The following is a 115,343-nucleotide window of genomic DNA, read 5'->3' as shown; positions in this document are numbered from 1 at the left end:
GATAACAAAACCCACTAAATAGTAGGCAAAACGCTGATAAAACTTCATCTGTTGAGTAATTTTTTTGCAAAAATAATCAATGTTTGAGTTTCAAAAAGAGAAAAGAGATTTTATTTTAAAAAACAATCAAATTGATATCATTATCAGGTAAATTAAACCAATCGCCAATGGCTTTGTTGGTTAATATTCCGTGGTATAAATAGACACCATTTTTTAATCCTTTACTACAACGGATAGCACTTTCTAAACCGCCATCTTCGGCAATTTGCAGTAGGTAAGGCGTAATAATATTGCTGATAGAAAGTGAAGCAGTTTTAGAGTACCGCGAAGGAATATTGGGAACACAGTAATGAATAACGTTACTTTTAATAAACGTTGGATGCTCGTGAGTAGTAATTTCGGAAGTTTCAAAACATCCGCCGGTATCTATACTAACATCTACAATAACGGCACCTTTTTTCATATGCTCTACCATAGTTTCGGTTACTACCACAGGACAACGGTCTTTGCCACGCATAGCACCAATGGCAACATCGGTTCTGCGGAGTGCTTTCAATAAAGCTTTAGGTTGAATGGTAGAAGTAAAGATGCGTTGGTTTAAATTATTTTGCAAACGACGTAATTTTGTGATTGAATTATCAAATACTTTTACGTTAGCTCCTAATCCTAATGCGGTTTTAGCAGCAAACTCGCCCACAGTTCCAGCACCAAGAATCACAACATCCGTTGGTGGAACGCCAGTAATGTTTCCAAGCAGTAAACCATTTCCAAACTGATTGTTAATCATCAATTCTGCAGCTATAAGTATGGATGCAGTTCCTGCAATTTCGCTTAATGATTTAACTGCAGGATAAGAACCATCTTCATCTTTGATATATTCAAAAGCTAATGCAGTTATTTTCTTTTTGGATAATTCTTCGAAATAAGCCTTCTTTCGGGTTTTTAATTGAATGGCTGAAATTACTATAGCGCTTGTGTTAAGCATCTTTATTTCTTCCATTGTCAATGGTTCTACTTTTAGAATAATTGGGCAATGGAATACTTTTTTAGTGTCATTGGTAATGATTGCACCAGCATCACTATATTCTTTGTCGGTATAACTTGAACTTAAACCTGCACCAGCTTCAATCATAATTTTATGTCCATGAGAACACAAGGAATGTACGGCATCAGGCGTTAAACAAATTCTTCTTTCTTGATAAGAGGTTTCTTTTGGGATGCCTATAAACAATTCGCTTTTATGACGAATTACTTCTAACATTTCTTCTTGAGGAAGAAGTTGCTGCTTAGTGAATGGTGTAGTTGCCATTGTGGTTAAGTAAATTTAGCCGAAGTTACAAAAAAAATAAATTACTTATTGCAATACTACTTTTCTTTTTCCGTCAGGTAAAATAGAAATAAAAACTTCTGAATATTCATCAGGTAAAAGGTTAGGGATTTTATCGGGCCATTCAATAAAGCACCAATTTCCTGAGTATAAATAATCATCAATTCCAAAATCTAATGCTTCGGTTTCATCTTTTAATCGATAGACGTCAAAGTGATACAAATATCCAGAAACACCAGTTTTATATTCGTTTACTAGAGAAAAAGTTGGGCTACTTGTGGCGTCGGTTACGCCAAGTTCTTTAGCTAATGCTTTGATTAAAGTGGTTTTTCCAGCACCCATTTGTCCATGAAAAAGAATCACTTTTTTTGGGTTTTCAGAAATAATTTTATGCGCAACTTCTTGAATTTCTTCAATTGAAAAAATAATTTCCATTCGAATTATTTTGGATTAAAAACTAAAAACGGCACTATCATTTCTTCCAAAGAAATACCACCATGCTGATACGTATTTCGATAATAACTCACATAATGATTATAATTGTTCACGTAAGCCAAGAAATAATCATTTTTTGCAAAAATATAAGAACTACTCATATTTATAGAAGGTAAACCAATCTTTTTTGGGTCTTTTACAGCATAAACATCTTTGTCTTCATACGTCAAACTTCTACCAGTTTTGTATCGAAGATTCAAGCTTGTGTTCTTGTCTCCAATAACTTTGCTTGGATTTTTTACATTGATTGTTCCGTGATCAGTAGTGATGATTAATTTGAAACCCAATTTCTGTGCTTGTTGAATAATTTCTAACAATGGCGAATTTTTAAACCAACTTAAAGTCAATGAACGATACGCTTTATCGTCTGAAGCTAATTCTTTTACCACATCCATTTCAGTTTTGGCATGCGATAGCATATCAACAAAATTATAAACTATGGTAACAAGGTTATTGTCTTTTAAAGCTCTGAAACTTTCGGCTAATTTTTTCCCGCTTTGAAGATTTGTGATTTTAAAATAATCTTCTTTGATGTTTAATCCCAAACGTTTTAAATGTGCTGATAAAAATTCGGCTTCGTATAGATTTTTTCCGCCATCTTCCACATCATTTTTCCAATATTGAGGAAATTGTTTTTCCATTTCCGTTGGTAATAATCCTGAAAAAATTGCGTTTCTGGCGTATTGTGTAGCTGTTGGTAAAATGGCATAATATGGAACTTCTTTTTCTAGTTTATAGAAATTGCTCACCACATTTTCCATCACTTTCCATTGGTCGTAACGCAAATTATCAATCACCACAAAAAGCACAGGTTTGTCTTTTTTTACCAATTCAGGAACAACTAATTCTCTGAATAAATTATGCGATTGAATAGGTTTATCAGCTTTTGGTTCAAACCAATCTTCATAGTTGCGTTCAATGAATTTTCCAAACTGCATGTTGGCTTCTACTTTTTGGCTTTCAAGTATTTCAATCATTGCTTGGTCGTTGATGTTTTCAAGCTCCAATTCCCAAAACAAAAGTTTTTTATACAACTCAACCCAATCTTCATAAGAGTTAACCATAGCCATATCCATAGCAATTTTTCGAAACTCTTTTTGATAATCAAGCGTTGTTTTTTCAGAAACCAATCTTGAATGGTCTAAATTCTTCTTCAAACTCAACAAAATTTGATTAGGATTGACTGGTTTTATTAAATAATCAGCAATTTTAGAACCAATGGCTTCCTCCATGATGTATTCTTCTTCACTTTTGGTAATCATGATTATTGGAGTAGAAGATTTTTTCTCTTTCATTTCAGATAATGTTTCTAATCCGCTCATTCCAGGCATGTTTTCATCTAAAAAAACAATGTCAAAATTTCCTTCTTCAAAAACATCAATAGCATCACGACCATTATTACAGGTTACAACATTGTAATTTTTCTTTTCTAAAAAAAGGATATGTGGTTTGAGTAAATCAATTTCATCATCAACCCAAAGTATTTTTATTTGTTCCATAATCATTTTATTTAACGTGCAATTTACTACTATAATAACGTTTGAATTGCCAAAATTAGTATAAAAGATTAGAATTATTTTTTAACATTTAACGATATATTAACGACTTTAGATTTTTATAAATAAATTTATTGGTAAACTTTTCTAAATACATGTTTTTTCAATCAATTTTATCGAAATTTACATTTCATAAGTTTTTATTTTAAATGAAAGAATTACTACAACAAACCTATGGTGCCTTTTTTGAATCAAATCTAATTGATGAAATTTCAAAGGTTGCCACATTAAGAGAGTTTAATGAAAATGATGTTTTAATTGATTTTGGAGATTACATCAAGAAGATGCCTCTTTTAATTTCGGGTGCTATAAAAATTTTAAGAGAAGACTTTGATGAAGGCGAATTACTTCTTTACTTCATTGAAAAAGGCGACACTTGTGCAATGACGATGGCGTGTTGTATTGGTGATACTAAAAGTGAAATTCGTGCAGTAGCAGAAACAAAAGGACAAGTTGTTATGATACCCGTAAATTATATGGAAGATTGGCTAGGAAAATACAAATCATGGCGCAATTTTGTTTTTAACAGTTATAACAATCGTTTGAAAGAAATGCTGTCGGCAATTGACAACTTAGCATTCATGAATATGGAAGAACGATTAATGAAGTATTTAATTGATAAAACAAAAATAAATTCTTCATCAGATATTAAAAATACACATCAGGAAATAGCCTATGATTTACATACATCAAGAGTTGTTGTTTCAAGATTGTTGAAGGCTTTAGAAAACAAAGGCAAAATAAAGTTGCATCGTGCTTCAATTGAAATGCTTTCTCGTTAGTAACAAATGTTGCAAACCAACTGATGTATTTTAATAATCTTTGCACAAGAAAAATTAAATAAATGGAAAGTTCTCAAATTGTTGGTTATGTTTTGGCTGTTTTTGTTGGAATTGTAATGGGGTTAATTGGTAGCGGTGGTTCTATTTTATCCGTACCTATTTTAGCATACGTTATGGGAATTGAACCTGTTCTTGCAACGGCTTATTCACTTTTTGCAGTTGGTTCTACAGCTTTATTTGGAGGTGTTCAAAAAGCCAATCAAAAATTAGTTGACTTTAAAAAAGTATTCCTTTTTGGAATACCAACGGTTATTTCGGTTTTTATCACTCGTAAATACATTGTTCCATCTTTGCCGGAAGTGATTTTTGATACAGAATTATTTACGTTGCATAAATCGGTTTTAATCATGTTGGTTTTTGCAGTTGTCATGATTTTAGCAGCTATACGAATGATTAAACCCATAGATGAAAATACTATAAAGCAAGATGGAAAATTAAATTATGGAAGTATTTTTCTTCAAGGCTTAACAATCGGACTTGTTGCTGGTTTTGTTGGTGCTGGCGGTGGATTTTTAATTATTCCAGCCTTACTTTTTTTAGTAAAAACACCAATGAAAACTGCAGTTGGAACTTCTTTATTCATTGTAGCAATTCAGTCCTTAATAGGTTTTTTGGGCGATTTAAGTACTAATCAAGTTATCGATTGGAAGCTTTTACTAATTTTTACTTTTTGCTCAATAATTGGAGTAATAATTGGAAATATTTTTTCTAAAAAAGTTACCGCAACGAAGCTAAAAACAGGTTTTGGCTATTTTGTTTTAGCTATGGGAATCTATATTATTATAAAAGAAGTATTTCTGAAATAAATCTTAAAAGTAACAAAGGTTACTGAACAGCATTAATATATACTTTAAATTTGTATTAAAATTAAAAACAACTAATTATGAAAATAGAACAAATATATACTGGATGTTTAGCACAAGGTGCTTATTATATCGAAAGTAATGGCGAAGTTGCTATTATTGATCCTTTGCGTGAAGTGCAACCTTATTTAGACAAAGCAAATGCTGATAACGCAAAAATAAAATACATTTTTGAAACTCATTTCCATGCAGATTTTGTTTCTGGACATGTTACTCTTGCTGAAAAAACAGGTGCGCCAATTGTTTTTGGACCTAATGCGAATCCTTCTTTTAAGGCACATATTGCTAAAGATGGTGAAGTATTTCAGTTGGGTGATATAACAATCACTTTGCTTCATACACCTGGACATACAATGGAAAGTTCATGTTATTTATTGAAAGATAAAAACGGCAAAGATTATGCTCTTTTTAGTGGTGATACTTTATTCCTTGGTGATGTTGGTCGTCCAGATTTAGCCCAAAAAGCTGCGCATATGACACAAGAACAATTAGCAGGATTATTATTTGATAGTTTGCGAAACAAAGTAATGACACTTGCCGATGATGTGATAGTATATCCTGCACATGGAGCAGGAAGTGCTTGTGGAAAAAATTTAAGCAAAGAAACTGTTGGAAGTATTGGTGAACAAAAAGCAACTAATTATGCTCTAAGAGAAAATATGACTAAAGAAGAATTTGTAAAAGAAGTTACGGATGGTTTATTACCTCCGCCAGCTTATTTTCCAATGAATGTTAAATTGAATAAAGAAGGCTATCAAAACGTTGAAAACATAATAAATGAAGCTAAACCATTTGACGCTAAGACATTCGAAGTAGTTGCCAATGAAACCGATGCTTTAATTCTTGATGTTCGTCATCAAAATGATTTTGAAAAAGGACACATTCCAAAATCAATTTTTATTGGAATTGATGGTGGTTTTGCTCCATGGGTTGGTGCTTTAATTTTGGATTATAAGCAACCTATTTTATTGGTAACTCCAATTGGAAGAGAAGAAGAAACCATCACTCGATTAGCGAGAGTTGGTTATGATAATACCATTGGTTATTTAGATGGTGGTTTTGAAACTTGGAAAAAAGCAGGTCTTGAATATGATACACTTGAGTCGGTTTCAGCTGAAACATTGGAAGAAAAAATAAACGAAAATGCTAAAGTTTTCGATGTTAGAAAACCAGGTGAATACCTTTCAGAGCATATAGTTGATGTTCCATCTACGCCTTTAGATTTTATAAACGACCATATTGCTGAGTTTCCAAAAGAAGAAGAATTTTATCTACATTGTGCTGGTGGTTATCGTTCAGTTATTGCAGCTTCAATTTTAAAAGCTCGTGGATATCATAATGTTATAAATGTTCTTGGAGGATTTTCGGCTATTAAAAATACTGGAATTAAAACAACAAATTACGTTTGCCCATCTACACTAAAATAATGAAAAATATTCTGTTCAATAATTGGCATTTTATGCGATTTTTTAGAATTGCGTTGGCATTGTTTCTTTTTTACAATGCTTACATAACTCATGAATGGTTTTTTATTGTATTTGGAATATTCTTTATGATTCAAGCTGTTTTTAATTTGGGTTGTAGTCCAAACGGATGTAATGTTTCATATAAATCAACTAAAAATGAATAGTAGTTTTCAAAATATTATTAATTCTGAAAAACCAGTTTTGATTGATTTTTTTGCTACTTGGTGCGGACCATGTAAAATGCTTGCACCAATTTTAAAAGAAGTAAAAGATAGTTTAGGTGAAAAGGTTTCAATCATAAAAATAGACGTAGATAAAAACCAAGAGTTAGCATCAATGCAACAAGTTCGTGGTGTTCCAACGATGATGTTGTATCAAAATGGTAAACAATTATGGCGACAATCAGGAGTGTTATCTAAAGATGAGATTATTAAAATAATTACAGACAGAAGTAATTAGTAATACTGAATCTATGTTCAATGAATGTTGAATTATGCAGGTAAATTGAATTTTATGAAGTGAAAAAAAATGTTAATTAATTTTGATGTTTTAAAATAAAACATACTTTTGATTAACAATAATGTTTCTAAAAACTCTAAAATTATATAAAAATGAAAAAATTAGTTTCTACTTTGGCTGTTGTAGCTTTGATGTTTACAATGTCAGCAAATGCTTCAACTGGAGAACCAAAACAAAAAAAGAAAAAAGCTAAAACAGAACAAACTACTACATCTACTGAGAAAAAAGAATGTTCTAGCGAGAAAAAAGCTGGATGTTGTGCTGCAAAGAAAGCAGCAGAAAGCAAATCATAAATTATTTATTAAATATCTAAAAAAGCGCTTCAATATTTTGAAGCGTTTTTTTTGAAATAAAAGTAATTGCATTTAATTTTATAATTTGCAACTATATATTAAAAACAAACCTTAAGAATTATGAAATATTTTAAAATGAGTATCTTTTTATTGCTAACAACTTTTTCAATTATTAGTTGTTCAAAAAAAGAAACTTCTCAAGAAGATCCAATCATTACGCATCGTGACACAACTGTTAATCCAAATGACGACTTTTTTATGTATGCAAATGGTAATTGGTTTAAACAAAACCCAATTCCTGCAAGCGAAAGAAGTAATGGTATTTTCAGAACTATTGGCGATACTATCAATGCTCAAATAAAACAGATTTGTGAAAAATCGGCAAAAATGACTGATGCCAAAAAAGGAAGTAATGAACAAAAAATAGGTGATTTTTACGCTGCTGGAATGGATACCGTTACAATTGATAAATTAGGATTATCTCCTTTAAAAGAGGAAATAAATAAAATAAAAGCAATTAATGATATTCCTTCAGTAATTGCATCAATTTCTCATCTGCATACCATTGGTGCCAATCCTGCTTTTTCTTTATATGTTGGACAAGATGATAAAATAAGTGATAAATATGCAGTGTTTTTAGGTCAAGGAGGATTGACTTTAGGTAATCGAGATTATTACTTTAATACAGATAATGAAACCGTAAACATCAGAAATGAATATGTGAAACATTTACAAGCAATGGCAGAACTTTCAGGTTATTCAAAAAATGAAGCCGAACAAAAAGCATCGGTTATTATGAAAATGGAAACCGAAATGGCCAAAAATTCTAGAAAACTTGAAGCACTGCGTGATCCGATAGCGAATTATAATAAAATGAGTCTTGAAACATTTTCTGCTTCAACTCCAAATATTGATTGGAAATCAGTAACATCTTCAATGGGTTTAAAAAATGTAGATACTTTAATTATTGGTCAACCTGAGTTTTATAAAGCATTAAATCAAATGATTAAAAGTTATTCTATTTCGGATTGGAAAACGTATTTAGAATGGCAATTACTTGATACTTATGCTGGATATTTAAGTTCTGATTTTGAAAAACAAAACTTCTATTTCTTTTCAACAGTTATGAGTGGTGTTAAAGAACAAAAACCACGTTGGAAAAGAATTGTTGAACAAACGGATGGTGCTTTAGGAGAATTGATAGGACAAATTTATGTTAAAGAATACCTGCCAAAAGGATCTAAAGAAAAACTTCTTGAAATTGGAAATAATGTTCGTGATGTATATGCTGAACGAATCAAAAAGTTAGATTGGATGAGTGAAGAAACTAAGAAAAAAGCACTTTTCAAGCTAAGTAAAATTGTTATGAAAGTTGGTTATCCTGATAAATGGAAGGATTTGAGTAGTATAAATATTAATAGAAAAACGTATTTGGAAAATGTAAAAGCTGTTAATGTATGGACAATTAATGATATGATTTCTAAATTCGGAAAACCAGTTGACAGAACAGAATGGGGAATGTATCCTCAAACTTATAATGCTTACTATAATCCAAGTAATAACGAAATTTGTGTTCCAGGTTGTAATATTTTAGTTCCAGGTTTTGAAGGAAGAATGCCAGATGATGCAATTTTATATAGTATTATTGGTGGTTCAACTTTTGGTCATGAATTAACGCATGGTTTTGACGATCAAGGAAGTCAATACGACGAAAAAGGAAATTTAAACAATTGGTGGACAGAAGAAGATTTGAAAAAATTTAAAGAGAAAACCAAGTTAATTGTCGAACAATTTAACGAATATGAAGCCTTGCCTGGGAAATTTGTAAATGGCGATGCAACTCAAGGAGAAAATATTGCTGACTTAGGAGGAATTGTTATGGGATTTGAAGCGTTTAAGAAAACAGTACAATATAAAAATAAAGAAGTTATCAGTGGATTATCACCTGAGAAACGTTTCTTTTTAGGATATGCTTACGCTTGGATGGTTAATATCAAAACAGAATCGTTAGCACAACAACTGTTGACAGATGTGCATTCACCAGCAAAATATAGAATAAATGGTCCGTTGCAAAATATGCCTGAGTTTTATGAAGCTTTTGGTATAAAACCTGGAAGTAAAATGCGAAGACCGGACGATAAGCGAGTTGTTATTTGGTAAAAAAAACAAACCCTAACTTTATGTTAGGGTTTTGTATTTTTTAGAGCTTCTTCAAATCGTTCATTAACTTTTTTCCAATCAATGACTTTATAAAAACTATCAATATATCTTCTACGTTTGTATTGATAATCTAAATAATAAGCATGTTCCCAAACATCAATGTTTAAAATAGGTGCTCCTGTGATAAGTTGTTTTGGCATTAATGGATTGTCTTGATTTGGTGTGCTTGTAATTTGTAATTTACCTGTTTTATCTACAATTAACCAAGCCCAACCTGAACCAAATTGACTTTCTGCAGCTTCAGTAAACTGTGCTTTAAAAAGGTCAAAACTTCCAAAATCTCTGTTTATTGCTGAAGCTAAAGTATCTTTTGGTTGTCCGCTTGATTTTGCAGCAAGATTTTCGAAAAACAAACTATGATTATAATAACCACCAGCGTTATTTCTCAAATCTTCATTATTTAAATCAAGTTTTTTTAAAATATCTTCAATACTCAAATCAACTAATGTTTGGTCTGCAGAAATCAGTTTATTAAGATTGTTTGTATAAGTTAAATAATGTTTTGAATAGTGGTTTTCCATAGTTAAAACCCCAATACTAGGCGCAAAGGCTTCGTAATTGTCAGGAAGTTTTTTTAATGAAAATTGACCTTCAGCTGCACTAACATCTTCCGGTAATCCTATAGTAATTTTTTCTTCAGCAGCAGGTAAAGGTACTTCAACTACTTCGGTAAGTTTTTTTTTGTTGCAACTCACAACAAGTAGTCCACCAAGAAATATAATGGTAAGGAGTTGTTTTTTTTTCATTAGTTTAGAATGATTTTTTTAGATTTATTTCTTCAGAGAATGTATCATTTCAATATACAATTCTTTAGCTTCATCAATAGAAATATGACTAATCTGCATCCATGCATTTGTTTTGAATGCATTTCTTAAATCTAGACTGGAATTTGAATTATAACTTAATGTACCAATAGTGGCTTGCTTGTAATAAGCATAAAGTCTTAACTGAACATCTTGTGGTAAAGATGCTTGCGACATTTTAGAAGCAATTTCAACAGCTTCGTTAAATCTAGTATCTAAATCTTTTTCAGACATAGAAGTCTAATTGTTTTATTTTACAGCAATAATTGTTTTTCCACCAATTGCTTTTTGATTAAGTTTTACATTAATTTGAGTTCCAAGCGGTAGATATAAATCAACTCTAGAACCGAATTTTATAAATCCAGCATCTTCACCTTGAATCACTTGCATTCCTTCTTCTGCGTAATTTACAATTCTTTTTGCTAACGCACCAGCAATTTGTCTATAAAGTATTTCACCAAAAACATTGTTTTCAATAACAACTGTTGTTCTCTCGTTTTCAGTACTAGCTTTTGGATGCCAAGCTACTAAGTATTTTCCTGGATGGTATTTACTGAAGTTTATTTTTCCACTCATTGCATAACGTGTAACATGTACATTGATAGGCGACATGAAGATAGAAACTTGAAGTCTTTTGTCTTTAAAATATTCAGCTTCATAAACTTCTTCAATTACAACTACTTTTCCATCAACAGGAGCAATTATATTGTTTTCTACTATATCTACAACTCTTTTTGGATTTCTGAAAAATTGTAAAATCATTACCAGTAAAAACAAAAACACTAGTTGTAAAGCCATTTTTAGCCATGAAATTTCAATAAACTTATCTACTAGAACAATCCCAGCGATAAAACTAACTAAAGCAATAAAAATGATTTTGTAACCTTCTTTATGAAACATAATATAAAATTTGATAAAACAAAAATACAAATGGTGCAACAAATATAATACTATCTAGTCTATCTAAAATACCTCCATGACCAGGCATTATATTTCCACTGTCTTTAACACCAGCAATTCTTTTAAATTTTGACTCTATTAAGTCGCCAATGGTTCCAAAGATACTCACTATTGCGGCTATAATAATCCAAATGTATATATTTTTAGGATTGGCTTCAATATAATATTTTGCTACTAAAAAGCTTCCAATAATACAGAAAACCAAACCTCCAACAAAGCCTTCAATTGTTTTTTTAGGAGATACTTTTTCAAATAATTTGTGTTTTCCAATTGATTTCCCAACAAGAAAGGCAAAAGTATCATTTATCCAAATCAATATAAATATACTAATTAAAATCTTAGGATTGTAACCTCTAATTCCAAAAGGGATTTTTGTAATAATAACAAAAGGTAAAGCAATATAACCTATTACATAAATGTATTTTGAAAGTTTATCAAGAGGTTTGTTTTTATTATCAAATAGAAATAAAATAGCTTTTATAGAAACAAATAATGTTGCCGACAACATCAGTATATCGTTTGTTTTATTTGTTTGGTTAAGATTAAAAAGAGTATAACAAGTAAGGGTTATGATGACAGGAAAAACATAATCGAAATGAATGAGTTTACAAAACTCAATAGTTCCTAAAAGTAAAAAAATACCAAAAAGTATAATTAAACTATTAGAAGAATAGGATGTAGCTATCAATAATAAAGCGACATAAACACTTCCGGACAGCGCTCTAATTAAAGTATTATTCATTTTATAAATCTTCTAAAAGCAGAAGATATAAGTTTTTGGCAGCACTACCATATTGAAGAAAATCTTCTTCTTTGGCTTTTTCAAAATATTTTATGGTTGTGATATTGGTTGGATAATCTTTATCGTATTTTTTCTTAATACCTCTAAGACCATCACTTTTTGATTCTATGATTTGGCTAGTTGTGGCAAGAATAATTATGTTGGATGGTAAATCGTTAGGTTTATTTTGTTTAATTTGATTTGATGAAAATAAAACTGAGCCTTCATCGGCAATCAAATTTTCACAGCTTGCAAATAAAAATTTAGGATTAGTTACGTTTTTGTATTCAAGCTTATTTTCATCTAACATTGAAAACAATTTATTTTCAAAACACATTGCTTCACATTCAAACCAATCATTTTCTTCCAATATATTTAAAAATTGTTCTTTAACTTCATTTAAATCTTCACAATAAATGAATTTACCGCCATTTTTCTTGAAACTATAGGTGAATTTTTCATCTACTGGGAGTAATGAAAAACTGGAAGGTGTATTGTTAAATTCACTTTCATTTTCATTCTCTGAGGCATCATTGCTGCTGCCAAATATTTTTCTGAAAAGACTCATGTGCAATATATAAACTTAAGCTTTGTATTTGGAATCGTTCAAAGATAAAAAAATCTTAATTCAAAAACAGATTTTGAATTAAGATTTTAAAAAATTGTTAACTTTTGTAATTAAGCTTCTGCTACAAGCTCATCTTCTGATTTGTCAAAAGGACGTTTTCCAAAAATTGTTTCTAAGTCATCTTTGAAAATTACTTCTTTTTCAATCAGTATATCAGCTAGTTTCAGTAATTTATCTTTGTTTTCTTGAAGTAGTTTTATTGCTCTTTGATATTCATTCTCAATCAAGGCATTAATTTCTTTATCAATAACTAAAGCGGTTTCTTCAGAATAAGGTTTTGAGAAATTATATTCACTTTGACCTGATGAATCATAGTAGGTTATATTTCCAAGTTTTTCATTCAAACCATAAATGGTTACCATAGCTCGAGCTTGTTTGGTTACTTTTTCCAAATCACTCAAAGCACCTGTTGATATTTTGTCAAATACTACTTTTTCAGCAGCACGTCCACCCATAGTAGCACACATTTCATCAAGCATTTGATCTGTTCTAACGATTAATCTTTCTTCAGGTAAATACCAAGCTGCACCTAAACTTTGACCACGCGGAACAATAGTTACTTTTACCAAAGGAGCAGCATGTTCTAACATCCAACTTACAGTTGCATGCCCAGCTTCGTGAACAGCAATTGCACGTTTTTCTTCTTTAGTAACAATTTTATTTTTCTTTTCTAAACCACCAACAATTCTATCAACTGCATCTAAAAAGTCTTGTTTGTCAACAGCTTCTTTATTGTTTCGGGCAGCAATCAAAGCTGCTTCATTACATACATTTGCAATATCTGCTCCTGAGAAACCGGGAGTTTGCTTTGCTAAGAAGTCTAAATCAAGATTTTCAACTTTTGTTAATGGAGCTAAATGAACTTCAAATATTTCTTTTCGCTCTCTAACGTCTGGTAAATCAACATAGATTTGTCTGTCAAAACGACCTGCACGCATCAATGCTTTGTCTAAAACATCAGCTCTGTTAGTAGCAGCAAGAACAATAACGTGTGTGTTTGTTCCAAAACCATCCATTTCAGTTAACAACTGATTTAGAGTGTTTTCACGTTCGTCATTGGAACCTGAGAAATTATTTTTTCCTCTTGCTCTACCAACAGCATCTATTTCATCAATAAAAATAATGGCTGGTGATTTTTCTTTTGCTTGTTTGAATAAATCTCTAACACGTGATGCTCCAACACCAACAAACATTTCTACAAAATCAGAACCTGATAGTGAAAAGAAAGGTACTTTGGCTTCTCCTGCAACAGCTTTTGCTAGTAAAGTTTTACCCGTTCCTGGAGGTCCAACTAATAAAGCGCCTTTAGGTATTTTGCCACCAAGTTTAGTATATTTTTCAGGGTTTTTTAAGAATTCAACAATCTCTTGTACTTCTTCTTTTGCACCTTCTAAACCAGCAACGTCTTTGAATGTAATTTTTACATCTGTTTTTTCGTCAAAAAGTTTTGCTTTTGATTTTCCGATGTTGAATAATTGTCCTCCGCCTCCGCCAGAACCACCAGACATTCTTCTCATGATAAAGAACCAAAGCCCGATAATGAAAACAAATGGAAGTATAGAAACTAAAATACTAGTCCATTCTCCTTTTTGTTTAAAATCAAAGGTTTTGATTTTATTTTGACTTCTAGCTTCTTCAAGTTTTTTTTGGAATAATTCATCATTTCCAATTTCAAAACTATAATGCGGACCTTTATTTACTCTGCCAAGTACGTCAGTGGCAATTTTTTTATTTTCTTTTTCTTTCATGGCAGCTTCAGTCAAATAGACTTCAGCCTCAGTTTTGTTATAAACAATAACTTTTTCTACTTTTCCTTTATCCAACATATCGTTGAATTTAGAAGAGGTAATTTTGCCTACTTCTTGAAAACTAGAACCACTGAAAACATTCAGTAATAAAAACACCACGATTAATAGTCCATAAATCCACCATGGATTGAACTTAAAATTATTAGATTTCTTTTCCTCTGCCATTTTTTTGTGTAGGTATTAGTAATTGGATGGAATGGTTGTAATTTTGGCATCTCCCCAAAGACCTTCAATATTATAAAATTCACGAATTTGTTTTTGAAATACATGAACAACTACGTTCACATAATCCATCAAAACCCATTCACCATTGTCCGTACCTTCTACGTGCCAAGGCTTGTCTTTTAATTCTTTTGAAACTAGTTTTTGGATTGAGTTAACTATAGCGTTAACTTGGGTATTTGAATTTCCGTTGCAGATGATAAAATAATCACAAACTGCGGTGTCAATCTCTCTTAAATCTAAGATGTCAATGTCATTTCCTTTTACTTCTTCTATTCCCTTTATTATGTTTGCTAATAAAATATCAGATTGAACTTCTCTTTTCGCCATGTATTAATTTTCTATGATTTGCAAAGGTATTACTTTTTGTGTTTATTTTTGCTTAATAAAAGTTTAAAATTCTTAACAAAACACAACCTTCTTCATGCTAGTAATCAAACTCAATGCCATAGATTCTACTAATGATTATTTAAAGCAGTTGAATAAAGAAAAAACGCTTAGTGATTATACCGTTGTTACAACATTTTCACAAACAAAAGGTAAAGGTCAAATGGGTTCAAATTGGATTTCTGAACCAGGTAAAAATCTAACTTTTAGTGTTTTAGTTAAAGATAGTGTTACTCTACAAAGTTCAATTTTTGATTGTAATGTAGCAGTTGCAGTTTCTGTTCTTGAAGTTCTTCAATCTTTAAAAATTCCAAATTTAAATATTAAATGGCCTAACGACATTTTGGCAGAAAGCAAAAAAATCGGTGGCATATTGATTGAGAATAGTATTAAGGCAGATGGTATGATAGATACGGTTATTGGTATTGGGCTTAATATTAATCAGGAAGATTTTTCAGGTTTACCTTCAGCTTCATCGCTAAAGAATATTGTAGAAAAAGATTTTGATTTAGAATTCTTGTTGGAGAAAATTGTAAATCAGCTAAAAAGTAATCTCAATAAATTACCATTGCGAAAGGAGTTTTTTTGGGAGAAATATAAATCTCATTTATTTAAGATAAACCAACCTATGGCTTTTGAAGACTTAAATCAAAACCGCTTTATGGGAATTATTACAGGAGTCAGTTCTGATGGTAAGTTAGAGTTAGTGTTAGAAGATGATTCCTGTCAAACCTTTGGTTTAAAAGAGATTAGGATGTTGTATTGAATTTTTAAGAATTAAATATTCCAACTTCTGTATTTCATCAACAAATTTAATTGTATTTAAAGTTTGAATAAATGATACTTTGCTCAATAAAAGTCTTTTTTTTAAGGTAATAAAACTTTGAATGCAATCGATTAATATTTAATCCTAATTACCTAAATTTGGAAAAATAATTTAGTAAGCACCATATAAATTTTAATAGGATGAGTTATTACAAAATACACGATCTAGAGAATTATTTTAAAATGTATAAAAAATCGGTTCGTGAGCCGAGAAAGTTTTGGGACAAAATAGCCGATGATAACTTTTCATGGTATCAAAAATGGGAAAAAGTATTTGATTTCGATTTTCAGGAAGCAAAATTCCGTTGGTTTATTGATGCCAAACTAAACATTACTAAAAACTGTATCGACAGGCATTTAGCACGTCGTGGAGATAAAACCGCTATTCTATTCGAACCAAATAATCCCGATGAAGAAGCCCAACATATAACCTATAATGAGTTGTATGCCAGAGTGGCCAAGATGGCAAATGTATTACGCGAGCAAGGTGTACAAAAAGGAGATAGAGTTTGTATTTACCTCCCAATGATTCCTGAATTGGCTGTTGCTGTTTTAGCATGTGCAAGAATAGGAGCGGTTCATTCGGTTGTTTTTGCAGGATTTTCGGCGTCAGCAGTAGCTGCTCGAATCAACGATTGCGATTCTAAACTGGTTATAACTTCTGATGGAAGCTATCGTGGTGATAAAACCATCGATTTAAAAAGTATTGTTGACGAAGCTTTAGAGAAAGCACCTGGTGTCGAAAAAGTTTTGGTTGTTAAAAGAACCAATACAAATGTAAACATGAAAGAAGGTCGTGATATTTGGTTACAACCTTTATTAGACGAAGCCATTCCAAACAATGTTGCCGAAGTAATGGATGCAGAAGATCCGTTGTTTATTCTATATACTTCAGGTTCAACAGGAAAACCTAAAGGCATGGTGCATACCACCGCAGGCTATATGGTTTATACCGCTTATACCTTTAAAAATATATTCAATTACGAAGAGAACGATGTCTATTGGTGTACTGCCGATATAGGTTGGATTACCGGTCATTCCTATATACTTTACGGACCATTATTAAATGGTGCTACCACAGTAATGTTCGAAGGAGTTCCTTCTTATCCTAATTTCAGTCGTTTCTGGGATATCATTGAAAAACATCAGGTAAACCAATTTTATACCGCACCAACTGCCATTAGATCATTGGCAAAAGAAAGTATAGACTTCGTTCAAAAATATCCTTTAAAATCATTAAAAGTTATTGGATCAGTAGGCGAACCTATCAACGAAGAAGCTTGGCATTGGTATAACGACCATGTTGGCGGAAAACGTTGCCCATTGGTAGATACTTGGTGGCAAACCGAAACTGGTGGAATCATGATTTCTCCTATTCCGTTTATCACGCCTACAAAACCTACTTATGCAACTTTGCCTTTACCTGGAGTGCAACCCGTGTTAATGGATGAATTGCGCAATGAAATTGAAGGTAATCAAGTAACGGGTAGTTTATGCATTAAGTTCCCATGGCCATCTATGGCGCGAACCATTTGGGGCGACCACCAGCGTTTTAAAGAAACTTATTTTACTGCTTTCCCTGGTAAATATTTCACAGGTGATGGTGCTTTGCGCGATGAAGTGGGATATTACAGAATTACAGGTAGAGTAGATGATGTCATTATCGTTTCAGGACATAATTTAGGAACCGCACCAATAGAAGATGCTATCAATGAGCATCCAGCGGTAGCCGAAAGTGCTATTGTTGGTTTCCCACACGATATTAAAGGAAATGCTTTGTATGGATTTGTAATTTTAAAAGAAACAGGTGAAGGTAGAAAACAAGAAAATCTTGCCATTGAAATTAATCAATTGATTTCTGACCAAGTCGGACCAATTGCAAAGCTTGATAAAATTCAGTTTGTATCGGGATTACCAAAAACACGTTCAGGAAAAATCATGCGTAGAATTCTAAGAAAAATAGCCGAAGGCGACTTTAGTAACTTTGGCGATACATCAACCCTGCTCAATCCTGAGTGTGTAGAAGAAATTAAAAACGGGAAGCTTTAAGCTTCCTTTTTTTTTGGACAAATCATAAATTAAACTTAATAGTTAGGTCATTTTAACATCGATTATTATTTTTGAAAGTTACCTTTATATATGTTTATGAAAAAAATTACTCTTCTATTGGTTGTGGCACTAGTTATTAGTTCGTGTTCGTCCTTAGGACAATCTAAAAAGAAAAAGAAAGAACAAGAAGCCGCCGCCAAAGCAATGGCTCAAAAAAATGCCGAAGCTCAAAAAGCAAAAGATAAAAAAATCAAAGACTACAATCAGGTTATTACTAAAGAGGCTAAAACCGATGATGGTCTTTTTAAAACGCATAGAGTTGCCGATAAACACTTTTTCGAAATCCCTACTAAGTTGTTAGGCAAAGAAATGTTGTTGGTGAGTCGTATTGCCAAACTACCTTCTGGACTTGGTGGTGGATATGTGAATGCTGGTTCTGAAGCAAATGAACAACTCATTACTTGGGAGCGTTTTCAGGATAAAGTTTTAATTAAAGTAAAGTCGTATGCGGCGGTTGCTAATGATAGTTTGCCGATAAACATTTCAGTGAAAGCTAATAATTATGAGCCAACTTTGTATGCGTTTGACATTGCTGCTTTTACCAAAGATTCGAGTGCTGTGGTGATTGATGTTACTAAGTTTTATAGTAGTGATGTGAGAGCATTAAGCGGTTTATCATCGCAGATGCGTGAGGCTTATAAAGTAAAAAACCTGGATGATTCGCGTAGTTTTATTACTTCCGTAAAATCATTTCCGATGAATATTGAAGTAGTTCAGGATTTTACCTATAACGCTTCAAAACCGCCTGTGCTGGAAGATACGGAGTCGATTAGTCTTCAAATGAATCAATCGATGATTTTATTGCCCGAAGTACCAATGAAGCCAAGACTTTTTGACGAAAGAGTAGGCTGGTTTACTACGAGTCATTATGATTATTCCAGTGAAGCATTGAAATCAGATGAGAAGCGTTTTATTAGAAAATGGCGATTGGAACCTAAAGATGAAGCGGCATATAATCGTGGGGAATTAGTAGAACCTATTAAACCTATCGTATATTATTTAGACCCGGCAACACCTGAGAAATTGCGCAAATACATTAAAGCTGGAGTAGAAGAGTGGCAAAAAGTTTTTGAAGTAGCTGGTTTTAAAAACGCTATTCAATGTAAATACCCGCCAACGAAAGAAGAAGACCCAGACTTTAGTCCGGAGGATATTCGTTATTCGGTGATTCGCTATGTGGCGAGTACTACGCGTAATGCGGTTGGCCCGAGTGTTTCTGACCCAAGAACGGGTGAAATTATTGAGAGTGATATTATTTGGTATCACAATCATTTGCGTTCGTATAGAAACCGATATTTATTGGAAACCGGTGCTGCTAATCCAAAAGCAAGAACTTTGGATACAAGCGATGAAGACATGGGCGAAATGATGCAAATGGTTATTGCCCACGAAGTAGGTCATGCTTTGGGATTCCCACATAATATGGGTGCTAGCTGTGCTTATGATGTTGAGGATTTGCGTAAACCTGCGTTTACTAAAGAGTTTGGAATAGCGGCTACCATTATGGATTATGCCCGTTTTAATTATGTGGCACAACCGGGTGATGGCGATGTTCGTTTCATTCGTCAAATGGGACCTTATGATTATTATGCTACTAACTGGGGTTATCGATACTTGTCGCAATTTAAAACACCTGAAGAAGAAGTGGCAACGCTGGATAAATGGATTTTAGAAAAAGCAAACAATCCTATTTATCGTTTTGGGAGTCAAGGAAGTTCATTTGACCCAAGGTCACAAACAGAAGATATTGGGAATGATGCTGTGAAATCGAGTACGTATGCGTTGAAAAATTTAAAGTTTGTTGCTGAAAATTTACCTGCATGGACGAGTAAAAAGACCAATGATTATGAAGATTTAAAAGAGCTTTATGATGAGTTGTTAGGATGCTGGAGCCGTTATGTTGGACATGTGGCTACGAATATTGGTGGTGTGTATGAAAATTATAAAAAGCCTAATCAAGCGGGTGATGTTTATAATGTAGTGCCAAAAGCCAAGCAGGAAGCAGCGTTGCAATGGTTGTTAAACAATGCATTCAACTCGCCAACGTGGTTGGTAAACAATACGGTTTTGGAAAACACGGCCTATGCGGGTTATACCGAAACCTTCAGAAGTGTACAAGCTCGTTTTTTAAACCGACTGTTGAGTTTTGAAACTTTGGGTAGATTGACGGACGGAACTACGCTCAGTGATGCGAATTATAAACCGTTAACCTTCATGACACAACTACGCAAAGGACTATGGAAAGAAGCCAGCAGCGGACAAAATGTTTCGGTGTATCGTCGAAATTTGCAACGAGCTTACCTTGAGCGCATGGAGTATTTAATGACAGGAAAGATGACGAATACTCGTGGTGATGATTTTTATGTAACCTCACAATCGGATGTGCCGGCGCTGGTTAGAGGTGAGTTGAAAGCCTTATTGGCGCAATTGAAAGTGGCAAAAAACGGTGGTGTTAACTTGGAAACGAAGTATCATTATGACGATTGCATCAGTAGGATTGATAAAATACTAAATCCTAAGAAATAGAATGAGTGAACCGCCTTTTCGGCGGTTTTTCTTTTAATATCACTTTCTCTTAAAAAATCATTGATTTCATTAAAACAATTGTTAATCTCACACAAGCAAATTAAAAAGGCATCTAGTAAATGCAAATCTTCTTCAAATCATTCTCAATTGTTTGCCTTTCAAAGCCAATTGTCATCAAAACAAATCCAAATTCCACAAAAACAAATCCAAATTCCACAAAAACAAATCCAAATTCCATAAAAACATACACAATTGTCAAGCAAACATATTCAATTGACACCCGTGTTTTTAAAAAAGGAACCCCTTACATTGATAAAAGGAAGGCGTGTTTTTAAAAAAGGAAGGCGTTACATTGATAATAGGAAGGCGTGTTTTCAAAAAAGGAAGGCGTTACATTGATAAAAGGAAGCCGTGTTTTAATAATCGTCACCCGTTACATTGATGAAAGTAACAAAAAATTATTTCTTTTTTCTTATAAAATACTGTTTTTAAGACAAAAATGATGAAAATCTCAAAAAAATACCTTTCCAACTCATAATAGCAGCCCATAATTACAAATTCACAATTAACAATTAAAATTAGGGGGATTTCCCCCTTTTTTATAATAATGGGATTGACTACATTTGATAAAATAAAAGTTACTAAAAGGTACGCATATACATCCAAAATTGTGTAGACATGTATACTTTTGGTGAACATATATACAAGTTAGGTGCAACTTTTAAGAACATCCGCTTTGAAATTAACAGACTTTCTCACTCACAAAAAATTTGGACAATGTAAAAACATTGACATTGAAAGCAATAAGATAGTTTTTAATGATATAAAAACCATTCTTCCTTTGAATAATTGGCAGTATGCTGATTTGTCCGAATTCGATAACTTTATTTCTAAATACAGTTTTCCACAGAAAGAAGAATTTAAAAAGAAAGATAGAAACGCTGTGCGAGATTGTTTTCCAAAACCACAAATTCTTTTAAAAAAGAATGGGCAAAATGACATTCGCATCGCCTTAGCATTGTATCCTAAAAAGACTCTGACTGGAAATACGTTATTGCATTTGAGAAGTATTAATAAGTATGAACAAATGGAAATAAGATACTTTTTAAAATTTACTAGTGCGCCGATTAATGAACCTAAAATTCAGAAAAGAGGTTTTTATGAATTTTGCCAATCTAGCGATATACTTTTTGATTATGATTTTATTGAAGATTCAAAAGTAAATTCTGCAAGGTTGAGAATTATAACATTTGGATTTAATGATTATGTTTTGCTATTGTTTGCATTTGACAGAAATGAAACTCTTGACCAAAGTGAGCTTGAAAGTTTAGCCGAATCATTCAAAAGCTGCGCCTAACAGCCGTTTGGCGTAATTACTGTACTTTTTATCAAAGTTATGCGATGCTTCCTTTGTAAGTATCACAACTAAGGAGCAAGTTGTTTTTTTAATGCAGGCTTACTACTTTATTGATTTTCCATTGGTTGTTGGTGTAGTGCCACATGATGATGAACTTGCTGGGATGTGAAACGGCGTTTGGTTCCTGTTTGTTGTGGAATTTGTGGTAGCCAATTTCTACGGCGCCATAGTTTTTAATGGGATAGACTTCTATGGTTCCTGCTACGAGTTCGCGGGTTACTTTTCCGCAGATGTTATTTTTGGTACCTTCAAGGATGTCTTGTTTTGAGGTTGAGAGACCGCCGAGGTCGTGGTAAAACTCAATATCGTCGGCATAGATGGTGGCTTGTTTGTCTAAATCGCAAGTGTTGTAGGCATCAAAAAAGGTTTTGTCCATCGCTACAATCTGGTTGTAGAGTTCCTGGTCTTTTATTTCGTATTTGGGCTGTGTATCGGCTGCTGCTTTCTTTGCAGAATTACAAGAGGCGAGGCAGAGGCATAGGGTTAGCGCAAAGAGTAGTGGTTTATTCATAGTAACAAATGTAGTAATTTTAAGGTGATGGGATTGTTTTGTGTTGAAGGAATTGGAATACCTGCCTACCAATATTAGAACTTTGGGGTTGGTGTTTTTTTGACTGATATATAGTTTTTTTAAATATTTTGACACTTAATTCGTTCGTTTACAAATTGATACTTTAAAAAAATAGAATTATCTTTGAGAAGAAAGAAATAAATTAATTTTTTGAGTATGAAAAAGGAAACATTATTACTCGTTTTTTATTTAATTTCTCAATCATTGTATTCGCAAGTAGGTATTAACACTACAACCCCAAATGCGCAACTAGAAATTAAATCTACTAATCAAGCCACCCCAACAAATACTGACGGAATTCTTATTCCTAAGGTAGATGCCTTTCCCGCAACTTTACCCACAGCGGCACAACAAGGAATGTTGGTTTATTTAACTACTACCGTGGGTGCTAACCCTCCAGGTTTTTATTATTGGAATAACCCCACGACCACGTGGATTGGTATAGGCGGAGGAGCAACTGGGAGTACTTTAGACCAAGCTTATGACTTTGGTGGCGCAGGACTTGGTAAAACCATAACGGCAGATGCAGGAGCTTTAACCATAGCAGGAACAGATGGTTTGGCAAGTACCGGAACTTTGGGTAGTGGCGCTGTAGCTCTAGCGGGTGATGGCGTAAAAATGTTTTGGAATCCCAGAAAAGCTGCATTTAGAGCAGGAGAATCAATAGCCGGTTTTTGGGACGATGCCAATGTAGGTCAACATTCTGTAGCCTTTGGAATTTATTCTCTAGCCAGTGGAAATTTTTCAAGTGCTTTTGGGAATGCAAATGCTACGGGTGCTGGCTCATTTGCAGCAGGGTATCAAGCTACCGCAAGTGGAATCAGTTCTCTAGCTTTTGGTCGTTTTACGACAGCCAGTGGGTCTTATTCTAGCGCTTTCGGACTTACAAATACTAGTTATAGTATAGGGGAAACTGTTTTGGGAATTGGAGCAACACCTTATACCATCAGTACAAATGGAAATACTCAGTTTAGAGCAGCCAATGCCGCAGACCGTTTATTTGTGGTGGGAAATGCTGTTGATTTAAACAATAACAATTCAGTAGACGACGGGACATTTGCCACAGACGAAAGAAGAAACGCTTTTACCATTCTAAAAAGTGGTAGAGTTTCTATAGGAAACATTACACCAGGTGGACAATTTGAATTATCGTTAAATGAAGGAAGAAAACCAGGTACTACTACATGGACAGTAACTTCAGACGAAAGACTAAAAACAGTGAATAGTTTATATAATAAAGGATTAAATGAAATTATGCAATTAAGACCTGTACTGTATAATTACAAAAATGTAGGTTCAAAAACATTTGAAAAAGAAGTCCTTGAAACGGAGTTTTCGGGTTTTTTAGCACAAGAAGTGCAACCTCTTTTCCCAGAAGCGGTTGGTGCAGATGACGATGGGTATTTAAACTTTAATATGCATCCTATTCTAGTTGCTTCTATCAACGCAATAAAAGAGCTAAAAGCAGAAAATGACAGTCTAAAAGCTGAATTAATAAATCAAAATGAATTACTTGATGAACTATTAGAACGTGTACAAAATTTAGAGAATAAAAACTAAAAAAAACCGCCCAGTTTAATGAGCGGTTTCGTATTTTAACTAAAAGAAATTAGATTTTCTCTTCGCTGTTGTCATCGGTTTTGGTTTCGGTTTGAACGCTGCTTTCTTCTGTTGGGTTTTCCCCTTTTAAGTAAGTAGGCAAATTCAATCCTGCCATGTTAAACAAATCGTTCAACGGTGGCACGGTTTTCATCATACCCGAAACGAAATTGGCGGTAGAACCATTACCATCGGTATTGTTACCTGAATCCCAAACAGTGATTTTATCAATCTTGATGTTTTTCACAGCTTCAACTTGTGTTTTCACCAATTCTGGTAATTTTTCAATTAACAATAATTGGAACGCTTTGGTTGGGTCACCACCAGCAGCACCAACAACTTCGCGATACCCTTCGGCTTGCTTGGTTAGTATTTCATACAAACCTTTTGCTTCGGCTTCCATCTTAGCAAAGATAGCATCAGCTTCCCCTTTTGCCTGAACACGGATGCGTTCTGCTTCTGCTTGAGCATCGATGATGGCTTTTTGTTTGGCAATTTCCGCAGGAATAACCACGTTGGCATTTTGCGTAGAGCGTTCTCTTTCGGCACGTGCTTGCTCTGCTTTTTGCTCTGCAACGTATGATTCTTCTAATGCTTTTGCACTTTGTACTTTTTCAGACGCTAAGGCAATACGCAACGCTTCGGCTTCTTTTTCTCTACGGGTAGCTTCCGATTGTGCAATGGCAATCTTGGCTTCGTTTTCCCCTTGGATAGCAATAGCATTGGCTTCTGAGGTTTTTACACGGGTATCTCTTTGCGCTTCAGCTTTACCAATACTTTCATCTTTAAAAGCTTCGGCTATGCTAACTTCTTTGTCTTTGTTGGTAATAGCAATTTTCACATCACGGTCACGGTGTGTTTCGGCAATTTGAACGTCTTTTTCACGGTCGGCCATTGCTTTACCAGTTTCCCCGATTTTTTCTTGCTCGGCTACCGAAATTTTAGCTTCGTTAATAGCTTTCGCCGCTGCTTCTTTACCCAAAGCTTCAATATAACCTGATTCGTCTTTGATATCGGTAACGTTTACGTTTATCAGTTTCAAACCAATTTTCTTTAACTCAGAATCTACGTTTTTAGAGATGTTGTCTAAGAACTTATCTCTATCAGAGTTGATTTCTTCAATAGTCATGGTAGCGATAACTAAACGCAACTGACCAAAAAGAATGTCTTTTGCCAACTCCTGAATCTGGTCGGGACTTAATCCTAAAAGACGCTCAGCAGCCGTATTCATACTATCGGCTTCGGTAGAAATAGCGATAGTAAAACGACATGGAACATCCACACGAATATTTTGTCTTGAAAGTGCATTGGTTAGATTGGCTTCAATGGAAATGGGTTTTAAATCAAGATAAGCATAGTCTTGAATTACAGGCCAAATGAAAGCTCCACCACCATGAACACACTTTGCAGACGTGCCACCTGTTTTTCCATAGATAACTAAAATTTTATCTGATGGACAACGTTTGTAACGAGAAATCAACGCGGTTATAGTAACAAACAACACTACAACAGCAACCACGATAATAATAATTTGTGACATATATATAAAGGATTAAATTTTTTCTACTAATACTAATGCGTTTTGGTCTACACCAATAACTCTTACGATGCTTCCAGTTTCTAGCTTTTCATTTTCAGTAACAGCATCCAATTCGTGATAGGAACCATTAATGCTGATTTGAATTTTACCTCTTCCTGATTTCTTTTCGGGAATGGTAAGATAAACTGTTCCGGTTTGGTTTAGGGTTTTATCGATAGTAAACGAGTTGTTTTCTCCCAAACGCATAATCTGCTTGATGATGAAGAAGAACAAGCCTACAAAGATAATACCTACCACAACGGCAACGATAATCAAAACGCTTTTGTTTTCTATGACATCGTAGAACGAAATACCTGTCCAGCTGAAACCCAGCAAAAAGTTGATGAGGTTACGTAAACTGAATAATTCAAACGGTGCATCACTAACGTCATGGCTTTCTACTTCTACTTCCACGTCGGCATCGGCACCGCCAAAACCAGTGAAGGTGAGGATGGTTTGTAAAATAAAAAACAAACTTACAGGCAAAGCGATATACCAAAACGCTTTAAGTAAAGGTTCCAAGTTTTCGAGAAAGTTCATAGGGATATTTTTCAAATGTTATGATTATACGCACACTTTATTTGAAAGTTACAAATTGTAGGATAAATATTTTTTTGAGATTATTAACGGTATCTTTAATTTAAGAATTGTAGAATAGTAAAAATCAATTCTTTTCAATAGCTTTGAACTTTCTTTAAAATTGTATATGAAAACAAAACTACTTTTAGCATTATTCTTAACGAGTTCATTATCTTTTAGTCAAACGGTTTGTACGGCTGGTTTTGCAGGAACGTTTCCTTGTAATATGGTTGATTTGATGGCTAATTTAACACCTGCTCAAATTGGCGGCACATCCAATACGCAAGGTAACGATTGTTGGGGTTGGACTGACCCGTTGACTAATAAAGAATATGCTTTGATGGGTTGCACCAGTCATACCGCTTTTGTAGATATTACTAATCCGGCTGCTCCAATTTATCTTGGAAAAGTGGTTTCAACCAATGGGGTAAACAGTCTTTGGCGTGATATTAAAGTGTATAATAATTATGCTTTTATCGTTTCAGAAGCTACAGGACATGGAATGCAAGTGTTTGATTTGACGAGATTGCGCAATCAAACGGCACCACAAACTTTTACTCCCGATGCACATTATACTGGTTTTGGAAGATGTCATAATATTGCAATCAATGAGGCAACGGGTTTTGCTTATTGTATAGGTTCCAATACTTTTTCAGGTGGTGCACATGTGGTAAATATTCAAAATCCTTTAAATCCAGTTTTGGCATTGGGTTACAGTGCACAAGGTTATACACACGATGCACAAATTGTAACCTATAACGGTCCTGATACTGCTCATGTAGGTAAGGAATTGTTTTTTGGATGTAATGAAGATAAAGTAGTGATTGTTGACATGACCAATAAAGCCAACCCGGTTTTGTTGTCAACGTTTACTTATTCTAATACGGCTTATACGCATCAAGGTTGGTTAACGCCTGACCATAAATATTTTATCATTGGTGATGAATTGGATGAGAGTAACTTTGGATTCAATACACGTTCAATAGTAATCAATGTATCAGATATTGATAATCCGGTGCTAAACTTTAACTACACTGGAACTTCGCCAGCTATTGACCACAATGGTTATACAAAAGGCAGTCAGTTTCATTTGGCAAGTTACCGCGCAGGCTACCGAATTATGGACATGACTAACATCGAAACAGGTTCGATGAACGAAGTTGGTTTTTTTGATACGTATCCGGCTAGTAACAGCGCACAGTTTAATGGTGCGTGGAGTGTGTATCCTTATTTTCCAAGCGGTAACATTATTGTTAGTGATATTGAGCGTGGTTTGTTTGTTTTACGTTTGCAAAGTCCGCTGTTAAACAATCAGCAAATTGCTAAAAACAAAGTAGCGCTTGCGCCAAATCCTGCAAATGACCTACTTACTATTACCAGTGAAGTAGAAATGAATACCATTCAGGTATTTGACACGCTGGGGAAAACAATTTATACTACGAATTTAAATAATACATTGACAGCAACTTTAGATGTGAGTCAATTTCAAAAAGGATTGTATTTTGTAAAAGTCAATGATTTGCAAGTACAAAAACTGATGGTAAATTAAAATGAAAAATCTTGTTTGCTTATTTCTGGTTGCGGTAATGTTGTTTTCTTGTGAAAGCGAGGAACGTGCTACTACTTCATTTCAAGGAAAAGTAGCATGGGCAAAAACCATTGGTGGAAGCCAAGAAGACAATACCAGTAGCGCTGTAGCAACACCAGATGGTGGTTTGATGGTCGTTGGTTCTACGCGTAGTAATGATGGCGATGTAGTTAAAACTCATGATTTATATGATGTTTGGGTAACCCGATTTGATGCCTCAGGAAATGTTCTTTGGAATAAAACCTATGGCGGTTCAGGAGATGATTATGGCTATAGTATCATTCATACGAATGATGATAATTATGTAATTGCTGGTTATTCGGGTAGTGCAGATTATGATGTGCCTTCTAATCAAGGATTTCACGATTTTTATATTATCAAAATTGATGAAGATGGCGAAATCATTTGGAGCAAGTCTTATGGTTTTATGAGTCACGACCATGCGCATAAAATTATTCAAATGAGTGATGGTGGTTACTTTGTGGCTGGTTTTGCAGATTATGCTGGACTAATAGGTCAATCAGGAAATGGTGAAGGACATCAAATGGGTAGAGGTGTGCAACATGGAGTAGGTGAGTTTTTCGGAATCCGATTGGATGCAAACGGCGATTTCATGTGGTATCGTTATTATGGCGGAACTATGAACGACCGCGTGAATGATATTGTTGAAGACAATGAAGGCGGAATCGTTATGGTGGGTTATTCGGAAAGCCCTGATTTTGATGTGGAGAATCCTAAAGGAAGCTATGATTACTGGGTAATTAATATTGATGCCGAAGGCCATTTGCATTGGAAAAAGAACTTTGGCGGACCTGATATTGACCAGGCCTATGGCATCGTGAAGACTGATTTTAATTCCTATTTAATAGTAGGTCAATCCAATAGTGTAGAAGGCGATATAAAACATCCAAAAGGCAACAGCGATGTTTGGGTGATTCACCTTAACGAGCATGGCGAATTGATTTGGGAGAAATCATTTGGTGGTAGTGAGTTTGAAACGGCTACTTCCATCAAGAAAACGAGTTATAATACCTTTGTAGTGATTGGGCATACCCGCAGTACCACGGCACAGTTTACCAATAAAGGTCAAAACGATATTTATTTATTCGAAATTGATGCCTATGCAAACTCTACCATCCATTGGGAAAAAACCTTTGGCGGAACTGATTTTGACCTAGCTTATGATGTAGCACAAACCAAAGACGGCAAACTCTACCTAGTTGGCGATACACAAAGCAGCGACGGTAATTTTAACCTAAACAAAGGAATGAACGACCGCTTTGTAATTAAGTTAGAGTAAACCATTAATGAGATGCAAAAAAAGCACTTCAATTGAAGTGCTTTTTAGTTTTATTCATCTGTCAAAGTCTTAAGAAAGGCAATAAGTGCTTTTTCTTCTGCTTTAGTAAGATTTAAATTATCTGGAGGTAAGGTTTGATTTTCTATATGTAACCCCATTCCAACGCCACCACCTTTGTTATAAAAATCAACCACTTGTTCTAGTGAATCATAAACACCATTATGCATGTAAGGTGCAGTCAATGCTACGTTTCTAAGTGTAGGTGTTTTGAATGCATTTTTCAATTGAGGCATTTTGTATTGATAATATCTACCCAAATCTTCACTAATAGCCAAGCCTTTATTTGTTTGAGGAGTTCCAATAACTTCCTGTTCTGTTTTTCGATAAACTGGCGGTACCGTTCCGTTGAATAATGGAATAAAATGACAAGTGGCACATTTTGCTTTTCCTGCAAACAAATTGAAACCTAATTTTTCTTCTTCAGTAAAAGAACCTTTAGATTGGAAATATAAGTCGAATTTTGAATTGAATTTGTTCAGCGAGCGAATATAAGAAGCAATAGCATTTTGAACCTGCCATTCTTCAATGTTTGAAGTTGTGTTAAATGCTTTTTGAAAAAGCGATTGGTATTTTGGTTCTTTTTCAAGAAGAGGAATGCTGTTTTTTAAATCGCCATGCATTTCATCTCTATTTTGAATAACAGCCAAACTTTGCTTTTCTAAATCAGCTTGACGCATATCCCAGAATTGAGCATTCTGAAGTGAAGCATAGGTAAGTGTAGGAGTGTTTCTTGGAAGTTTTAATCCAAGTAGTGATGAGTTTGTTTTCAAGCCATCAGTAAAAGCTTTATCAGGATGATGACAGGAAGCACAACTTCGGTCGTTTGATTTTGACAATTTAGTTTCATAAAAAAGTTCTTTTCCCAAAGCAGCTTTTGCATCGCTATAAAGATATTCTTTAGAAGGAATAAAAGCATCTACATTAAAGCTTTCAGCAGAGAATAACGTTCCTGAATTTTGATTCACAACACTGTTTCGGTTTACCATTGTAATGTTGTTGTCTTTTTGAAAAGCTACTAATCTTCCACTTATCGGGTTAAGATACAACTTGATAAAATTAGCTCTGTCAAATTGATTGAAGTAGGTATTCTTTTCACAAAAACGAACCGCTTCGCTTATTAGTTTTTTTAATTCCTTTTCTTCTTTAGAGTTGTTTACGTTCAGTTTTTCTATTATTGGTAATAAACCATTCAAGCTATAAGGTGTTTCTTTTATCGATTGTAATGCTACTGGCGAATCAAACCCAGTAATACCAAGTGTCAGTATTCTGTAGACTTCTAATTTTGTGGCATCTAAAACTAAATCAGGTGAAAGAGTTATAGCATTTAAATGATTGGTAACTTGAGCAATGTTGCCTTTTAATACAGCAATCTCTCTAATCAAAGTAGATTTGTTTTGCGGGTCGTATTCTGGGAAAATGAATTCCTCAATAACCTGAAAACCATTTGGAGGTAAAAATTTGTTTTCTTCTACTTCTAGTTCATCTAAAGCAGGTCCGTTTATAAATCGTGCTGGATCGGGAGTGAAATATTCAACTGCCCATTCTACCTTTTTATAAGCAGCACGGGTTTTATTAAAAGCGGTTTGTATTTTTTCTAAAGGTTGGTCTTGTTCAACTACAACTTTAAATTGTTCAATTTCAATTTTCAAATCATCAAGTTGCTTAACAAGTTCTTCTTTAATCGTTGTTTTTTTATATTCAGTTTGGCAACTAATAAAGAATAAGGAGGTAAAGAATAGCGTGTAAATTTTGGTAATAGTACTGATTTTCATGAGATATAATAGGATAAAAGCAGAAAGAGCAACCCAATTAAAGGTTGCTCTTTAGTATTAGATAAAACAATTAGCGTTGAACGTTTCTGATTAACAACGTTTGTCCTCCTTCTTTGTTAGTATTCAAACCACTACCATCAGCATTTAAGAAAGCATCTTTTTGCCATGTATGAGGATGAATGTTTAGGATAAATGTTCCAGGAACTCCAATAACATTTGAAATGTCTTCCATAGCACCATATTCCCAGCTACCATATCTCATTTCGTTTACTGTGTTGAATTCAGCATTCCAGCTTGGGTTAGTTCTTTGATGATTCATAGTCATCCAAGGTCTTAATTCTCTTGTTGCAATGTTATATTGCCAAATGTATGAATCGTGTTGAGCTGCTGCATAGTATGAATCTCCGTCTTCTTGAATGTAAACATAGTTTTCAGTCACACAAACGTTATCTGGATTGATAATTCCAGTCCCAGGAGTAGAATCACCTTCAACAACTACCTCAAGTGTTCCTGCAAGTGGGTTGTGGTCGTCCATTTTTAAACGGTAAACTCTTCCCCACATAGTGTAACCTGCTACTGGCATGTTTGCACTCGCTTGTCCTGTTGCAGTGAAATAGATTTCTCTGTTGTCTTTTTTGTTTCCTTTTTTATAGTCAACATCTTCAACTCTTGAAAAACGAATTGCACCTAAGTTGTTTACAGTAGTGTTGATAGCTGCACCAGTTAAGTTTTTAGCATTTGGAATCTCAACAAAGCTTACACCATAAGTAGAACCAACAGTCATTGACATTTCAACTTGGTTTCCGTCGTTTCTTTTTAAAGCATATAATTTACCATTTGATAAATCACCAACATTTTCAGACATATACATTAATAATTGTCCTGCACTTGCGTGTGATGTGCTGTATGATTGGTCTTCACCAATAATGATAACAGTTTTGTTTGGGAATGTGTTTTTTGGAAGAGGAACAGCATTTTCCATACTTGCTTTACCTAAAGCAGGCAATACTCTGTCTGTTCTGCTTTTATCAGATATCAATCCGAATGGATCAATACCGTGAACCATACTTTCTTCACCACTTTCACCAGCTGTTAAAAATACTGGACCAAAACCATGAATTTGTGGAGTTGCTAATGTAGCAGAACACAATCTTGTTTGACCACCAACAGCGTCAACAATATATTCTCCTTTCTTAGGTGTTAAATTAGCATCAAAGAATACTCTTGAAACTGATTTTAAAATCTCGTGATTTGTAATCATTACAAAACCGTTAGAGTTTGGGTCTTTCATAAAACCAGCACCATCAGGTTGAGCGCCATAAACAAATCCTGTAGATAATGGTAAAATGTCTTCACTACTGATTAATGAGTTAATAGTCAAATTCTCAAATCCTGGTTGAGCAACTGCTAAAGGCGGAGTAGTAGAAGTTAATTGAAAATCAACTTTTCTAGCAGCAACGTTTGCTTCACCACTTGTAGCGTCTTCGTTTTGACAGCTAAAAGACAATAATCCAGCTACTGCCAACAGCACCGAATTTCTTAAATAATTTTGATACATAACTTTAATTTTTTAATTGTTGTTTGTTTTTTACAAATTTATTTCAACCATTCTCAGAAGGTCTTAAGCTAAGTTTTTCAATCCATAAACAAATAGTAAATCAAATGCTAACACAATGTAAAATTGTAAATTTTTTGTAAAGTAGAATCTAATAATGTCAGACTAACTGGGGAGTTATCTCTTTTTACTCGATTTAGCCAAAGGATTGAATTTTAGGCATAGGTCTAACCAATAAACGAGTTCTTTTGTTGTTTTATGACCATCTTCGGTTACAAAGATGTAACCTTTCATGGGTTTACCAGTAAAATCCATTGGGATTACGTTTTCTTGTTCCAAAGCATTTACATAGTCTTCAGGAGCAATTCGGCAAAGAAGAAAATCTTGATTGGTTTTTTTATCAATATGGCTACCACAACACATTTTATCATCTACCATAAAACAAACGCCAGCAAACATTTTCTTTTCATAGAAGTCAACTTTTTTCTTTTGAAAATATTCACGGATGCGTTGTACAGTATCTTCGTTATAGGCCATAGGTTGCTATTTTCAATTACGAAAATATGAATTTGTAGAAAATAATACCAATTTCAGTTCCCATTAAATTAGATTTTATATTGCTTCAACTTTAAACATAATAAGTGTTATCTGTCTGTAACTAATATATAATCAGTATCTTTAAAGAAATTCAAAGCTCAACTATTTCAATCTACTCAATTTGATATCTATATCTAAAACAATAAAAAGTAAATAATTATGAAAATTTCAAAAGAAAGTATTGAAGTAAAAATGCAAATTCCGGGAGCAATCGTTAGACAAAGAACTGATTTTGGTGATGCCAGTGGATTAGGAAAAATTAGTGGAGAATATTTCAGTCTTTCAGCTGGAGTAGATACTACACCTTTGTTCATCGGATTAGAAGGCAACTTATGCCAATGTCCTCATTGGGGTTTTCTTTTGAGTGGTCAAGTTACCACTACTGATGTTAATGGCGAAAAAGAAACGGTCAATGCAAACGATTTGTTTTATTGGCCACCAGGACACAATGTTTCCGTTAATCAAGATGCCGAAATCATTATGTTTAGTCCACAAAAAGTGCATACACATGTTATCAATCATATGATTGAAATGGTCAAATAAAAATTTTAGAGTATTTATTTTTTAACAAACTCCGAAGAAAAATCATTTCCCCATTGCATACTTGTTAGGATAATTATTTCCTTATGTTTTACAATGCCTAGTAATAAATCTACCTTTCTTTTTTCTTTGAAATCTAAAATCAATAAAGGGGTTTCAATTTGTTTTATTTTCCAGGTTCCTTCTCCACTGCCGTTAAATTGCTCCGATTTATTTAAAACAAATGTTCCGTTATCATAAATGGTTAAAATTTTTTGTTCATTTCCCAAGTTATAATCCCCAGCAATTTTATGGGACAGATTAAGTTGAAATAACGATACAAAAGCAATGTGAATAACTGGAAGTGATAATAACCCTAATCCAGTAAAAAGTAATTTGTTTGATTTACCTTTTCTAATATTTAGAAAACCCCAAAGAGCGAGTATAAACCCAATTAATGGACAGATAATGTAGAGTGGAAAGAACCAAATTGCTTCCATGAGTTTATTTTTTAATCAAAATATGATTTATAGAATTTAATTTAACTAATTATTAGTTCTTCAAATACTGAATAAAGATATTCTTTTTATTAATGTTTATTAATGGCTGATATAGATGTTATATAGATTAAACCTTTAAACCGACGCCAATACTAAGATGTTTATTTTCAGTCAATACTAATTGTTTAGTAGCAATTTCTAAAACTAAGGATAAGACTATAATTAGTTTTTAAATTATACAGTTGACAAAATGATTTTTTAATTATTTTTCTATTCAAATCAGAATCTTCTTTTACTTTATTGACCAAAAAAATACCCACTTGAAAGAGTGGGTATTTTTTTAATAGGTTTATTAATTATCTTGTCAATAAAGCATTAGTGATTTCTATTTTGTTTAAACCTTCTTTGGTTTTGATGGCACAATCTTTAAATTTAATGTTTTTTGCAAAAAAGACTCCAAATGGTCTTTGTGCATCGATAACAACATTGTCAAATGTAACATCCTCAATTAGTGATTCAGGTAAACCCCAAACTAAACCTGCACGGCCACCTTCTTTTGTAGTGGCTTTTATGTTTTGAAACACAAAGTTTTTATAAGCAGGAGTTAGTTCTGCTACTGAAGCTGCAGGATATCTTTCGGCAATTTCAGGAGTTATTTTTTTCAAATCTCTAAATTCTTTTTCTTCTGCATTATAAGCTTGGTACATAAGGATAGGCATACCTACATTCTCCATAGTAAGGTTACGGTAAACCATGTTTTCAACAGTTCCACCACGGTCGCGGTCGGTTTTGATTCTGATTCCGTAATCAGTATCTGTGAACGTACAATTTTCAACTACAAAGTTTTTAACTCCTCCTTTGGTATAACTACCAATAGAAACCCCATGGCCTGTTCCATACGTGCAACCCGTAATTCTAACATTTGATGTTCCACCACCACAAGTGTAGTTATCATCTCCCGTGCTAATGTCACAGTTCTTAATTAAAATGTTGTTTCCAGTAACATTACAAGCATCAGTATTGTGACTTGGATTTACTGGGTCTTTTGAAGAAGGAGCTCTTACGGTAATACCGCTAACAGTTACATTAGTTGTTTTACCGCCAATGGCAATATGGAATTTAGGCGAGTTCATCAATTTAACGCCTTCAATCAAAATTTTATCACAGTCTTTTAAAACAATCATTCTAGGACGATTGAAACCTTCAGTTTTGTATTGTGGCCACCATGGACTTCCTTGCCCATCAATGGTTCCTTTTCCGGTTATTGAAATATCGTGAAGTTTTGTTCCGCTAATGAAACTGGTTCCTTCCACTGATCCACCAGGATAACGGTCTATTGGAAGAAAACGAAGGATTGCACCTTTGTCTAAATGTAAATCAAGATTGCTGTAAAACGTTAATGGTCCCGAGAGATAAGTTCCTTTAGGTAGAACTACATGTCCGCCACCAGCTGCAACAGCAGCATCTATGGCTTTCTGAATGGCAGCAGTATTATCGGTAGTATCATCGCTAACCGCGCCAAAATCATTAATGTTAAACGTTTTCTCAGGAATTATAGGCAATGGTGGTGGTGTGTATTTTTCTTGAGCTTTAATAATGTTGCATCCAGTTAATACAAGTCCTAGAACAAGGGTTACTATTTTTTTCATTTATAAAAGGTTACTAGTTAATATGGTTTATACTTTTGCAATCGATTACATCAAAAGTTATTCCAAAGATAAAAGTTGTTTTTGAATTTTACTATTAATTTTTAATTAGTATTTACAAATCATTGTATTTCACTGGGCTGCACTGTGCAAAAGGAGTTTCTGTTGGTAAACTGAACTTAGCATTCTTTACAAACTTTTTTAGAAGTTTATCAAACTGTTTGGCTTGCGTTTCGGTTAGTTCGCCTTCTTTGAAGTTGTATAAAAAATAATCGACGGTTCCTTTTTTAGAAAAATATATTTTGTTGAAACAACTTACTTGCTTTCCCCATTTGAAATTGTTTTTCTTCAAAAAATCAGATAGTTCATAGATAAACTGCTGATACGATTTAATGTAAGCATCCTGATTTTTAAAAAGAGACTTTTCAGGATTGCCATCAATACCTCCAGGATAAATGCTGTCAAGTTTTTTATAAATGCCTTTTTTGACTGCTTGGTCAAACGTCATGCTTTGCTGAGCAAAAGTACTAACGCTAAAAGTGAGTAACAATAGAAGTATATTTAGGTCTCTTTTTTTCATAAAACAGGTGTTAGTTGTTGATTTGTTTCAAGCGAAACTTTGCACAGAAGTAAAAATAATAAATTATAGTGAGTGCAAATAATTAATTTTTGACCACCTTTTTTAGATTATTATAATAAAATCAAGGGCTTTGTTAAATTGTTATTATTTTATTGAGTAAAGTGAAACTATTGTGAATTTTTTAGTTGAGAAATTGTAAATTAGATGCCAAATTAATCTAACTACTTTTTATTTATGAAAAAAACACTACTATTTATTTCTGCTATTGCATCATTTTCACTAGCTACACAAAAAACAACCGCACAGAATCTACAAACCATTTCCATTCAAAGTGGTTTTAATGCCGATGTTGTTGCCAATGGAGTTGGTACATCTGCTTCATCAACTAATAACGATGTTGACGGAGTAAACTTTGCTTTTGTGGCAAGAGATTTTCAGTTAACTTCAGGAAGTACGGCTTTAACTTATGGATTGCCAAACAACGGACTTATTAACAGTGCTGTTCCTTCACCAGCCGGACTTAGCTATCAATTAGCTTCTTACAGCGGTAATAACGCACTTAGACTTCAAAACGCAAATGACGCAGGGACTTTAGTATTTACCACACCTATTGCGGCAGTCAACTTATACATGTTGGCTACTGGTGGAAGTGGTTCTTGTATTATAAACGCAACAGTAAATTTCTCTGATGCGACAACACAAACCTTCACGGGTATTTCTATTTCTGACTGGTATGGTGGTACTAACTTTGCCATTCAAGGCATTGGAAGGATAAATCGAACGAATGATGTTTTAGAAAATGGAGGAGGAACAAATCCTAGATTGTATCAAATTCCGTTAGCTATAAGTTCGGGTAATCAGCCTAAGCTTATTGAAAGCGTTACTGTTACTAAAGTAAGTGGAGGAGTTCCTAACGTGTTTGCTTTTTCGGCTGATGCTTACACCAGTTGTCCTGGACCAACAAATATTACCTATACTTCAACTACTGATGGAGGAGTATTCAACTGGACAGCACCTGCAAGTGCACCTTCAATGGGTTATGATTACTATTACAGCGATACAGCTACACCTCCAACGGCTTCTACTACGCCTTCAGGAAGTGTTGGAGCAGGAGTAACTACAGTAACCCTAACAGGTTTAAATTTAGGAGTACCTTATTATTTCTGGGTACGTTCTAACTGCGATACCGTTCAAGGTTTCTGGCAAATGAAAACATTCACTACTGGTCAAATGGTGTTTACTTATACTGCTGGTGATATTAATACCGAATACACTCTTAATGAGCCTACAATTACCAGTACAACAGCTTGTACGGGAACTTTAAACGTAACCGTACCATCGGGCTTTCAAATTGGTTCAACAGATGTTGCCTACACCATGACTACTGCCAGCAATGGTTGGATGAGTGAGCAAAGAACACTGTTAGTATGTACTACTAACAATACTACTGAAGCTGCAATTACTTCGGGAGTTGGAGGAACTACAGGAACTTATGCTTACAACAGAACAGGACTTAGTCTTGCTAATGGTCTTTCGGGAGCTGTTAGTTTTGACCTTAGAGCATGGAGAACTTATGGTGGTTCAGGTTGTAATGCAGACTATAACAGAGTAAATAACAACTCTTGGAAAATAACTATTACTTTAACAGACCAGTTGTCTACCGCTGAGGTAACACAATCAAAAATCAAAGTATATCCGGTTCCGTTTACGGATGTGATTTATCTTGATAATGCTCAGGAAGTAAAAACCATTCTTGTTACAGAAACTACAGGAAAATTGGTTAGAACTATCGAAAACCCACAACCAGAAATCAACCTTTCTGATTTAAATTCGGGACTTTACATTCTTAGCATGATGATGCAAGATGGTAGCACACAGCACACCAAAACGATAAAGAAATAAGATAAATAAAAAATGGGTCAGCAATGACCCATTTTTTATTATAAAATCTTACTGAAAATCTTAGTTCTTTAAAGTATTTGATTTTGCCAACCAGTCTAGGTATCGTTGTTTCAGAAAATCATCTCCATCCTTTCTATATTCAGGAGAAAAAACTGTAAAGTGATCTCCAGTGTAATAAGCAACTTGGAAAGAAGAATGTAATTGTTTCATTTGTTCGTCGAGTAAGCGAACAGCATAATTGAGCAGAAAATTATCCTGATTTCCAACAGATATACGAACCTTACCATCTAAATCAGATTTAACAGATTCCCAGTTTTCTTTAAGATTTAAAGCAATATCATATTTTTTCCAATTGGAAAACACAGTTTTGTTTATGTCTCCTGTTTCGCTATCACAAATACTTTCTGGCAATCCGTTAGTGCCTTTTTTGCTGAACACGGCATCAAAAGAATGCATTTGTTCACCGCGATATATGACATTTTCCATTTGATAAATAGTTTTCATAGTAGCCCAAGGGAAAAAACCAGCTACAGTAGCTACCAGACAAGGTGTTCCGTTTTTGTCATAAAACATGTTCTTATCTTCATATAGATTTATTTTTTGAAAATTTCTGAAGTCAACTGGATCAGGTGAGCTAGACCAACATCCATCAAATATTTTTGGATACTGAGTTTGAAGCCAAAGTACAGACCAACCACCGCTGCTGTGACCCGTTAATAATTTTGCGCCATTGCATCTGAAATCTTTTTCAAGCTGTGGAATAAACTCTTTGACTAAGGCATCACCCCATGGACCATTATTATCGCTATTGGCATAAACCGAATGGCCTAATGCACATTTACCATCAAGAAAGACTCTGATAACAGCAATATCATTTATGGGTTTGCTGGCTAAGGTGTCACCTGAGTAGCGATAATAATCACCTCCATATCCGGAGATGTTAAATAATACAGGGAATTTTCTTTTAGGTTCGCTATAGTATTCTTTTGGTAGAATTACAGCCGCGTTAACAGTCATGTTTTTTGCATGAAAATTGCTTAGTAATGCAGATGAAGCTTTAAATTCTTTAACATATTTAGTCTCCTTAAATGCAGGAAGCTCTGGAATTACCATTGATGCAGTAATATCAAAAACTTTTTCGGTGTCTTTGGTAATATTTATTTTTTGGGAGGCATTGTATAAATTGCCAGGACTTTTAGCAATAGAACTCCCGCCAAGATTTCTGTCCCAAACAATTTGAACATAATATTCTCCGCGTTCAATATTTGAAAGTGTAACAGGATAAGAAACAGCATTATCATCAATAGTAACAGCTTGTCCTGGTTGAATATTTTTTACAGAAACCATAAAGCACGGAAAACGCTCTAAACCTACAGCACCTTCTTTAGGTTCTTTGTTTTCTTTTGACATGTATACTAATACATTCCCTGTAAAAGGTTGATTAAATACAGCAGCGGTATATTTTGCTCTTATTTGTTGGGAAAATCCATTAACTATAAATAATAATGCTAGTAAAATACTAAAATGTAGTTTCTTCATTTTTTAAAAGTTATTATAAATAAATTGTTGTGTAGATTCATCAATGTTCTTGTTACAACCTTTTGGAAAGATACAACTTTTACTCAAAACTTACACGCAAACAAAAGACGGCTTAATCTTAAGAATCTTAAATCTTTATTTTTCACCATAGATTACAGTAGCACTAGAGTCTATCATAATGTTTCCATCAGGATATTTTTCATTTAATGCTTGATAAACTTCTTCTTTTATTTTTCTTTTCATGGCATCATCAGCTTTACTGAGCGCACCAACAACAGGAGCTGCTATTTCGTTCATCATATTCCAGTAAACATCACTCGTTTTGCTATTAAGTTTACTCGTCACTTCTTTTTCCGAAATATTTTTTAATCCAGCTTCTGAAAATAGTTCATGCATTAAGCCATCCTTAGCACATCGAAATATTCCTGGAGAACCCGGTGGAGGAGGCGATAGGTTGAGGTTTCTATTGATGGTACCCATAGTAGCAGTTACCCAGAAATTTTTTTCGGGAATACCCCAAACTGATGTGGCAATTCTACCGCCGGGTTTTAAAACTCTAACCATTTCTTTGGCTGCTAAAAGCATGTCAGGAAAAAACATAAAACCAAATCTACAGCTTATTGCATCAAAGGTGTTATCTTCAAAAGGAAGTTCACAAACATCGCACACTATGGTTTCTGTATTCCTAATACCTCTGTTTAATGCGTTCTCACTTGCAATGGTGAGCATGTCTTCGGAAAGGTCAGTTAAATATAATTTTCCATCACCAATCATAGAGGCAATGGTTAATCCAGGTTCGCCAGTACCTGATGCAACATCCAAAATAATATCACCATTTTTGGGACGAATATAACTGATGATTTCATCACCCATGGGTTTTAACCATTCCATAGTAAGGTCATCCCATTTTTTCCAGCCAGAAGAAAAAGTATTCCATGCCTCTTTCTGCTGTTCGCGAATTTTGTTTAGTTCATTTTCCATCATTTAGTTGTTTAATGTAATAAAAACACACCTCGCATCGTTCTGCAAGAAACTGATGCTTAGTTATTTATTATAAAGGTAATGATTTTTAATGAAGAAAAACGCAGAGTTTAATCAGTATAGAATAATGGGGAATGAAGGTTAAAAAACTAATTAATTTTAATTCTATTATTTTTCAAGTTCAACAGTTATCCCTTGTCGCAAGGTGTTATGAATTTCTGCTATATTGTCTACAAATGTTATTAAATCATTGATTTGAACATCTGAATGCTCTTTAGCTTCTATTTTTACTTTGTAACTTATATTTTTTGCGGGTTCACCTTCGCCGCCAAATTCGCCAGAGACTTTAACTTCAACCGAATCTATTTTCATATTTCTTTTAATAGCTTCTCTATACAAATCATTGCAAAAACAAGTAGCTAGAGCTAAAAAAAGGAATTCCCCGCCATTAACAGAAGAACCATAACCTTCAGCTTTATGAGCAATCAAAATATTTTTATTGTTACTCTCAGTTTCAACATTCACTTCGTGTGATTGAAAACTACTTTTTATTGATGCAGAGATTTTCATAAAAGATTTTTTAATGGAATTTAATAGAATCTAAAATGCTCTTTCTAAGATTTTTCAAATTTTCAAATTCACTTTCATTATTCATGAACTGAAAAGTATAGATAATGTTTTTATATGCAAACACATAAGTTTCAAATACTTTCTTTTGACCTTCTAAAAGGAGTGAAATTTTAAATTTTGAAACTTTGATGTTATTAAAAGTGATTATTTCTTCATTAAGAAGTGTTCCTTTAGTAGATTTTAAATTTCCATCTTTAACACCTTGAAAAAGTTTTAATAAACTGGTTTCATTCATTGTTGGTAATATATCTTTAGCTTTATTTGAATTTGATAAAGTAATAACTTCATTTTCAAAAGTGCTTCTGATGAATTTTCCGTTTGCCATTTGGCCTTCTTCGGTTTCTTCAAGAACATTTAAAGTTATATTATCGTCAAAATTATATTCAAACAGTTCCTGACTATAACCACTAAAGCTTAAAAAGAATACGATAACATAAAATAATTTACTCATTTTGTTTCAAATTTTAAAGTTCATTTTTTTGAATTATGTTGCTAAGTTTCGCTTAATTCCACAAGGTGATGTGAAGATACAAATTTTAGGGAAACCAGCTATTGAGCCTAATCTACCCATACGTCTTTTTATTCCTCTTTTGTTACTTCAACGTTTTTGGCAAGTGTTTTAAATCTAACTTCGTTTTTCTGTAAAACAGTAATAGTGATATGCCCTGTTTTACTTGTTTTTATATCTTTAATAAACCCCGATTTTCCTTTGTGTGTTCCTGCAATTACAATACAAAAATCACCATCTTTTATAGTTGTTGTTGGCATGTTTTTAAGTTTTTATTGGTGTGTAAGCATTTTTAGCTACTCTCGATTGTATAGTTTATCAAGGAATTGCTTCCTCATAAAAACCACCAATTCCAATATAAGTTACTCTTTTATTATCACCACTTAGTGTTGCTTCATAAAAGCGAACTCCTGCTGCTGCTATTTCGTTCATAAAATCAGGATAATCAGATTTGCCTTGTTGATTGTTTCTGATGGCATCAATGGTTTTTTGACTATCAAAATTTTCTGCAATTGTTCTGGCATTGTGATTGCCTTCATGCAGAATGTTTTCTCCATTTTTAAACCTATAAAGTATAGTGCCGCTTGCAGTGTCAACAGTGTATGATTCTACACCAATTTGGCTAAGCTTTTTGGCAAGATCAGGATAACTTGTTGCGGTTTTATAGCTTTCTTTTATTTTATCGTTGTTATTCATAGTTGTTTGTTTTTAAGGTTGCAGTTGATTTTCTAATGTTCATGTAGTAATGCCAAGTTAAATAAAAATCAAATACTAAATCATAAACTCCAGCCTATTTTCTAAGAACGATAAACCAGTTGTAGCGCGAAACGCTGTTATAGCCAGTACTTTTGCTTTTCCACTTCCATTCTCCACTTCCATTTTCAGTTTCTACTTTCTGTTACTTTTGGTTTTAATTTCTATTTACACTTGAAATAAATATTACAACACCAAAAATGAATAAAGCTAATCCGAGCAACAATCCCGAAGTACTAAATGTTGGTCCAGGCAAAATTGTCCATGCTAAACCATTTAATACGAAACCCAATATTATTGAGGAAATTGATAAAATTATTCCTTTCTGTTTTGTCATAATTCTTTCTGTTTTACGTGCGCGAGCTGGTATTGGCTATAACGTTCTGCGGCTTGCTCTCAGTGGCGTTGCGCCAGCACCAAGCCATCACAAATATAACAAAACATTCCATTCAGCAGCGGATTTTCCGTAGTAAAATCCGGAAGCAGCCATTGAAGCAAACCGCTGTTAGCGGTAGTTTTTCTTTTCGGCAATTTCATCTTTAATTCTTTGTCTAATGTCAATTTTTGCACCTGTGAAAAGAAATATTCCTGTCCCAAACTCTCTTGCATATTGATTAGTTATTGAGTCTGCAAGGGTTGAATTTTGAAAAAAAGGCGATGTTTCTTGCAATTCTACATTTATTTCTTCTGCTTCCTTCACTCTAATTAAGTTTTCATATTTTTTATTTAAGTCAAACCAATCTATGTAGTCAGCATTGAAAGAAACTGCTTGTATTTTTTGACTTGTATAATAATTTATTGCCCCTGCCTGTCCATAATTATCGCAAAGAATAAGCGTATTATTTTTGTTTGGTAATCTTAAATAAATGCTATCAACTTTCTGTGCTAATTCTTTCCAACCAAGCATATCTGCAAAATCTTGTGGCAATAAATGGTCTTTGCCATCTTCCCAACGCAGTAAACCTAATTTTTTGTATTTTTCTGAATGTTGAACAATGTATTCAGGGCTTTTATTTGGAAACGCAACATTAAAAATTGGAATAAATAATAGTAAGGGAATAGCAATTGCAACTGGTTGTAAATATTTTCTCCAACCGTCTTTTAAAATGTCTGCGATATAAACAGAGCCAAAAGAAATATAAATTGGGTAAATACCAATAGCATAATAGTCTTTTGCCTTAAAATAAATAAAAGCTATTAAAGTAAAGAGGATAGAGGAAAAGAATAGTCTATACTTGTAGAAAGGCTTGAAAAAAAGCAACGCATAAAATGATGCAAAGATTACTATTAGTGACCCTATAAAAAAGAGCAACTGATTTTTCAAAAAATCAAATTTATTTACATTTACTAATTGCGTTTCTGCCAATTCTTTTAAATGGTGTAAGACTGGGAAATTATTGTCGTATTGCCAAATAAGATTAGGCAAGATTAAAACTAAACCTAATGAAATGGCAAAATACAAAGTAGGTTTAAAAAATACTTTCCTATGTTCTGTTATCAGCAATGAAGGTACAAGTCCGATTAATAGAAAAATAATGTTGTACTTGTTTAAAAAGCCTATTGCAAATACTGTTGCTCCTATATACAGCCATTTTGAATCATCAGATTTGATATATTTTAGCAATATAAAGTATAAAACTGTCCAACTTAGTACGTCAAAAGAATTGGGTTGATACAAAGTATTTAGTCGCATAAGTGCAGAAAATAAAACACAAGTTGCACCCAAAATCAACGCAAACAGATTTCCATTTAATTCTTCAATGGCTTTCCAAACGATATAAATTGTCAATGCCCCATACAAGGCTGGGAAGAACTTAATCCAAAAAATTGAATTACCAAGCAGTTGAATAATATAAGATGTCCAAGAAGTAAAGGGTGGAACCGAAAGATAGCCCCAAGCCAAATGATTTGCTTGGTCAAGATGCAAATATTCGTCTCTTTGCAAGTCGTACTCACTACTTAATAGTAAAAATTGCAGTAAGAATTTAAGTCCAATGAAACTTATTAAAATTGTTGTCTTTTTTGTCATTGAGAAGTGTCTGTTAAAATTACCACTAACTTGTATATATGTCTGACAAAATCAGACATATATACCCATATTTGGGTGTCTAAGGCTGACAAACGTCATACTTTATTTGTTTATCAAATCTAAACAAACCCTTCCAATAAAAAAGGGGGAAATCACCCTAATTTAATCGAAGTATGAAAATAATTTTTAATCTGTTTATTGATTTTTGACATTTGGGAGGTTTTTTTAGGTTCCTAATATCGCAGGAATTGGTGTAGTTCGTCGAGGAAGTGCCTGTTTTAGACTATTCTGCTGATGGGCAGCGTTTGCTTTGCGCAGGTCCGGAGATGCCATTGTGAAGCCCGGAGATTGCTTTGCGCAGGTCCGGAGATGCCATTGTGAAGCCCGGAGATTGCTTTGCGCAGGTCCGGAGTTGCCATTGTGAAGCTCTGAGATGCCATTGTGATGCTCGGAGATGCCATTGTGATGCTCGGAGATTGCTTTGCGCAGGTCCGGAGTTGCCATTGTGAAGCTCTGAGATGCCATTGTGATGCTCGGACTTTGGATTGTGATGCTCGGAGATTGGATTGTGACGACCGGAGTTTGGATTGTGATGCTCGGACTTTGGATTGTGATGCTCGGACTTTGGATTGTGATGCTCGGACTTTGGATTGTGATGTCCGGAGATTGGATTGTGATGCTCGGAGTTTGCTTCGCGATCTCAAGAGTTTGGTTTGCACAGTCGTAATCACTAATTACTAATCACTAATTATTTAAAAATCTTCAACCTACTCACCAACACCGAAATAAAAACCCCAAAAACCCCAATAATAGCAAACGAATATTTCAAACTCGTCAATTCAGCAATAAAACCAATCAACGGCGGACCAATCAAAAACCCAAGAAAACTAATACTCGAAACAATAGTAAGCGCTATACCCGTAGGCACATTGGCATTATTCCCAGCAATACTAATCACCGTAGGGATAACATTCGAAACCCCAAACCCAACCAACATAAAAGCCACAGTACAAGGAACAATATAAGGAAACAACACCGCCATATACAATCCCGTAGAAATAACGATGCCACTAGTAATAAGCACACGCTTTACGCCATACTTGCGCACCAAAATATCGCTCAAAAAACGACCACTCGCCATGCTAATCATAAACGAAGTATACCCCAAAACCACCAGCGCACCAGGAACCTTAACAATCTCTCTAAAATAAACACCACTCCAGTCAAACATGATGCCTTCGCTAGCCATACAACAAAAAGCAATAGCACCAAGCCAAATCAAAGTCGTATCAGGATTCTTCCGAAACGAGTAACTTTCTTTATTTTCTTGTTTTTTAACCTTAGTTGCTACAATAAATTTATAATTCGTAAGCACAATAAGAGCCACAATACCAAAAGCAACTAAAAAATGTTGATAAGGCGTCAAGCCAAAACTCATTACAATCAAACTAACCAGCGCACCACAAAAACCCGCCAAACTCCACGAACCATGAAACGAACCCATAATAGGTTTATCAAACAATTGTTGCGTATGAACGCCTTGCGTATTAACAGCAATGTTGCAAAAGTTTCCACAAACCCCAAAGATGTATAACCCTATCGCCAATTGCCATTGAGCACCAGCCAACCCAAGTAACGTTAAACAAAAAGAGTAGAGTAGGATAGCGATAAGCAACACCTTTCGGCTGCCATATTTAGTAACCGTTCTCCCCGAAAAAGGCATCGCCGAAAGCTGACCAGCCGGCAATGCAAAAAGCAACGTTCCCAGTCCTGCTTCACTAAGCAGCAACATCGATTTAATATCCGGAATACGGCTAGCCCAGGTAGCAAAACAAAACCCCATCCCAAAAAAGAACAACGCAGTAGCCAGCCGAACTCTATTAAGGTAAGAGCGCTTTTTGCTACGATACCCTTTTTTAATCTTGGCTTTCGGTAGTACTTTCGACAGAAAACTATAATCTATTAAAGGCATAGCAGAGAAGTTAGTGTTGTGCCTGCAAAAATAAAGAAAATATAGCCAGCACTATCCCATTTGTGAATAACCCACCGCGCTATATCGTTTTCAGTTGATAAGTTTTGTTGAAGTTGATTTACTTGTAACAAATGCATTGATAATCATCCATAGAAAAATACCAAAACCAAGCCTATCATATCCATATTTTAATTGAAATGGAATAAAAACTATTAAACTAAATGTAGAAACAATTAATATAGTTTTCCATGAAGTTTGAGTAGCAAACAGATATTTTGTTAAGATTTGAAAAAATAAAGAACAAAAGAAAGCACCTAGAAAAATAGAATGATAAGTTCTGTCATTAAGCAAATAACTCGAAAGCAGTAAAAAAAGTATAAAAATAGAAATGATATAATGAACAATTATTATTGTCCACTTTTTGTTTTTTAAACTAATGCTAGCTAAAGGATACAGAAAAAAAGAAATAAAAGTAATTGTTAAACCAATGTCATAAGCGTTATCTTTTGCAATGGCAATTCCAGTCAGTAAAAAAACAACCGCAACAACAATCGAAAAGAAGAAACTTTTATTCATTAAATATCTTAATTTATCTCAAAGATATAAAAATACCTAATCACAAACCATGCGTCACTTCGAGTGATTTTACGTAGTAAAATAGTATCGAGAAGCTTTATTAAAAAACTTCTAAACATTTAAACTCCTAAACTTCTAAACTAAGAAATCAATTAAATCGAAACGGCTGCCTGTAGGCAACATCAACAGCTTCGCCATTAACAGCACCCGGAATCCAGCGTTCCATTTTCATTAAAACCGCAATAGCTTCATCGTCAAAAAGTTTACCAGCACTTTCAAGTACAGTAACATTCTCAATGTTCCCTTCTCTGTTAACGATATACGATAAAAGAACTCTTCCGTTATTCAAAGGTTTTTCAAGCGTGTTAGGGTGTTTGATATTCATTTGTATCAAAGTATTAATACCTTTCTTCCCGTGAGGATATTGCGCAAAAGTAATGCGTTTTAGTTTGTTATTCGTGCCAAGCGTATCGCCAATAACTTCAAGATAATTATGCTTCTTAGCATAGTCTTCCGTTGGCCATTCCTGACTCCAGCTAACAGAACAAAATAAAAGTAAGAACAAGTAATGTAGTTTCATAGATTTGGGTTTTTTCAATAAATAGGTTAAATAGAGATATTTCAAATATAAATTAAAAATTTTTAAAAGCAAATAATTGACTTATAGACAGATTGTCTTATTGACAAATAATCCCATTTACTAATTCAAATCTAAACCGTCATCGAAAACAGTTGTGTCTGCGGAGTATGCTGTTGCAAGTGCAAATCAAACGCCATGCAAACATTGCGAACAAAAGGTTTACCAGCATCCGTTATTTGCAAACCATCAGTAAGAATAACAACTAAACCATCATGATCCATTTCTTCAAGTCTTGCCAATACCTCAGGCAAAGCATCAAAAGTAGTAGCAGCATTCCATGAAGTTTCAAATTGACACATCAGGTTCAATATATGCTTTCTAACAATCAAATCTTCAGCACTCAGCACATGACCTTTCACCACAGGAATTTTATTTTCATCTAACAACGCATAGTAATCCTCTAAGTTTTTCTCATTCTGAGCAAACACATACCAGCTGTCACTAATAGAAGAAACCCCAAGCCCAATCATCAATTGCGTTTTAGACGAAGTATACCCCATAAAGTTACGGTGCAGCTTTTTATCTTCAAAAGCTTCATACATACTATCGGTTTTCAACGCAAAATGGTCCATCCCAATTTCGTGATAACCATTTTTCTCTAGCAGTTGTTTGCCAATTTCATAAAGTTTGCGTTTGGTTTCATCCTTCGGTAAATCGTCATCATTAAAACCACGTTGTCCATTGCCTTTTATCCACGGTACATGCGCATAACTATAAAAAGCCAATCGGTCTGGCGACAACGATTTGGTTTTTTCAATAGTATCAATAACATCTTCCAAAGTTTGAAACGGCAACCCATACACCAAATCATGCGAAATGGAAGTATATCCAATTTCTTTTGCCCAAAAAGTAACCTTAGCCACATTGTGAAATGATTGCTCTCTATGAATTGCCTTTTGAACCTTCTCACTATAATCCTGCACTCCAAAACTCACCCGACGAAAGCCCAAGTCAAACAAGGTTTGTAAATGCGCACGCGAAGTATTATTTGGGTGACCTTCAAAACTAAACTCGTAGCCATCAGCCAAAGTAGCTTTGCTAAGAATATCATCAATTAAAAGCTTTAAATGCTCCGGAGAAAAGAAAGTAGGTGTGCCACCACCAAGGTGTAATTCTTTAATATTCGGTTTCCCTGAGAACGATTGGCAATACAAATCCCATTCTTTCAAAACCGCCATGATATAAGGATGTTCCACCTCATGACGTTTGGTAATACGCTTGTGGCAACCACAAAAAGTGCACAAACTTTCACAAAAAGGCAAATGAATATACAAGCTGATGCCTTCGGTAGCATTGCTCTCATCAAAAGAACGCAAGTAGCTTTCTTTCCATCCATCAATGCTGAAACTAGCAGCATCCCAAAAAGGAACCGTTGGGTAACTGGTATACCTCGGACCAGGAACATTATACTTTTGAATCAATGAAACCGACATAACTATCCATTTTATAACTCCAAAAGTAGAAAGAGTAGTAGAAGCATAAAATGATAAATGTCATGTATAAAAAAAGTCCCGAAACTTCGGGACTTTTATATTATTTGTTAATCTTTAAAAGCTCAACTTCAAAAATCAGATCAGCATTTGGCGGAATAACACCACCAGCACCACGAGCACCATAAGCTAAATTTGAAGGGATATAAAATTTATATTTTGCACCTTCTTTCATCAATTGAACACCTTCTGTCCAACCTGGAATAACTTGGTTCAATGGGAAATCAATTGGTTCACCTCTTTGCACACTGCTATCAAATATTTTACCATCCAATAACATACCTGTGTAATGTACTTTTACATTGCTGGTAGCTTGAGGCATTTCGCCGTTTCCTTCTTTAATAACAACATATTTTAAACCGCTTGCAGTTGTAGAAGCATTAGCAAATTCTTTTAACGCTTGTTCTTTCATTGCAGCTTGTTTAGCAAGTTCTCCTTTTTGTTCTTCTGCTTTTCCAGCTATATAAGTAGAGAAAGTTTTAACAGCATCAAACTTTTTTGCAGCACTACCAACTCTGATAATCTTAACAGTATTGATAACGTCATCTTGTTTAATTGCATTAACTACGTCCTGACCAGTAACTACATGACCAAAAACAGTATGTTTTCCGTCCAACCATGGAGTATCTTTATGAGTAATGAAAAACTGTGAACCATTAGTTTGAGGTCCAGAGTTAGCCATTGATAAAATTCCAGGTTTATCATGTTTTAATTCAGGAACAAACTCATCTTTAAAAGCATAACCTGGTCCACCAGAACCATTCCCGTTTGGATCACCACCTTGAATCATAAAGTTTTCAATAACTCTGTGAAATTTTAAACCATTATAAAAAGGTTTTCCTCTTAGCTTTTCCTCTTTCACTTCAGGATTGTTTCCTTCTACTAGAGAAATAAAATTAGCCACAGTAACAGGCGTTTTAACATACTCTAGCTGAACTTTTATTTTACCTTTTGTTGTTTCAAATTCTGCAAAAATTCCTTCACCAGATGTTTTAGCAAATGGCAAAGCTTTAGTAGCAGTTGGTTTTGCTGCTGTAGGTTTTTTAGTTGTTTGTGCAAAAAGTGAAGAAACACTTAATGCTAGAACGAATAATAAATTAACTTTTAATTTCATTTTTAAATATTATTTACAATTTTCAATTAACTGAACTACAAAAATTAAATCGGCATTTGGCGGAATTACATTTCCAGCACCTTGCTCACCATAAGCCATTTTTGCAGGAATAAATATAATGCCTTTATCGCCAATATTCAATTTTTTAATTCCTTCGGCAAACCCCGGAATCATTTGACTGGTTCCAACAGTGTATGGCAAAGGTCTGTAACCAATTTGATGTGCTTTTCGGGCATCATACTTTCCAAATTTTTTAGCAACGTCTTCTTCGCTGGTATCAAAAAGCGTTCCATCAGCAAGAAACCCAGAATACTTCATGCATATTTCTGCACCATCTTTAGGTTTTGGACCATGTGCATCATAAATGATTTTACATTGAACTCCAGTAGGAGATTTAGGTGCTGTTTCTTTAACTTCATTGAAGTAAACTAAATTTTGAGCAATTACGGCCGCAAACTTTTCTTCATATATTTTCTTGTTTGCTTCTTCTAATGCTTTTTCTCTGGCTTTGTTTTGCGTTTCTATTTTAAAATAATCGCCAAATATTTTAACCGCATTAAACTTTTTAGCCGCTTCACCTTTTCTGATGATGGTTACTTTATTTAACATGTCGCCTTGCATTATTGCATTAACCACACTAATGTTAGAAGGATCAACAATATGACCAAAAACAGTATGCTTTCCATCAAGCCATTCCGTTGGCACATGCGTTATAAAGAATTGACTACTATTAGTATTTGGACCTGAGTTAGCCATAGATAAAATTCCAGGTTTATCGTGTTTTAAATCGGTAATTTCATCTTTAAAAGCATAACCTGCATCACCAGCACCATTCCCAAATGGATCGCCAGTTTGAATCATGAATTTTTGGATAACTCTATGAAATGAAATACCATCATAAAACGGTTTTCCTTTAAGTTCTTCTCTAACAAACGGATTAGTACCTTCAGCTAAAGTTATAAAGTTAGCTACCGTAATTGGAGCTTTTTGATAATCTAATTGAAGCAAAATATCACCTTTAGAGGTTTGTAATTCTGCATAAATTCCGTCTTTTAAATCATTGTGTTCATCTTTGCAAGAAAGCATGCTAAAAGCAAAAATCACAAATAACAAAAGCGTTTTCAATCTATTCATTTTTAATAATGGTTTGAGGAGTTGTTTTAGATTCAGGTTTAAAATCGTTTAAAGTAACCGTGCAAATTAAAGGTTCATTGGTGCCAATGTGTTTTTCATCGCCATGATATCCATAAGCCATATGTGATGGAAAAAGGAACACTACTTTTTCGTTTTTACGCATCAATTTAATTCCATCGCGCAAACCCATCATAATGTTTTGCTTATCGACTTTATAAACTTGAGGACGAGTTTGAATTTCAGAGTAAATTATGTTTCCTTTAAAATCTTGAACGTTATAATCAAAGTAGGCTATATCACCTTTTTTAGGTCTAAGTGTGTCATTTTCATTTCTGATTTCATAGTAGAACCAATAACCTTTTTTTGAAGCATAATATTTTACACTTGGATTGCTTTTTATGATAGAATCAATTTGAGCTTCTTCGCCTGCAATTAATTTTTTATTTCGAACAATAGATTCTTTCATAAAAGTTCCAGAAGAACGCGAAACGGGCATTCGAGCTTGTTGTTGTTTGCAACTCACAAACGTGATGCAAATCAACAATACTAGAGCGATGATTTTATTTATTTTCATTTTATTCAATTTCAATAGTTGCAATTATTTTTTCGAATTTTTTTATAGTATAATTCAAACTGTCGTATGATTTTCCTCCTGCAGCATTAATATGTCCACCGCCTTGAAAATGTTCTCTGGCAAACTGATTAACATCAAAACTTCCTTGTGAACGGAACGATATTTTAATGATGTTTTCATCTTTATGTTCTATAAAAATTGCTGCCAAATGAATTCCTTTTATGGTTAAACCATAGTTTACAACGCCTTCGGTATCGCCTTTTTCATAATGAAATTCATCCAAATCTTTTTGAGATAACGATATATAAGCAGTTTTATATTCTGGAAAAACTCTCATGTTTTGCAAAGCTCTGCCTAACAACTGCAAACGATTATACGAGTTAGAATCAAAAACTTGGTTGTGAATTTCACTATTATCAATTCCTAAATCTATCAAATCGGCTACAACTCTATGGGTTTTGCTTGTTGTTGAAGGAAAACGAAACGAACCCGAATCGGTCATGATTCCAGTATAGATGCAAGTTGCAATTGTTTTATCTAACAGTTCAGTTTTTTCTAAATAAGCTATAAAGTTATAAATCATTTCGCATGTTGAACCAAATGAAGTATCTGAATAGGTAACTGCTGCAAAATCATCAGGTTTTTGATGATGGTCAATCATTACCATTGGAACCGTTAGCTTACTTAAAACTTGTTCCATTTCTCCAGTTCGGTGTAATGCATTAAAATCTAAAGTAAAAACTAATTCAGCTTCATTTAAATTTTTTGTGCAATTAGTTCTATCGTTTTCATATATCAAAACATCATTAGAACCTGGAAGCCATGCCAAAAAGTTCGGAAAATCATTTGGTGAAATTACAACTGGTTGATGGTTCAATTTTTTTAAAAAATGATATAAAGCTAAAGTTGAACCCATTGCATCACCATCTGGACTTCGATGCGGAATAATTGCAATTTTTTTCGGGTTTGCCAGTAAATTTTTTACAGTCGTAATTTCGGTTTCATTCATAGCCTGCGAAAATACTAAAATTTGAAATAATCAGCATAGTGATTAACAGAGAATTTAGTTTTTATTTAGCAATACTTAAGCCAAACCAAACTGCCAAAATTCCAAGAAAAACACTCAATCCGATATAGGCAAAGGCCAAAAGTGTGTTGTTGTTTTGAAATAAAAATTGATTTTCGATACTAAACGCTGAAAAAGTTGTAAAACCACCGCAAAAACCTGTGATAAGAAACCATTTTAGACTGTCGTTAGTGAATTGATTTTTTTCTAAATAACCCACAAAAAGTCCAATCAGAAAACAGCCAATAATATTAACGATAAAAGTTGCTAAAGGAAAAGCATTCATCCAAAATTTAGAAACCAAAACATTTGTCAAGTAACGAAGAACACTTCCAATAGCGCCGCCAATTGCTATATATAAAATGGTTTTTAGCATAAATGATTATTTTCTATTTGTATTTTTCTTTGGGATGATTTTTGATTTTGGGATTGGTTTTCTACTAGTTTGAACTTTTGATTTAGGCAAACTTGCTTCTTCTGTTTTGCTCGAAGGTTCTATTAATTTATTTAACTGTTTGATTTCGTCATCTGTTAAATCACGATAACGACCAACAGGAATATCAAGAGAAATATTGATGATACGTGTTCTTTTTAGCGCTGTAACTTCATAATCTAGAAACTCACACATTCTACGAATTTGTCTATTTAAGCCTTGGGTTAAAATAATTCTAAATATATTTTTACTGATTTGTTCTACTTTACATTTTCGGGTAACGGTATCTAAAATAGGAATTCCGTTGCTCATTCTTTCAATAAATCTATCAGTAATAGGACGATTTACAGTAACAATATATTCTTTCTCGTGATTATTTCTGGCTCTGAGAATTTTGTTTACAATATTGCCGTCATTTGTCATGAAAATTAATCCTTCTGAAGCTTTATCTAAACGACCAATCGGGAAAATTCGTTTCGGATAATTGATGTAATCTACAATGTTATCGCGAACTTTTTGATTGGTTGTACATTCAATACCTACAGGTTTGTGAAATGCAAGGTAAACAGGTTTTTCATGATTTTCACGAATCAATTTTCCATCCACTCTGATTTCATCTTCAGAGGAAACTTTTGTGCCTAATTCTGGAATTTTTCCATTGATGGTAATTCTTCCTTGCTCTAATAATTTATCGGCTTCACGTCGTGAACAAAATCCTGATTCTGATAGAAATTTATTAATTCGTGTTTGATTAGATTCCATGCAACAAATATAAAACAATTTGGCAACAATATATTTGAACTAATTTTATAGAAAACCTCTTGATAAATAAGTTAATAATTTACTACTTAAATAGTAAAATGAAATGCATACATATTAAGTTTTTGTTATTTTTGCAGCCATGAAAATACACGGAAAACTTATTATAATTGGTGGTGCTGTTGATAAAGGCAGTTTTACTGAAAAAGATTTGGACAAAAGTGCTCCAAAAAACTTGAATTTCTTCGAGGAAGGAATATTGAAAAGAATCATAAAAGAATCAAAACATAAAGAATTATCTAGAATAGAAGTAATTACTACTGCTTCAAGCATACCAAGAGAAATTGGTCCTGAATATGTAAAAGCTTTCAACTATCTTGGTGCTACGAATATTGATGTTCTATACATTGAAAAAAGAGAACAAGCAAATGAAACTGAAGTTTTAGAAAGAATTAAAAATGCAGATGTAGTAATGTTTACTGGTGGCGATCAATTAAGATTATCATCAATTTTAGGTGGAACACAAATGCATCAAATCATTTTAGATAAATATAAAAATGAAGATTTTATCTATGCTGGAACTTCTGCTGGTGCAGCTGCTGCTTCAACAAACATGATTTATCAAGGAAGTAGTTCGGAAGCTTTATTGAAAGGTGAAGTGAAAATTACTTCTGGTTTAGCCTTAATAGATGATGTAATTATTGATACACATTTTGTAAAACGCGGTCGAATTGGACGTTTATTTCAAGCTGTAGTTGGAAATCCAAAAGTTTTAGGAATAGGATTGGGTGAAGATACAGGTTTGTTGATACTAAATGGACGTCAAATGGAAGCTATTGGTTCAGGACTTGTGATTTTGGTTGATGGTAGAGAAATAAAAGACACTAATTTAACCCAAGTAGAATTAGGGCAACCAATTTCAATTAATCATTTGGTCACACACGTTATGAGTAATCGAGATACATTTGATTTAGATACTTTTAAAATGACGATTCATTCTTCACAATACGTATGAAAATAATTATTCACGGCGGATTTTTCTCTGAATCGTCAACCAATAATGAAACAAAAATTGCCAAGCAACAAGCTTTATTGCGAATTGTAAAAGATTCTTATGAATTTTTAAAAACACATTCTGCTTTAGAAACGGTAGTTTATGCTACTTCATTATTAGAAGACGATGCTTTATTCAATGCAGGAATTGGTTCTCAAATTCAAAGTGATGGGAAGATTAGAATGAGTGCTTCACTAATGGATGGAACAACTCAAAAATTCAGCGGTGTTATTAATATTGAAGAAGTAAAAAATCCAATTCAAGTAGCTCAGGTTTTAATGAAAGTAGATGACCGAGTTTTGAGTGGAGAAGGAGCAACCCAATTTGCAAGACAACATGGTTTTGAAAAATTTTCTACCGAAATTCCACAACGTAGAGCAGAATATGAAGCAAAATTAGCTGGAACTGGTGTTGGTACTGTTGGTTGCGTAGCTTTGGATAACGATGGAAAACTAGCAGTAGCAACTTCAACCGGCGGAAAAGGTTTTGAAATCGTTGGTCGTGTTTCAGATTCGGCTACAGTAGCTGGAAATTATTGTAATGAAATCTGTGGTGTAAGTCTAACTGGAGTTGGTGAAGACATTGTTAGCAATGCAACTGCTACAAAAATTGTAACTCGTGTTACCGATGGATTTACACTAGAAAAAGCTTTTGCAAAAACATTTGAAGAATTAAAACCATATGATGGTTTTGCTGGTGCAATAGCTATTGATAATAAAGGAAACATCTATCATCAAGATTCACATCCAACGATGGTTTTTGCCAGTTTTGATGGTGAAAATGAAGAAGTTTTTCAATAAAAAAATCCCAATCGAACGATTGGGATTTTTTATTATTAATTATCTGAGTCTGTATAACTTCTGGCATCACTATAAGTAGTTCCGTCTGTAGATTGTTTTATACTAAAACTATGATCTTGAATATTTGAAAATTTAAACCAAACTTCTGTTACAGCATTAGTGCCAGTTTGATAAGATACTTTCATTATTTTTTGACTTTGATTAACCCAAACCCAAGTTCCTGTATTAGAAAAACTTGATCCACCAAAAACTAGATTTTGTAGATATTCACCATTTGAATTAAAAAATACATCTGCAGTGAAATTTTCAGAATCATACCACCATTTATTCATTAATGTTGATTCATCTCCACTTGAAGAACTGCTGTCACTTGAACAACTTGATAATAATGTTAGACTTGTAAATAATACAAAGAATACTTTTGATAATTGTTTTTTCATTTTTTTATAGTTATAAAATCAAATATATAAAAATTTTATAATGAAAATTTATTTAAGAAAATATTTGATAATATTTTTATAAAAGACATTTTTCGATAGGAATAACATTTTTATCAGGATTTGTATTGAACTCAATTTCTCCTTTACGAATTAAATATTTATTACCATATCTTTTGTTTATTTATTATAATGATTCTTCTGCAGCAATAGAAAAACTGGATATGAAAATAGCATTATAATTCCGATAATCACTAGACTATTTCTATCGCTGTAAGCAAATCCTATAAACACTGCAATTGTACTTAATATTAATATAATAGTTGTTAACGGATGTCCCCAAGATTTGTGTGGTCTTGGTAAATCGGGTTTAGATATTCGTAATTTTATTAAAGTAATGTATGTTAATAACCAAACTGTTACAGACATGAAAGTTGCCAAAGAAAATAATATTTCAAAGGTTCCGATGCAAATTAATATAAAACCAAAAATGGATGAAAATAAAAGAGCAACGATAGGAGTACCACCTTTGTTTACAATAGTTCCTTTATGAACAAAATAACCATCTCGACTCATGCCATATAAAACTCGACTTGGAAGCATCATGTAGGCATTCAGTATACTGATAATAGAAAAAAGTGCAATAATAGTAACAACTATCGAACCTTTTTTTCCAAAGATTAATTTTGCAACATCTGCAGCAGCTAAAGGCGAATTTGCAATATTTTCTACTGGCAACACATAAAAGAAGGCCAAATTAATAATTACATAAATAATAATAACAACTAGTACTCCTAAATACATTGATTTTGGAATATTTTTTGATGGATTTTCATCTTCTTCTGCAAAAAAGCTAACGCCATGCCAACCATCATAAGTGCCTAAAACCATTTGTAATGATTTAAAAAAAGATACTATAATACTACTTTCTAAAAGGCCAGAACTTTTTTTGATTGGTGCAATTTCTACTCCTGAATAACTAAAACAAGCCATAATTAAAATAACGAATAGTAGAATTTTAATGACACTAGTAATTTTTTGGACCAAACTTCCGTTTTTAGTTCCACTAGCATGAAGCAGTGTAAAACCAAGTAGAAAGGCAATTGCAATTATGGTTGTGTGATTTTCCCATTGCGGGACTAATAAAACCAAATATTCACTAATAACAATACAAAAAAATGCTGGTGCAATGGCGCAGGTTAGATAATCAAACCAACCTGTTATGAATCCAAAATAATTTCCAAAAGCATGTTTCACATAATTATAGGAACCACCTGCTTTTGGAAACATGGTTGCAAGTTCGGAATATGCACCACAACCAAGTAAAACATATATACCGCCTAAAATCCAGCAAGAAATAATTAGCCAATGATTATCAAGCAATCCAGCAATTGCTCCTGGCGTTCTCAAGATTCCTACTCCAATAGTTCCTCCAATTAAAATTGCTATACCAAAGCTAACTCCAAGGATTTTTTTTAAGTGATTGGGCGAGTTGTTTTCCATGAAGATTATGGTTTTTTAATTATAAAATGAAATACACTTTTTTAATCTTACCATTTTCAACATGATAGATAGCTGTTCCTTCTATTGATTTTTTTCCAAATTGAACGTGTTCTTTGTCAATAACAATATTTCCTTGAGTAATTCTACCAACTAATTCACAATGAAGATTTGGCGTGTTATCAAACATAGTTGCATATATTTTTCGCATTTCTTCTTTGCCTTTAAATTGCAACGTATTTGGATAATCATATACTTCTACATCATCAGCATAAGTATCTAAAAAAGCATCAATATTTCTATAGTTATAGGCGTTTAATTGACGTTGTACTAACTCAGTTGGTGTTTCTTCAACTATTTTTTCAGGAGAAAAAACAACACCTTTATTGATGACTTTGTCTATTTTAGTAATGTTATCTAAATTATCTATTGGATTAGCATTCAATAAAATCAAGTTTGCTTTTTTACCAGCTGAAATAGTTCCAAATTCTTTTTCTTTATTTAAAATTTTTGCACCATTTATTGTGGAAGCTTGAATGATTTGCCATGTATTCATACCAGATTTTTGCATCGCTTGTAATTCGGTCAGATATGATGAGGCATGCATTGTTCCTATATTTCCTGCATCGGTTCCTGTTGTAATTAAAACGCCTGCATCCGACAATCTTTTTAAGTTTTGCATGCAGGTAGAAACCGATTTTTTTGTGCTTTCAATACTTGAAGCGGAATTTGCTCGATTCTTATACTTGTTGATTAATAAAGTGTCTGATAAATGTTTTAAATCCAATAAACTTCCCAATTGAAATGGATTGGCTTTGCTTATTTCAAATGTACTTGGGTTTACTTTTTGACCAAAAGTGTTCATGTATCCTTCTTCAACTATTAAAGTAGGACAAAGAATAACTTTGTTCTTTTTTAATAATTGGATAAAATCATCTTTTAAAATTTCATCATCCACACTATGAACTAAAAAATCAGCGCCATTTTCTACCGCCAATTGTGCTGTTATTCTTTCGGTAGCATGAACAGCAACTTTTAAGTTATTTTTGTGCGCTTCATCAATAATTGCTTTAATGATGGGCAAATTTTTTCGAGCACTTGCTTCAATGCCTAATCCATCGGCTGCTGCTATGTACCAAATTTTTATAAAATCAGGTTTGAAAGGCAGTTGCGCTTGAACTCCTTTTATGCCGTCTTCAATTGTCTTTGTCAAAATAAAAGGTTCATCTCCGTTTAAATTTTCATAGACTTTTGGCTCATAGGTTGTCAATAATGGACCAGTCATATAAATAGACGGAGCATAATCTGCATCTTTAAAAGTATTTCTTTGTTTTAACAAGTTTGTGTTTGCGCCAACATCAATTACATTCGTAATACCATTTTGCAAATAGCGACGCAATTTGTCTTCCATGGTTTGTTTTAATAATTCTATTTCTTTATCGTATGGCATATACTTTCTTAAATCAATTGCATCTGGTCGTGCATATAAGCCACCGTTTTGAAAGAAATGTATATGAGCATCGGTTAAACCCGGAAAAAGAAATTTTCCAGTTCCATCAATTATTGTTGCATTTGCTGGAATTTTAACTTTGCTAGACTGAATTTTAGAAATCAAATCTTTGTCAATAACAACCGTTTGATTTGGAATTATTTTTTTGTTTTCTACGTCAGCAATAGAAACATTGGTAATATAGGTTTGTGCTGAAACTGAAATCGAGAATAGTAAAACTTTAATCGATAGAATGATTTTAACTTTCATAAGAATTATTTTTTTAGTTTTAATTTTGTTCCATAGGTTAATTGTCTCCAAATCCATTCTATAGGTCCAAAACGGAAATGTTGTAACCACAGTTTGCTCAATAGAATTTGGAAAATAAAGAGAGTAATTACAATTCCAATAATTATTGTGAAACCAAATTTTCCTGCCAATCCAAAACCAACATTGTAAAAAAGTGTAATTGAAATTAAGGTTTGGAATAGATAGTTGGACAACGCCATTTTACCAACAGGTGCAAAATTGTTTAAAAAACCTTTTCTTTTTTGATAGAGCAAAGCTAATCCAGCAAAATATCCTAACGCTAAAGGAACTGTTCCCAGTGCATACGAGATACTTACTGATAATTGAGATGCAAAACTATCATCTCCGGTAAAAGTAAAAAAGGTTCTAGATATGGAAATAGGTAGTCCAATTAAAAATCCATAAAGCGCTATTTTTTTTAGTAAATTATTATTGGTTAATAAATTATGATGCAAAATTTGTCTTCCAAACCAAATGCCAATTAAGAAAATACCAAAAACTTTAAATAATCTACCTTCCATAAATAAATAATATATTCTAACAAAGACATTAGAAAAATTAGTTTGAAAAAAGGTTATTAAACTTTCATTTTTAAGCATAGCTCCAAAATTAGTTGCCATTACACCATTTCGTTCAGCAACTACTAAATGAAAGTAATTGGCAATTTTTGCATTGGTTTCAAGAAATATTTTGGGATAATCTAAATGAAAATAGTGTATTATAATGGTGTTAAGAATTGGAAGTAAAAGTAAAATGATTGACAAACGAATGAGTTTCTTGTTATCAGTTTTAATGAAAATAAGTAACCCAGAACCCAAAAAAGCATATAAAGTTAAAATATCTCCAACCCAGAAAAGAGAAATATGAATAGCTCCAATCACCAATAACCAAAACATTCTTTTCTTAAAAAATGAACCAAAAGATTGATTTCTTGCTATCAGATTTTCATATTGAATGGTAATTCCAATTCCGAAAAGCAAGGAAAAGATGGTGTAGAATTTTCCATCAACTATAGTATATAAAATAATATCGACCCAATCGTCAGTTGGTAAAGTAATGCCATTCTTTATAATCTCATCTGAAAGGAAAAAAAGTCCTGAGAAAACTGGAATATTTGCTGTGAAAATGAAAAATATAGCAATGCCTCGCATTATGTCTAAAAAATCAATTCGGTCTTCTTTTTGAATGGGTAAAACTTGGTTTTGGTTAGGTTCCATATAGGTTACTATTGATATTTATTAAAACTGGAAGTAAATAAATTGTTCACCACTTCCTTGAGAAATAACAATTAAGAAAAACATTGCTGCCCAAACTACACCTAAAACCCAAGGTTTTACTTTTGTTGATACTTCTTTCATGGATGTATTTCGCATAATCCAATGACATAAGAATAAAATACTAATCAGCGTTAATACTTTAATGACATCAAAGTTTTGTAGAATTTTTTCTCCATCTGAATTCATAAATAACATAGACGTTATCATATTTTTAGCAGTTGAAAATTCTCTTGCTCTAAAAAACACCCAAGTAAAATTCACTAAAGTATAGGTCATTAAAGCTAGAATTATACCGTTGAATGCATTGATTTTTATTTTAATAAAGTTTTTGAGTAATCTTTCTACAACCAAATATATTCCGTGAAGCGCACCCCAAATAACGAAAGTCCATGCAGCACCATGCCATAAACCTCCAAGAAGCATGGTCAACATTAAAGCGACATACATACGTGTTATACCATGTTTATTTCCACCTAATGGGATGTACAAATAATCGCGAAGCCAACTTGATAATGATATGTGCCAACGTTTCCATAAATCAGAAAAACCTATTGCTGCATAGGGATATTTAAAGTTGTCCATTAATGTAATTCCTAACATTAATGATATCCCAATGGCACAAGTTGAATAACCAGCAAAATCAAAAAATATTTGTCCAGAGAAAGCTAATGTTCCTGTCCATGCGTCTAAAGAATTTAATACTTTTCCTGAACCATAAATTGTGTCTGCTGTATTTGAAAGTAATGTATCTGCCAACACTATTTTTTGAAATAAACCAATAGTTAAAAGAAACATTCCCCAAATAAACTGATTTATAGTTGCTTTTTTTTCTTCATAAAATTGAGTTACTAAATCTTGTGCTCTAACAATTGGACCAGCTACTAATTGTGGAAAAAATGTAACATATAAAGCAAAGTCTAGAAATGTTTTTGCTCTTTCACAACTTCTATTATACATATCAATGGTATAAGACATCGTTTGGAATGTATAAAAAGAAATACCCATTGGCAGAATAATATCCATAGGTCGTGGATGATAGTCAACACCTATTTGGTTCATTAATAGAGTAAAATTTTCCAATAGAAAATTACCGTATTTAAAGAAAAATAAGAAACCTAAATTGACAGCCATACTTAATAATAGCCATAATTTACGTTGGGTTTGATTTTCAACAATAGATAGTTTTTTTCCAGTAATCCAATCGACAACAGTAGAAATCCAAAGTAAAATAACCAAAGGTGGATTCCATAATCCATAAAAAACATAACTAGCAAAAAGCAACATTTTTTTTTTGAATGTCCAATTGAATAGTTTTGAATAATAAAGTGCTAAAACTATAATTAAAAACACTACGAAACTTAACGAATTGAATAGCATAATTAGTTAGTTTTAGAGTTAGTTAATAGATTGTCAGATTTCATTAGCTTCACTAATTCTCTAGTAAAATATATTGCATCTTTTTCTGAAAGATGAGATTCTTCAGGACAAGTAAGATGTTTGAATTGTTCATAATCTTCAAAATGATAGCTTTTTACTTGAGCTTGTTTAACAAGTTCATCCCAAAAATCTTTTCTTGGTAGTTTCATGTTTTCACCCATTCTAACTCCGCCACTTGAAGGACATCTGATTAACAACACAGTTCCATTTCTTGCTTTAAACTTTTTTAAATCCTCAAGAAAATAAGCTGTAGTTGATTTTTTATCTGGTGGTGGCGCACCTTTTCCGAAATAATGCCAAACTTTTATGATTGAGTTTGCAAAAGCAGTATCAACTGCCGTTTTATTGGTCATTTTCATATTTCGGTCTAAATTGGTATCACCGAAATAATAAAAAGGCGGTGCATAAGGATTTTTTGTTCTGTTTTCGCCAACTCTAACTTGTCTTAATAATGATTTTAAATCAATATCATCATCCCATTCTTCTTCTTCCGCCGACATTAAAACCAAATTTTGTTGTAATGGTATAGATAATTCAAAATTTAAACGTTGTGCATAAGTTCTGTTCTTAAAATAATCAGTTCTGGATTGAGATCTTTTCCATGGAAAAGCTTCTGGAAATGTTGTAGAAAAGAACAAACCTGGCGTTACACCAATAATAATGGTTCCATTAAAGTTGGTGTTGTTTACAATGTCATGAAATGTTGGTAATGGTGAAGCTCCAGGACAAGCTAATTGAATAGGTTTTTTTCCGCTGGCTTCTTCAAATGTCTTGATTTGAATATCAAAAAATGCTCTAGATGAACCCAGAATAATTACATCTTCCTTGGTTGCTGTTTCAGCATCTGCACGATGCATAGCCCAAAGAGATTTGTCTTCATTTAGCGTTGGATATTTTCCGTTGGAACGCCAGTAGAATTCCCAAGCTGCAATACTAATTGCACTTAGTATAAATGCAATTATTAGTGATTGTTTTAAATTCATATTGGTTGGTTTTTGGTTGGTGTTTGATTATTGTTTGTTTACTTTCATGTTAATTTTATTATATGAGTATATCTATATATTTTTTTACTTAGAACGTATATTGAAATAACTACAAGTTCCTATTAGTGAAACTATTTCAGAAGACATTACTTTTTTATTTGCTTATTGACAACAAGATACTGAAAATAAATTTACAATAATTCTTAATAATAAAATTGTTATTGTATTCTTTCGCTTGGTTTTTATTTTATTGAATACATTTCCAAATCTTATATTGTTTAATTCAAAATTTTTATACTTGTGTTAATGTTACTAGCATTCCCTGACTTTCAATGTCCTTTTTTTCAAGATGTTCAATGCTTTTCACTTGATGATTAATATTTAAAAATTGCAATAAAACCCAACTGATAAATATGAATATAGAAAAGCTAATAATACTAATTTCCCAACTAAAGTTAGTTCGAATTGGACTAATTAATGCCGCAAAAGCAATCCGACCAATGTTGCTAATTGTCATGTATAAAGTAAATTGACTTGCAGATATTTTTTTCCAACAACATTCCATGCAAATTGCGAAAAAGCCAATATTGCAAAATACCATAAGTAGAGAATAGATAAACATGTAGCTATTAATTAAAAGTGTATTTACCCAGAAATTTTTAAGAAAAGCTATCAGCAATGTGGAAGTTATTAATACTAAAAGGTATGTATTAAGCATGCGTTTTTTTCCAAATTTATCTATTAAAATTCCACCAATCAACATTCCACTTATTCCACCTATTAAAGATGAAGTGGCAAATACTTGTGAATAGGCTAAGTCTGTCCAACCTAGATTTTTAACAGTAAATAAAGGTAATAGAATGTCCATATAATTTTGGCAACCACAAACTATAAATCCTATAATTGCAATTAGTAATGAGTTTTTTAAGCTAAAAACACTGAATAAGGATTTGAAAATTGTTTTCCAATTAGTTACTTGTAATTTTTTGTTTTCAGGTGAAGCTTGACCTTTTGTCCAAGGCAAGGTTTTTTCTCCTGGACGTTCTTTTAAAAAAATAGGAACTAGCATAATGAAACCAACTAAAATTGAAAGCATTGCGATAGAAATTGCAAAACTATAGGTGTTTAAGAGCCAACTTCCAAGAGCTAAAGATGATGACGTTCCAACTATTTTTGAACCCCACATAAATCCATTTGCTCTAGCCTGTTCTTCAATTGGTATTATGTCTACAGCCATTCCATCGGTAGCAACATCCTGAAAAGCACCAAAAAAAGAAACTATGAATCCAAAAAGCATCAATAAATTTAAATTGTTCAAAGGATCAGGAATAAATGACATCAAAATAAAACTGGTCATTAAACCCAATTGACCAAAAATAACCCATGGTCTTTTACGTCCCATTGATAAAATGGTGTAACGGTCCATCATTGGTGCAACGATGAATTTAAAACTCCATGGCAATCCGCAAGCAATGGCAAAACTGGCAATTTCTCCAGCTGATTTTCCATTCATTGCCATCCATGCAGGAATACCAAATAATAACATTCCTTCCGGAACACCTTGTGCAAAATAGAGTGCGATAAAATTAAAATAGCGTAAAAATGTGTTTTCAGAAAGTGATGGTAGGTTAGTAGTACTCATATTTGCTTCATTTCATTAAATTACTAGTATGAATGTTATTAATTAAATGCGTCATTTAGTTTTTTGGTATCAACATATTGCTGAAAAGCCACTACTTTGCCATCTTTTAATGTCCAAAGATGTGCAACTTGTGCATCATATTCTGCACCATTTTTTTTGACTTTCCCTTTGTAACGTAGTGTTGCTAAAACCTGATTGTTCTCCATTTTATGAAGTTTAATATAAGATAATTTAAAGTAGTCATGTTCAGCTCCAACTCTGGCAAAAACACCATTCAATACAGCTTCAGGTCCAATATATGGATTGCCATCAGCATAAGGGTTTCCTTCGGCTTCATACCAAACAATTTTTGAATCCATGCTTGCTAAAACAGCTGGAATATCACCAACCGAGAAAGCTTTATATAAATTATCTACTATCGTTGCGTTATCAGTAGTAGAATTATTTTTTTGAGCTTCTTTTTTCATTTGAGAAAATGAAACTGAAACACAAAAACAAGTCACGAATAATAGAATTGTATTTTTCATTTTTATATTTTTTTAGTAATTAAATAATGTTTCTTTTATAGGTCTAAATTGCATTCCTAACTCTTTTTTTGCCAAATCATTTTTATAAATAATTTGACCAATTTCTTTTGGTTCTTGTTGGTTTAACATCAGGTTCATATCTGATATTTTATAAGTTTCGGTTGCCAATAAATAATCCTTTCCATGCAAACCTTTGGTAGTGGCAGCTTTATAAATAGCTTTGGCTACATCTTCTACATCTACTAGAGAAAAAGAAATATTATCGTCAAAAAGCATTTGAATAAATGCATCAGGAGCAATTTTGTTTTTAATTAAAAATTGCAAACCGTTAGATGTTGAATCTTCTCTGTTAGAAAGCGATTTTCCCATTACACCAACAGGTGAAACGGTTGTAATTTCAAACGAAAGGTTTGTATTTTCTTTAATGAATTTCTCCACAACTTGATTGGCAATAAATTTTGCTTGAGCATACGGATGACTATTTGTAGAACTAAATCTTGAGTCATTTTCATCAAAGGAATCTGTGAAACTTTTTCCATCAGCCGGAAAAGGAAAATTAGTATTCCATCCAGCAACTGAGGCTATAAAAACAACTTTTTCTATTTCTGGAGTTAAACTAATTATTTCTAAAAAATTCTCAGTACCATTTATAGTTGGGTTAAATAATTCTGTTTCAGCATCTTGAAAATCTAAAATAAAAGGCGTTCCACCATGAATAATTATATCACAACTAGAAACAAAATCGAGTAGTGAAGCTTTGTCTTCTACATTCATTTCAGATATCTGAAGATTATCACTATGCTTTAGCAACATCAAATGTTGGTATTTGTCTTCTCGCGTAATATCAGTTGTAGATACTTTTACTTCAAATCCATTCTCTAAAAACGTTTTGGTGATATAGCTTCCAATGAAGCCTGAACCTCCAATGATACCTACTTTTTTCATTTTTAGATTTTTTAAAAAAACCTACAAGGGTTTTAAAGTCTTGTAGGTTTTCGAATTAATAATTATTAGTTTGTTACTGTTTCCTCGGTTGGAGTAGGAGTTTCAGGTTTGCTAAGCATATCAGTTACAATTTCTGAGTTATCCCAATAACCATATTCTCTAACTATTTTGCCATCTATAAATCGTGCTGTATTATGAAACGGAATTTGATATACTTTTCCTGTAGATTTCATGGTTCCTTTCCATAAACCCCAATAGTTTACCCAAGTTTCACCTTTATCAGTTACTACCATTTCATATTCATCATCTTCAACAACCCAAGTAAATAATTCAGCATCTTTTTGGCTTTGTTCAATAGCTTGTGCTACTGTTTTTGCTTTATCCTTGGTTACATTATTTAATACTTTTGCAGTATCAGCATAATGTTTCGGATAATCTTCCCAATTCATGGTTTTATAATCCTCCATTACTTTTTTATAAGTATCAATTTCAGGCGAATTTTGTGTATATCGAACTTCTTGTTTGCAGGCAATAAAGAATACAGCTGCAAGTCCTAATAGAATTATTTTTTTCATTTTTATTTTGCTTTATAATTAATATTATTTTTTTTCAGGATAACTTAAATCAGCTTTATAATAAGATGATTCACTTTTATAATGTGATAATAACGGATATAATTCATCCCATTTCTTTCCCCATTCATCACCAAGTAGTTTATTGTTCTCTGCACTTGCAGTTGCTTGGCTTTGCGCATCTTTTGCTCTGATTACAGCCAAATAAAATTCTTCTTCAGCTCCAAAACCACTGTGCATTATAAAGTATGGAAGTTTTGAACCTTTTTTTGCCCACAATTCCTTTATCTCTTTTAATTTATTAGCTACAGCTTCTGAATTTCCTGGCGATACATACATATAATAATATTTATTATAATCTCCTTCTGCTGATTTTCCTTCTGGCATATAAGACAAATCACTTACATAAGTTGCCATAAAATTTTGATGCGAATCATAACATTTATCAAAACGATCAAACATTGCTTTAAATTTTTCAGCACCCATTTTATCTCGCATTGATTTCAAAATATCTTTGTCCATATCAGCAAAACTTTTCAACGGACTAGAATAATAATAGGAACCATTATCATGTCTCCAAACATTAAAATTAAAATCAGGAACATTATACGTTTTGCAAGCATCTGCAAATTCCTTTGCAACTTTTTCATAGGTTGCTTCCATAGATGGTTTTACATGATCAACATGTATCCAAAACATCTGATTTTGTGCTTTTACTGTGTTTGAAAAAAACAACAGAAAGGCAACAACTGCATAAATTGTAATTTTTAAATTTTTCATTGTATTGTTGATTTAATTGGTTATTAATATTTATCTAAGTAACATTAAATCAGTAACTAAACGAAGTCATCTAGGACGAAACAACTCTTTTTCTGTCCCAAGAGGTATTATTATTTATCAAAGCAAACCTTAAACAAGTAATTAAAAACCTTGAATAGGCAATTGTAATCCTTGAATAGGCAATTGTAATCCTTGAACAGGTGATTGTAACGCTTGAATAGGCAATTGTAATCCTTGAACAGGCGATTGTAACGCTTGAATAGGCAATTGTAAAGCTTGTTATGGCTATTGCATTGCTTGTTGAAGTAGTTTTAATCTTTAAACTAAGAGATAAAATCTATTTTAAAAAGATTATTAAGCAGATTTTTTTAATTTGAAGTCAAAAATAACCGAAGTACCATTATTATTTTCCTCTTTCATAGTGCCGTTCAATTGATTGGTAAGCAAAGAAATCAATTGTCCTCCAAAACCAGTTCCTTTAATCACACCAGATTTCCCAACACCATCATCAGAAACCACTAGGTGCAATATATTTTCAGGTTGTCTTTCAAGTTTTATAGTCAAAGTACCTTTTTGATTTTCAGGAAAAGCATATTTCACCGTGTTAGTAATTAGCTCATTAATAATTAACCCCAAAGGAACAGCAGTATCAATATCCAAATCTAATTTTTCCATTGCAAGTTCGAGATGTATCTTTCCTTCAGCTCCAAAACTATCCAGTATACTTTCACTCAAATTCAAAACATACTCTTTCATTTCAATAGCTCCAAGATTTTTCCCTTGATATAATTTTTGATGAACAATACCAATCGAGTTTACCCTGTTTTGGCTTTCTTGCATAGCATCTTTGGTTTTTTTATCATCAATTTGTGCCGATTGTAGTGCCAATAATCCCGATACAACCTCCAAATTATTCTTTACACGATGATGAATTTCCTTTAACAACAATTCATTTTCGGCATTTCGTTTGTCTAAGAGCAGGTTTTTCTCTTCAAGTTCATTATTAATGGCAGCTAATTTCAAATTACTTTTTTGTTTCAATCGAACGTTTCTATAAATTAATACCAGCAATATAATACACAACCCAAGCGCAATCAAATAAAACAATTGCTGATTTTTCTTTTGCGATAACTCTTTCTCTTTATTGCTAACATCAACTTTCAGTTCGCTTTCGCGCAAACTTCTTTCATTTCGTTGTTTTTCTATTGCCAATGACGCTTCGTAAAGTTCCTTTCTATATTTTAAAGCATTTTTAAAATCACCTTTTTCTTCATAAAGAGAACCAATATTATCCAAAACAGTGATTTTTTGTTCTGTATTATCATTGAGCTCAATCAAAAGAGAATTGGCTTTTAGATAATACTCCAATGCTTCATCATATTTTTTTTCTTCCATTGCAATATAACCTAAGCCACTCAAAATATTAGAATGAATACTATGATCATTAAAACTATAATTTTCAACAACCACCAATGCTTTTAAATAATTTGCCCTTGCTTCGTCAAATTTTCTTTCTATAGTCAAATAATTAGCCAGCATACTATAATACCAAAAATGTACAGCTGGTTTTTTATAAATAGGAAGCAGCTTTTTAACTTCATTAAAATAGTAGTGCAACGAATCCTTCTTGGGTGAACTATAAAAATAATACACCAACTCCGCATTAATCATATAAAACTCCCCAGGATATTCAGAATAATGATTCTTATAAAACTTTAAACTCTGTTGCAAATACTTATGCGATAATTTTTTTTCCGATTCCAAACCATACAAACCATAATACAAACCTTTATCTAAAAGTGCTCTAGCTTGAACATTTGGAACATCCTTTTTAGTAATCAATCGAAGCGCTTTTTCAAACAAATCCAACGATTCTTCCGAATCACCTTTGTACAATTTTATGTTTGCCCAATTAACAAGATAGCCATATTTCAATAGTCTGTTCTCAGTAATTTTATTATCTAACTTATCATAATTGTTCCATTCAATTTTATAAATAGAATCCTGAGCATTCAAAGAAAATTTTGAATACTTGTTCTTATTTTTATTAAATTTTAGTTCAAGTAATTTATATTGATGCAAGGGTTCATTAGCATCAAGAACCGCAATAGCTTTAGAGGAATAATATTGAGTACTATCAGTGTTATATTGTGGCATATTGGTAAACCAATTTGCTCTCTCTTTATATTTATTGCTCAATTCCAATGCTTCTTTAGCCGAAACACCTTTATTTCCGCTTTTTTGCGAAAACATATTGAAGGTAAAAAAAAGTAAAAAACAAAGTAGTTTATAATGCATTGCTCTTTAAACTTTTTGAATATGTTGTAGTAATTCTTTTTTTAGCTCATTAGTAATAGGAAGCGCTTTTTTGGAAATTACAACATGACTTGTTGCAATTTCATCAATATGCGAAATGTTTACAATAAACGAACGATGTATTCTCAAGAAGTTTTTTGAAGGTAGTTTTCCATCCAAATCCTTTAAGGTCGAAACCACCAAATGCTCTTTTTCTTTACAATGAATTTTACAATAGTTGCGTTCAGCTTCAATATACAATACATCATCAATATACACCTTAACCATTTTATCATTATTCCTAATAAAAATGCTATCAATCAAAACAAAAGGTATATCAGAACTGGATACATCATCATCAAACTGTTTTTCTTCCTCAACTCTTTTAATCGTTAGCTCAATCGCGTGTTGTAAATCTACCTTTTTAAAAGGTTTAGAAATAAACGCAAAAGGATTAGTTTCTTTAGCTCTGTTAAAAGTATAATCGTCTGCATTAGCAGTAAGATATATAATAGGTATTTTATACTTTGGTTGTAATGAGTTTACAATATCAATTCCATCCAGTTCACCATTAAGGTTAATATCCATTAAAATAATATCAGGAAGATTTTGTTCAACATGAGCCAATACTTCTTCACCTCTCGGAATTATACCGCTAACTTCATAACCCAAATTTTTAAGTTGAAGCGAAAGATTGGCAGCAATTATCATTTCATCTTCAACAATTAAAATCTTGTATACTTTTCCCATTTAGAATAATATTATAGTTATTGGCTCTTAAAGAATTAACGCTTCGATTTAGGGAGAACAAAATATAATTTTATATACAAGAAACGCTTTGTAGGTAAAGCAAAAAGATTCAATTTTTTATCAGGAACATGAATCTAATTAACCAAAAATAAGAAATATCAATTGAATTTCAATCTATTATTCATTGAAATGTTAAAATTTGTTTAAAAAAGGATAAAAAAAATCCCAATCAAATGATTGGGATTTTGATATATAAGTAAGTTAAATCGAGGTTGTACAAACGTTTTTATTTCACTTTATTCACAACAGCTTTAAAAGCTTCTGGGTGATTCATCGCTAAATCAGCTAATACTTTACGGTTCAATTCGATACCGTTTTTCTTAACTAATCCCATGAATTGAGAATATGACATTCCGTGTAATCTAGCACCAGCGTTAATACGCACAATCCATAAAGCACGGAAGTTTCTTTTATTCTGTTTTCTATCGCGATAAGCATAAACCATCGCTTTTTCAACTGCGTTTTTCGCAACTGTCCAAACGTTTTTACGACGACCAAAGAAACCTTTGGCTTGCTTCATTATCTTTTTTCTTCTTGCTCTTTTAGCAACTGAATTTACTGATCTTGGCATAATTTTTCTGTTTTTTTGTAGCAGGCGTCCTGAATTTAATCAAAGGAACTTAAAGCCATACTCCAAGGTTATTAAATGTTTTTGTAACCTAAAGAATTATTCTTTTAATAATAAACAATAATTAATTGTTGATTAGATAATTCTTAATTGTTGTTTAATGCTTTTTTCATCTGTTGGGTGAACCAATGCAGAGTGAGTTAAAGCTAATTTACGCTTCTTAGACTTTTTAGTCAAGATGTGGCTTTTGAAAGCGTGTTTTCTTTTAATTTTTCCAGAGCCAGTAACTTTAAAACGTTTCTTAGCACTAGATTTTGTTTTCATTTTAGGCATAATTTCCCTAATTTATTTAATTTAACTTACTTACTATTTTATAAGAATTTGCACTTTGCAAATAATTTATTTTTTCTTTTTTGGAGCAATGAACATAATCATTCTTTTTCCTTCCAATACTGGCATTGCTTCAACTTTTCCAAATTCTTCTAAATCTTGAGCCAAACGTAACAATAAAATTTGTCCTTGCTCTTTATAGATTATCGAACGACCTTTAAAAAATACAAAAGCTTTTAATTTTGAACCTTCTTTTAAAAACTTCTCAGCATTTTTTCTTTTAAATTCATAATCATGCTCATCTGTTTGAGGACCAAAACGGATTTCTTTTACCGTAATTTGAGTAGACTTAGCTTTTAATTCTTTTTCACGCTTTTTTTGTTGGTAAAGAAACTTACCATAATCCATCATTTTACAAACTGGTGGTTCAGCATTTGGTGAAATCTCAACCAAATCTACTTCAAGCTCTTCGGCCATTCGTAATGCATCAGCTAATTTGTAAATTCCTGGTTCTACGTTTTCACCAACTAAACGAACTTCTGTTGCACGAATCAATTTATTAATATTGTGTGCTGCAGTTTTTTCTACTCTAGGTTTATAACCTTTATTACTTCTTATTGCTATGGCTTAAAAATTTTAATTAAACTTCAAATGTTTTTAATGTTTTACTTATTTCTTCGTTAACAATTGATACAAATTCTTCAATTGAAACTGTAGAATTTCCTTTTCCTTCTTGACCATGACGACGAACAGAAATCGTTCCATTTTTCTCTTCTTCCTCGCCAACTATCAGCATGAATGGCATTTTTTGCATTTCTGCATCTCTGATTTTCTTACCAATTGTTTCGTTGCGATTGTCAATTAGGGCGCGAATTTCGTGATTTTCTAGCAATTCTAAAACTTTTTTCGCATAATTTTCATATTTCTCACTCAAAGACAATATAATAGCTTGCTCAGGCATTAACCATAATGGGAAATTTCCTGCTGTATGTTCTAATAAAATTGCTATAAAGCGTTCCATCGAACCAAAAGGAGCACGATGAATCATAACCGGACGATGTAATTTATCATCAGCACCTTTATATGTTAGGTCAAAACGCTCAGGTAAATTGTAGTCAACTTGTATTGTTCCAAGTTGCCAACTTCTACCTAATGCATCTTTTACCATAAAGTCTAATTTAGGTCCATAAAAAGCAGCTTCACCATATTCAACAACAGTGTTTAGACCTTTGTCTTTCGCTGCGCTGATGATAGCATTTTCTGCTTTTTCCCAATTTTCATCACTACCTATATATTTATCTCTGTTTTCTTGGTCACGAAGAGAAATTTGAGCGGTGAAGTTCTCAAATCCAAGTGAACCAAAAACATAAAGAACTAAATCAATTACTTTTTTGAACTCTGAATCTAATTGATCAGGAGTACAGAATATGTGTGCATCATCTTGAGTAAATCCTCTAACACGTGTTAAACCATGTAATTCACCACTTTGTTCATATCTATATACTGTTCCAAATTCCGCATATCGTTTAGGTAAATCTTTATACGACCATGGTTTTGTATTGTAAATTTCACAGTGATGTGGACAATTCATAGGTTTCAATAAAAACTCTTCACCTTCGGCTGGTGTGTGTATTGGTTGAAAACTATCTGCACCATATTTTGCATAATGACCAGAAGTAACGTAAAGTTCTTTTTGTCCAATGTGAGGTGTAACTACTTGTTCATATCCAGCTTTTTTCTGAGCTTTCTTCAAAAATTGTTCTAATCTGTCGCGTAAAGCAGCACCTTTTGGTAACCATAATGGTAAACCTTGCCCAACTTTTTGTGAAAAAGCAAATAAATCTAATTCTTTACCAAGTTTTCTGTGGTCACGTCTTTTAGCTTCTTCTAACAATTCTAGATAATCTGTCAAATCTTTTTGTTTAGGAAAAGAAATTCCATAAACTCTTGTTAACTGCTTGTTTTTTTCATCACCTCGCCAATATGCTCCAGCAACACTCATGATTTTCATTGCTTTTATAATTCCTGTATTAGGAATATGACCGCCTCGACACAAATCAAAAAAGTTTGAATGGTCACAAAATGTAATTGTACCATCTTCCAAGTTGGAGATCAATTCAGTTTTGTATTCATTGTCTTTATAAATTTCTAAAGCTTCTGCTTTTGAAACTGAACGCATTTTAAATTCATGCTTTTCTCTGGAAATTTCTAAAACTCTTTCCTCAATTTTCTTAAAGTCTGCATCTGTTATTTTGTGTTCGCCAAAGTCTACGTCATAATAGAAGCCATTATCAATTGCTGGTCCAAGAGTTAATTTAATTCCAGGATATATTTCACCTAAAGCTTGCGCCATGACGTGTGAGGTAGAGTGCCAAAATGCTTTCTTTCCATCTTTGTCATTCCATGTATATAATATAAGTGAACCGTCGGTAGTTAATTCTGTAGATGTTTCAATAGTGACACCGTTATAAGAAGCAGAAATAACATTTCTAGCCAATCCCTCACTAATGCTTTTTGCAACATCCATTGGAGTGCTGCTATTTTCAAAATCTTTAATTGAACCGTCGGGTAATGTAATCTTTATCATTCCGTTTATTTTATGGAATGCAAATATAGTTGTTTAACAAAACACAAACAATATATATGTATACATAATTTTCTTAGTTGAATTTAAACTTTGATATCTAGAGATGGGATTTCATTGTTAAAGTATATCGAATTATTCTATATTTCAAATCCCCTTTCATTAAATTTTGTAAAAAGATAGAATTTCAAAAAGCGTATAATCAGAGATTTAAAAAATAGTTTTAAAAAAGGTTTGATAGAAGTTTGGTAGAGTGGAAAAGATGATTACTTTTGCACCCGCAATACGGCAAACGTTCTATAATTAATACTGAGAAAAAATATTCAAAAAAACTTAAAAAAAGTTTTGTTTAGGATTTTAAAAGATTATATCTTTGCCCTCCGCAAAAAGCACAAGTTTTATTTGAAAATTCATCAAAGAGAAAAAAGAAAAAAATATTTTAATTTTTTCTTGCAGGTTAAAAAAAGAGTTGTACTTTTGCACCCGCTAACCGAAAGAATAGCGAAAAAATAAAAGAATACGTTCATAGACATATTGAATTGACAGCCGTTTTAATGGAGACATTAAAACAAAATAAGAGAGTAAGTAAGTCGCAAGAAATTAAGACTAGCCTTTGTCTAAAAATACAAAAAATATACGATGAAGAGTTTGATCCTGGCTCAGGATGAACGCTAGCGGCAGGCCTAACACATGCAAGTCGAGGGGTAGAGGAAGCTTGCTTCCTTGAGACCGGCGCACGGGTGCGTAACGCGTATGCAATCTACCTTGTACAGGGGAATAGCCCAGAGAAATTTGGATTAATGCCCCATGGTATTATTGAATGGCATCATTTAATAATTAAAGTTCCAACGGTACAAGATGAGCATGCGTCCTATTAGTTAGTTGGTGTGGTAACGGCACACCAAGACGATGATAGGTAGGGGTCCTGAGAGGGAGATCCCCCACACTGGTACTGAGACACGGACCAGACTCCTACGGGAGGCAGCAGTGAGGAATATTGGACAATGGGCGCAAGCCTGATCCAGCCATGCCGCGTGCAGGAAGACGGTCCTATGGATTGTAAACTGCTTTTATACAGGAAGAAACACTGGTTCGTGAACCAGCTTGACGGTACTGTAAGAATAAGGATCGGCTAACTCCGTGCCAGCAGCCGCGGTAATACGGAGGATCCAAGCGTTATCCGGAATCATTGGGTTTAAAGGGTCCGTAGGCGGCCTTATAAGTCAGTGGTGAAATCTTCTAGCTCAACTAGAAAATGGCCATTGATACTGTAGGGCTTGAATTATTGTGAAGTAACTAGAATATGTAGTGTAGCGGTGAAATGCTTAGATATTACATGGAATACCAATTGCGAAGGCAGGTTACTAACAATACATTGACGCTGATGGACGAAAGCGTGGGGAGCGAACAGGATTAGATACCCTGGTAGTCCACGCCGTAAACGATGGATACTAGCTGTTTGGAGTAATCTGAGTGGCTAAGCGAAAGTGATAAGTATCCCACCTGGGGAGTACGAACGCAAGTTTGAAACTCAAAGGAATTGACGGGGGCCCGCACAAGCGGTGGAGCATGTGGTTTAATTCGATGATACGCGAGGAACCTTACCAAGGCTTAAATGTAGATTGATAGGTTTGGAAACAGACTTTTCTTCGGACAATTTACAAGGTGCTGCATGGTTGTCGTCAGCTCGTGCCGTGAGGTGTCAGGTTAAGTCCTATAACGAGCGCAACCCCTGTTGTTAGTTGCCAGCGAGTCAAGTCGGGAACTCTAACAAGACTGCCAGTGTAAACTGTGAGGAAGGTGGGGATGACGTCAAATCATCACGGCCCTTACGCCTTGGGCTACACACGTGCTACAATGGACGGTACAGAGAGCAGCCACTGCGCAAGCAGGAGCGAATCTATAAAACCGTTCTCAGTTCGGATCGGAGTCTGCAACTCGACTCCGTGAAGCTGGAATCGCTAGTAATCGGATATCAGCCATGATCCGGTGAATACGTTCCCGGGCCTTGTACACACCGCCCGTCAAGCCATGGAAGCTGGGGGTACCTGAAGTCGGTGACCGTAAGGAGCTGCCTAGGGTAAAACTAGTAACTGGGGCTAAGTCGTAACAAGGTAGCCGTACCGGAAGGTGCGGCTGGAACACCTCCTTTCTAGAGACAAAAAAAGGAAAGAATTACTTATTGAGATTAATTTACTCTCGCTGTTAGTTCAAAATAAAACAAAGCAAAATAATACAGAGTCTCGTAGCTCAGCTGGTTAGAGTACTACACTGATAATGTAGGGGTCGGCAGTTCGAGTCTGCCCGGGACTACTTATTTTAGCTTTAAAAGGAAATTCTAGAAGTTGGAATTCACCAAAAGAAATTAGAGACACAATTCATATATCTAAAATCTGAATTCAAAAATCTAAAATTGAAATGGGGGATTAGCTCAGCTGGCTAGAGCGCCTGCCTTGCACGCAGGAGGTCATCGGTTCGACTCCGATATTCTCCACATTCGCAAAAGCGAAAAAGTTCATTGACATATTGAGATAAAAACATTTAAAAAGTAGAAAGTACATTAAATATGTGATTTATCATGTATTTATAATAAAGTCCTAAGTATTTTTATAATATTTAGGCGGCACATAAGCAAAATAAGGGCGTATGGGGAATGCCTAGGCTCTCAGAGGCGAAGAAGGACGTGATAAGCTGCGAAAAGCTACGGGGATTGGCACACACGAATTGATCCGTAGATATCCGAATGGGGCAACCCGGCATGTTGAAGACATGTCATCCTGATAAGGAAGCAAACCCGCTGAACTGAAACATCTAAGTAGGCGGAGGAGAAGAAAACAAAAGTGATTCCGTAAGTAGTGGCGAGCGAACGCGGATTAGCCCAAACCAATGTTGTTACGGCAAGATTGGGGTTGTAGGACCACGACATTTGATGCGGATTGAATTAGAATAACTTGGAAAGGTTAACCATAGAGGGTGATAGTCCCGTATAAGTAAGAAAAGATATCAATAGTGGTATCCTGAGTAGGGCGGGGCACGTGAAACCCTGTCTGAATTTGGCGGGACCATCCGCTAAGGCTAAATACTCCTGAGAGACCGATAGTGAACCAGTACCGTGAGGGAAAGGTGAAAAGAACCGTGAATAACGGAGTGAAATAGATCCTGAAACCATACGCTTACAAGCGGTCGGAGCCCTTTAGTGGGGTGACGGCGTGCCTTTTGCATAATGAGCCTACGAGTTAACGTTGCTGGCAAGGATAAGCAATTAAGTTGTGGATCCGTAGCGAAAGCGAGTCTGAATAGGGCGCTTTAGTCAGTAGTGTTAGACGCGAAACCGTGTGATCTACCCATGGGCAGGATGAAGCTGTGGTAACACATAGTGGAGGTCCGAACCGGTTGACGTTGAAAAGTCTTCGGATGACCTGTGGGTAGGGGTGAAAGGCCAATCAAACTCGGAAATAGCTCGTACTCCCCGAAATGCATTTAGGTGCAGCGCTGGAGATAAGTTATATAGAGGTAGAGCTACTGATTGGATGCGGGGGCTTCACCGCCTACCAATTCCTGACAAACTCCGAATGCTATATAATGTTTACCAGCAGTGAGGGCATGGGTGCTAAGGTCCATGTCCGAGAGGGAAAGAACCCAGACCATCAGCTAAGGTCCCCAAATGTATGCTAAGTTGAAAAAACGAGGTTTGTCTGCCCAGACAGCTAGGATGTTGGCTTGGAAGCAGCCATTCATTTAAAGAGTGCGTAACAGCTCACTAGTCGAGCGGACGAGCATGGATAATAATCGGGCATAAGCATACTACCGAAGCTATGGATTTGTAGTAATACAAGTGGTAGGGGAGCATTCTAACAGGGTTGAAGGTATTTCGTAAGGGGTGCTGGACTGGTTAGAAAAGAAAATGTAGGCATAAGTAACGATAATGCGGGCGAGAAACCCGCACACCGAAAGACTAAGGTTTCCTCAGCTATGCTAATCAGCTGAGGGTTAGTCGGGTCCTAAGGCGAACCCGAAAGGGACAGTCGATGGCCAACGGGTTAATATTCCCGTACTACTGTTAATTGTGATGGGGTGACGGAGTGATGAAAGTACCGCGAACTGACGGAAGTGTTCGTTGAAGGTTGTAGCTATATTCTTGGTAGGCAAATCCGCCGAGAATGGTAAAGACTGATAGTACTCGGAGTCTTCGGACAAAGAGATAGTGTACCTAAGGGCTTCCAAGAAAAACCTCTAAACTTAGATTAACAGTACCCGTACCGTAAACCGACACAGGTAGTCGAGGAGAGAATCCTAAGGTGCTCGAGAGATTCATGGCTAAGGAATTAGGCAAAATAGACCTGTAACTTCGGGAGAAAGGTCGCCAGCAGCAATGCTGGCCGCAGTGAAAAGGTCCAGGCGACTGTTTATCAAAAACACAGGGCTCTGCAAAATCGTAAGATGAAGTATAGGGCCTGACACCTGCCCGGTGCTGGAAGGTTAAGAGGAGATGTTATCTTCGGAGAAGCATTGAATTGAAGCCCCAGTAAACGGCGGCCGTAACTATAACGGTCCTAAGGTAGCGAAATTCCTTGTCGGGTAAGTTCCGACCTGCACGAATGGTGTAACGATCTGGACACTGTCTCAGCCATGAGCTCGGTGAAATTGTAGTATCGGTGAAGATGCCGATTACCCGCAGTGGGACGAAAAGACCCTGTGCACCTTTACTATAGCTTAGTATTGGTCTTGGATAAGTGATGTGTAGGATAGGTGGGAGACTTTGAAGTGGCGTCGCTAGGCGTTGTGGAGTCATTGTTGAAATACCACCCTTTGCTTATCTGAGATCTAACCCCGTAATGCGGGGGACATTGCTTGGTGGGTAGTTTGACTGGGGTGGTCGCCTCCAAAAGAGTAACGGAGGCTTCTAAAGGTTCCCTCAGCACGCTTGGTAACCGTGCGTAGAGTGCAATGGCATAAGGGAGCTTGACTGAGAGACATACAGGTCGATCAGGTACGAAAGTAGAGCATAGTGATCCGGTGGTTCCGCATGGAAGGGCCATCGCTCAAAGGATAAAAGGTACGCCGGGGATAACAGGCTGATCTCCCCCAAGAGCTCATATCGACGGGGGGGTTTGGCACCTCGATGTCGGCTCGTCACATCCTGGGGCTGGAGAAGGTCCCAAGGGTTGGGCTGTTCGCCCATTAAAGTGGCACGCGAGCTGGGTTCAGAACGTCGTGAGACAGTTCGGTCTCTATCTACTGCGGGCGTTAGAAATTTGAGTGGATCTGATTCTAGTACGAGAGGACCGAATTGGACAAACCTCTGGTGTATCTGTTGTTCCGCCAGGAGCACTGCAGAGTAGCTACGTTTGGAAGGGATAAGCGCTGAAAGCATATAAGCGCGAAACCCACCACAAGATGAGATTTCTTTTAAGGGTCGTGGAAGATGACCACGTTGATAGGCTATAGATGTAAAGGCAGTAATGTCATAGTCGAGTAGTACTAATAACCCGTTAGCTTATGTATAAGTCCCGAGCCTTTCGGCTCGGGCGAAACTTTCTTTAAATTATTTATCTCAGTATGTTAAGATATTGTGTAATGTTGTCCGCCACGGCGGATACCCTTGCAAACCAGTTTAAGGTGGTTATTGCGTCGGGGCTCACCTCTTCCCATTCCGAACAGAGAAGTTAAGCCCGACTGCGCAGATGGTACTGCAGTTATGTGGGAGAGTATGTCGCCGCCTTTTTTTTGAAAACCCTTACTATTTTTAGTAAGGGTTTTTTATTTTTAATAAGTTTAAGTCTAGTGGTTTATAAAATTATTTTTTTTATAAATTATTTGATTTGTAATAATTACAACAATTATTTAATGGGCAGATATCACATTTTGGATTGGTTGGTCTGCAAATCTCTCTGCCAAGGAATGAAATTGACATTCCAATTTCTCCCCAGATTTCTTTTGGTAGTTTTTCCATTAATTGTTTTTCAACTTTATTACCATCTTTAGATTCATTAATAATTCCAATTCTTGGAGCAACTCTGATTACATGTAAATCAGCGATTATACCTTCAGCAGGTTGATTTGTTTCTCGAAGTATAACATTTGCTGATTTTCTTCCTATACCTTTAAGAGCGATAAGATCTGATAGGTTTGTTGAAATATTTTTATCTTCTTTTAGTTCTTGGGCAATTTGTATTAACCAACTTGCTTTGGTTCCAAAATTTCTAACTTTAGAAATATATGGAATTAGAGCTTCAGTATTTGAAACTGACATACTTTCTAAATTTGGATAAACTTCAAATAGTGATGGAGCTATTTTATTAATATTAGCATCTGAATCTTGAGCAGAAAGAATTACCATTATCATTAATTGATATGGGTTTTGATAATTCAATGGATGCTTTTTGTCTTTGTACAACTCTAGAATTGGTCTAAGTTTTTCTGCCCATTTTTGTTTGTCATTATTTAAATCCATCTTATAATTGTTTTAAATATTCTTAATTATTCTATATTGTTAAATTCATATTTGAAGTTTTAATGAATATATTGTTAAAATCAATCAAATTGAATTACTGTTATTGATGAAATTGCTTCAAGAAAAACTAACTGTAAAGAGAATTGTTTTAGGAATTTTCAAAGAATCTTTCAGTTTTTCGATTTTTTTTGATATTTCAATAAATTTTGGCGTAGTTTTTAACTTGTATTAATTTTTTCTAACTTACAACTTCTTAAAATTACATAAATAAATGCAAAATCAAACGCGTATTGTCATAGAAAATGTAAAACCACAACTAGATAGTGGTGTTTTTTTTATCAAAAGAATTATAGGTCAAAAAGTAGTAGTTACAGCAAATGTTTTTTCTGACGGTCATGATGTTGTGGCTTGTTCGGTTAAATTTAAACATGAAAAGGAGAAAAAATGGCAAGAAGTTAGAATGACTGAAACTGGAAATGACGAATGGATAGCAGAATTTAAAGTTGAAAAACAAGGCTTTTACACCTATTTTGTGGAAGGTTGGGTAGATTATGCTCTAAATTGGCAACATGGCACAGAGAGAAAAATTAATGATAATCAGCATGTGAAATCTGAGTTACTTGAAGGCGCAGAATATTGTCAAGCTATTTTGAAAGAAGTTTCTAAAGATGAAAAAGCTTTTTTGAATAATGCAATAAAAGCTTTTCAAGATGAAAAAAGATATAATGAAGCCATTGCTATTGCTTTATCAAAAGAGTTGCATGATATTTTTTATGCACACCCAACGAGAACTTTAGCAAATAATTCTATTGAATTGAAAGTATATGTTGATAGAAAGAAAGCATTATTCAGTACATGGTATGAGTTTTTTCCACGTTCTGCATCAGAAGTAAAAGGAAAGCATGGAACTTTTAAAGATTGTGAAAAATTATTACCTCGTGTGGCTTCTATGGGTTTTGATACCTTATATTTTCCGCCAATTCATCCTATTGGAGAAGTAAACAGAAAAGGAAAAAACAATGCTACGAATGCACAACCTGGCGATGTTGGTTCGCCTTGGGGAATTGGTTCAAAACACGGTGGACACAAATTTACTCATCCTGAATTGGGAACTATTGATGATTTCAAATCATTAGTAAAAGCAGCAAAGAAGTTAGGAATTGAGGTTGCAATGGATTATGCTTTGCAAGCAGCACCAGATCATCCTTATGTGAAGGATTTTCCTCAGTGGTTCAAATGGCGACCAGATGGAACAGTTCAATATGCCGAAAATCCCCCCAAAAAATACCAAGATATTCAACCAATATATTTTGAAAGTGGTGATTGGAAAAATCTTTGGAAAGAGTTGTTGGATGTTGCTTTGTTTTGGGTTGAAGAATGTGATATCAGAGTTTTTAGAGTTGATAATCCGCATACAAAACCGTTTTATTTTTGGGGTTGGCTGATTGCTGAAGTAAAGAAAAAGCATCCTGATGTGTTGTTTTTAGCAGAAGCATTTACTCGACCTAAGATTATGAATGAATTGGCAAAGCAAGGTTTTACTCAGTCATACACTTATTATACATGGCGAAATTCAAAAGCGGAATTGATTGAATATTTAGAAGAGTTAACCAAATCGGAACAGAAAGAATATTTCCGACCAAATTTTTGGCCAAATACACCAGACATTTTACCTTATGCATTACAAAGTGGTATGGAAAGCGTTTATCTGCACAAATACTTTTTGGCAGCAACGTTGAGTTCTAGTATTGGTTTGTATGGACCGGTTTATGAATACATGATTTCAGATGCGATGCCAGGTAAAGAAGAATATTTGAACTCTGAAAAATACGAAGTGTATCATTGGGATTGGACTATTCAAAACAAATTGGTCACTGTAATTTCTCGTTTGAATAGAATTAGACATGAGCAACCATCTTTGCAACAAACTAATAATATTGAGTTTTGCGCTACGGATAACGACCAAGTTATTGCTTATTATAAATATGATGATGATAAACTTGATGAAACTTTAATGATTTGTAATATTGATCCCTATTATCCAAAACAAGCTTGGGTTCAATTGCCATTAAAGTCTTTAAAAGTGCAACCAGGTCAACCGATTAAAGTGGTTGATTTGATAACTGGAAACAGTTATATATGGGATAAAGAATGGAATTTTGTAGAGTTACATCCATCATTACCATTCCACTTATTTAAGATTATTAAATAGTTTAACTAAAACATAAACTATCATGGAAACCACTAGCCAAGAAACTTTTACCACACCTTTTATTTTTAAAACTGATTGGAAAACTGCATTTGAAGATGATGAATTCAGTAAGATTTTTTCATCTGATATACTTGAAAATTATATTATCAATAAGCGTTGGTATGGTGGAAAAGCGAGTACGCTAAAGTATATTGAGATAGTTGACCATTTTAAAATTACTTCGGGGAAAAACAATTATTATGGTGTTTTGATTGAAGTGAATTTCAAAGAAGCTTTTTATCAGCATTATTTTATGCCATTGGCTTTTATGGCAGAAGAAGAATTGGATACTAATACGATAATTGCACCGGTTCAGTTCGGGAAACAGAAAGGTTTTTTGGTAGATGCTTTGCATCAAGAAGATTTCAGGAAGTTGCTTTTTGATAATATTGTTAGAGCGAAAGAAAGTCCTGCGTTTAAACTTGTTTTTCATAAAGGAGTGAAGTTTGAAGACAAAGAATACAGGTCATCAAAGTTCATGGGATTGGAGCAGAGCAATACTTCCATAATATATAACGATTCGTTTGTGTTGAAGATTTTCAGGAGAATTTATGTGAGTACGAATCCTGATTATGAGATTAGTAGATTCCTTACTGAAAGAATGAATTTTGAAAGTTCGCCGGCATATACTGGAAGTATTAATTTACATCTGCCTGAAGGAAGCATAACACTTGGTTTGATGCAAGAATTGGTTCCTAATCAAGGTGATGCGTGGAAGTTTATGTTAGAAGAAATTGACGGAGTTTTTAATAATTTGAAAACTAAGAAGATTAAAATTGATAAACTGCCTGATATTCCTTTGTTTAAACGATTGAAGATAAATGAAATTCCGCCAGAGATTATTGATTGGGTAGGATTGAGTCTGTTTTTAAAGTTGCAAACCTTAGCAAAACGTACTGCTGAAATGCATATTGCATTGGGAAGTGACATTCATGATACAGCTTTTACACCTACGACTTATAATGGTGATTATACCGTTTGGTTGAAAAACCGAATGTTGTATCAGTTTCAGAATAGATTGAATATTATTGAAAATAGTTTGCATAAACTTGATGGATTGGCTTTGGAATTAGCGCATCAATTTATGGAAAACAAGAAACTGGTTCGTAAGCATTTTGTGGATTTTGATTGGACCAAAATGAAGAGTGAACGCATCAGAATTCATGGCGATTATCATCTTGGACAAGTGTTGGTGAATGGTGATGATTTTTATATCCTTGATTTTGAAGGTGAACCCGAAAGCACTATTCGTGATAGAAAGGTGAAACAGCCGCCGTTGAAAGATGTTGCAGGTTTGTTTCGTTCGTTTCATTATGCTATTTATGCGACGATTTTTAATAATAAAGACAAGTATCCTTTTGAACAAGAGCAATTGTTTAAGGCAGCCGAAATATTGTTTAATTATTTTGTTGGTGCTTTTTTGCAAACCTATGTAGAGAAGGCGCAAGAAGGCAATTTAAACATTGGCTATGACCATGAGATTGAGTTTTTATTGAAATATTGTTTGATTGAGAAAGCAGTATATGAGTTAGGCTATGAGTTGAACTCGAGACCACGCTGGGCAGTCATACCGTTGAGAGGAATTCAGAGTATAATGAAATATTAAAAATATAAAGAAACATTTATAGTTTCAAAAAACAATAAAAATGAATCAAGTACAAGTACATTCGCTTTTTACAGAATTTGATATTAATTTATTCAAAGCAGGAAAACATTTTAAGCTTTATGAAAAACTAGGTGCGCATGTTACCGAAGTGAATGGAGTGAAAGGAGTTTATTTTGCGGTTTGGGCACCAGCGGCACGGTCGGTTTCGGTGGTTGGTGATTTTAATTACTGGATTCAAGGCGAGCATATTTTGAATGTCAGATGGGATGGTTCTGGAATTTGGGAAGGGTTTATTCCTGGAGTAGATAAAGGAACGACGTATAAATATAAAATTCAGTCGAATAATAACGGGATTATTACTGAGAAAGCCGATCCGTTTGCTTTGTATTGCGAGCATCCGCCACAAACAGCTTCGGTTATTTGGGATTTGGAGTATAAGTGGAAGGACAAAAAATGGATGGACAGCCGAAAGGATAAGAATGGTTTGGACAAACCTTTTTCGGTATATGAAGTGCATCTTGGTTCGTGGCGCAGGAATGGTGATGGAAAGTTTTTGACGTATGTTGAAATGGCGGAGCAATTGGTTGCCTATGTAAAGGAAACTGGTTTTACGCATGTGGAGTTTATGCCTGTGATGGAATATCCTTATGATCCATCATGGGGTTATCAGTTGGTGGGTTATTTTGCGCCAACATCACGATTTGGAAAGCCGCAGGATTTTATGCTTTTGGTAGATAAATTACACCAAGCAGGAATTGGAGTGATTTTGGATTGGGTGCCGTCGCATTTTCCTGAAGATGCGCATGGTTTGGGCTTTTTTGATGGTTCAAACTTATATGAGCATCCCGATAGACGAAAAGGTTTTCATCCGGATTGGAAGAGTTTAGTTTTTAATTATGGACGAAATGAAGTACGTTCGTTTTTGATAAGTAATGCGATATTTTGGTTAAGTCAATATCATGTTGATGGACTGCGCGTTGATGCTGTAGCTTCGATGTTGTATTTAGACTATTCTAGAAAAGATGGCGAATGGGAACCTAATATATATGGCGGAAGAGAAAACTTGGATACCATTAGTTTCTTAAAAGATTTTAACGAAGCTGTGTATTCTAATTTTCCAGATGTGCAAACTATAGCCGAAGAAAGCACCAGTTTCCCGATGGTTTCTAGACCAACTTTTCTTGGAGGATTAGGATTTGGGATGAAATGGATGATGGGTTGGATGCACGATACGTTACAATACTTCAAAAAAGAACCAGTTTACCGTCGTTTTCATCAAAATGATTTGACTTTTTCGATGACGTATGCGTTTACAGAGAATTTTATGTTGCCGTTATCGCATGATGAAGTAGTTTATGGAAAAAAATCGATTTTAGGAAGAATGCCTGGCGATGAATGGCAGCGTTTTGCAAATCTTCGTTTGTTGTATGGTTATATGTTTACGCATCCTGGAACGAATTTGTTATTTATGGGTGCTGAATTTGGACAAAGTAGCGAATGGAATTTTGAAGGAAGTTTGGATTGGCATTTGCTGCAATATGGTTTTCATAAAGGAATAAAAAATTGCATCACGGATTTGAATACTTTGTATAAAGACAATCCTGCGTTTTATGAGAAGCAATTTTCAGTAGAAGGTTTTGAATGGATTAACTATTCAGATGCTGAAAATGCGGTTTTGAGTTACATCAGAAAAGGAACTAACGAAAAAGAGAATATGATTGTGGTTTGTAATTTCACTCCAGTGGTACGAACCAATTACCGTATTGGACTGACTACTAAAGGTAAACTAACAGAAATATTTAACTCGGATAACAAAGAATATGGTGGAAGCGGAGTTTCAAATCCAAAAGCGATAAAGATTGATAAAACACCTTGGAACTGGAAAGATTACTCAGCTGAGATTACTTTGCCACCATTAGGCGTTACTGTTTTCAAGATTTCTTAATACTACATAATAAAAGGATGATTCTAGGAAAGTTGGTTTTGATGAAAAACCAACTTTTTTAGTTTATAAACAACGAAAACGTTTGAGTTGAAAACTACTTTGGATACTTAGGAGTATTTCGTTTTCAAGTTTGTAAATTTGACGAACTACCTAAAATAAAATGCATGATAACGAATACCGAATTAGAATATAAAGGTGATCAATTTCCATCAAAAATAGTTTCATTTGAACAAGATGTAGACAGTATTTATTTCTATACTGACAATAATGTAATTCTAAAAGTTACAATTCTAAGAGATAGTTTAATTCGATTTAGATATACAACCAAAGGATATTTTAGCAATGATTTTTCATATGCTATTGATAAAACGCAATCACACGGTTACAATCAACTTGAAGTTACAGAAGAACCAACTTTTTATCTGATAAAAACGAGTAAAGTGTTTTGTAGAATAAACAAACACGATGTTAGGGTTTTTATTTATGACATTGACGGAACACCAATTCTTGAAGATGAAATTGGTTTCCATTGGGAAGAATGTTATGAACACGGTGGAAACATTGTGAAAATGAGTAAAATTTCTAAAGATGGAGAAAGTTTCTACGGATTAGGTGATAAAGCAACTCATTTAAATTTAAAAGGAAAGCGACTAGAAAATTGGGCAACCGACCAATATGCATTTCATAAAGACCAAGAACCGTTATATAAAGTGGTTCCTTTCTACATTGGTTTGCATCATAACAAAGCCTATGGTATTTTCTTTGACAATACGTTTAGAACTTTCTTTGATTTTTGTCATGAACGAAGAAATGTTTCTAGTTTTTGGGCTGAAGGTGGCGAAATGAATTACTACTTTTTCTATGGACCAAAAATGAGCGATGTAGTTAAAACCTATACTCATTTAACAGGAAAACCAGAATTACCACCAATGTGGACTTTGGGTTATCATCAATGTAAATGGAGTTATTATCCAGAAAGTAAAGTAAAAGAAATTACAAGTAAATTCAGAGAATTGCGAATTCCTTGTGATGCCATCTATTTAGATATTGATTATATGGAAGGTTTTCGATGTTTTACTTGGAGCAAAGAATATTTTCCTGAACCAAAAAGAATGGTTGCTGAATTAGCAAAAGATGGTTTTAAAACTGTGGTTATTATTGACCCAGGAATAAAAATAGATAAAGATTATTGGGTTTATCAAGAAGCGTTAGAAAAAGAATATTTCTGTCGTAGAGCTGATGGACCATACATGAAAGGAAAAGTTTGGCCAGGCGAATGTAATTTTCCAGATTATACTAATCCAGAAGTTCGCGAATGGTGGGCAGGATTATTCAAAGAGTTAATTGCTGAAATAGGAGTAAAAGGTGTTTGGAACGATATGAACGAACCAGCAGTTATGGATGTTCCTGGGAAAACTTTCCCAAATGATGTGCGTCATAATTATGATGGAAATAATTGTAGTCATAGAAAAGCACACAACATTTATGGAACACAAATGGCAAGAGCAACTTATGAAGGTGTAAAACGATTTGCGTATCCAAAACGACCATTTATTATAACTCGTTCAGCTTATTCGGGTGCACAACGATATACTTCATCATGGACTGGAGATAATGTAGCTTCATGGGAACATTTATGGATTGCAAACATTCAAATGCAAAGAATGTCAATTTCTGGAATGGGTTTTACAGGTTCTGATATTGGTGGATTTGCAGAGCAACCATCAGGTGAATTGTATGCACGTTGGATTCAGTTAGGAGTTTTTCATCCATTTTGCAGAACCCATTCTTCAGGTGATCATGGAGAACAAGAACCTTGGTCTTTTGGGGAAGAAGTAATAGATATTACGAGAAAGTTTGTTGAGTTACGTTATCAATTGTTACCTTATTTATATACTATGTTTTGGCAATATGTAAATGATGGAACGCCTATGTTGAAACCATTAGTTTACTTTGATCAAGATGATTTTCACACACATTACAGAACAGACGAGTTTATTTTTGGAAATCAAATTTTAGTTTGTCCAATTTTAGAACCAAATGCACAAGGAAGAAGAATGTATTTGCCAAAAGGTAATTGGTATAATTACTGGACGCACGAATTGATTGAAGGTAAAAAAGAGCTTTGGGTTAATACTAAATTTGATGAAATTCCAGTATTTGTTAAAGAAGGTGCCATTATTCCAAAATATCCAGTACAACAATACGTTGGTGAAATTCAATTTGACGAATTGACCTTGGATGTATATTTTAAATTAGGAAAAGAAAAATCATTAGTTTACGAAGACGCAACTGATGGTTATGATTATAATAAAGGAAGATTTTCTTTAAGAACATTTACTTTAACCGGAAAAGACAAAGAGTTAATTATCCAGCAACATAAAGAAGGAGATTTTGAAACTCAATATTCGAAATTTAAGATAAACCTAAATTGTTTGCCTTTTAAAATTAAAAGAATAGAGTTAGATAAAGAGAAATTAACTTTAGATAAAGTTCAAATCAAAGGTGATAATTCCTTAATAATTGATAAAGATTTTACAGAGTTGCATATTTTTGGGTCTTAGATTTTGTAAGTTTGTAAGAATTCAAATTATATTGATATACTATAATTATTTTGCAAAATTATGTAGTAATGGTTTATGCAATATTGGTTAAATTTGGATGTAAATTTTTTTAATAAGTCTAATATCATGAAAAAAAGAGTATTATTTATTGTTTTGACCACATTGTTTTTAGTTTTTTCTTGTGCAAAAAATCCTTTCACAGGAAAAAGTACAATGGCATTGGTTGATAATAGTCAAATTTTTCCATCAGCTTTTCAACAATACAATCAATTTTTGACTGAAAATAAGGTCATTGCTGGAACAACAGATGCAAAAAGAGTTGAAAATGTTGGAATGAAAATCAAAGCAGCAGCCGAAAAATGGTTAAATGCTAACGGATATACAGAATATCTGAAAGATTATAAATGGGAATATAAATTGGTTGATAGTAAAGATGTAAACGCATGGTGTATGCCAGGAGGAAAAATTGTAGTTTACACAGGAATTCTTCCAATTACTAAAGATGATGCAGGTTTAGCAACAGTTATGGGACACGAAGTTTCACATGCTTTGGCTAATCATGGTCAACAAAGAATGAGTGCAGGAATTCTTCAACAAGCTGGAGCTGCTGGAGTTGCTTTAGCAACAGGAAGTAAAAGCGAAGAAACTCAACAAATAGCTATGTTAGCCTATTCAGGAGTTTCACAATATGGAGGAATGCTGCCTTTTAGTAGAAATCATGAAAGTGAAGCTGATATGATTGGATTGAAATTAATGGCAATTGCAGGTTATAATCCAGAAGAAGCAATTAATTTTTGGTCAAGAATGTCTGCTGCTTCAGGCGGAAATAAGCCACCAGAGTTTATGAGTACGCATCCATCAGATGAAACAAGGATTGCAAATTTGAGAAGAATGATTCCAGAAGCTAAGGCAGAAGCTTTAAAATTTGGAGTTGTTTTTAAATAAATAAAAAGACTATATTTAGTCCCGTCAAGTAATTTTATTTGACGGGATTTTTAATTTAATACATATGCCAACACTTCCAAAAGGTCATCCAAAGTTGCTTAATGCTTGGGCATTCTATGATTGGGCTAATTCAGTATATAGTTTAGTAATTGCTTCGGCAGTTTTTCCAATTTTTTATAATGCTTTGTTTACTAAAGAAAATCCATATGTGGAGTTGTTTGGGCATAATTTTAAAAATTCTGCATTGATAAGTTTTATTACTGCAGCTGCTTTTTTATGTGTAGCACTTTTTTCTCCATTGCTGTCTGGAATTGCAGATTATATGGGAAACAAAAAGATATTTATGCGTATTTTTAATTATGTAGGAGCGCTTTCATGTATTGGATTGTATTTTTTTGATTTGCAGAATATTGGTTTAGGGTTAACGTTTTACTTTTTTGGATTAATTGGATTTTGGGGAAGTTTGGTTTTTTATAATTCCTATTTGCCAGACATTGCGTTTCCTGAGCAACAAGATAGTGTTAGTGCTAAAGGATATTCATTAGGATACATAGGTAGTGTTTTGCTTTTAGTTATTAACATTGCAATGGTAATGAAGCCTGAATGGTTTCATATATTAGATGAACTCGGAAATCCAGCATCAATGAAAGCTATGCGTTATTCTTTTGCAATGGTTGGAATATGGTGGATTGTTTTTAGTAAATACACCTATTATTATTTACCAAAAGGAAATTCAAATAATGCCAAAGTAAATCTTTCGGTTATTTTTAATGGATTTCGAGAACTTAAAAAAGTTTGGAAAATACTTCAAACAGAAGTTCCATTAAAAAGATATTTAGTCAGTTTCTTCGTTTTCAGTATGGCAGTTCAAACGGTAATGTTAGTTGCAACCTATTTTGGTGCACAAGAAATTGCTTGGAAAGATTCCGATGAAAGTCAAAAAGGATTAATTACATGTATATTATTAATCCAATTAATAGCAATTTTAGGTGCATTTTTAACATCTAGAGCTTCTGCAAAATATGGAAACATCAAAGTGTTATTATTTTTAAATGCTTTTTGGATGATTTTATGTGCTTTTGCTTATTTTATCACATTACCTATTGAATTTTATATTTTAGCAGCATTGGTTGGATTAGTTATGGGAGGAATTCAGTCATTAGCAAGGTCTACCTATTCAAAATTTTTACCTGAAACAAAAGATACAGCATCTTTTTTTAGTTTTTATGATGTTGCCGAAAAAATTGGAATTGTAATTGGAATGTTAGTGTATGGATTAATCGATCAAATCACTGGAAGCCCAAGATTTGCTATTGTATTTTTGGCATTATTTTTCTTGTCTGGGTTTTTATTATTATTGAGAATTCCAAAAAAATTAGTGTCGTAAGTTGAAAAAAATTATATTTGGGAAAAATTATTTTAAAGTTATGAAAAACATAAAAATTATAGGAAGTTTATTGTTGCTTTTTACTGCGATAACTTTTACATCTTGTGACAACGAACCTATAGATCCAGCTATTAATTTAGATGATTTTGGAGGCGGAAATACTCCTGGAGTTTTTACTGCAAAAATTGGAAGCGAAAATTTTAATGCAAATCAGTTAATTGATGCAGATTATACAGATACATCTTTTGGAACACAATTGAGTATTGTTGGTCTTACTTCTACTGGAAAAACAATGACTATAATAGTTATGAATCCTACTGTTGGAACTAGAACAGCGAGTAGTAACCTTTCAACATTACTTTCGTTTGATTATGCAGCCAGTGCAAACGACATGTATAGTTCATTAAATGCTTCTACTTCTCAATATAATGGAACTTTAACTATTACAGAATTTAATTTATCTACTAAAAAAATATCTGGAACTTTCAGTTATACTGGTTATGGAGTTTTGTCTAGTACTGCTCAAATTCAAGTTACAGAAGGTGTTTTAAGTAATATTACTTTTACTGATGCTACAGCTGGAGGTAATTCTGGAGGAGGAAATAATAATCCGCCAGCGGTTTTTAAGGCTGATTTTAATAACTCTACTTGGACAGCAACTCAAGCAGTTGCTGAAGTTTCTCCTAATTTTATACAAATTGCTGGTCTAAAAGCCAATGGTGAGAATTTCTTGTTTTTAGTTGAAGCAGTTGGAGGTGTTGGAACTTATCCTGCTAATGTAAATATTTTAGCTTACACACCGCCAAATTCTGAATACGGATATTGGTCAGTGAACACAAATAATCCTACTGAAAATACAGGTTCAATAACCATAACAAATATTAATACAACTGCTAAAACTATTTCTGGGACTTTTAATTTCAAAGGTTATTGGTCTGATAGCAGTGTAACAACTATTCCTCCAGTGCAATTTACAAATGGTGTATTTACTAATATTCCATATACTGATCAAGCTAGTAGCGGTGATTCATTTTATGCAAAAGTTAATGGAACTGAATTTGTAGATGTTGATTTATTAACACTAGAGTTAGGGATTAATGGGCAAGATTATATAAGTATTGGAGCTCAAGACGCAGCATTTAATTCAATGACTGTATCTGTAAGAACAAATTTAGGAGCAGGATCATATACAATTACTGGTAATGATGCTACTGATGTAGTGCAAATAATTTATAGTGTTAATGATATTGACTATAAAGCTGTTTCAGGTAATGTCACTATTACTGAAAAAACAGCCACTAGAATTAAAGGAACATTTAATGGTGTTACTAATGGTTCATCACCATTTACAATTACTCAAGGAACATTTGATGTTGAATATTAATATTCAATTTAAATCAATAGAAAATCCGCCAAATTGGCGGATTTTTTTTATGGCATAATGATTGACTATTTACATTGAAATTGAAATTATTTTCAATTAATTCATATGGATTAGCTTGTATTTAGTCGATTTTAATTTATTGCTTTAAAAACTTCATCTACATTTGTAGTCCATTTGTTGGTTATAACTATAAAATATCTTTTAAAATAAAATTCATGTCAAAGCATAATATAATCTCAATAGACAATTTGTCACTTCAAGAATTTGATACCGAAGCCGAATTAATTCCACTTTTGACTCCGGAAGATGAGGAAGAAATGAATAAAGAAGAATTACCCGATTCTTTACCCATTTTATCAGTTAGAAATACAGTATTATTTCCTGGAGTTGTTATTCCAATTTCTGCAGGAAGAGATAAGTCTATCAAATTAATTAATGATGCAAATGCTGGAAATAAAATTATTGGAGTAGTTGCTCAAATGAATGAAGAGGTTGAAGATCCATCAAAAAATGATATTTACCCAATTGGAACTGTCGCAAAAATTCTTAGAGTTTTAAAAATGCCAGATGGAAATATCACCGTTATTCTTCAAGGAAAGAAGCGCTTTGAGATTGATGCAGTAGTTTCAGAAATGCCATATATAAGAGCTACAGTTAAAGAAGTTGAAGAACTTCGTCCTAGTAAAGTTGATACTGAATTTTCAACGATAGTCGATTCGATTCGTGAGCTAGCAATTCAAATCATTAAGGAAAGTCCAAATATTCCAACTGAGGCTACTTTTGCTATAAAAAATATAGAGAGTCAATCATTTTTAATAAATTTTGTTTCTTCTAACATGAACCTAACGGTAAAAGAAAAGCAAGATTTATTAATGATTAATGCTTTGAAAGAACGAGCACTTGAAACTTTACGTTTCATGAATATTGAGCTTCAAAAACTAGAATTGAAGAATGATATTCAATCTAAAGTTCGTTTTGATTTAGACCAACAACAACGTGAATATTTCTTGCACCAGCAAATGAAAACCATTCAAGAAGAATTAGGTGGAGTTTCAAACGAGCAGGAAATTGAAGATATGCGTGAGAAAGCAAAATCTAAAAAATGGGATTTAAAAGTTGCGAATCATTTTGAAAAAGAATTGTCAAAATTGCAACGAATGAATCCACAAGCGCCAGATTTTGGAATTCAAAGAAATTATTTAGAATTGTTTTTAGAATTGCCATGGGATAATTTTTCAAAAGATAATTTTGATTTAAAACGAGCTCAAAAAATAATAGATAGAGATCATTTTGGACTGGAAGATGTAAAGAAAAGAATCATTGAGCACTTGGCTGTTTTGAAACTTCGTAACGACATGAAATCGCCAATAATTTGTTTAACTGGTCCTCCGGGAGTTGGAAAAACTTCAATTGGTAAATCAATTGCTGAGGCTTTGGGTAGAGAATATGTTCGTATATCGCTTGGCGGTTTGCGTGATGAAGCTGAAATTCGAGGTCATAGAAAAACTTATATCGGAGCAATGCCAGGAAGAATTATTCAAAGTATAAAAAAAGCAGGAACTTCGAATCCGGTTTTTGTTTTGGATGAGATTGATAAATTATCAAATTCAAATCAAGGCGATCCTTCATCAGCTTTACTTGAAGTTCTTGATCCTGAGCAAAACAGTGAGTTTTATGATAATTTCCTAGAAATGGGTTATGATTTGTCTAAAGTCATGTTTATTGCTACTTCAAACAATATGTCAACCATTCAGCCTGCTTTAAGAGATAGAATGGAAGTAATAAAAATGAGTGGTTATACTATTGAAGAAAAAGTTGAAATTGCTCGTCAACATTTATTTCCAAAGCAATTGAAAGAACATGGTTTAAACACAAAAGATTTGTCGATTGGTAAAAGGCAATTAGAAAAAATTGTTGAAGGTTATACAAGAGAATCTGGAGTTAGAAATTTAGAACAAAAAATCGCTCAAGTAATTAGAAATGCTGCAAAATCAATAGCTTTAGAAGAAGAATACAACAAAAAAGTTACCGATGAAGATATTGTAAAAATTTTGGGTACTCCAAGATTAGAGCGCGATAAATATGAAAATAATGATGTTGCAGGTGTTGTTACCGGTTTAGCATGGACTTCAGTTGGTGGTGATATTTTATTTATAGAATCTTTAATTTCAGCTGGAAAAGGAACATTAACCATGACAGGAAACTTGGGTAATGTTATGAAAGAATCAGCGACAATTGCATTAGAATATATTAAAGCAAATGCTGGTCTTTTTGGTCTTGATGCTGAAATAATTTCAAAATACAATATACATCTTCACGTTCCAGAAGGAGCAACTCCAAAAGATGGACCAAGTGCAGGAATTGCAATGTTGACTTCTTTAGTGTCATTACTTACACAGAAAAAAGTGAAGAAAAGTATTGCTATGACGGGAGAAATTACGCTTAGAGGAAAAGTTTTGCCTGTTGGTGGAATTAAAGAAAAAATATTAGCAGCTAAAAGAGCAAATATTAAGGAAATTATACTTTGTCACGAAAATAAAAGTGATGTTGAGGAAATAAATCCTGAATATTTAGAAGGTATCACTTTTCATTATGTGAAAGTTATGAAAGAAGTGATTGATGTTGCTTTGACTGATCAAAAAGTCAAGAATGCAAAAAAGCTATAAATAAATTCAAAATATAAAAAAGGCGTAAGTGTTTAATCTAAAACTTACGCCTTTTTTTTCACTTTGGTCTTACGATATAAAATAATATCTTCGCTTTTTCGTTATAGTATATAAATTGCTATACTTTTCTATGATAAAAAAAATTGCTTGTACTTTATTTATTGTCTCTAATTTGACGGTTTTTGGTCAAGTTGGTGGACGTTCAGTATATCAATTTTTAAATTTAGTAACGTCTCCAAGACAAGCTGCATTGGGCGGAAAGACTATCACTATTTATGATAATGATGTTAATCAAGCTCATTTTAATCCAGCAACTATTAATGCAGAAATGGACAATCATTTGGCATTAAATTATGGAAGTTATTATGGTGATGTAACTTATGGTACAGCAGCTTACGCTTATACTTACGATAGACATTTACAAACATTTCATGCTGGAGTAAATTATGTTAACTATGGAAAGTTTGATGGTTATGACGAAAACGGTCAGCCTACATCAAGTTTTACAGGTAGTGATATTTCACTTTCTTTTGGTTATGCTTATAATATTCCTTTTTCAAGTTTTTATGTTGGAGCAAATGCAAAATTGATTTCGTCAACTTTAGAAAGTTATAATTCATTTGGTGCGGCAATTGATATTGGTGGTTTGTTTATTGATGAACGAAACGACGTGAATTGGGCTTTGGTTATTAGAAACATAGGAACTCAAATTACTCCTTATGCTGAAACTAGGGAAAAATTACCTTTAGAAGTTTTGGTTGGAGTTTCTCAATTAATGGAAAATGTTCCTATTCGTTGGCATTTAACTTTAGAAAATATGCAGCAATGGCAAGTTGCTTTTTCAAATCCAAATCGCGCAGAAGGTTCACTTGATGGAGGTTCAACACCTGAGAAAGTATCATTTTTTAATAATGCTTTACGTCATATTGTTGTTGGTGCCGAATTATTTCCTGATAAAGGATTTAATTTAAGATTAGGTTATAATTTTCGTCGTGCAGAAGAATTACGTATCTTGGAGCAGCGAAATTTTTCAGGAATTTCAGTTGGTATCGGATTGAAAATAAGAAAGTTAAAGTTTAATTATTCTTATTCAAGATATACCTTAGCTGCAAACACAAGTCTTTTTGGACTAACAATTGATTTTTCGGATAACAGTTTTTAAAATATTACTTTGAAACCAAAGGTTCACGAACACCAATAATTATAGAAAAATTGTGAGTAAAAAAATTACCATTGCCATTGATGGATTTTCATCAACAGGAAAAAGCACTTTAGCCAAACAGCTGGCAAATCATTTAGGTTATGTATATGTTGATACTGGTGCAATGTATCGAGCTGTTACTTATTTTGCCATGCAAAATGGTTATATAACTTCCGATTATTTCGATAAAGAAACTTTAATCAATAGCCTGCCATTTATAAAATTACATTTTGAATTCAATCCAAAAGTTGGTTTTGGAGAAATTTTTTTGAATGGTGAAAATGTTGAAAATCAAATACGAACTATGGAAGTTTCTGGCAATGTTAGTCGTGTTGCTGAAGTTTCTGAAGTGCGTTCAAAATTGGTGGAACAACAGCAGGAAATGGGTAAAGAAAAAGGAATTGTTATGGACGGTCGCGATATTGGAACTGTTGTTTTTCCTGATGCTGAACTTAAAATATTTATGAACGCTAGTCTTGAAACTCGTGCACAACGACGATTTGATGAACTAAGAAGCAAAGGTCAGGAAGTTTCATTTGAAGAAGTTTTAAAAAACGTTCAAGAACGTGATTACATTGATACACACCGAGAAGATTCACCTTTAGTGAAAGCAAAAGATGCCATTGAAATTGACAATTCTAACTTAGATAGAGAGCAACAATTTCAAAAAGTTTTACAATTAGTTGACACTACTTCGAAATCGTTATAATTTTTTGTTTATCTCAATTTAAATAGTAGATTTACGAGCTATTTTTTAACCAAAATAAATTGTAAAACTATATTGTATGAGTATTAAATTAAGATTAACATTCATGAGCTTTCTTCAGTTCTTTGTTTGGGGTGCATGGTTGATAACTGTTGGGAATTATTGGTTTGGAACAAAACATTGGAGTGGAGAACAATTTGGGGCTATATTTTCAACACTAGGATTATCTTCTATTGTAATGCCAGCACTTACTGGAATTATTGCTGACAAATGGATAAACGCAGAAAAATTATATGGATTATTACATATTTTAAGCGGTTTAGCACTTTTGTATATTCCACAAGTTGACAATCCAATTACTTTTTATTACGTGATTTTTGCGGCAATGATTTGTTATATGCCTACAATTTCATTGTCAAATTCGGTTGCGTATACGATATTAAAAAACAATCAATTTGATGTTGTAAAAGTGTTTCCGCCAATTCGTGTTTGGGGAACAATTGGTTTTATTGCTGCTATGTGGTTAACTAATTTAACCGGCAATAAAGCATCTTTTAACATGTTTTATATTGCAGCATTTGCAGCTTTTGCATTAGGTTTTTATTCGTTTACTTTACCTAAATGTCCGCCACAAAAATTAATTTCTGAAAATGCTTCAATAGTTGAAAAATTAGGTTTAAACGCTTTTAAACTTTTTGGTACTTATAAAATGGCATTATTCTTTATTTTTTCAATGTTTCTTGGTGGAGCATTGCAATTAACAAATATGTATGGAGATGTTTATTTATCTGAATTTGCTGGCATTCCTGAATATGCTGATTCATTTGTTGTAAAATACTCAACTATAATAATGTCAATTTCTCAAATCTCAGAAACGTTATTCATTTTGGCAATTCCATTTTTCTTAAAAAGATTTGGTATCAAGCAAGTGATGTTAATATCTATGTTTGCTTGGGTATTACGTTTTGGATTGTTTGCTTATGGAAATCCAACAGATGGTTTATGGATGATTATTATGTCTTGTATAGTTTATGGTATGGCATTCGATTTCTTTAATATTTCGGGTTCATTGTTTGTTGAAACAACTACTGACTCAAAAATTCGTTCCTCAGCACAAGGTTTGTTTATGATGATGTCTAATGGATTTGGAGCTTTTTTTGGTGGTTTAATCAGCGGAATTGTTATTGATGAGTTTTTTACAAAAGATGGTATTCGCAATTGGCACGATATCTGGCTTTCTTTTGCAGGTTATGCATTAGTAATTGCGATTCTATTTGCAGTAATGTTTAAACACAAACATAATCCAGAAGAAGTAGTTAATGTAGGTCATTAAATTACTTTTAAAGTATATACAGTAAACCCTTTTAGATAAGTAAATTCTAAAAGGGTTTATTGTTGTTATAAATCAGTCTATTTTCTTTAGATAATTGTTTTGTAATTAAATAATTATGATTACTTTTGCATTCCTTTTGGCGAAGAAGAGTTTCCACTAGGTATCAACATTTTATATATAAACACTGTTGTGTTTTACTCGCATCAAGAAACTCAATAAACACAGCATACAAATTTTTATCAGCATATGTCTGAATTAAACAAAGAACAACAGGATTTTTTAAATGGTTTTAACTGGCACAACTACGCAGAAGGAATTGATTTAGTTGACGAAAAAAACCTTCAAGAATTTGAAGATTTAGTATCAAAAACTTTTATTGATACTGATCAAGAAGAAGTAGTTGAAGGAGTAGTAGTTAGAATTACTGACAGAGATGCTATTGTTGACATTAACGCAAAATCAGAAGGTGTAATTTCATTGAATGAGTTTCGTTACAATCCTAACTTAAAAGTTGGAGACAAAGTAGAAGTATTAATCGACATCCGTGAGGACAAAACAGGTCAATTAGTATTATCACATAAAAAAGCAAGAACAATCAAGTCTTGGGATAGAGTTATCGCTGCTAACGAAAGTGGTGAAATCGTTCAAGGTTTTGTTAAATGTAGAACTAAAGGTGGTATGATTGTAGATGTTTTCGGAATTGAAGCATTCTTACCAGGTTCACAAATTGACGTAAAACCAATCCGTGACTACGATGTATATGTAAACAAAATGATGGAATTCAAAGTGGTAAAAATTAACCACGAATTCAAAAACGTTGTTGTTTCACACAAAGCGCTTATCGAAGCAGATATCGAAGAACAGAAAAAAGAAATTATTGGTCAATTAGAAAAAGGACAAGTATTAGAAGGTGTTGTTAAAAACATTACTTCTTATGGTGTGTTTATTGACTTAGGTGGTGTTGATGGATTAATCCACATTACTGACCTTTCTTGGTCAAGAATCAATCACCCAAGTGAAGTTCTTGAATTAGATCAAAAATTAAACGTAGTTATCCTTGATTTTGATGATGAGAAAACAAGAATCCAATTAGGTTTAAAACAATTAAATGCTCATCCTTGGGATGCTTTAGGAGCTGAATTAAAAGTTGGTGATAAAGTAAAAGGAAAAGTAGTTGTTTTAGCTGATTATGGTGCTTTCATTGAAGTTGCTGAAGGTGTTGAAGGTTTAATCCACGTTTCTGAAATGTCTTGGTCAACTCACTTAAGAAGTGCTCAAGATTTCGTAAAAGTTGGTGATGAAGTAGAAGCAGTTGTTTTAACTTTAGATAGAGACGAAAGAAAAATGTCTTTAGGTATTAAGCAAATGACTCAAGATCCATGGACTGACATTACAGCTAAATATCCAGTAGGTTCTAAACATACAGGTATCGTTAGAAACTTTACAAACTTTGGAATTTTTGTTGAATTAGAAGAAGGTATCGACGGATTAGTTTACATCTCAGATTTATCTTGGACTAAGAAAATCAAACATCCATCAGAATTTGTAAATGTTGGTGATAAATTAGACGTAGTTGTTTTAGAATTAGATGTTGATGGAAGAAAACTTTCATTAGGTCACAAACAAACAACTGACAATCCTTGGGATAAGCACGAAGATGCATTTGCAGTAGGAACAGTTCACAGCGGAACAATTTCTGAAATTGTTGACAAAGGCGCTACTGTTGATTTCGGTGATGATGTAGTTGCATTTATTCCAACTCGTCATTTAGAAAAAGAAGATGGTAAAAAATTGAAAAAAGGTGATACAGCTGACTTCAAAGTAATTGAGTTCAACAAAGAATTCAAAAGAGTTGTTGCTTCTCACACAGCTATCTTCAGAGAAGAAGAAGAGAAAATTGCCAAAGCTGCTTCAGAAAATGTAGCTGCTAATAATGCAAATACTCAAGCTTCAACTCTTGGTGATGCTAATGACGTTCTTGCTGGTTTAAAAGCAAAAATGGAAAAAAGCGAGAAAAAGAAATAATTATTAATTTCTTATATCATAAAAAAACTCCGCATTTTGCGGAGTTTTTTGTTTTTAGTTATTATAATATTTTCGTTGCCATATTTCAGTATTGAAATTTTTTCCTAACATGAAGAAATAATAAGCTGCTACAGCAATAATGGATTTAAAAATAAATAAAAATACAATTATGTTTGCCATTGGAATGACATTACTTAGTTTTGAAGTAGGAGTAATCCAAGTTAGTACAAGACTTAACAACAGACAAAAAACAACAAAACTTCCTATATCTTTGAATGGTTTGACAAGTGTTTTTCTGAAAGGCGTAAATTCATTCCCCCATTTATGAATTAGATAGTAATAATTATTGCCAATTGGTGCAAAAAGTATTGGATCATCATAATTTTCTAAATGAAATGCTTTACTTGGTGCAACTATTTTAAATCCTTGTAATTTTGTATTGTGTTTTCTTTCTAAATCACAAATCTTTGAAATTGCTTCTTCCGGAATTTCATTTTTAAACAAACTGCTGTCTAAAAAGCGTAAACGGTAGTCAATACAAATCTTTTGAATGTGGTTTAAATGAAATATTTTGTCAGTTTCTAGGAGTTCAAAATCAAAATTATTCTCTTTTGTAGAAATTGGAGATTTAAGTTTTTCTTCAATTTTTTCTCTTGTTTTAGCATTTTCATTCAAAATAGTTTCTACTTCTTCTAGAATGAAATTAAGGTTTTTTTCTTTACGACGAACTTCTGATAACTTAGATTCTAAATTTATAGTATTCATATCAAAATGAATTTGAAATTTGTAATACTAAATTAAAGCATTTTTTTAATATAATTTATTCAATATGAAGGTTTAACATTTGTTCAAAAAAAATGCCTCACAATTGTGAGGCATTTAGTTATTATCTTAAACTTGCACCAAGTTCATTTTCTAAATTCTTTTGAAGTTTGTTCATTATTTTATCAATTTGTTCATCAGTTAAAGTTTTTGAACTGTCTTGAAGAATAAAACTCACAGCATATGATTTCTTTCCTTCTGGGAGATTTTTTCCTTCGTAAACATCAAACAAATTGACATCTTTTAATAATGATTTTTCAGTTTGTCTCGCAATGTTATATATAGAATCATAGGATACATTTGTATCAACCAAAAGCGCTAAATCTCTACGAACTTCAGGATATTTTGGAATATCAGTAAACTTAATTTTTCCACCAATAAGTTTTAACATCAAATTCCAGTTGAAATCTGCATAAAAAACTTCTTGTTTGATGTCAAAATGTTTTAAAATTGATTTTTTAACCGTTCCAAATTCTACTAAAGTATCGTTTCCATAGGCTACAGCAATTCCTTCGCCAAAAACATCGTTTTCAGTTGGAATATTTTTTGTTTTTTGCAATCCTAGTCTATCTAAAATTGATGTAACATAACCTTTGAACAAGAAAAAATCGGATGGTTTTTGTTTGTTTGTCCAACTTTCATTGGTATCATTTCCTGTTGTAAAAAGAGTTAAATGTTTTGGTTCATCATATCCTGATGGTAATTTGTGATACGTTTTACCAAATTCAAATAATTTTAAATCGCCTTTTCGTCTGTTTATATTATAGGAAACAGCTTCTAAACCAGAAAACAACATCGATTGACGCATTGAAGCCAAATCATTACTCAAAGGATTCAACATTGAAACATTAAATTCTTCCTTTAGCATTGAAGATAAGCCAATATAATCAATTGTAGTCAAAGAGTTTGCCATCATTTCATGAAAACCGAAAGAATTCAATTGTGAGGCAACTATATTTTGAACTTTGTAATCTTCGGTTCTAGGTGAATTACTTACTGTAGCATTAATTTTTTTGGTAAAATTAATATTGTTGTAACCATAAACTCTAAGAATTTCTTCAATAACATCTATTTCACGTTGAACATCAACGCGATAAGAAGGAATAGTTAATCCTAATCCAGCGTCAGAAATACTGTTAATTTTAATATCTAATGAAGCCAAAATTTTCTTGATAGTTTCTTTTGGTAACTCTTGACCAATTAATTTAGCCGTTTTATCAAAACTCAAGAAAACAGCAAAATCTTCAATTTTCTTAGGATAAATATCAACAATGTCTGAAGTGATTTCGCCACCAGCAACTTCTTTGATTAAAAGTGCAGCACGTTTCAGAGCAAATTCAGTAATATTTGGGTCAATTCCTCTTTCAAATCGGAAAGAAGCATCGGTATTTAATCCATGTCTTTTTGCTGATTTACGAATGCTAACCGGATTAAAATATGCACTTTCTAAGAAAATAGAATTGGTTGTTTCCGTAACTCCAGAATTTTTTCCGCCAAAAACACCTGCAATACAAAGCGGTCCTTTTTCATCACAAATCATTAAATCTTCTTCATGCAACGTTCTTTCAACATCATCTAAAGTGGTAAATTTTGTTCCAGCGGTTACTGTTTTAACAATAACTTTTCCGTTGATTTTTGAAGCGTCAAAAGCATGAAGCGGTTGCCCTAAATCATGAAGAATATAATTGGTAACGTCAACAATATTGTTTTTTGGCGTCAAACCAATAGCTTTTAATCTATTTTGAAGCCATTCAGGAGAAGCTTTCACATTAATACCAGAAATGGTTACACCACAATATCTTGGTGCTAATTTGTTGTCTTTTACGTCAACGTCAATTTTTAATGTTCTTTTATCAATTCTAAAAGTACTTACTGACGGTGTGATTAATTCAATGTTTGAGTTTTTTTGAAGTAAACTTGCGCGCAAATCTCTTGCAACTCCAAAGTGTGACATCGCATCAGCACGATTTGGTGTTAATCCGATTTCAAATACTTCATCATTTTCTATATTAAAAACTTTAGCACATGGCGTTCCTGGTTTTAGTTTTTCATCTAAAACCATAATACCATCATGACTAGTTCCTAAGCCAAGTTCGTCTTCGGCACAAATCATTCCGTGACTTTCCTGTCCACGAATTTTACCTTTTTTGATTTCAAATGCAACACCTTCTTTATCAAAAAGTTTGGTTCCAATAGTTGCTACAGGAACTTTTTGTCCGGCAGCAACATTACTTGCTCCACAAACAATTTGAACCGGATTTCCATCGCCTAAATCTACTTTTGTGATTTTCAATCTATCAGCATCAGGATGTTTTTCACAACTTAAAACGTGACCAACAACTACACCTTCTAATCCGCCAGGAATGGATTGAAATTTTTCAACGGTTTCTACTTCAAGTCCTAAATCTGTTAAGATTGCCGCTGTTTCTTCAGATTTTAAATCTATTTTGATAAATTGTTTTAACCAATTATATGAAATCTTCATTTTCTATTTTTATAAGGTCGCAAAGATAGTCATATTCAAAAAATATAACAATCCGAAAAGTCAATTATTATAACAATTCTTCAACATGTTTTTTAATGTTTGAAGCAATTTTTTTGGTTGGTAAATCATTAGCATCTTTACCAAAAGGATCTTCAATTTCTTCGGCAATTAATTCTAAACTTGCCAAAACATAAAAAGTAAAAACAACCACAGGAATACTGTAATAACCCAACGTAAAAGCATAACCAAAAGGCAAAGTCATGATGTAGAAAAAGATAAATTTTTTGATAAAAGCACTGTAAGAATAAGGAATAGGAGTGTTTTTTATTCTTTCGCAAGCGCCGCAAATATCGGTAAACGATTGTACTTCGGCATTAATTATAATCAATTGGTCGCCTGAAATTTTTCCTTCCAAATACAAATCGTTTATTTTTTGAAAAATACGTTTTGCCACTTGATTAGGTTGATGTTTAGTATGGTCAATATCTAAATCTAAATCATCAAAAAGCATTTTGCTCACATCTTCATTGGAAAGATATTTTGATAAAATTTCTGCATAACTTGGAATGATTTTTTTAAAAAAGTCTTTGTCTTTATCAGATTTTAGAATGGCGCTAAGTTTCAAAGCCAAATTACGGCTGTTGTTTACCAAAGCACCCCAAAGTTTTCTGCCTTCCCACCAACGTTCATAGGCAGTATTGGTTCTGTAGGCAAGCAATAATGAAATTACAAAACTCAATAATCCATGCATGATTGAAATGTTTTTCACATGGCTATTTTCAGCTAATTTCCAATATTCGATTTCAAAAAAACAAATGGTAAAAGTGTATAAACCAATAACAAACATCATTGGTAATAATTGTCTAAATGTATCCGATTTGTGAAATCTGAAAATAAAAGTAATCCAGTCTTTTGGGTTGTATTGTACCATTTTTAATTTTTTAACTAATATAATTCCAAATATTTTTCTTTTTTGAAAGTTCCAAAAATACAGTTTTCATAGTTTGATGTTCGGGTAAACTCATCGAAGGATCTTTTTTTAGCAAATCAATGGCTTTATTTCTTGCCAAAATCAAAATGTCTTTGTCTTTTACCAAATCTGCAATTTGAAGATTTAAAACGCCGCTTTGTTGTTTTCCCATAATGTCACCTGGACCGCGAAGCTTCAAATCTACTTCGGCAATTTCAAAGCCATCATTTGTTTTACACATGGTTTCTAAGCGTATTTTACTATCGTTAGAAAGTTTGTGCGACGTCATCAAGATGCAATAACTTTGTTCGGCACCACGACCAACACGACCACGTAATTGATGCAACTGCGATAACCCAAATCGTTCGGCACTTTCAATAATCATCACACTAGCATTAGGAACATTGACACCAACTTCAATCACCGTTGTGGCTACCATTATATTGGTTTTGCCTTCCGAAAAACGTTTCATTTCGGCTTCTTTATCAGCAGGTTTCATTTTGCCGTGAACAATGGAAATGGAATATTTTGGTAAAGGAAAATCTCTGGAAATACTTTCATAACCATCCATCAAATCCTTGTAATCCATGGTTTCACTTTCCTGAATTAATGGATAAACAATATAAATTTGTCTGCCTTTTTCAATTTCATCTTTAATGAATTTCCAAACCTTTAATCGGTTACTGTCATAGCGATGAACCGTTTGAATGGGTTTTCTTCCCGGTGGCAATTCATCAATTACCGAAACATCTAAATCGCCATACAAACTCATGGCTAACGTTCTAGGAATAGGTGTAGCTGTCATTACCAAAATATGCGGAGGAATATCGTTTTTCTTCCAGAGTTTACTTCTTTGTTCAACACCAAAACGATGTTGTTCATCAATAATGGCCAACCCTAAATTATCAAATTGTACTTTATCTTCCAGTAAAGCATGGGTTCCAATCAATATATGTAGACTACCGTTTTCCAATTCTTCGTGAATAATTTTTCGTTCGGAAGTTTTAGTTGAGCCAGTTAAAATTTTAATGTTGATGTTTAAATCTTTTGCTAATTCGGTTAGTCCGTTGTAATGTTGTGTAGCTAAAATTTCCGTTGGTGCCATCAAGCAACTTTGAAACCCATTGTCTAATGCAATCAACATAGCCATTAAGGCTACTATTGTTTTTCCTGAACCAACATCGCCTTGTAATAAGCGGTTCATTTGTGCATTGCTTCCTAAATCATTACGGATTTCTTTCAACACTTTTTTTTGTGCATTCGTCAATTCAAACGGCAAATGATTTTCATAAAAATTATTAAAATGATTACCAACAATTGTAAAAGGATGTCCTTTTATTTTATGCTTTCGAACCAGGTTTTTAGTGATTAATTGCAATTGAATAAAGAACAATTCTTCAAATTTTAACCGGAATTGCGCTTTGGCTAACAGTTCAGGACTTTTTGGAAAATGTATATTGAACAGCGCCGCATTTTTCGGAATTAATTTCAATTCTTCTAAAATGGCGTTGGGCAATGTTTCTGCAAATCGTGCTTGCGTTTCAATGAATAATTGCTGCATGATTTTTACAACAACTCGGTTTGAAATTCCTTTGTTAGTCAGCTTTTCAGTTGATGGATAAATAGGTTGCATGGCAGAACGCAAACTTTTTTCATGCTCTGTAAACAATTCCATTTCAGGATGCGCCATATTGTATTGACCATTGAAATTGGTTACTTTTCCAAAAATCACATACGGAATATTAAGCTTCAAACTTTCTCTAATCCATTTTTGACCTTGAAACCAAACCAATTCCATTTCGCCAGTATCGTCCACAAAAGTGGCAACCAATCTTTTTTTGGCTTTGCCAAATTCAACCGTTTTGATATGGATAATTTTCCCAATAATCTGAACTTCGGCAACGTTATTATTCAACTCATTGATTTTGTAATAACGCGTTCTGTCGATGTATCGATTGGGGAAAAAATTGACTAAATCTTCATATTTATGAATACCAATTTCTTTTCGCAACAATTCACCACGTTGCGGACCAACGCCTTTTAGATATTCTATCGGAGTTTGAAGAAGTGAATTTGACATTTTCAGAAATAAGTAGAGCGAAGATAGTTTTTAATTTGAAGATTTGAAAATGACCTAACTCGAAAATCATTATATTCGTAATCTATTATTACTACTAATGCGAATACTTTTTTTACTATTACTAAGTGCTTTTACTTTTGCGCAACAAACCCAAAAAGTTGACTTTAAAACGGCCAAAGGAAATCTTGCTATAAACTATTCTGAACGAAAAGTTTCTGGTTCGGTTCAGTATGTTTTTGAAGTAAAAGAATCGATAGATACCATTAAAATTGATGCTCAAAAAATGAGTTTCACTTCGGTAAAAATCAACAATAAAGAGGTGAAGTTTGGTAATTCGGGTAAAACACTCAATCTGTTTGAAGGTTTTAAAAAAGGTAAAAACAACGTGACGTTTAATTACGAAGCGTTCCCGAAGCAAACCATGTATTTCACCGGAGTTGAAGACAATTTACAAATCTGGACACAAGGTCAAGGAAAGTACACCAGCCATTGGTTTCCGAGTTTTGACGATGTGAACGAAAAGGTAATTTTCAATCTGAATATTTCTTTCGACAAAAAATACAATGTTATTGCTAACGGATTTTTAAAAACCGCTTACACTTCCGGAAATACCAAGAAATGGTATTATGAAATGAAGAAACCCATGAGTTCTTATTTGTTGGCTGTTGCCATTGGCGATTTTTACAACAAAGCCATTCCGTCAAAGTCGGGAATTCCGTTGCAGTTTTTTATTCAACCCAAAGATACCGCCAAGTTTGAACCAACCTATCGTTACTCCAAACAAATATTCGACTTCTTTGAAAAAGAAATAGGAGTGAAGTATCCTTGGAAATTGTACAAGCAAGTTCCGGTGGAAGATTTTCTGTATGCCGGAATGGAAAACACTAGCTGTACCATTTTTTCGCAAGATTTTGTGGTGGACAACATTGGTTTTAACGACAGAAATTATGTCAATGTCAACGCACACGAGTTGGCACATCAATGGTTTGGCGATTTAGTTACTGCCAAATCTGGGAAACATCATTGGTTGCAGGAAGGTTTTGCTACCTATTATGCTTTGTTGGCGGAGAGCGAAGTTTTTGGCGAAGATTATTTTTACCATCAATTATACAGGTCGTCGTTGCAACTACGCAATGCTGCCAAAACCGATACCATTCCGGTGATGAATGAAAAAGCAAGTTCGTTGTCTTTTTACCAAAAAGGCGCTTGGGCTTTGCATTTCATTCGCGAGTCTATTGGAGCTAAAGCGTTTCAAAAAGCGGTGAAATGTTATCTGAATAAATACAAATTTAAAAACGTTGAAACCGATGAGTTTTTGGCAGAAATAAAAAAAGAAGCGCCAACCTTTGATACCGAAAGTTTCAAGAAAATGTGGCTCGAAGATTATCGTTTTCAAATGGAAGTTGCCAATTCGTTGTTGAAGAAAAATAGCTTTATCGTTTCACTTTTTGAAGCACAACAACTAAGAAGAAAATCAGTAGCCGAAAACAAAGCTAAGTTCATAGAATTGCTAAAATCGGATGCGTACTATCCCGTTAAAGCGGAGATTTTATATCAAATCAGAGAAGTGCCTTTTGAGGATAAAAAAGAGTTAGTACAATTGGCAATGCAAACTGGCGATGTCAAAGTGCGCCAAGCCGTGGCAGAGTTTACCAAAGACATTCCAGAGCAATTTAAAGCAGATTACGAAACCTTGCTTGATGATGCTTCCTATGAAACCAAGGAAATTGCTTTTATGAATTTGTGGAAGAACTTTCCAGCCGATAGAAACGTTTATTTAGAAAAAGCCAAAAACTGGACAGGCGGCAACGATAAAAGTTTACGCATTATGTACCTAACCTTTGCACTCGAAAATGAAGCATTGGGTTATGAAGAAAAAACGGCGTATTTTGAGGAATTGTTGCAGTATACTTCGCCAACCTTTGAAAGCAGTGTTCGTCTCAATGCGTTTACCAGTTTGTTTGCCATGAATGTAACGGTGGATGCCTTGTATCAAAACTTGGTCAATGCTACCACGCATCACAAATGGCAGGTTTCTAAATATGCGCGCGATAAAATCAGGAGTTTGCTGGCTACGGATAGCAACAGAAAACAATTTGAAAATCTTTTGGACGCATTGCAAGATGCCGAAAAAACCAATTTGCAAAAACTTTTAAACGAAAAACCATGAGAGCTTTAGTGATTTCGGGCGGTGGAAGTAAAGGTGCCTTTGCGGGTGGCGTGGCGCAATATTTACTCCAAGAACACGGACATAAATACGACATTTTAATTGGCAGTTCAACGGGCAGTTTGCTTATTCCGCACTTGGCGTTGGGCAAGGTTCAAAAGATTCATGATATTTATTCCAATGTCAATATGCGCCGAATTTTCAATCTCAGTCCGTTTATTGTAAAACATAAAAACACCGATAGAGAACTAGTAACCATCAATCACATGACGGTTATCAAGCAGTTTATTAATAAAAAACGAACCTTTGGCGAAAGCAATAACCTGTTAGACTATATCAAAGAAAGTTTTACCAAAGCAGAGTTTCTCGAACTGCAACAATCGGCTTGCGATGTTATTGTGACGGTTACTAATCTTTCCAAGAATGAAGTAGAGTATAAGTCGATTGACGATTTTGAATACGATGATTTTTGCGAGTGGATTTGGATTTCCTGCAATTACATTCCGTTTATGAGTTTGGTTACCAAGAACGGGTTTGATTATGGCGATGGCGGCTTTTCGAGCTTGGTGCCTATTCGCGAAGCCATTAATCGTGGTGCTACCGAAGTAGATGTCATAGTGCTGGAAACCGAAGTGCAGGTAAAACCCAAAACCATCAGTAGAAACCCTTTTACACTAATGATTGATTTGTTTCAAATACTGCTCACCCAGGTTGAAAAACAAAACATTACTATTGGAAAACTTGCCGCCAAAAACAAAAACGTAAAACTCAATCTCTATTATACGCCTACGCAACTCACCGACAATGCGTTGATTTTTAACAAAGACAAAATGAAAGCATGGTGGCAGCAAGGCTATGATTATGCGCAGAACAAAAGCGAGTTAATGAGTGATAATGTGCAGTAGGTTCAGTATTTTTTTAGAAAAACAAAGGAGCTATTACGTCAAACAGCTTTAGACAGCAGTTACTTTTTAGGATTTTCCTTTTTCTTTATTCTGTATCTCTGCTTTATTGGTGCGAATTCTGTATAATCTTGCCACTTATAATTGAGATTATCTAAAAACGATAGGTCAAGATTTTTAAAATTATCAAACTCGACAGGCTGTAATTTTAATTTGTCCAAGCTATCGGTTAAAAATTGTAAATCTGGTTTTTCTATTTTAAGATTTTTGATTTTATCTTCAAGTTCCTTAATAACCAAATCTTTTTCAATTATTGCTTGCTTATGATGATTTTCCCTTTTTTCTAAATCGTGCTTAAGAAATTGTATAAAAGTACCCATTTCATCTGCGCTCCCAGCAAGTCTGTTTAAAATCATTAAAAATTGACCAAATATTGGATTGTTTTGATCATAAGGATATCTAATCGTGTGGTCAATTTCACTCCAAGCTTCTTCAAAAATTGTCCTTACTTGTATTTCTGCAAAATATTTTGTTTTATCGGGTTTAGTTTCAATTATATAATGTACTGAACGATAACCAAAAGGATGTTCTTTAACTTCACATCCAAGTTCTTCAAATTTCTTTTTATAATCAGAAGAATCTCCCTCACGATAATTTGCTACAGGTGTTTCTTTTAAATCCCAACTTGAGGTTATCATTTCATGTATTGAAAGCCAATCTTCTTTAAATAAATGTAATGCCCTTAAACCAATCAAATCGGTAATTTGAATTTTATAATTGGTTAAGTTTATATCAAGTTTTGGAGTTTTTATTTTCTTGCGGATAATTTTTTCAATTACATGCTCTGCATCTTTAATTCTATACCTTACTGAATGTACATTTGGTGTTTTCATTAATCTATTAAAGATATATATAGCAGAAGACTCAAGCTTAGGAATACTTTCAATATAATCATCGTGAATAATTTGCAGTTCAGACCAAGTTAATCCAGTATTTTTGAAATTGCTACTTTCAATATTGTATTTTTTTAGAAAATCGTTTTGTTCCATTTTTTTAGAGTTTGTATGGGTAATTACTGCCAACAATTCTTGGCTGTAAGCCTTAGCGGCAATTTAAAAATAAATATAATAAGAAATTATAGTGTTTTTAGTATTTTGGAAATATTTAGTTCATCTAAAGTATAAACAACTTTTATGAGCACTTTTTTATTCAGGCTCTTTTACCAACTTTTCAATTTCATCCTGTGTATAAAATGTTTTGCGTTCTTGGGCGCCGCAAATTTCATTCACAAATTCAAGAATAGATGGTTTTTCTATCAAATCAATTCCTTTGACGTATTCGTAAGCTGAAAGGGGTTTTCCTTTTTCTGAGTCGTGAGAATATTTGTTAGCCACTTCAAAATTATAAATTGAAACATATCGTTGTGATAAACCAGGGCTTTTTTGGTTTGCGAATTCAATTTCTTTCCAAATTTCTTCATTTAAAGTCCAAGCAGAATTTTTGCGTTTACTTTGATCCTTATTTAATATAGGTTGGTAATTAAGAACATCATCAGTTTTTTTTATTTCATAAACAAATCTAGTATCACTATCGTGAATAATGTGTTGCTTAATATTGAAATGAGAAAAAATCTTCTGAAAGAAAGGAATATTATTTTTTGATCCTGTGTTAGTAACGAAAATATCTTTTTGAGGATATTTATTTGCCAGTAACTCTCTTACCACAATTGTTTCTGTATCTCCTTCCACAAGTACAACTTCATCTGCAAAAAAAGATGAACAAATGTTTGGATCAAACCTATTAATCATTTGAACCATATTTTTTTGTTCGTCTGTTGACCCAAATAGGTTATCTCCGACTTGGTAAAGAAATGTTTTATTCTCTTTTGTTCTAACCATCCTAACTAAAGAAGTATGAGGTTTTGATATGTCAATTAATGTTGGACTGTGAGACGCACATATTATTTGAAAACAAGAATTTGAACATAAATCATAGAGTACTTTTCGCAACAAATTAATTGCCTTTGGGTGTAAGTATATTTCTGGTTCTTCAAAAAGAATTAAATAATCTTTTCTGTTTGATGCTTCGTCAGGAGATGGTAACTCATTTTTTACAACACCGAGAAAATTGAACAAGGTTTGACGAATTACTCCATGCCCATGATTTTGAACATCTTGTTTTGCGTTAGGATATTTTGAATCCCGAATAACTACTGAAAATTCTTTTTCTAAAGAAGCTGTAAAATCAAATGAGGATCCTTCAACTTGACTTATTTCCAAAGTTAAATCAGGAAAAATTTTTTGAAATTGATTGTTTGCTTGTAGACTAGTTTGTGCCAAACTTTCTTTAGACAATAATTTTTTATGAAGCGTTTCGATTTCATTTATAACTTTTTGATATGCTTCTGCTTCTTCATCTTTTAGGCTTTTAAGTACTTTTTTTTGAACTGTGTCTTTTATAAATTTAGTTAAGTCTGCGTACGTAGGAAGAGCTGGGATTCTCACAGGTGTTGGTGCTTCTTTTGTAAAATGTTGCTCTAAACCTCCAAAACCGTTTGTAACATATTCCCCTGTCGCTGGATCATAGGTTTCCTTTTGACCTTCATCTTCTAAGTTAACCCAAGTTTTTCTAAATCGGATTTTATTTTCTCCATCAACCCATTTGTCAAACCCCTTTTTATTAAAAATATTATCATCTCCATGATCTTTAAGAAAGATTGCGGAAATTTCTATAGGGATTGCAGTAGTAAAACCTAAGAAGTCACTAAGTAATGCTTTTTGTTTTGGTGTAATAAGATATTCATATGCTGTCAATAAAGAAGATTTTCCTGCATTATTTTGCCCAAAAATAAAAATAATATCTGAGTTGTCTAAGGATAGTTTTACATTGTCTCCGGCTATTGAACGAAAGTTTTTTACCGAAATTTCTAATAATTTCATGTATAATTTTTTATTGGATTTATAAAGCAATATATTTCATAACTGATAAGTATACACAAGTTGATATAACTTTTGTATTTATTTCCAAATCTAATCAATCCCTTTATCATAAAAAAGGGGGAAATCCCCCTTTTTTTTACGGGAAATCCCCCTTTTTTCAATTACGCATATAAAATAATTGCTGTTTCAAGCCAAATTATCGGCGCAAAGGGTTAAAAAAAAGTTGCTGGACGCCCAAAAAAAGTTGTTGCGAGGGTAAAAAAAGTTGTTGGGAGGCTAAGAAATGTTGTTGCGAGGGTAAAAAAAGTTGTTGGACACCCAAAAAATGTTGTTGGGAGGGTAAAAAAAGTTGTTGGGAGGCTAAAAAATGTTGTTGCGAGGGTAAAAAAAGTTGTTGCGAGGGTAAAAAAAGTTGTTGGACACCCAAGAAAAGTTGTTGCGCGGGGTAAAAAAGTTGTTGGACACCTAAGAAAAGTTGTTTCTTGGGTAAGAATCAACATTTTTTTGGGTTTTAGGTCAAAGTTTTAACCTCCAAGCTCCGAGTTTTGACCTGACAGCTCCAAGTTTTGACCTTAAATGTTAAATTTTTGAGTTTTTTTTACTTTTTTTTAAAATTTTATACAATAAATGCAATATGCTTTACGTTATATAGTTGAAGTGAGAGAAGAGGTTTTCTCACATATTTCTAACTAATATTTATAATTTATGAAGATTCAAGTTTGTAAATTAAATTTTCGGCAATACACGTTTACGGGTTTAGACACTTTTGCCGAGTTAATCCTTGGAGGATTGTATCAAAATGCGGGCATCTTTGTTACACCACCTTACACGGAGGCGGAGTTTGTGGCCATTAAAACCACATTTATCAACACCTTTGTAGAGTATGACAAATATGGTCCTTCTAAAAAAACCGATTTTGACGTTGCGTTCAATGTCATGATGGCTATGCTTAATGCTTTGGCGGCTTATGTTAATTCGGTAGCTTTGGGTGATGCGTCTAAAATTGTGTTGAGCGGGTTTGAACCTACTAAAGAAGCCTATCAGCCAGCACAACCTTTAGAAAATCCAACCAGCTGTACTATCAAGCGTTCGGAAAACGCAGGCGAAATTATTGTTAACATAGCTCCGCTAAACAATTATGGTGTGGTAAACTATGGTTGCATCTGTGTAGAAGGCAAAGAGCTGGATGGGGTAAGCATCATCAACGGCCAATTGGTTATGCCAGAAGGTGGACCATCGGTGCGTTATGATTTGAACAAATCGAAAAGAAAGGTGTTCAGTGGCTTAAAAGTTGGGGTAGTGTACTATTTTTATGTCTATGCAATCAATTCGGTGAGTGTATCGCCTTTGAGTATCGCACAGAAACTAATGGCTGCCTAAACGCGTGTTTATTGCAAGGAAAAACCCTTTTAGAAGTCGACCTGAAAGGGTTTTGTTTTTTGATACTGATGAGGTATCGTTTTTTGATGGATGATTGAAACTACGAGTACAAAGGGTTTTACTTAATCTTCCTCTTCTAAAGTAAATATTTCTTCTACTGGTTTTTCAAAAAAGCGCGCCAGTTTGAGTGCCAAAACGGT

The 115,343-nt window shown here is 33.6% G+C and carries 97 protein-coding genes, 2 tRNA genes and 3 rRNA genes (2 of these 102 only partly in view); 39 read left to right on the top strand and 63 right to left on the bottom strand.

Annotation, left to right across the window (positions count from 1 at the left end; genetic code table 11):
• The 4 genes from RN605_RS05340 to porX form a co-directional block, all read right to left on the bottom strand.
• Nucleotides 1-48, bottom strand: partial view of a DUF4258 domain-containing protein gene (locus tag RN605_RS05340; protein WP_313322877.1) — the 5' end (the start) only. Its footprint begins 327 nt before the window's first position; the window shows 48 of its 375 coding nt (coding positions 1-48); the start codon lies at nt 46-48; its stop codon lies beyond the left edge, outside the window.
• Nucleotides 49-115: 67 nt separating this feature from the next.
• Nucleotides 116-1,309, bottom strand: coding sequence for an alanine dehydrogenase (locus RN605_RS05335; RefSeq protein WP_313322876.1), 1,194 nt, complete (start codon nt 1,307-1,309; stop codon nt 116-118).
• Between the two features lie 45 nt (nt 1,310-1,354).
• Complete coding sequence (gene tsaE / locus RN605_RS05330; RefSeq protein WP_313322875.1) at nt 1,355-1,762, bottom strand: tRNA (adenosine(37)-N6)-threonylcarbamoyltransferase complex ATPase subunit type 1 TsaE; 408 nt, start codon at nt 1,760-1,762, stop codon at nt 1,355-1,357.
• A gap of 5 nt (nt 1,763-1,767) precedes the next feature.
• Nucleotides 1,768-3,321 (bottom strand): T9SS response regulator signal transducer PorX, encoded by a 1,554-nt coding sequence (gene porX, locus RN605_RS05325; protein WP_313322873.1) that lies wholly within the window; start codon nt 3,319-3,321, stop codon nt 1,768-1,770.
• Between the two features lie 206 nt (nt 3,322-3,527).
• Here porX and RN605_RS05320 point away from each other — a divergent pair, with 206 nt between their 5' ends.
• The 7 genes from RN605_RS05320 to RN605_RS05290 all read left to right on the top strand — a co-directional run bounded on the left by RN605_RS05320 (nt 3,528) and on the right by RN605_RS05290 (nt 9,521).
• Entirely contained in the window at nt 3,528-4,160 is a 633-nt protein-coding gene (locus RN605_RS05320; RefSeq protein ID WP_313322872.1) for a Crp/Fnr family transcriptional regulator, read from the top strand.
• A 62-nt stretch (nt 4,161-4,222) separates the two neighbouring features.
• Nucleotides 4,223-5,026, top strand: coding sequence for a sulfite exporter TauE/SafE family protein (locus tag RN605_RS05315; RefSeq protein WP_313322870.1), 804 nt, complete (start codon nt 4,223-4,225; stop codon nt 5,024-5,026).
• 77 nt (nt 5,027-5,103) lie between these two features.
• Nucleotides 5,104-6,510, top strand: a complete 1,407-nt coding sequence (locus tag RN605_RS05310) for an MBL fold metallo-hydrolase (RefSeq protein WP_313322868.1) — start codon at nt 5,104-5,106, stop codon at nt 6,508-6,510.
• Nucleotides 6,510-6,713 carry a hypothetical protein gene (locus tag RN605_RS05305; RefSeq protein ID WP_313322866.1) on the top strand — a complete coding sequence of 68 codons (204 nt, stop codon included), beginning with the start codon at nt 6,510-6,512 and terminating at the stop codon, nt 6,711-6,713. Before RN605_RS05310 ends, RN605_RS05305 begins: the two co-directional genes overlap by 1 nt.
• Nucleotides 6,706-7,008, top strand: coding sequence for a thioredoxin (gene trxA, locus RN605_RS05300; RefSeq protein WP_313322864.1), 303 nt, complete (start codon nt 6,706-6,708; stop codon nt 7,006-7,008). The genes RN605_RS05305 and trxA overlap by 8 nt, the downstream gene beginning before the upstream one ends.
• 152 nt (nt 7,009-7,160) lie before the next feature.
• Nucleotides 7,161-7,361, top strand: coding sequence for a hypothetical protein (locus RN605_RS05295; protein ID WP_313322862.1), 201 nt, complete (start codon nt 7,161-7,163; stop codon nt 7,359-7,361).
• 120 nt (nt 7,362-7,481) lie between these two features.
• On the top strand, nt 7,482-9,521 hold the full coding sequence (locus RN605_RS05290) for a M13 family metallopeptidase (RefSeq protein WP_313322861.1): 2,040 nt from the start codon (nt 7,482-7,484) through the stop codon (nt 9,519-9,521).
• A 23-nt stretch (nt 9,522-9,544) separates the two neighbouring features.
• Here the strand turns inward: RN605_RS05290 and RN605_RS05285 are convergent, their stop codons facing one another.
• The 7 genes from RN605_RS05285 to rsfS all read right to left on the bottom strand — a co-directional run bounded on the left by RN605_RS05285 (nt 9,545) and on the right by rsfS (nt 15,113).
• Entirely contained in the window at nt 9,545-10,327 is a 783-nt protein-coding gene (locus RN605_RS05285) for a superoxide dismutase (protein ID WP_313322859.1), read from the bottom strand.
• Between the two features lie 24 nt (nt 10,328-10,351).
• Nucleotides 10,352-10,618 carry an acyl-CoA-binding protein gene (locus RN605_RS05280; protein ID WP_313322857.1) on the bottom strand — a complete coding sequence of 89 codons (267 nt, stop codon included), beginning with the start codon at nt 10,616-10,618 and terminating at the stop codon, nt 10,352-10,354.
• A gap of 15 nt (nt 10,619-10,633) precedes the next feature.
• A complete protein-coding gene (locus RN605_RS05275; protein ID WP_313322855.1) occupies nt 10,634-11,284 on the bottom strand; it encodes a phosphatidylserine decarboxylase family protein in 651 nt (216 codons plus the stop codon).
• A complete protein-coding gene (locus RN605_RS05270; protein WP_313322853.1) occupies nt 11,274-12,086 on the bottom strand; it encodes a phosphatidate cytidylyltransferase in 813 nt (270 codons plus the stop codon). Before RN605_RS05270 ends, RN605_RS05275 begins: the two co-directional genes overlap by 11 nt.
• A gap of 1 nt (nt 12,087) precedes the next feature.
• Nucleotides 12,088-12,693, bottom strand: coding sequence for an LUD domain-containing protein (locus RN605_RS05265; protein WP_313322851.1), 606 nt, complete (start codon nt 12,691-12,693; stop codon nt 12,088-12,090).
• Between the two features lie 110 nt (nt 12,694-12,803).
• Nucleotides 12,804-14,726, bottom strand: a complete 1,923-nt coding sequence (gene ftsH / locus RN605_RS05260; protein WP_313322849.1) for an ATP-dependent zinc metalloprotease FtsH — start codon at nt 14,724-14,726, stop codon at nt 12,804-12,806.
• A gap of 15 nt (nt 14,727-14,741) precedes the next feature.
• Nucleotides 14,742-15,113, bottom strand: coding sequence for a ribosome silencing factor (rsfS, locus tag RN605_RS05255; RefSeq protein ID WP_313322847.1), 372 nt, complete (start codon nt 15,111-15,113; stop codon nt 14,742-14,744).
• A 94-nt stretch (nt 15,114-15,207) separates the two neighbouring features.
• Between rsfS and RN605_RS05250 the strand changes: the two genes are divergently transcribed.
• The 4 genes from RN605_RS05250 to RN605_RS05235 all read left to right on the top strand — a co-directional run bounded on the left by RN605_RS05250 (nt 15,208) and on the right by RN605_RS05235 (nt 21,987).
• Nucleotides 15,208-15,936, top strand: coding sequence for a biotin--[acetyl-CoA-carboxylase] ligase (locus RN605_RS05250; RefSeq protein ID WP_313322846.1), 729 nt, complete (start codon nt 15,208-15,210; stop codon nt 15,934-15,936).
• 200 nt (nt 15,937-16,136) lie between these two features.
• Nucleotides 16,137-18,044, top strand: a complete 1,908-nt coding sequence (gene acs, locus RN605_RS05245; protein WP_313322844.1) for an acetate--CoA ligase — start codon at nt 16,137-16,139, stop codon at nt 18,042-18,044.
• Nucleotides 18,045-18,140: 96 nt separating this feature from the next.
• A complete protein-coding gene (locus tag RN605_RS05240; protein ID WP_313322842.1) occupies nt 18,141-20,630 on the top strand; it encodes a zinc-dependent metalloprotease in 2,490 nt (829 codons plus the stop codon).
• Nucleotides 20,631-21,366: 736 nt separating this feature from the next.
• Nucleotides 21,367-21,987, top strand: coding sequence for a hypothetical protein (locus RN605_RS05235; protein WP_313322840.1), 621 nt, complete (start codon nt 21,367-21,369; stop codon nt 21,985-21,987).
• An 88-nt stretch (nt 21,988-22,075) separates the two neighbouring features.
• Here RN605_RS05235 and RN605_RS05230 read toward each other — a convergent pair whose 3' ends face one another.
• Nucleotides 22,076-22,558 (bottom strand): nuclear transport factor 2 family protein, encoded by a 483-nt coding sequence (locus RN605_RS05230; RefSeq protein WP_313322838.1) that lies wholly within the window; start codon nt 22,556-22,558, stop codon nt 22,076-22,078.
• A 216-nt stretch (nt 22,559-22,774) separates the two neighbouring features.
• Here RN605_RS05230 and RN605_RS05225 point away from each other — a divergent pair, with 216 nt between their 5' ends.
• Nucleotides 22,775-24,178, top strand: coding sequence for a tail fiber domain-containing protein (locus RN605_RS05225; protein ID WP_313322837.1), 1,404 nt, complete (start codon nt 22,775-22,777; stop codon nt 24,176-24,178).
• 49 nt (nt 24,179-24,227) lie between these two features.
• On the opposite strand, the gene RN605_RS05220 is transcribed toward RN605_RS05225, so the two are convergent.
• Together RN605_RS05220 and RN605_RS05215 are read right to left on the bottom strand one after the other, a co-directional pair.
• On the bottom strand, nt 24,228-25,757 hold the full coding sequence (locus RN605_RS05220; RefSeq protein WP_313322836.1) for a flotillin family protein: 1,530 nt from the start codon (nt 25,755-25,757) through the stop codon (nt 24,228-24,230).
• A 12-nt stretch (nt 25,758-25,769) separates the two neighbouring features.
• Nucleotides 25,770-26,336, bottom strand: coding sequence for a serine protease (locus RN605_RS05215; RefSeq protein ID WP_313322835.1), 567 nt, complete (start codon nt 26,334-26,336; stop codon nt 25,770-25,772).
• 166 nt (nt 26,337-26,502) lie between these two features.
• Between RN605_RS05215 and RN605_RS05210 the strand changes: the two genes are divergently transcribed.
• Nucleotides 26,503-27,924: a choice-of-anchor B family protein gene (locus RN605_RS05210; RefSeq protein WP_313322834.1), complete on the top strand. Its 1,422-nt coding sequence runs from the start codon at nt 26,503-26,505 to the stop codon at nt 27,922-27,924.
• A gap of 1 nt (nt 27,925) precedes the next feature.
• The gene (locus RN605_RS05205; RefSeq protein ID WP_313322833.1) at nt 27,926-29,263 is read left to right on the top strand and encodes a hypothetical protein; all 1,338 of its coding nucleotides are present in this window, start codon (nt 27,926-27,928) and stop codon (nt 29,261-29,263) included.
• A 50-nt stretch (nt 29,264-29,313) separates the two neighbouring features.
• Here the strand turns inward: RN605_RS05205 and RN605_RS05200 are convergent, their stop codons facing one another.
• The 3 genes from RN605_RS05200 to RN605_RS05190 all read right to left on the bottom strand — a co-directional run bounded on the left by RN605_RS05200 (nt 29,314) and on the right by RN605_RS05190 (nt 33,187).
• Nucleotides 29,314-31,095 carry a cytochrome c peroxidase gene (locus RN605_RS05200; protein ID WP_313322832.1) on the bottom strand — a complete coding sequence of 594 codons (1,782 nt, stop codon included), beginning with the start codon at nt 31,093-31,095 and terminating at the stop codon, nt 29,314-29,316.
• 70 nt (nt 31,096-31,165) lie between these two features.
• Complete coding sequence (locus tag RN605_RS05195; RefSeq protein WP_313322830.1) at nt 31,166-32,653, bottom strand: alkaline phosphatase PhoX; 1,488 nt, start codon at nt 32,651-32,653, stop codon at nt 31,166-31,168.
• A 174-nt stretch (nt 32,654-32,827) separates the two neighbouring features.
• A complete protein-coding gene (locus RN605_RS05190; RefSeq protein ID WP_313322828.1) occupies nt 32,828-33,187 on the bottom strand; it encodes a TfoX/Sxy family protein in 360 nt (119 codons plus the stop codon).
• A 219-nt stretch (nt 33,188-33,406) separates the two neighbouring features.
• Here RN605_RS05190 and RN605_RS05185 point away from each other — a divergent pair, with 219 nt between their 5' ends.
• Entirely contained in the window at nt 33,407-33,790 is a 384-nt protein-coding gene (locus RN605_RS05185; RefSeq protein WP_313322826.1) for a cupin domain-containing protein, read from the top strand.
• Between the two features lie 14 nt (nt 33,791-33,804).
• Here the strand turns inward: RN605_RS05185 and RN605_RS05180 are convergent, their stop codons facing one another.
• From RN605_RS05180 to RN605_RS05170, 3 genes are all read right to left on the bottom strand, one after another.
• The gene (locus RN605_RS05180) at nt 33,805-34,266 is read right to left on the bottom strand and encodes a hypothetical protein (RefSeq protein ID WP_313322824.1); all 462 of its coding nucleotides are present in this window, start codon (nt 34,264-34,266) and stop codon (nt 33,805-33,807) included.
• A 356-nt stretch (nt 34,267-34,622) separates the two neighbouring features.
• Complete coding sequence (locus tag RN605_RS05175; RefSeq protein WP_313322822.1) at nt 34,623-35,915, bottom strand: glycoside hydrolase family 28 protein; 1,293 nt, start codon at nt 35,913-35,915, stop codon at nt 34,623-34,625.
• Nucleotides 35,916-36,027: 112 nt separating this feature from the next.
• Nucleotides 36,028-36,492 carry a hypothetical protein gene (locus tag RN605_RS05170; protein ID WP_313322821.1) on the bottom strand — a complete coding sequence of 155 codons (465 nt, stop codon included), beginning with the start codon at nt 36,490-36,492 and terminating at the stop codon, nt 36,028-36,030.
• 234 nt (nt 36,493-36,726) lie between these two features.
• Here RN605_RS05170 and RN605_RS05165 point away from each other — a divergent pair, with 234 nt between their 5' ends.
• Nucleotides 36,727-38,394, top strand: a complete 1,668-nt coding sequence (locus tag RN605_RS05165; RefSeq protein WP_313322819.1) for a T9SS type A sorting domain-containing protein — start codon at nt 36,727-36,729, stop codon at nt 38,392-38,394.
• Between the two features lie 60 nt (nt 38,395-38,454).
• On the opposite strand, the gene RN605_RS05160 is transcribed toward RN605_RS05165, so the two are convergent.
• From RN605_RS05160 to RN605_RS05135, 6 genes are all read right to left on the bottom strand, one after another.
• A complete protein-coding gene (locus tag RN605_RS05160) occupies nt 38,455-39,933 on the bottom strand; it encodes an alpha/beta hydrolase-fold protein (protein ID WP_313322817.1) in 1,479 nt (492 codons plus the stop codon).
• Nucleotides 39,934-40,068: 135 nt separating this feature from the next.
• Nucleotides 40,069-40,914 carry a class I SAM-dependent methyltransferase gene (locus RN605_RS05155; RefSeq protein ID WP_313322815.1) on the bottom strand — a complete coding sequence of 282 codons (846 nt, stop codon included), beginning with the start codon at nt 40,912-40,914 and terminating at the stop codon, nt 40,069-40,071.
• A 168-nt stretch (nt 40,915-41,082) separates the two neighbouring features.
• Nucleotides 41,083-41,484, bottom strand: coding sequence for an OsmC family protein (locus tag RN605_RS05150; RefSeq protein ID WP_313322813.1), 402 nt, complete (start codon nt 41,482-41,484; stop codon nt 41,083-41,085).
• A 10-nt stretch (nt 41,485-41,494) separates the two neighbouring features.
• Entirely contained in the window at nt 41,495-41,995 is a 501-nt protein-coding gene (locus RN605_RS05145) for a hypothetical protein (RefSeq protein ID WP_313322811.1), read from the bottom strand.
• 128 nt (nt 41,996-42,123) lie between these two features.
• The gene (locus RN605_RS05140) at nt 42,124-42,312 is read right to left on the bottom strand and encodes an RNA-binding protein (protein WP_313322809.1); all 189 of its coding nucleotides are present in this window, start codon (nt 42,310-42,312) and stop codon (nt 42,124-42,126) included.
• Nucleotides 42,313-42,370: 58 nt separating this feature from the next.
• Nucleotides 42,371-42,748, bottom strand: a complete 378-nt coding sequence (locus RN605_RS05135; protein WP_313322807.1) for a DUF1398 family protein — start codon at nt 42,746-42,748, stop codon at nt 42,371-42,373.
• Nucleotides 42,749-43,005: 257 nt separating this feature from the next.
• On the opposite strand from RN605_RS05135, the gene RN605_RS05130 reads away from it, so the two are divergent.
• Nucleotides 43,006-43,275 carry a hypothetical protein gene (locus tag RN605_RS05130; protein ID WP_313322805.1) on the top strand — a complete coding sequence of 90 codons (270 nt, stop codon included), beginning with the start codon at nt 43,006-43,008 and terminating at the stop codon, nt 43,273-43,275.
• A 35-nt stretch (nt 43,276-43,310) separates the two neighbouring features.
• On the opposite strand, the gene RN605_RS05125 is transcribed toward RN605_RS05130, so the two are convergent.
• The 11 genes from RN605_RS05125 to rluF all read right to left on the bottom strand — a co-directional run bounded on the left by RN605_RS05125 (nt 43,311) and on the right by rluF (nt 54,595).
• The gene (locus tag RN605_RS05125; protein WP_313322803.1) at nt 43,311-44,834 is read right to left on the bottom strand and encodes a glycosyltransferase family 39 protein; all 1,524 of its coding nucleotides are present in this window, start codon (nt 44,832-44,834) and stop codon (nt 43,311-43,313) included.
• Nucleotides 44,835-45,582: 748 nt separating this feature from the next.
• On the bottom strand, nt 45,583-46,677 hold the full coding sequence (locus tag RN605_RS05120; protein ID WP_313322801.1) for an MFS transporter: 1,095 nt from the start codon (nt 46,675-46,677) through the stop codon (nt 45,583-45,585).
• Between the two features lie 219 nt (nt 46,678-46,896).
• A complete protein-coding gene (locus RN605_RS05115; protein ID WP_313322799.1) occupies nt 46,897-47,382 on the bottom strand; it encodes a hypothetical protein in 486 nt (161 codons plus the stop codon).
• Nucleotides 47,383-47,530: 148 nt separating this feature from the next.
• Nucleotides 47,531-47,962 carry an energy transducer TonB gene (locus RN605_RS05110; protein ID WP_313322798.1) on the bottom strand — a complete coding sequence of 144 codons (432 nt, stop codon included), beginning with the start codon at nt 47,960-47,962 and terminating at the stop codon, nt 47,531-47,533.
• A gap of 131 nt (nt 47,963-48,093) precedes the next feature.
• The gene (hemN, locus tag RN605_RS05105; RefSeq protein ID WP_313322796.1) at nt 48,094-49,455 is read right to left on the bottom strand and encodes an oxygen-independent coproporphyrinogen III oxidase; all 1,362 of its coding nucleotides are present in this window, start codon (nt 49,453-49,455) and stop codon (nt 48,094-48,096) included.
• A gap of 100 nt (nt 49,456-49,555) precedes the next feature.
• Nucleotides 49,556-50,626, bottom strand: a complete 1,071-nt coding sequence (locus RN605_RS05100; RefSeq protein ID WP_313322795.1) for a peptidylprolyl isomerase — start codon at nt 50,624-50,626, stop codon at nt 49,556-49,558.
• A gap of 9 nt (nt 50,627-50,635) precedes the next feature.
• On the bottom strand, nt 50,636-51,760 hold the full coding sequence (locus RN605_RS05095; protein WP_313322793.1) for a peptidylprolyl isomerase: 1,125 nt from the start codon (nt 51,758-51,760) through the stop codon (nt 50,636-50,638).
• The gene (gldI, locus tag RN605_RS05090) at nt 51,753-52,334 is read right to left on the bottom strand and encodes a gliding motility-associated peptidyl-prolyl isomerase GldI (protein WP_313322791.1); all 582 of its coding nucleotides are present in this window, start codon (nt 52,332-52,334) and stop codon (nt 51,753-51,755) included. The genes RN605_RS05095 and gldI overlap by 8 nt, the downstream gene beginning before the upstream one ends.
• Nucleotide 52,335: 1 nt before the next feature.
• On the bottom strand, nt 52,336-53,343 hold the full coding sequence (locus RN605_RS05085) for a DHH family phosphoesterase (RefSeq protein WP_313322789.1): 1,008 nt from the start codon (nt 53,341-53,343) through the stop codon (nt 52,336-52,338).
• 61 nt (nt 53,344-53,404) lie between these two features.
• On the bottom strand, nt 53,405-53,776 hold the full coding sequence (crcB, locus tag RN605_RS05080; protein WP_313322787.1) for a fluoride efflux transporter CrcB: 372 nt from the start codon (nt 53,774-53,776) through the stop codon (nt 53,405-53,407).
• Between the two features lie 6 nt (nt 53,777-53,782).
• A complete protein-coding gene (gene rluF, locus RN605_RS05075) occupies nt 53,783-54,595 on the bottom strand; it encodes a 23S rRNA pseudouridine(2604) synthase RluF (RefSeq protein WP_313322785.1) in 813 nt (270 codons plus the stop codon).
• Between the two features lie 139 nt (nt 54,596-54,734).
• Here rluF and RN605_RS05070 point away from each other — a divergent pair, with 139 nt between their 5' ends.
• Nucleotides 54,735-55,607 (top strand): cyanophycinase, encoded by an 873-nt coding sequence (locus RN605_RS05070; protein ID WP_313322783.1) that lies wholly within the window; start codon nt 54,735-54,737, stop codon nt 55,605-55,607.
• The gene (locus RN605_RS05065; protein ID WP_313322781.1) at nt 55,604-56,446 is read left to right on the top strand and encodes an isoaspartyl peptidase/L-asparaginase; all 843 of its coding nucleotides are present in this window, start codon (nt 55,604-55,606) and stop codon (nt 56,444-56,446) included. Before RN605_RS05070 ends, RN605_RS05065 begins: the two co-directional genes overlap by 4 nt.
• Before the next feature lie 35 nt (nt 56,447-56,481).
• Here RN605_RS05065 and RN605_RS05060 read toward each other — a convergent pair whose 3' ends face one another.
• The 18 genes from RN605_RS05060 to thrS form a co-directional block, all read right to left on the bottom strand.
• Nucleotides 56,482-56,886, bottom strand: coding sequence for a hypothetical protein (locus tag RN605_RS05060; RefSeq protein ID WP_313322779.1), 405 nt, complete (start codon nt 56,884-56,886; stop codon nt 56,482-56,484).
• 177 nt (nt 56,887-57,063) lie between these two features.
• Entirely contained in the window at nt 57,064-58,386 is a 1,323-nt protein-coding gene (locus RN605_RS05055; RefSeq protein ID WP_313322777.1) for an APC family permease, read from the bottom strand.
• Between the two features lie 19 nt (nt 58,387-58,405).
• A complete protein-coding gene (locus tag RN605_RS05050; RefSeq protein WP_313322775.1) occupies nt 58,406-60,142 on the bottom strand; it encodes an amidohydrolase family protein in 1,737 nt (578 codons plus the stop codon).
• Between the two features lie 5 nt (nt 60,143-60,147).
• Nucleotides 60,148-61,398, bottom strand: a complete 1,251-nt coding sequence (locus RN605_RS05045) for a DUF418 domain-containing protein (RefSeq protein ID WP_313322773.1) — start codon at nt 61,396-61,398, stop codon at nt 60,148-60,150.
• Nucleotides 61,399-61,419: 21 nt separating this feature from the next.
• Nucleotides 61,420-62,835 (bottom strand): MBOAT family O-acyltransferase, encoded by a 1,416-nt coding sequence (locus RN605_RS05040; RefSeq protein ID WP_313322771.1) that lies wholly within the window; start codon nt 62,833-62,835, stop codon nt 61,420-61,422.
• Nucleotides 62,836-62,837: 2 nt separating this feature from the next.
• Nucleotides 62,838-63,878: a hypothetical protein gene (locus RN605_RS05035; RefSeq protein ID WP_313322769.1), complete on the bottom strand. Its 1,041-nt coding sequence runs from the start codon at nt 63,876-63,878 to the stop codon at nt 62,838-62,840.
• Nucleotides 63,879-64,170: 292 nt separating this feature from the next.
• Nucleotides 64,171-65,520, bottom strand: coding sequence for an MFS transporter (locus RN605_RS05030; protein ID WP_313322768.1), 1,350 nt, complete (start codon nt 65,518-65,520; stop codon nt 64,171-64,173).
• A gap of 38 nt (nt 65,521-65,558) precedes the next feature.
• Entirely contained in the window at nt 65,559-66,047 is a 489-nt protein-coding gene (locus RN605_RS05025; RefSeq protein WP_313322766.1) for a nuclear transport factor 2 family protein, read from the bottom strand.
• A gap of 12 nt (nt 66,048-66,059) precedes the next feature.
• Nucleotides 66,060-66,992: an NAD-dependent epimerase/dehydratase family protein gene (locus RN605_RS05020; protein WP_313322764.1), complete on the bottom strand. Its 933-nt coding sequence runs from the start codon at nt 66,990-66,992 to the stop codon at nt 66,060-66,062.
• 65 nt (nt 66,993-67,057) lie between these two features.
• Nucleotides 67,058-67,567, bottom strand: coding sequence for a nuclear transport factor 2 family protein (locus tag RN605_RS05015; protein WP_313322762.1), 510 nt, complete (start codon nt 67,565-67,567; stop codon nt 67,058-67,060).
• Nucleotides 67,568-67,591: 24 nt separating this feature from the next.
• Entirely contained in the window at nt 67,592-68,344 is a 753-nt protein-coding gene (locus RN605_RS05010) for a hypothetical protein (RefSeq protein WP_313322760.1), read from the bottom strand.
• 141 nt (nt 68,345-68,485) lie between these two features.
• Complete coding sequence (locus tag RN605_RS05005; RefSeq protein ID WP_313322758.1) at nt 68,486-68,611, bottom strand: hypothetical protein; 126 nt, start codon at nt 68,609-68,611, stop codon at nt 68,486-68,488.
• Between the two features lie 87 nt (nt 68,612-68,698).
• Nucleotides 68,699-70,597, bottom strand: a complete 1,899-nt coding sequence (locus tag RN605_RS05000; protein WP_313322756.1) for a histidine kinase dimerization/phosphoacceptor domain -containing protein — start codon at nt 70,595-70,597, stop codon at nt 68,699-68,701.
• 51 nt (nt 70,598-70,648) lie between these two features.
• A complete protein-coding gene (locus tag RN605_RS04995; RefSeq protein ID WP_313322754.1) occupies nt 70,649-71,389 on the bottom strand; it encodes a LytR/AlgR family response regulator transcription factor in 741 nt (246 codons plus the stop codon).
• Nucleotides 71,390-71,675: 286 nt separating this feature from the next.
• Nucleotides 71,676-72,020 (bottom strand): 50S ribosomal protein L20, encoded by a 345-nt coding sequence (rplT, locus tag RN605_RS04990; RefSeq protein ID WP_313322752.1) that lies wholly within the window; start codon nt 72,018-72,020, stop codon nt 71,676-71,678.
• A gap of 132 nt (nt 72,021-72,152) precedes the next feature.
• Entirely contained in the window at nt 72,153-72,350 is a 198-nt protein-coding gene (gene rpmI, locus RN605_RS04985; protein WP_136151968.1) for a 50S ribosomal protein L35, read from the bottom strand.
• 66 nt (nt 72,351-72,416) lie between these two features.
• Nucleotides 72,417-72,911: a translation initiation factor IF-3 gene (gene infC / locus RN605_RS04980; RefSeq protein WP_313325796.1), complete on the bottom strand. Its 495-nt coding sequence runs from the start codon at nt 72,909-72,911 to the stop codon at nt 72,417-72,419.
• 76 nt (nt 72,912-72,987) lie between these two features.
• A complete protein-coding gene (gene thrS, locus RN605_RS04975) occupies nt 72,988-74,934 on the bottom strand; it encodes a threonine--tRNA ligase (protein WP_313322749.1) in 1,947 nt (648 codons plus the stop codon).
• A gap of 633 nt (nt 74,935-75,567) precedes the next feature.
• On the opposite strand from thrS, the gene RN605_RS04970 reads away from it, so the two are divergent.
• The 5 genes from RN605_RS04970 to rrf all read left to right on the top strand — a co-directional run bounded on the left by RN605_RS04970 (nt 75,568) and on the right by rrf (nt 80,656).
• A 16S ribosomal RNA gene (locus RN605_RS04970) occupies nt 75,568-77,083 on the top strand.
• A gap of 87 nt (nt 77,084-77,170) precedes the next feature.
• Nucleotides 77,171-77,244 (top strand) — tRNA-Ile (locus tag RN605_RS04965).
• Nucleotides 77,245-77,351: 107 nt separating this feature from the next.
• A tRNA-Ala gene (locus RN605_RS04960) sits at nt 77,352-77,425 on the top strand.
• Between the two features lie 131 nt (nt 77,426-77,556).
• Nucleotides 77,557-80,436, top strand: a 23S ribosomal RNA gene (locus RN605_RS04955).
• Nucleotides 80,437-80,546: 110 nt separating this feature from the next.
• Nucleotides 80,547-80,656: ribosomal RNA gene (gene rrf, locus RN605_RS04950) — 5S ribosomal RNA — on the top strand.
• The 16S, 23S and 5S rRNA genes sit together here with 2 tRNA genes alongside, the layout of an rRNA operon.
• A gap of 81 nt (nt 80,657-80,737) precedes the next feature.
• Here rrf and RN605_RS04945 read toward each other — a convergent pair.
• Nucleotides 80,738-81,385 carry an endonuclease III domain-containing protein gene (locus RN605_RS04945; protein ID WP_313322747.1) on the bottom strand — a complete coding sequence of 216 codons (648 nt, stop codon included), beginning with the start codon at nt 81,383-81,385 and terminating at the stop codon, nt 80,738-80,740.
• Nucleotides 81,386-81,656: 271 nt separating this feature from the next.
• On the opposite strand from RN605_RS04945, the gene RN605_RS04940 reads away from it, so the two are divergent.
• From RN605_RS04940 to rpsA, 12 genes are all read left to right on the top strand, one after another.
• Entirely contained in the window at nt 81,657-83,597 is a 1,941-nt protein-coding gene (locus tag RN605_RS04940) for an alpha-1,4-glucan--maltose-1-phosphate maltosyltransferase (protein ID WP_313322745.1), read from the top strand.
• 22 nt (nt 83,598-83,619) lie between these two features.
• Nucleotides 83,620-85,242 (top strand): maltokinase N-terminal cap-like domain-containing protein, encoded by a 1,623-nt coding sequence (locus tag RN605_RS04935; protein ID WP_313322743.1) that lies wholly within the window; start codon nt 83,620-83,622, stop codon nt 85,240-85,242.
• Nucleotides 85,243-85,282: 40 nt separating this feature from the next.
• A complete protein-coding gene (gene glgB, locus RN605_RS04930) occupies nt 85,283-87,187 on the top strand; it encodes a 1,4-alpha-glucan branching protein GlgB (RefSeq protein WP_313322741.1) in 1,905 nt (634 codons plus the stop codon).
• A 164-nt stretch (nt 87,188-87,351) separates the two neighbouring features.
• Nucleotides 87,352-89,751 (top strand): glycoside hydrolase family 31 protein, encoded by a 2,400-nt coding sequence (locus tag RN605_RS04925; RefSeq protein ID WP_313322739.1) that lies wholly within the window; start codon nt 87,352-87,354, stop codon nt 89,749-89,751.
• Nucleotides 89,752-89,877: 126 nt separating this feature from the next.
• Complete coding sequence (locus RN605_RS04920; protein WP_313322737.1) at nt 89,878-90,696, top strand: M48 family metallopeptidase; 819 nt, start codon at nt 89,878-89,880, stop codon at nt 90,694-90,696.
• Nucleotides 90,697-90,760: 64 nt separating this feature from the next.
• Nucleotides 90,761-92,083: an MFS transporter gene (locus RN605_RS04915; protein WP_313322736.1), complete on the top strand. Its 1,323-nt coding sequence runs from the start codon at nt 90,761-90,763 to the stop codon at nt 92,081-92,083.
• A gap of 40 nt (nt 92,084-92,123) precedes the next feature.
• On the top strand, nt 92,124-93,467 hold the full coding sequence (locus tag RN605_RS04910) for a DUF6252 family protein (RefSeq protein ID WP_313322734.1): 1,344 nt from the start codon (nt 92,124-92,126) through the stop codon (nt 93,465-93,467).
• A gap of 215 nt (nt 93,468-93,682) precedes the next feature.
• Complete coding sequence (gene lon, locus RN605_RS04905) at nt 93,683-96,133, top strand: endopeptidase La (protein WP_313322732.1); 2,451 nt, start codon at nt 93,683-93,685, stop codon at nt 96,131-96,133.
• A gap of 130 nt (nt 96,134-96,263) precedes the next feature.
• The gene (gene porQ / locus RN605_RS04900) at nt 96,264-97,295 is read left to right on the top strand and encodes a type IX secretion system protein PorQ (RefSeq protein ID WP_313322730.1); all 1,032 of its coding nucleotides are present in this window, start codon (nt 96,264-96,266) and stop codon (nt 97,293-97,295) included.
• A gap of 52 nt (nt 97,296-97,347) precedes the next feature.
• Nucleotides 97,348-98,043, top strand: a complete 696-nt coding sequence (gene cmk / locus RN605_RS04895; protein ID WP_313322728.1) for a (d)CMP kinase — start codon at nt 97,348-97,350, stop codon at nt 98,041-98,043.
• Between the two features lie 76 nt (nt 98,044-98,119).
• Nucleotides 98,120-99,373, top strand: a complete 1,254-nt coding sequence (locus tag RN605_RS04890) for a nucleoside permease (RefSeq protein ID WP_313322726.1) — start codon at nt 98,120-98,122, stop codon at nt 99,371-99,373.
• A gap of 246 nt (nt 99,374-99,619) precedes the next feature.
• On the top strand, nt 99,620-101,398 hold the full coding sequence (gene rpsA / locus RN605_RS04885; RefSeq protein WP_313322725.1) for a 30S ribosomal protein S1: 1,779 nt from the start codon (nt 99,620-99,622) through the stop codon (nt 101,396-101,398).
• A 54-nt stretch (nt 101,399-101,452) separates the two neighbouring features.
• Here the strand turns inward: rpsA and RN605_RS04880 are convergent, their stop codons facing one another.
• From RN605_RS04880 to recG, 4 genes are all read right to left on the bottom strand, one after another.
• Nucleotides 101,453-102,163 (bottom strand): hypothetical protein, encoded by a 711-nt coding sequence (locus RN605_RS04880; RefSeq protein WP_313322724.1) that lies wholly within the window; start codon nt 102,161-102,163, stop codon nt 101,453-101,455.
• A 121-nt stretch (nt 102,164-102,284) separates the two neighbouring features.
• Complete coding sequence (gene pheT / locus RN605_RS04875; protein WP_313322722.1) at nt 102,285-104,705, bottom strand: phenylalanine--tRNA ligase subunit beta; 2,421 nt, start codon at nt 104,703-104,705, stop codon at nt 102,285-102,287.
• Nucleotides 104,706-104,772: 67 nt separating this feature from the next.
• The gene (locus RN605_RS04870; RefSeq protein WP_313322720.1) at nt 104,773-105,636 is read right to left on the bottom strand and encodes a bestrophin family protein; all 864 of its coding nucleotides are present in this window, start codon (nt 105,634-105,636) and stop codon (nt 104,773-104,775) included.
• 10 nt (nt 105,637-105,646) lie between these two features.
• Nucleotides 105,647-107,755 (bottom strand): ATP-dependent DNA helicase RecG, encoded by a 2,109-nt coding sequence (gene recG, locus RN605_RS04865; RefSeq protein WP_313322718.1) that lies wholly within the window; start codon nt 107,753-107,755, stop codon nt 105,647-105,649.
• 97 nt (nt 107,756-107,852) lie between these two features.
• Between recG and RN605_RS04860 the strand changes: the two genes are divergently transcribed.
• Both RN605_RS04860 and RN605_RS04855 read left to right on the top strand, forming a co-directional pair.
• Complete coding sequence (locus RN605_RS04860; RefSeq protein WP_313322716.1) at nt 107,853-109,925, top strand: M1 family metallopeptidase; 2,073 nt, start codon at nt 107,853-107,855, stop codon at nt 109,923-109,925.
• Nucleotides 109,922-110,827, top strand: coding sequence for a patatin-like phospholipase family protein (locus tag RN605_RS04855; protein WP_313322713.1), 906 nt, complete (start codon nt 109,922-109,924; stop codon nt 110,825-110,827). The genes RN605_RS04860 and RN605_RS04855 overlap by 4 nt, the downstream gene beginning before the upstream one ends.
• 59 nt (nt 110,828-110,886) lie before the next feature.
• Here RN605_RS04855 and RN605_RS04850 read toward each other — a convergent pair whose 3' ends face one another.
• Both RN605_RS04850 and RN605_RS04845 read right to left on the bottom strand, forming a co-directional pair.
• A complete protein-coding gene (locus RN605_RS04850) occupies nt 110,887-111,873 on the bottom strand; it encodes a hypothetical protein (protein WP_313322711.1) in 987 nt (328 codons plus the stop codon).
• Nucleotides 111,874-112,029: 156 nt separating this feature from the next.
• The gene (locus RN605_RS04845) at nt 112,030-113,763 is read right to left on the bottom strand and encodes an ATP-dependent nuclease (protein ID WP_313322709.1); all 1,734 of its coding nucleotides are present in this window, start codon (nt 113,761-113,763) and stop codon (nt 112,030-112,032) included.
• Nucleotides 113,764-114,606: 843 nt separating this feature from the next.
• Here RN605_RS04845 and RN605_RS04840 point away from each other — a divergent pair.
• A complete protein-coding gene (locus RN605_RS04840) occupies nt 114,607-115,143 on the top strand; it encodes a hypothetical protein (RefSeq protein ID WP_313322707.1) in 537 nt (178 codons plus the stop codon).
• A 122-nt stretch (nt 115,144-115,265) separates the two neighbouring features.
• On the opposite strand, the gene RN605_RS04835 is transcribed toward RN605_RS04840, so the two are convergent.
• A protein-coding gene (locus RN605_RS04835) for a helix-turn-helix transcriptional regulator (RefSeq protein ID WP_313322705.1) crosses the window boundary here: on the bottom strand, nt 115,266-115,343 show its final stretch. The gene runs 123 nt beyond the window's last position; 78 of the gene's 201 nt are visible here — the last part of the coding sequence; its start codon lies beyond the right edge, outside the window; its stop codon occupies nt 115,266-115,268.

Origin of the sequence: Flavobacterium sp. PMTSA4 (assembly GCF_032098525.1) — a bacterium.
In the GTDB taxonomy this organism is placed as follows: domain Bacteria; phylum Bacteroidota; class Bacteroidia; order Flavobacteriales; family Flavobacteriaceae; genus Flavobacterium; species Flavobacterium capsici.
The sequence above is the reverse complement of the archived record's forward strand: the minus strand, read 5'-3'. Positions and strand labels throughout refer to the sequence as shown.

Excerpts from the sequence above, each read along its gene's own strand:
- RN605_RS05335 (WP_313322876.1), bottom strand. The coding sequence starts at position 1,309 with ATGGCAACTACACCATTCACTAAGCAGCAACTTCTTCCTCAAGAAGAA.
- tsaE (WP_313322875.1), bottom strand. The coding sequence starts at position 1,762 with ATGGAAATTATTTTTTCAATTGAAGAAATTCAAGAAGTTGCGCATAAA.
- porX (WP_313322873.1), bottom strand. The coding sequence starts at position 3,321 with ATGGAACAAATAAAAATACTTTGGGTTGATGATGAAATTGATTTACTC.
- RN605_RS05320 (WP_313322872.1), top strand. The coding sequence starts at position 3,528 with ATGAAAGAATTACTACAACAAACCTATGGTGCCTTTTTTGAATCAAAT.
- RN605_RS05315 (WP_313322870.1), top strand. The coding sequence starts at position 4,223 with ATGGAAAGTTCTCAAATTGTTGGTTATGTTTTGGCTGTTTTTGTTGGA.
- RN605_RS05310 (WP_313322868.1), top strand. The coding sequence starts at position 5,104 with ATGAAAATAGAACAAATATATACTGGATGTTTAGCACAAGGTGCTTAT.
- RN605_RS05305 (WP_313322866.1), top strand. The coding sequence starts at position 6,510 with ATGAAAAATATTCTGTTCAATAATTGGCATTTTATGCGATTTTTTAGA.
- trxA (WP_313322864.1), top strand. The coding sequence starts at position 6,706 with ATGAATAGTAGTTTTCAAAATATTATTAATTCTGAAAAACCAGTTTTG.
- RN605_RS05295 (WP_313322862.1), top strand. The coding sequence starts at position 7,161 with ATGAAAAAATTAGTTTCTACTTTGGCTGTTGTAGCTTTGATGTTTACA.
- RN605_RS05290 (WP_313322861.1), top strand. The coding sequence starts at position 7,482 with ATGAAATATTTTAAAATGAGTATCTTTTTATTGCTAACAACTTTTTCA.
- RN605_RS05285 (WP_313322859.1), bottom strand. The coding sequence starts at position 10,327 with ATGAAAAAAAAACAACTCCTTACCATTATATTTCTTGGTGGACTACTT.
- RN605_RS05280 (WP_313322857.1), bottom strand. The coding sequence starts at position 10,618 with ATGTCTGAAAAAGATTTAGATACTAGATTTAACGAAGCTGTTGAAATT.
- RN605_RS05275 (WP_313322855.1), bottom strand. The coding sequence starts at position 11,284 with ATGTTTCATAAAGAAGGTTACAAAATCATTTTTATTGCTTTAGTTAGT.
- RN605_RS05270 (WP_313322853.1), bottom strand. The coding sequence starts at position 12,086 with ATGAATAATACTTTAATTAGAGCGCTGTCCGGAAGTGTTTATGTCGCT.
- RN605_RS05265 (WP_313322851.1), bottom strand. The coding sequence starts at position 12,693 with ATGAGTCTTTTCAGAAAAATATTTGGCAGCAGCAATGATGCCTCAGAG.
- ftsH (WP_313322849.1), bottom strand. The coding sequence starts at position 14,726 with ATGGCAGAGGAAAAGAAATCTAATAATTTTAAGTTCAATCCATGGTGG.
- rsfS (WP_313322847.1), bottom strand. The coding sequence starts at position 15,113 with ATGGCGAAAAGAGAAGTTCAATCTGATATTTTATTAGCAAACATAATA.
- RN605_RS05250 (WP_313322846.1), top strand. The coding sequence starts at position 15,208 with ATGCTAGTAATCAAACTCAATGCCATAGATTCTACTAATGATTATTTA.
- acs (WP_313322844.1), top strand. The coding sequence starts at position 16,137 with ATGAGTTATTACAAAATACACGATCTAGAGAATTATTTTAAAATGTAT.
- RN605_RS05240 (WP_313322842.1), top strand. The coding sequence starts at position 18,141 with ATGAAAAAAATTACTCTTCTATTGGTTGTGGCACTAGTTATTAGTTCG.
- RN605_RS05230 (WP_313322838.1), bottom strand. The coding sequence starts at position 22,558 with ATGAATAAACCACTACTCTTTGCGCTAACCCTATGCCTCTGCCTCGCC.
- RN605_RS05225 (WP_313322837.1), top strand. The coding sequence starts at position 22,775 with ATGAAAAAGGAAACATTATTACTCGTTTTTTATTTAATTTCTCAATCA.
- RN605_RS05220 (WP_313322836.1), bottom strand. The coding sequence starts at position 25,757 with ATGTCACAAATTATTATTATCGTGGTTGCTGTTGTAGTGTTGTTTGTT.
- RN605_RS05215 (WP_313322835.1), bottom strand. The coding sequence starts at position 26,336 with ATGAACTTTCTCGAAAACTTGGAACCTTTACTTAAAGCGTTTTGGTAT.
- RN605_RS05210 (WP_313322834.1), top strand. The coding sequence starts at position 26,503 with ATGAAAACAAAACTACTTTTAGCATTATTCTTAACGAGTTCATTATCT.
- RN605_RS05205 (WP_313322833.1), top strand. The coding sequence starts at position 27,926 with ATGAAAAATCTTGTTTGCTTATTTCTGGTTGCGGTAATGTTGTTTTCT.
- RN605_RS05200 (WP_313322832.1), bottom strand. The coding sequence starts at position 31,095 with ATGAAAATCAGTACTATTACCAAAATTTACACGCTATTCTTTACCTCC.
- RN605_RS05195 (WP_313322830.1), bottom strand. The coding sequence starts at position 32,653 with ATGTATCAAAATTATTTAAGAAATTCGGTGCTGTTGGCAGTAGCTGGA.
- RN605_RS05190 (WP_313322828.1), bottom strand. The coding sequence starts at position 33,187 with ATGGCCTATAACGAAGATACTGTACAACGCATCCGTGAATATTTTCAA.
- RN605_RS05185 (WP_313322826.1), top strand. The coding sequence starts at position 33,407 with ATGAAAATTTCAAAAGAAAGTATTGAAGTAAAAATGCAAATTCCGGGA.
- RN605_RS05180 (WP_313322824.1), bottom strand. The coding sequence starts at position 34,266 with ATGGAAGCAATTTGGTTCTTTCCACTCTACATTATCTGTCCATTAATT.
- RN605_RS05175 (WP_313322822.1), bottom strand. The coding sequence starts at position 35,915 with ATGAAAAAAATAGTAACCCTTGTTCTAGGACTTGTATTAACTGGATGC.
- RN605_RS05170 (WP_313322821.1), bottom strand. The coding sequence starts at position 36,492 with ATGAAAAAAAGAGACCTAAATATACTTCTATTGTTACTCACTTTTAGC.
- RN605_RS05165 (WP_313322819.1), top strand. The coding sequence starts at position 36,727 with ATGAAAAAAACACTACTATTTATTTCTGCTATTGCATCATTTTCACTA.
- RN605_RS05160 (WP_313322817.1), bottom strand. The coding sequence starts at position 39,933 with ATGAAGAAACTACATTTTAGTATTTTACTAGCATTATTATTTATAGTT.
- RN605_RS05155 (WP_313322815.1), bottom strand. The coding sequence starts at position 40,914 with ATGGAAAATGAACTAAACAAAATTCGCGAACAGCAGAAAGAGGCATGG.
- RN605_RS05150 (WP_313322813.1), bottom strand. The coding sequence starts at position 41,484 with ATGAAAATCTCTGCATCAATAAAAAGTAGTTTTCAATCACACGAAGTG.
- RN605_RS05145 (WP_313322811.1), bottom strand. The coding sequence starts at position 41,995 with ATGAGTAAATTATTTTATGTTATCGTATTCTTTTTAAGCTTTAGTGGT.
- RN605_RS05140 (WP_313322809.1), bottom strand. The coding sequence starts at position 42,312 with ATGCCAACAACAACTATAAAAGATGGTGATTTTTGTATTGTAATTGCA.
- RN605_RS05135 (WP_313322807.1), bottom strand. The coding sequence starts at position 42,748 with ATGAATAACAACGATAAAATAAAAGAAAGCTATAAAACCGCAACAAGT.
- RN605_RS05130 (WP_313322805.1), top strand. The coding sequence starts at position 43,006 with ATGAATAAAGCTAATCCGAGCAACAATCCCGAAGTACTAAATGTTGGT.
- RN605_RS05125 (WP_313322803.1), bottom strand. The coding sequence starts at position 44,834 with ATGACAAAAAAGACAACAATTTTAATAAGTTTCATTGGACTTAAATTC.
- RN605_RS05120 (WP_313322801.1), bottom strand. The coding sequence starts at position 46,677 with ATGGGGTTTTGTTTTGCTACCTGGGCTAGCCGTATTCCGGATATTAAA.
- RN605_RS05115 (WP_313322799.1), bottom strand. The coding sequence starts at position 47,382 with ATGAATAAAAGTTTCTTCTTTTCGATTGTTGTTGCGGTTGTTTTTTTA.
- RN605_RS05110 (WP_313322798.1), bottom strand. The coding sequence starts at position 47,962 with ATGAAACTACATTACTTGTTCTTACTTTTATTTTGTTCTGTTAGCTGG.
- hemN (WP_313322796.1), bottom strand. The coding sequence starts at position 49,455 with ATGTCGGTTTCATTGATTCAAAAGTATAATGTTCCTGGTCCGAGGTAT.
- RN605_RS05100 (WP_313322795.1), bottom strand. The coding sequence starts at position 50,626 with ATGAAATTAAAAGTTAATTTATTATTCGTTCTAGCATTAAGTGTTTCT.
- RN605_RS05095 (WP_313322793.1), bottom strand. The coding sequence starts at position 51,760 with ATGAATAGATTGAAAACGCTTTTGTTATTTGTGATTTTTGCTTTTAGC.
- gldI (WP_313322791.1), bottom strand. The coding sequence starts at position 52,334 with ATGAAAATAAATAAAATCATCGCTCTAGTATTGTTGATTTGCATCACG.
- RN605_RS05085 (WP_313322789.1), bottom strand. The coding sequence starts at position 53,343 with ATGAATGAAACCGAAATTACGACTGTAAAAAATTTACTGGCAAACCCG.
- crcB (WP_313322787.1), bottom strand. The coding sequence starts at position 53,776 with ATGCTAAAAACCATTTTATATATAGCAATTGGCGGCGCTATTGGAAGT.
- rluF (WP_313322785.1), bottom strand. The coding sequence starts at position 54,595 with ATGGAATCTAATCAAACACGAATTAATAAATTTCTATCAGAATCAGGA.
- RN605_RS05070 (WP_313322783.1), top strand. The coding sequence starts at position 54,735 with ATGAAAATACACGGAAAACTTATTATAATTGGTGGTGCTGTTGATAAA.
- RN605_RS05065 (WP_313322781.1), top strand. The coding sequence starts at position 55,604 with ATGAAAATAATTATTCACGGCGGATTTTTCTCTGAATCGTCAACCAAT.
- RN605_RS05060 (WP_313322779.1), bottom strand. The coding sequence starts at position 56,886 with ATGAAAAAACAATTATCAAAAGTATTCTTTGTATTATTTACAAGTCTA.
- RN605_RS05055 (WP_313322777.1), bottom strand. The coding sequence starts at position 58,386 with ATGGAAAACAACTCGCCCAATCACTTAAAAAAAATCCTTGGAGTTAGC.
- RN605_RS05050 (WP_313322775.1), bottom strand. The coding sequence starts at position 60,142 with ATGAAAGTTAAAATCATTCTATCGATTAAAGTTTTACTATTCTCGATT.
- RN605_RS05045 (WP_313322773.1), bottom strand. The coding sequence starts at position 61,398 with ATGGAACCTAACCAAAACCAAGTTTTACCCATTCAAAAAGAAGACCGA.
- RN605_RS05040 (WP_313322771.1), bottom strand. The coding sequence starts at position 62,835 with ATGCTATTCAATTCGTTAAGTTTCGTAGTGTTTTTAATTATAGTTTTA.
- RN605_RS05035 (WP_313322769.1), bottom strand. The coding sequence starts at position 63,878 with ATGAATTTAAAACAATCACTAATAATTGCATTTATACTAAGTGCAATT.
- RN605_RS05030 (WP_313322768.1), bottom strand. The coding sequence starts at position 65,520 with ATGAGTACTACTAACCTACCATCACTTTCTGAAAACACATTTTTACGC.
- RN605_RS05025 (WP_313322766.1), bottom strand. The coding sequence starts at position 66,047 with ATGAAAAATACAATTCTATTATTCGTGACTTGTTTTTGTGTTTCAGTT.
- RN605_RS05020 (WP_313322764.1), bottom strand. The coding sequence starts at position 66,992 with ATGAAAAAAGTAGGTATCATTGGAGGTTCAGGCTTCATTGGAAGCTAT.
- RN605_RS05015 (WP_313322762.1), bottom strand. The coding sequence starts at position 67,567 with ATGAAAAAAATAATTCTATTAGGACTTGCAGCTGTATTCTTTATTGCC.
- RN605_RS05010 (WP_313322760.1), bottom strand. The coding sequence starts at position 68,344 with ATGAAAAATTTAAAAATTACAATTTATGCAGTTGTTGCCTTTCTGTTG.
- RN605_RS05000 (WP_313322756.1), bottom strand. The coding sequence starts at position 70,597 with ATGTTTTCGCAAAAAAGCGGAAATAAAGGTGTTTCGGCTAAAGAAGCA.
- RN605_RS04995 (WP_313322754.1), bottom strand. The coding sequence starts at position 71,389 with ATGGGAAAAGTATACAAGATTTTAATTGTTGAAGATGAAATGATAATT.
- rplT (WP_313322752.1), bottom strand. The coding sequence starts at position 72,020 with ATGCCAAGATCAGTAAATTCAGTTGCTAAAAGAGCAAGAAGAAAAAAG.
- rpmI (WP_136151968.1), bottom strand. The coding sequence starts at position 72,350 with ATGCCTAAAATGAAAACAAAATCTAGTGCTAAGAAACGTTTTAAAGTT.
- thrS (WP_313322749.1), bottom strand. The coding sequence starts at position 74,934 with ATGATAAAGATTACATTACCCGACGGTTCAATTAAAGATTTTGAAAAT.
- RN605_RS04945 (WP_313322747.1), bottom strand. The coding sequence starts at position 81,385 with ATGGATTTAAATAATGACAAACAAAAATGGGCAGAAAAACTTAGACCA.
- RN605_RS04940 (WP_313322745.1), top strand. The coding sequence starts at position 81,657 with ATGCAAAATCAAACGCGTATTGTCATAGAAAATGTAAAACCACAACTA.
- RN605_RS04935 (WP_313322743.1), top strand. The coding sequence starts at position 83,620 with ATGGAAACCACTAGCCAAGAAACTTTTACCACACCTTTTATTTTTAAA.
- glgB (WP_313322741.1), top strand. The coding sequence starts at position 85,283 with ATGAATCAAGTACAAGTACATTCGCTTTTTACAGAATTTGATATTAAT.
- RN605_RS04925 (WP_313322739.1), top strand. The coding sequence starts at position 87,352 with ATGATAACGAATACCGAATTAGAATATAAAGGTGATCAATTTCCATCA.
- RN605_RS04920 (WP_313322737.1), top strand. The coding sequence starts at position 89,878 with ATGAAAAAAAGAGTATTATTTATTGTTTTGACCACATTGTTTTTAGTT.
- RN605_RS04915 (WP_313322736.1), top strand. The coding sequence starts at position 90,761 with ATGCCAACACTTCCAAAAGGTCATCCAAAGTTGCTTAATGCTTGGGCA.
- RN605_RS04910 (WP_313322734.1), top strand. The coding sequence starts at position 92,124 with ATGAAAAACATAAAAATTATAGGAAGTTTATTGTTGCTTTTTACTGCG.
- lon (WP_313322732.1), top strand. The coding sequence starts at position 93,683 with ATGTCAAAGCATAATATAATCTCAATAGACAATTTGTCACTTCAAGAA.
- porQ (WP_313322730.1), top strand. The coding sequence starts at position 96,264 with ATGATAAAAAAAATTGCTTGTACTTTATTTATTGTCTCTAATTTGACG.
- RN605_RS04890 (WP_313322726.1), top strand. The coding sequence starts at position 98,120 with ATGAGTATTAAATTAAGATTAACATTCATGAGCTTTCTTCAGTTCTTT.
- rpsA (WP_313322725.1), top strand. The coding sequence starts at position 99,620 with ATGTCTGAATTAAACAAAGAACAACAGGATTTTTTAAATGGTTTTAAC.
- RN605_RS04880 (WP_313322724.1), bottom strand. The coding sequence starts at position 102,163 with ATGAATACTATAAATTTAGAATCTAAGTTATCAGAAGTTCGTCGTAAA.
- pheT (WP_313322722.1), bottom strand. The coding sequence starts at position 104,705 with ATGAAGATTTCATATAATTGGTTAAAACAATTTATCAAAATAGATTTA.
- RN605_RS04870 (WP_313322720.1), bottom strand. The coding sequence starts at position 105,636 with ATGGTACAATACAACCCAAAAGACTGGATTACTTTTATTTTCAGATTT.
- recG (WP_313322718.1), bottom strand. The coding sequence starts at position 107,755 with ATGTCAAATTCACTTCTTCAAACTCCGATAGAATATCTAAAAGGCGTT.
- RN605_RS04860 (WP_313322716.1), top strand. The coding sequence starts at position 107,853 with ATGCGAATACTTTTTTTACTATTACTAAGTGCTTTTACTTTTGCGCAA.
- RN605_RS04855 (WP_313322713.1), top strand. The coding sequence starts at position 109,922 with ATGAGAGCTTTAGTGATTTCGGGCGGTGGAAGTAAAGGTGCCTTTGCG.
- RN605_RS04850 (WP_313322711.1), bottom strand. The coding sequence starts at position 111,873 with ATGGAACAAAACGATTTTCTAAAAAAATACAATATTGAAAGTAGCAAT.
- RN605_RS04845 (WP_313322709.1), bottom strand. The coding sequence starts at position 113,763 with ATGAAATTATTAGAAATTTCGGTAAAAAACTTTCGTTCAATAGCCGGA.